The 115343-nt window shown below is 51.5% G+C and carries 115 protein-coding genes and 1 tRNA gene (1 of these 116 running past the window's edge); 60 read left to right on the top strand and 56 right to left on the bottom strand.

Going from position 1 to position 115343, the window contains the following annotated elements; genetic code table 11:
- The 4 genes from EBA_RS08540 to mepA form a co-directional block, all read left to right on the top strand.
- A protein-coding gene (locus EBA_RS08540; RefSeq protein ID WP_192374303.1) for a class I SAM-dependent methyltransferase crosses the window boundary here: on the top strand, window positions 1–42 show its 3' portion. It extends 585 nt beyond the left edge of the window; 42 of the gene's 627 nt are visible here — the last part of the coding sequence; its start codon lies beyond the left edge, outside the window; the stop codon is at window positions 40–42.
- A gap of 351 nt (window positions 43–393) precedes the next feature.
- Window positions 394–1782 (top strand): ATP-dependent RNA helicase DbpA, encoded by a 1389-nt coding sequence (dbpA, locus tag EBA_RS08535; RefSeq protein ID WP_192374301.1) that lies wholly within the window; start codon window positions 394–396, stop codon window positions 1780–1782.
- A gap of 187 nt (window positions 1783–1969) precedes the next feature.
- Window positions 1970–3106, top strand: coding sequence for an acyltransferase family protein (locus EBA_RS08530; protein WP_192374299.1), 1137 nt, complete (start codon window positions 1970–1972; stop codon window positions 3104–3106).
- 33 nt (window positions 3107–3139) lie between these two features.
- Window positions 3140–3997 (top strand): penicillin-insensitive murein endopeptidase, encoded by an 858-nt coding sequence (gene mepA / locus EBA_RS08525; RefSeq protein WP_192374297.1) that lies wholly within the window; start codon window positions 3140–3142, stop codon window positions 3995–3997.
- Window positions 3998–4073: 76 nt separating this feature from the next.
- Here mepA and EBA_RS08520 read toward each other — a convergent pair whose 3' ends face one another.
- On the bottom strand, window positions 4074–5438 hold the full coding sequence (locus EBA_RS08520; RefSeq protein WP_225616035.1) for an autotransporter outer membrane beta-barrel domain-containing protein: 1365 nt from the start codon (window positions 5436–5438) through the stop codon (window positions 4074–4076).
- Window positions 5439–5760: 322 nt separating this feature from the next.
- Between EBA_RS08520 and EBA_RS08515 the strand changes: the two genes are divergently transcribed.
- Together EBA_RS08515 and EBA_RS08510 are read left to right on the top strand one after the other, a co-directional pair.
- Window positions 5761–6183, top strand: coding sequence for an HIT domain-containing protein (locus tag EBA_RS08515; protein ID WP_192374295.1), 423 nt, complete (start codon window positions 5761–5763; stop codon window positions 6181–6183).
- A 331-nt stretch (window positions 6184–6514) separates the two neighbouring features.
- Window positions 6515–7027, top strand: a complete 513-nt coding sequence (locus EBA_RS08510) for a hypothetical protein (RefSeq protein ID WP_192374294.1) — start codon at window positions 6515–6517, stop codon at window positions 7025–7027.
- A gap of 112 nt (window positions 7028–7139) precedes the next feature.
- On the opposite strand, the gene EBA_RS08505 is transcribed toward EBA_RS08510, so the two are convergent.
- Window positions 7140–7547 carry a flagellar basal body-associated FliL family protein gene (locus EBA_RS08505; RefSeq protein ID WP_229427835.1) on the bottom strand — a complete coding sequence of 136 codons (408 nt, stop codon included), beginning with the start codon at window positions 7545–7547 and terminating at the stop codon, window positions 7140–7142.
- A gap of 62 nt (window positions 7548–7609) precedes the next feature.
- On the opposite strand from EBA_RS08505, the gene nagZ reads away from it, so the two are divergent.
- From nagZ to EBA_RS08490, 3 genes are read left to right on the top strand one after another with little or no spacing between them, the layout of a single operon-like run.
- On the top strand, window positions 7610–8626 hold the full coding sequence (nagZ, locus tag EBA_RS08500) for a beta-N-acetylhexosaminidase (protein ID WP_192374290.1): 1017 nt from the start codon (window positions 7610–7612) through the stop codon (window positions 8624–8626).
- Window positions 8619–9164 (top strand): hypoxanthine-guanine phosphoribosyltransferase, encoded by a 546-nt coding sequence (locus tag EBA_RS08495; RefSeq protein WP_192377217.1) that lies wholly within the window; start codon window positions 8619–8621, stop codon window positions 9162–9164. Before nagZ ends, EBA_RS08495 begins: the two co-directional genes overlap by 8 nt.
- On the top strand, window positions 9161–9901 hold the full coding sequence (locus EBA_RS08490) for an S-methyl-5'-thioinosine phosphorylase (RefSeq protein WP_192374289.1): 741 nt from the start codon (window positions 9161–9163) through the stop codon (window positions 9899–9901). Before EBA_RS08495 ends, EBA_RS08490 begins: the two co-directional genes overlap by 4 nt.
- 96 nt (window positions 9902–9997) lie before the next feature.
- Here the strand turns inward: EBA_RS08490 and EBA_RS08485 are convergent, their stop codons facing one another.
- A complete protein-coding gene (locus EBA_RS08485; protein WP_192374287.1) occupies window positions 9998–10192 on the bottom strand; it encodes a hypothetical protein in 195 nt (64 codons plus the stop codon).
- A gap of 123 nt (window positions 10193–10315) precedes the next feature.
- Between EBA_RS08485 and EBA_RS08480 the strand changes: the two genes are divergently transcribed.
- Complete coding sequence (locus EBA_RS08480) at window positions 10316–10777, top strand: thiosulfate oxidation carrier protein SoxY (protein ID WP_192374285.1); 462 nt, start codon at window positions 10316–10318, stop codon at window positions 10775–10777.
- Between the two features lies 1 nt (window position 10778).
- On the top strand, window positions 10779–11087 hold the full coding sequence (gene soxZ / locus EBA_RS08475) for a thiosulfate oxidation carrier complex protein SoxZ (RefSeq protein WP_192374283.1): 309 nt from the start codon (window positions 10779–10781) through the stop codon (window positions 11085–11087).
- Window positions 11088–11095: 8 nt separating this feature from the next.
- On the opposite strand, the gene EBA_RS08470 is transcribed toward soxZ, so the two are convergent.
- From EBA_RS08470 to EBA_RS08455, 4 genes are read right to left on the bottom strand one after another with little or no spacing between them, the layout of a single operon-like run.
- Window positions 11096–12034, bottom strand: coding sequence for a beta-ribofuranosylaminobenzene 5'-phosphate synthase family protein (locus tag EBA_RS08470; protein ID WP_267874692.1), 939 nt, complete (start codon window positions 12032–12034; stop codon window positions 11096–11098).
- Window positions 12035–12089: 55 nt separating this feature from the next.
- A complete protein-coding gene (locus tag EBA_RS08465; protein WP_229427834.1) occupies window positions 12090–12767 on the bottom strand; it encodes an HAD family hydrolase in 678 nt (225 codons plus the stop codon).
- Entirely contained in the window at window positions 12764–13690 is a 927-nt protein-coding gene (locus EBA_RS08460; protein WP_192374279.1) for a hypothetical protein, read from the bottom strand. Before EBA_RS08460 ends, EBA_RS08465 begins: the two co-directional genes overlap by 4 nt.
- A 3-nt stretch (window positions 13691–13693) precedes the next feature.
- Complete coding sequence (locus EBA_RS08455) at window positions 13694–14620, bottom strand: GGDEF domain-containing response regulator (RefSeq protein WP_192374277.1); 927 nt, start codon at window positions 14618–14620, stop codon at window positions 13694–13696.
- Window positions 14621–14778: 158 nt separating this feature from the next.
- Here EBA_RS08455 and EBA_RS08450 point away from each other — a divergent pair, with 158 nt between their 5' ends.
- The 3 genes from EBA_RS08450 to EBA_RS08440 all read left to right on the top strand — a co-directional run bounded on the left by EBA_RS08450 (window position 14779) and on the right by EBA_RS08440 (window position 19001).
- On the top strand, window positions 14779–16329 hold the full coding sequence (locus EBA_RS08450; RefSeq protein WP_192374275.1) for a Re/Si-specific NAD(P)(+) transhydrogenase subunit alpha: 1551 nt from the start codon (window positions 14779–14781) through the stop codon (window positions 16327–16329).
- A gap of 10 nt (window positions 16330–16339) precedes the next feature.
- A complete protein-coding gene (gene pntB, locus EBA_RS08445) occupies window positions 16340–17728 on the top strand; it encodes a Re/Si-specific NAD(P)(+) transhydrogenase subunit beta (RefSeq protein ID WP_192374273.1) in 1389 nt (462 codons plus the stop codon).
- A gap of 475 nt (window positions 17729–18203) precedes the next feature.
- Entirely contained in the window at window positions 18204–19001 is a 798-nt protein-coding gene (locus EBA_RS08440) for a hypothetical protein (RefSeq protein ID WP_192374271.1), read from the top strand.
- Between the two features lie 1199 nt (window positions 19002–20200).
- On the opposite strand, the gene EBA_RS08430 is transcribed toward EBA_RS08440, so the two are convergent.
- The 9 genes from EBA_RS08430 to rpoE form a co-directional block, all read right to left on the bottom strand.
- Entirely contained in the window at window positions 20201–20728 is a 528-nt protein-coding gene (locus tag EBA_RS08430; protein WP_225616033.1) for a hypothetical protein, read from the bottom strand.
- A gap of 165 nt (window positions 20729–20893) precedes the next feature.
- Complete coding sequence (locus EBA_RS08425; RefSeq protein ID WP_192374265.1) at window positions 20894–21634, bottom strand: hypothetical protein; 741 nt, start codon at window positions 21632–21634, stop codon at window positions 20894–20896.
- Window positions 21621–22685, bottom strand: coding sequence for a hypothetical protein (locus EBA_RS08420; protein ID WP_192374263.1), 1065 nt, complete (start codon window positions 22683–22685; stop codon window positions 21621–21623). Before EBA_RS08420 ends, EBA_RS08425 begins: the two co-directional genes overlap by 14 nt.
- The gene (locus EBA_RS08415; RefSeq protein WP_192374261.1) at window positions 22678–23934 is read right to left on the bottom strand and encodes a hypothetical protein; all 1257 of its coding nucleotides are present in this window, start codon (window positions 23932–23934) and stop codon (window positions 22678–22680) included. The genes EBA_RS08420 and EBA_RS08415 overlap by 8 nt, the downstream gene beginning before the upstream one ends.
- Before the next feature lie 42 nt (window positions 23935–23976).
- Window positions 23977–24885, bottom strand: a complete 909-nt coding sequence (gene cysK / locus EBA_RS08410; protein ID WP_192374260.1) for a cysteine synthase A — start codon at window positions 24883–24885, stop codon at window positions 23977–23979.
- Between the two features lie 13 nt (window positions 24886–24898).
- Entirely contained in the window at window positions 24899–26302 is a 1404-nt protein-coding gene (locus tag EBA_RS08405) for a DegQ family serine endoprotease (RefSeq protein WP_192374258.1), read from the bottom strand.
- 44 nt (window positions 26303–26346) lie between these two features.
- Window positions 26347–27291, bottom strand: a complete 945-nt coding sequence (locus EBA_RS08400) for a MucB/RseB C-terminal domain-containing protein (RefSeq protein ID WP_192374256.1) — start codon at window positions 27289–27291, stop codon at window positions 26347–26349.
- Window positions 27292–27295: 4 nt separating this feature from the next.
- Window positions 27296–27799: a sigma-E factor negative regulatory protein gene (locus EBA_RS08395; protein WP_192374254.1), complete on the bottom strand. Its 504-nt coding sequence runs from the start codon at window positions 27797–27799 to the stop codon at window positions 27296–27298.
- A 10-nt stretch (window positions 27800–27809) separates the two neighbouring features.
- Window positions 27810–28400, bottom strand: coding sequence for an RNA polymerase sigma factor RpoE (rpoE, locus tag EBA_RS08390; RefSeq protein WP_192374253.1), 591 nt, complete (start codon window positions 28398–28400; stop codon window positions 27810–27812).
- Window positions 28401–28527: 127 nt separating this feature from the next.
- On the opposite strand from rpoE, the gene nadB reads away from it, so the two are divergent.
- The 4 genes from nadB to EBA_RS08370 all read left to right on the top strand — a co-directional run bounded on the left by nadB (window position 28528) and on the right by EBA_RS08370 (window position 33960).
- Window positions 28528–30183, top strand: coding sequence for an L-aspartate oxidase (gene nadB, locus EBA_RS08385; RefSeq protein WP_192374251.1), 1656 nt, complete (start codon window positions 28528–28530; stop codon window positions 30181–30183).
- Between the two features lie 259 nt (window positions 30184–30442).
- Window positions 30443–32164 carry a lysophospholipid acyltransferase family protein gene (locus tag EBA_RS08380; protein WP_192374249.1) on the top strand — a complete coding sequence of 574 codons (1722 nt, stop codon included), beginning with the start codon at window positions 30443–30445 and terminating at the stop codon, window positions 32162–32164.
- A 13-nt stretch (window positions 32165–32177) separates the two neighbouring features.
- Window positions 32178–33194 (top strand): M14 family zinc carboxypeptidase, encoded by a 1017-nt coding sequence (locus EBA_RS08375; protein ID WP_192374247.1) that lies wholly within the window; start codon window positions 32178–32180, stop codon window positions 33192–33194.
- Window positions 33187–33960 carry an alpha/beta fold hydrolase gene (locus tag EBA_RS08370; RefSeq protein WP_192374246.1) on the top strand — a complete coding sequence of 258 codons (774 nt, stop codon included), beginning with the start codon at window positions 33187–33189 and terminating at the stop codon, window positions 33958–33960. Before EBA_RS08375 ends, EBA_RS08370 begins: the two co-directional genes overlap by 8 nt.
- Window positions 33961–33969: 9 nt before the next feature.
- On the opposite strand, the gene EBA_RS08365 is transcribed toward EBA_RS08370, so the two are convergent.
- Window positions 33970–34287 carry an H-NS histone family protein gene (locus EBA_RS08365; RefSeq protein WP_192374244.1) on the bottom strand — a complete coding sequence of 106 codons (318 nt, stop codon included), beginning with the start codon at window positions 34285–34287 and terminating at the stop codon, window positions 33970–33972.
- Between the two features lie 62 nt (window positions 34288–34349).
- Complete coding sequence (locus EBA_RS08360; protein ID WP_192374243.1) at window positions 34350–35045, bottom strand: DUF2914 domain-containing protein; 696 nt, start codon at window positions 35043–35045, stop codon at window positions 34350–34352.
- A gap of 139 nt (window positions 35046–35184) precedes the next feature.
- Between EBA_RS08360 and EBA_RS08355 the strand changes: the two genes are divergently transcribed.
- Genes EBA_RS08355 through EBA_RS08345 form a run of 3 tightly spaced genes read left to right on the top strand, consistent with a single transcriptional unit; the run spans window position 35185 to window position 39901 of the window.
- Window positions 35185–38028: a 2-oxoglutarate dehydrogenase E1 component gene (locus EBA_RS08355; RefSeq protein ID WP_192374241.1), complete on the top strand. Its 2844-nt coding sequence runs from the start codon at window positions 35185–35187 to the stop codon at window positions 38026–38028.
- Window positions 38018–39202 (top strand): 2-oxoglutarate dehydrogenase complex dihydrolipoyllysine-residue succinyltransferase, encoded by a 1185-nt coding sequence (odhB, locus tag EBA_RS08350; RefSeq protein ID WP_192374239.1) that lies wholly within the window; start codon window positions 38018–38020, stop codon window positions 39200–39202. Before EBA_RS08355 ends, odhB begins: the two co-directional genes overlap by 11 nt.
- 60 nt (window positions 39203–39262) lie before the next feature.
- Entirely contained in the window at window positions 39263–39901 is a 639-nt protein-coding gene (locus EBA_RS08345) for an MBL fold metallo-hydrolase (RefSeq protein ID WP_192374238.1), read from the top strand.
- A gap of 27 nt (window positions 39902–39928) precedes the next feature.
- Here EBA_RS08345 and EBA_RS08340 read toward each other — a convergent pair whose 3' ends face one another.
- Window positions 39929–40360: an Rrf2 family transcriptional regulator gene (locus tag EBA_RS08340; protein ID WP_192374236.1), complete on the bottom strand. Its 432-nt coding sequence runs from the start codon at window positions 40358–40360 to the stop codon at window positions 39929–39931.
- A 109-nt stretch (window positions 40361–40469) separates the two neighbouring features.
- Here EBA_RS08340 and EBA_RS08335 point away from each other — a divergent pair, with 109 nt between their 5' ends.
- From EBA_RS08335 to EBA_RS08325, 3 genes are read left to right on the top strand one after another with little or no spacing between them, the layout of a single operon-like run.
- Window positions 40470–40808, top strand: coding sequence for a hypothetical protein (locus EBA_RS08335; protein ID WP_192374234.1), 339 nt, complete (start codon window positions 40470–40472; stop codon window positions 40806–40808).
- On the top strand, window positions 40801–41403 hold the full coding sequence (locus EBA_RS08330; protein ID WP_192374231.1) for a c-type cytochrome: 603 nt from the start codon (window positions 40801–40803) through the stop codon (window positions 41401–41403). The genes EBA_RS08335 and EBA_RS08330 overlap by 8 nt, the downstream gene beginning before the upstream one ends.
- A 3-nt stretch (window positions 41404–41406) precedes the next feature.
- On the top strand, window positions 41407–42912 hold the full coding sequence (locus EBA_RS08325; RefSeq protein WP_192374230.1) for a cbb3-type cytochrome c oxidase subunit I: 1506 nt from the start codon (window positions 41407–41409) through the stop codon (window positions 42910–42912).
- Between the two features lie 81 nt (window positions 42913–42993).
- Here the strand turns inward: EBA_RS08325 and EBA_RS08320 are convergent, their stop codons facing one another.
- A complete protein-coding gene (locus EBA_RS08320; protein WP_192374228.1) occupies window positions 42994–43188 on the bottom strand; it encodes a hypothetical protein in 195 nt (64 codons plus the stop codon).
- Between the two features lie 566 nt (window positions 43189–43754).
- Between EBA_RS08320 and EBA_RS08315 the strand changes: the two genes are divergently transcribed.
- Window positions 43755–45263 (top strand): hypothetical protein, encoded by a 1509-nt coding sequence (locus EBA_RS08315; protein ID WP_192374226.1) that lies wholly within the window; start codon window positions 43755–43757, stop codon window positions 45261–45263.
- A 583-nt stretch (window positions 45264–45846) separates the two neighbouring features.
- On the opposite strand, the gene EBA_RS08310 is transcribed toward EBA_RS08315, so the two are convergent.
- Together EBA_RS08310 and EBA_RS08305 are read right to left on the bottom strand one after the other, a co-directional pair.
- The gene (locus EBA_RS08310) at window positions 45847–47436 is read right to left on the bottom strand and encodes a GTPase (protein WP_192374224.1); all 1590 of its coding nucleotides are present in this window, start codon (window positions 47434–47436) and stop codon (window positions 45847–45849) included.
- Window positions 47417–49159 carry a GTPase gene (locus tag EBA_RS08305; protein WP_192374222.1) on the bottom strand — a complete coding sequence of 581 codons (1743 nt, stop codon included), beginning with the start codon at window positions 49157–49159 and terminating at the stop codon, window positions 47417–47419. Before EBA_RS08305 ends, EBA_RS08310 begins: the two co-directional genes overlap by 20 nt.
- Before the next feature lie 115 nt (window positions 49160–49274).
- Between EBA_RS08305 and EBA_RS08300 the strand changes: the two genes are divergently transcribed.
- Entirely contained in the window at window positions 49275–49709 is a 435-nt protein-coding gene (locus EBA_RS08300) for a DUF6694 family lipoprotein (RefSeq protein ID WP_192374220.1), read from the top strand.
- A 1-nt stretch (window position 49710) separates the two neighbouring features.
- Here the strand turns inward: EBA_RS08300 and EBA_RS08295 are convergent, their stop codons facing one another.
- From EBA_RS08295 to EBA_RS08275, 5 genes are all read right to left on the bottom strand, one after another.
- Entirely contained in the window at window positions 49711–50370 is a 660-nt protein-coding gene (locus EBA_RS08295; RefSeq protein WP_192374218.1) for a DUF2959 domain-containing protein, read from the bottom strand.
- Entirely contained in the window at window positions 50363–50929 is a 567-nt protein-coding gene (locus EBA_RS08290; RefSeq protein ID WP_192374216.1) for an amino acid kinase family protein, read from the bottom strand. Before EBA_RS08290 ends, EBA_RS08295 begins: the two co-directional genes overlap by 8 nt.
- Window positions 50926–52299, bottom strand: a complete 1374-nt coding sequence (gene pabB / locus EBA_RS08285) for an aminodeoxychorismate synthase component I (protein ID WP_192374214.1) — start codon at window positions 52297–52299, stop codon at window positions 50926–50928. The genes EBA_RS08290 and pabB overlap by 4 nt, the downstream gene beginning before the upstream one ends.
- 79 nt (window positions 52300–52378) lie before the next feature.
- Window positions 52379–53425: a hydantoinase/oxoprolinase family protein gene (locus EBA_RS08280; protein WP_192374212.1), complete on the bottom strand. Its 1047-nt coding sequence runs from the start codon at window positions 53423–53425 to the stop codon at window positions 52379–52381.
- Window positions 53426–53433: 8 nt separating this feature from the next.
- Window positions 53434–54423, bottom strand: a complete 990-nt coding sequence (locus EBA_RS08275; RefSeq protein ID WP_192374210.1) for an ATP-grasp domain-containing protein — start codon at window positions 54421–54423, stop codon at window positions 53434–53436.
- 20 nt (window positions 54424–54443) lie between these two features.
- Here EBA_RS08275 and EBA_RS08270 point away from each other — a divergent pair, with 20 nt between their 5' ends.
- On the top strand, window positions 54444–55127 hold the full coding sequence (locus EBA_RS08270; protein WP_192374208.1) for a HisA/HisF-related TIM barrel protein: 684 nt from the start codon (window positions 54444–54446) through the stop codon (window positions 55125–55127).
- Between the two features lie 56 nt (window positions 55128–55183).
- On the opposite strand, the gene fae is transcribed toward EBA_RS08270, so the two are convergent.
- From fae to EBA_RS08245, 5 genes are all read right to left on the bottom strand, one after another.
- Entirely contained in the window at window positions 55184–55699 is a 516-nt protein-coding gene (gene fae / locus EBA_RS08265) for a formaldehyde-activating enzyme (protein ID WP_192374207.1), read from the bottom strand.
- Window positions 55700–55781: 82 nt separating this feature from the next.
- Window positions 55782–56651, bottom strand: coding sequence for a triphosphoribosyl-dephospho-CoA synthase (locus EBA_RS08260; protein WP_192374206.1), 870 nt, complete (start codon window positions 56649–56651; stop codon window positions 55782–55784).
- On the bottom strand, window positions 56645–57547 hold the full coding sequence (locus EBA_RS08255) for an ATP-grasp domain-containing protein (protein ID WP_192374205.1): 903 nt from the start codon (window positions 57545–57547) through the stop codon (window positions 56645–56647). The genes EBA_RS08260 and EBA_RS08255 overlap by 7 nt, the downstream gene beginning before the upstream one ends.
- 90 nt (window positions 57548–57637) lie before the next feature.
- Entirely contained in the window at window positions 57638–58621 is a 984-nt protein-coding gene (gene mch, locus EBA_RS08250; RefSeq protein WP_192374204.1) for a methenyltetrahydromethanopterin cyclohydrolase, read from the bottom strand.
- A gap of 5 nt (window positions 58622–58626) precedes the next feature.
- Window positions 58627–59730, bottom strand: a complete 1104-nt coding sequence (locus EBA_RS08245) for an ATP-grasp domain-containing protein (RefSeq protein ID WP_192374203.1) — start codon at window positions 59728–59730, stop codon at window positions 58627–58629.
- A 75-nt stretch (window positions 59731–59805) separates the two neighbouring features.
- Here EBA_RS08245 and EBA_RS08240 point away from each other — a divergent pair.
- A tRNA-Ser gene (locus tag EBA_RS08240) sits at window positions 59806–59895 on the top strand.
- A 476-nt stretch (window positions 59896–60371) separates the two neighbouring features.
- Here EBA_RS08240 and rlmN read toward each other — a convergent pair.
- From rlmN to EBA_RS08215, 5 genes are all read right to left on the bottom strand, one after another.
- Window positions 60372–61409: a 23S rRNA (adenine(2503)-C(2))-methyltransferase RlmN gene (gene rlmN, locus EBA_RS08235; RefSeq protein ID WP_192374202.1), complete on the bottom strand. Its 1038-nt coding sequence runs from the start codon at window positions 61407–61409 to the stop codon at window positions 60372–60374.
- Between the two features lie 325 nt (window positions 61410–61734).
- Window positions 61735–62232, bottom strand: coding sequence for an aspartate carbamoyltransferase (locus EBA_RS08230; protein WP_192374201.1), 498 nt, complete (start codon window positions 62230–62232; stop codon window positions 61735–61737).
- 121 nt (window positions 62233–62353) lie between these two features.
- Window positions 62354–63049 carry a copper resistance protein B gene (locus tag EBA_RS08225; protein ID WP_225616031.1) on the bottom strand — a complete coding sequence of 232 codons (696 nt, stop codon included), beginning with the start codon at window positions 63047–63049 and terminating at the stop codon, window positions 62354–62356.
- Window positions 63036–64691: a copper resistance system multicopper oxidase gene (locus EBA_RS08220; protein ID WP_192374200.1), complete on the bottom strand. Its 1656-nt coding sequence runs from the start codon at window positions 64689–64691 to the stop codon at window positions 63036–63038. The genes EBA_RS08225 and EBA_RS08220 overlap by 14 nt, the downstream gene beginning before the upstream one ends.
- 138 nt (window positions 64692–64829) lie before the next feature.
- Window positions 64830–65237 carry a DUF2750 domain-containing protein gene (locus tag EBA_RS08215; RefSeq protein ID WP_225616028.1) on the bottom strand — a complete coding sequence of 136 codons (408 nt, stop codon included), beginning with the start codon at window positions 65235–65237 and terminating at the stop codon, window positions 64830–64832.
- A gap of 245 nt (window positions 65238–65482) precedes the next feature.
- Between EBA_RS08215 and EBA_RS08210 the strand changes: the two genes are divergently transcribed.
- On the top strand, window positions 65483–65746 hold the full coding sequence (locus EBA_RS08210) for an RNA recognition motif domain-containing protein (protein WP_192374199.1): 264 nt from the start codon (window positions 65483–65485) through the stop codon (window positions 65744–65746).
- Window positions 65739–65972, top strand: a complete 234-nt coding sequence (locus tag EBA_RS08205; RefSeq protein ID WP_192374198.1) for a VF530 family protein — start codon at window positions 65739–65741, stop codon at window positions 65970–65972. The genes EBA_RS08210 and EBA_RS08205 overlap by 8 nt, the downstream gene beginning before the upstream one ends.
- Before the next feature lie 183 nt (window positions 65973–66155).
- Here EBA_RS08205 and EBA_RS08200 read toward each other — a convergent pair whose 3' ends face one another.
- From EBA_RS08200 to EBA_RS08145, 12 genes are all read right to left on the bottom strand, one after another.
- On the bottom strand, window positions 66156–67529 hold the full coding sequence (locus EBA_RS08200) for a DUF4129 domain-containing protein (RefSeq protein WP_192374197.1): 1374 nt from the start codon (window positions 67527–67529) through the stop codon (window positions 66156–66158).
- Window positions 67526–68782: a DUF58 domain-containing protein gene (locus tag EBA_RS08195; RefSeq protein ID WP_192374196.1), complete on the bottom strand. Its 1257-nt coding sequence runs from the start codon at window positions 68780–68782 to the stop codon at window positions 67526–67528. The genes EBA_RS08200 and EBA_RS08195 overlap by 4 nt, the downstream gene beginning before the upstream one ends.
- A 13-nt stretch (window positions 68783–68795) precedes the next feature.
- Window positions 68796–69722, bottom strand: coding sequence for an AAA family ATPase (locus EBA_RS08190; RefSeq protein ID WP_192374195.1), 927 nt, complete (start codon window positions 69720–69722; stop codon window positions 68796–68798).
- 83 nt (window positions 69723–69805) lie between these two features.
- On the bottom strand, window positions 69806–70651 hold the full coding sequence (locus tag EBA_RS08185; RefSeq protein WP_192374194.1) for a S26 family signal peptidase: 846 nt from the start codon (window positions 70649–70651) through the stop codon (window positions 69806–69808).
- A gap of 225 nt (window positions 70652–70876) precedes the next feature.
- On the bottom strand, window positions 70877–72082 hold the full coding sequence (locus tag EBA_RS08180; protein ID WP_192374193.1) for an NAD(P)/FAD-dependent oxidoreductase: 1206 nt from the start codon (window positions 72080–72082) through the stop codon (window positions 70877–70879).
- 7 nt (window positions 72083–72089) lie between these two features.
- Window positions 72090–72491, bottom strand: coding sequence for an outer membrane protein assembly factor BamE domain-containing protein (gene bamE, locus EBA_RS08175; RefSeq protein WP_192374192.1), 402 nt, complete (start codon window positions 72489–72491; stop codon window positions 72090–72092).
- Between the two features lie 92 nt (window positions 72492–72583).
- Window positions 72584–73333: a beta-ketoacyl synthase chain length factor gene (locus EBA_RS08170; protein WP_192374191.1), complete on the bottom strand. Its 750-nt coding sequence runs from the start codon at window positions 73331–73333 to the stop codon at window positions 72584–72586.
- Complete coding sequence (locus EBA_RS08165; RefSeq protein WP_192374190.1) at window positions 73333–74535, bottom strand: beta-ketoacyl-ACP synthase; 1203 nt, start codon at window positions 74533–74535, stop codon at window positions 73333–73335. The genes EBA_RS08170 and EBA_RS08165 overlap by 1 nt, the downstream gene beginning before the upstream one ends.
- Window positions 74532–76865, bottom strand: coding sequence for an MMPL family transporter (locus tag EBA_RS08160; protein WP_192374189.1), 2334 nt, complete (start codon window positions 76863–76865; stop codon window positions 74532–74534). Before EBA_RS08160 ends, EBA_RS08165 begins: the two co-directional genes overlap by 4 nt.
- Before the next feature lie 3 nt (window positions 76866–76868).
- Window positions 76869–77501: an outer membrane lipoprotein carrier protein LolA gene (locus EBA_RS08155; RefSeq protein ID WP_192374188.1), complete on the bottom strand. Its 633-nt coding sequence runs from the start codon at window positions 77499–77501 to the stop codon at window positions 76869–76871.
- Complete coding sequence (locus EBA_RS08150; protein ID WP_192374187.1) at window positions 77498–78109, bottom strand: COG4648 family protein; 612 nt, start codon at window positions 78107–78109, stop codon at window positions 77498–77500. The genes EBA_RS08155 and EBA_RS08150 overlap by 4 nt, the downstream gene beginning before the upstream one ends.
- A gap of 2 nt (window positions 78110–78111) precedes the next feature.
- Window positions 78112–78375, bottom strand: a complete 264-nt coding sequence (locus EBA_RS08145; protein WP_192374186.1) for a phosphopantetheine-binding protein — start codon at window positions 78373–78375, stop codon at window positions 78112–78114.
- A 223-nt stretch (window positions 78376–78598) separates the two neighbouring features.
- On the opposite strand from EBA_RS08145, the gene EBA_RS08140 reads away from it, so the two are divergent.
- The 9 genes from EBA_RS08140 to EBA_RS08100 all read left to right on the top strand — a co-directional run bounded on the left by EBA_RS08140 (window position 78599) and on the right by EBA_RS08100 (window position 86120).
- Window positions 78599–79024, top strand: coding sequence for a methyltransferase family protein (locus EBA_RS08140; protein ID WP_225616026.1), 426 nt, complete (start codon window positions 78599–78601; stop codon window positions 79022–79024).
- 63 nt (window positions 79025–79087) lie between these two features.
- Window positions 79088–79327, top strand: coding sequence for an acyl carrier protein (locus tag EBA_RS08135; RefSeq protein ID WP_192374184.1), 240 nt, complete (start codon window positions 79088–79090; stop codon window positions 79325–79327).
- Entirely contained in the window at window positions 79327–80613 is a 1287-nt protein-coding gene (locus EBA_RS08130) for a hypothetical protein (protein WP_192374183.1), read from the top strand. The genes EBA_RS08135 and EBA_RS08130 overlap by 1 nt, the downstream gene beginning before the upstream one ends.
- Window positions 80614–80727: 114 nt before the next feature.
- Window positions 80728–82161, top strand: a complete 1434-nt coding sequence (locus tag EBA_RS08125; protein WP_192374182.1) for an AMP-binding protein — start codon at window positions 80728–80730, stop codon at window positions 82159–82161.
- A 103-nt stretch (window positions 82162–82264) separates the two neighbouring features.
- Window positions 82265–83035 (top strand): restriction endonuclease, encoded by a 771-nt coding sequence (locus EBA_RS08120; RefSeq protein WP_192374181.1) that lies wholly within the window; start codon window positions 82265–82267, stop codon window positions 83033–83035.
- An 83-nt stretch (window positions 83036–83118) separates the two neighbouring features.
- On the top strand, window positions 83119–83649 hold the full coding sequence (locus tag EBA_RS08115) for an REP-associated tyrosine transposase (RefSeq protein WP_192374180.1): 531 nt from the start codon (window positions 83119–83121) through the stop codon (window positions 83647–83649).
- 116 nt (window positions 83650–83765) lie between these two features.
- Window positions 83766–84887: an acyl-CoA dehydrogenase family protein gene (locus tag EBA_RS08110; RefSeq protein ID WP_192374179.1), complete on the top strand. Its 1122-nt coding sequence runs from the start codon at window positions 83766–83768 to the stop codon at window positions 84885–84887.
- On the top strand, window positions 84884–85702 hold the full coding sequence (locus EBA_RS08105) for a polysaccharide deacetylase family protein (RefSeq protein ID WP_192374178.1): 819 nt from the start codon (window positions 84884–84886) through the stop codon (window positions 85700–85702). Before EBA_RS08110 ends, EBA_RS08105 begins: the two co-directional genes overlap by 4 nt.
- Before the next feature lie 40 nt (window positions 85703–85742).
- A complete protein-coding gene (locus EBA_RS08100; RefSeq protein WP_192374177.1) occupies window positions 85743–86120 on the top strand; it encodes a rhodanese-like domain-containing protein in 378 nt (125 codons plus the stop codon).
- A 54-nt stretch (window positions 86121–86174) separates the two neighbouring features.
- On the opposite strand, the gene EBA_RS08095 is transcribed toward EBA_RS08100, so the two are convergent.
- A complete protein-coding gene (locus tag EBA_RS08095) occupies window positions 86175–86738 on the bottom strand; it encodes a hypothetical protein (protein WP_192374176.1) in 564 nt (187 codons plus the stop codon).
- A 524-nt stretch (window positions 86739–87262) separates the two neighbouring features.
- Here EBA_RS08095 and EBA_RS24865 point away from each other — a divergent pair.
- From EBA_RS24865 to EBA_RS08080, 3 genes are all read left to right on the top strand, one after another.
- Window positions 87263–87457: a type II toxin-antitoxin system RelE/ParE family toxin gene (locus EBA_RS24865; protein ID WP_192374175.1), complete on the top strand. Its 195-nt coding sequence runs from the start codon at window positions 87263–87265 to the stop codon at window positions 87455–87457.
- 620 nt (window positions 87458–88077) lie between these two features.
- Window positions 88078–88284: an ISAzo13-like element transposase-related protein gene (locus tag EBA_RS24860; protein WP_192374174.1), complete on the top strand. Its 207-nt coding sequence runs from the start codon at window positions 88078–88080 to the stop codon at window positions 88282–88284.
- Entirely contained in the window at window positions 88220–88492 is a 273-nt protein-coding gene (locus EBA_RS08080; protein ID WP_192377391.1) for a hypothetical protein, read from the top strand. Before EBA_RS24860 ends, EBA_RS08080 begins: the two co-directional genes overlap by 65 nt.
- Window positions 88493–88566: 74 nt before the next feature.
- On the opposite strand, the gene EBA_RS08075 is transcribed toward EBA_RS08080, so the two are convergent.
- Window positions 88567–88968, bottom strand: coding sequence for a hypothetical protein (locus EBA_RS08075; RefSeq protein ID WP_225616024.1), 402 nt, complete (start codon window positions 88966–88968; stop codon window positions 88567–88569).
- Between EBA_RS08075 and EBA_RS08070 the strand changes: the two genes are divergently transcribed.
- From EBA_RS08070 to EBA_RS07990, 17 genes are all read left to right on the top strand, one after another.
- Window positions 88961–89395: an energy transducer TonB gene (locus EBA_RS08070; protein ID WP_225616021.1), complete on the top strand. Its 435-nt coding sequence runs from the start codon at window positions 88961–88963 to the stop codon at window positions 89393–89395. The genes EBA_RS08075 and EBA_RS08070 overlap by 8 nt on opposite strands.
- Before the next feature lie 388 nt (window positions 89396–89783).
- On the top strand, window positions 89784–90302 hold the full coding sequence (locus EBA_RS08065; RefSeq protein WP_192374173.1) for an RNA polymerase sigma factor: 519 nt from the start codon (window positions 89784–89786) through the stop codon (window positions 90300–90302).
- A 61-nt stretch (window positions 90303–90363) separates the two neighbouring features.
- Window positions 90364–91392, top strand: a complete 1029-nt coding sequence (locus tag EBA_RS08060; protein WP_192374172.1) for a FecR family protein — start codon at window positions 90364–90366, stop codon at window positions 91390–91392.
- Window positions 91393–91434: 42 nt separating this feature from the next.
- Window positions 91435–91815: a hypothetical protein gene (locus EBA_RS08055; protein ID WP_192374171.1), complete on the top strand. Its 381-nt coding sequence runs from the start codon at window positions 91435–91437 to the stop codon at window positions 91813–91815.
- Between the two features lie 157 nt (window positions 91816–91972).
- Window positions 91973–94477 carry a TonB-dependent siderophore receptor gene (locus EBA_RS08050; RefSeq protein WP_192374170.1) on the top strand — a complete coding sequence of 835 codons (2505 nt, stop codon included), beginning with the start codon at window positions 91973–91975 and terminating at the stop codon, window positions 94475–94477.
- Between the two features lie 389 nt (window positions 94478–94866).
- On the top strand, window positions 94867–95442 hold the full coding sequence (locus EBA_RS08045; RefSeq protein WP_192374169.1) for an RNA polymerase sigma factor: 576 nt from the start codon (window positions 94867–94869) through the stop codon (window positions 95440–95442).
- A gap of 99 nt (window positions 95443–95541) precedes the next feature.
- Window positions 95542–96474: a FecR family protein gene (locus EBA_RS08040; RefSeq protein ID WP_192374168.1), complete on the top strand. Its 933-nt coding sequence runs from the start codon at window positions 95542–95544 to the stop codon at window positions 96472–96474.
- Window positions 96475–96572: 98 nt separating this feature from the next.
- Window positions 96573–99044 carry a TonB-dependent siderophore receptor gene (locus EBA_RS08035; RefSeq protein WP_192374167.1) on the top strand — a complete coding sequence of 824 codons (2472 nt, stop codon included), beginning with the start codon at window positions 96573–96575 and terminating at the stop codon, window positions 99042–99044.
- 333 nt (window positions 99045–99377) lie between these two features.
- The gene (locus tag EBA_RS08030; RefSeq protein WP_192374166.1) at window positions 99378–99956 is read left to right on the top strand and encodes an RNA polymerase sigma factor; all 579 of its coding nucleotides are present in this window, start codon (window positions 99378–99380) and stop codon (window positions 99954–99956) included.
- A gap of 35 nt (window positions 99957–99991) precedes the next feature.
- On the top strand, window positions 99992–100927 hold the full coding sequence (locus EBA_RS08025; protein WP_192374165.1) for a FecR family protein: 936 nt from the start codon (window positions 99992–99994) through the stop codon (window positions 100925–100927).
- A gap of 127 nt (window positions 100928–101054) precedes the next feature.
- A complete protein-coding gene (locus tag EBA_RS08020; RefSeq protein ID WP_192374164.1) occupies window positions 101055–103655 on the top strand; it encodes a TonB-dependent siderophore receptor in 2601 nt (866 codons plus the stop codon).
- Between the two features lie 344 nt (window positions 103656–103999).
- Window positions 104000–105325, top strand: coding sequence for a PepSY-associated TM helix domain-containing protein (locus EBA_RS08015; RefSeq protein ID WP_192374163.1), 1326 nt, complete (start codon window positions 104000–104002; stop codon window positions 105323–105325).
- Window positions 105326–105339: 14 nt separating this feature from the next.
- Window positions 105340–106068 carry an ABC transporter ATP-binding protein gene (locus EBA_RS08010; RefSeq protein WP_192374162.1) on the top strand — a complete coding sequence of 243 codons (729 nt, stop codon included), beginning with the start codon at window positions 105340–105342 and terminating at the stop codon, window positions 106066–106068.
- Entirely contained in the window at window positions 106065–107483 is a 1419-nt protein-coding gene (locus EBA_RS08005; RefSeq protein WP_192374161.1) for an ABC transporter permease subunit, read from the top strand. Before EBA_RS08010 ends, EBA_RS08005 begins: the two co-directional genes overlap by 4 nt.
- A 1-nt stretch (window position 107484) precedes the next feature.
- Entirely contained in the window at window positions 107485–108948 is a 1464-nt protein-coding gene (locus tag EBA_RS08000) for a DUF3526 domain-containing protein (protein ID WP_192374160.1), read from the top strand.
- Window positions 108945–109565: an efflux RND transporter periplasmic adaptor subunit gene (locus EBA_RS07995; RefSeq protein WP_192374159.1), complete on the top strand. Its 621-nt coding sequence runs from the start codon at window positions 108945–108947 to the stop codon at window positions 109563–109565. Before EBA_RS08000 ends, EBA_RS07995 begins: the two co-directional genes overlap by 4 nt.
- 29 nt (window positions 109566–109594) lie before the next feature.
- Window positions 109595–111025, top strand: a complete 1431-nt coding sequence (locus tag EBA_RS07990) for an IS1182 family transposase (protein ID WP_192374158.1) — start codon at window positions 109595–109597, stop codon at window positions 111023–111025.
- Between the two features lie 495 nt (window positions 111026–111520).
- Here the strand turns inward: EBA_RS07990 and EBA_RS07985 are convergent, their stop codons facing one another.
- Together EBA_RS07985 and EBA_RS07980 are read right to left on the bottom strand one after the other, a co-directional pair.
- Complete coding sequence (locus EBA_RS07985; protein ID WP_192374157.1) at window positions 111521–112054, bottom strand: SRPBCC family protein; 534 nt, start codon at window positions 112052–112054, stop codon at window positions 111521–111523.
- An 87-nt stretch (window positions 112055–112141) separates the two neighbouring features.
- The gene (locus tag EBA_RS07980; protein WP_192374156.1) at window positions 112142–112870 is read right to left on the bottom strand and encodes a hypothetical protein; all 729 of its coding nucleotides are present in this window, start codon (window positions 112868–112870) and stop codon (window positions 112142–112144) included.
- Between the two features lie 166 nt (window positions 112871–113036).
- Between EBA_RS07980 and EBA_RS07975 the strand changes: the two genes are divergently transcribed.
- Window positions 113037–113264, top strand: a complete 228-nt coding sequence (locus tag EBA_RS07975) for a hypothetical protein (protein WP_192374155.1) — start codon at window positions 113037–113039, stop codon at window positions 113262–113264.
- Between the two features lie 25 nt (window positions 113265–113289).
- Here EBA_RS07975 and EBA_RS07970 read toward each other — a convergent pair whose 3' ends face one another.
- The 3 genes from EBA_RS07970 to EBA_RS07960 all read right to left on the bottom strand — a co-directional run bounded on the left by EBA_RS07970 (window position 113290) and on the right by EBA_RS07960 (window position 115230).
- On the bottom strand, window positions 113290–114099 hold the full coding sequence (locus EBA_RS07970; protein WP_192374154.1) for a bestrophin-like domain: 810 nt from the start codon (window positions 114097–114099) through the stop codon (window positions 113290–113292).
- Between the two features lie 428 nt (window positions 114100–114527).
- On the bottom strand, window positions 114528–114734 hold the full coding sequence (locus EBA_RS07965) for a DUF6494 family protein (protein WP_192374153.1): 207 nt from the start codon (window positions 114732–114734) through the stop codon (window positions 114528–114530).
- Between the two features lie 64 nt (window positions 114735–114798).
- Entirely contained in the window at window positions 114799–115230 is a 432-nt protein-coding gene (locus tag EBA_RS07960) for an RNA-binding protein (protein ID WP_192374152.1), read from the bottom strand.
- Between the last annotated feature and the right edge of the window lie 113 nt (window positions 115231–115343).

Genomic DNA, 115343 nt, shown 5'->3' with positions numbered 1-115343 from the left:
GAGCAACCCTGGCTGGCAATTACGGCCCGGAAGCTTAGGTGATGTTTGAGAAAACTTGTACCTATTGGCAATGCCAATAGGTCGTTCGCTTCGGCTCCGCTCAGCGAACGACCTGTTGCTTGGTTGGGTACATTTATTGCCATAAATCGCCTAAGGCAGGCACTGTAAAAAACTCCGATACTCCCAGAGGTTCTTGGTTAGAGAACGTGCGCTACGCATCGCCATCCATTTCAAGTAACTGACTTAGCCGGAGTGACGAATTGGCTGCCCGGCTTGGGAATCGTTGCGCGAACCTGATACCCTCTTGATCTAGCAAAGAACAAGTGCCCAACTCTGTTATCATTGCCCTCCCCATGCCGGCAAGCGCGCCGCATCTTTTCGATTAGAGTCTTTGTGAATACACCTGAATTTTCTTCCCTGCCGTTAAAACCCGCCCTACTGGAAAACATCGAGTCGCTGGGTTATACCCACCTCACGCCCATTCAAGCCGAAAGCCTGCCGCACATTCTGGAAGGTAAGGATGTGATTGCTCAAGCCAAAACCGGCAGCGGCAAGACCGCGGCATTTGGGATTGGTTTGTTGTCGCGGCTGGATTTGAGTAGCTTCAAAGTGCAAGCCATGGTGATTTGTCCGACTCGCGAATTGGCCGACCAGGTTTGCAAGGAAATCAGGCAACTGGCGCGCTTCACCCAAAACATTAAAGTCGTGGCTTTGTGCGGCGGTACACCGTTCGCGCCGCAACGCAGTTCGCTGGAACACGGCGTACATGTGGTGGTGGGTACGCCGGGCCGTTTACAGGAACATCTACAAAAAGCCAGTTTGCGCCTCGATCATTTGAAAGTATTGGTGCTGGACGAAGCGGACCGCATGCTGGATATGGGTTTTGCCGACATTATCTCCGACGTGATTTCTTATGCACCTACCCACAGGCAAACCTTGTTGTTCTCCGCGACGTATGCCGAGCCGATTCGCGCCTTAAGCCAAAAATTTCAATTCAAACCGGTGTCGGTCAGCGTTGAAACCAGCCATCACGATAATCCGATCGAACAGCGTTTTCATCAGGTCGACAAAGCCAAGCGCCTGAACGCACTGGGCTATATGCTGGCGTACCATCGCCCGGAATCGACAGTGGTGTTTTGCAATACCAAACGCGAATGCCAAGACGTGGCCGATACGCTGACCAGTTGCGGTTTTTCCGTGCAGGCGCTGCATGGCGACCTGGAACAAAAAGATCGTGATCAAGTGCTGGTGCGCTTTGCCAATAAAAGTTGTTCGATTCTGGTCGCTACCGATGTCGCCGCCCGTGGTCTGGACATCAAGGACATGCAAGCGGTGATCAATTACGAATTGCCCTGGGATCCGGAAGTGTACGTGCACAGAATTGGCCGTACCGGCCGGGCCGGTGCAAAAGGTCTGGCGCTGAGTTTGGTCAGCGAAGCGGAGTTGAACCGCGTCAAAGCCATTGAAGAATATATTGCAGGCTCCGTAAAGTGGGACGAAATTGCACCGTTTAAACTGGGCAGCGAACACCGCTTCGAGCCGCCCATGGTCACGCTGTGGATAGACGGCGGCCGCAAAGACAAAATGCGGCCGGGCGATATTTTGGGCGCGCTAACCGGCACTAACGGCATAGCCGGCGGCGAAGTGGGTAAGATCGACATCTTCGATAAACACGCCTATGTTGCGGTGAAGCGCGGCAGTGCGGATAAGGCTTTGACCTGCTTGCGGGCCGGCAAAATCAAAGGCCGCAATTTCAATGTGCGCAAGTCGCAATGGAATTAGGCTAAAGCCGTCAGTAGCGGTAAAACTCCGTTCAAAACGGCCTTATCCGGTCCCCGTCTTCTCGGGGATTACAGCGTCAGTTGGCACCTTGGCGTCTGGGTCCGCTAAATTAGGTCTACCTAGCCGAATGGCCAAAGCCTGCTATACCTATGCCAGCCGTTACCTACAACTCTAATAAACTCAGCCCGTGGCGCCTAAAACTCATATCAGTTACCTTGACACTATTCGCGGCCTGGCGGCCCTGGCCGTTATCAGCGAACATTTCGTGATCGCCTACGGACTGCCCTGCGAAACAACACTATGCCGGCAACTACTGGATTTCTCACCGCTACATATTTGGTGGGACGGCTCGGCGGCGGTTTCCATGTTTTTCGTGCTCAGCGGCGTGGTGCTGTCTTTGCGCTATTTTCGCGCCGGTCACATACCCGATCTCAGCCAGTTTCATTTGGCTCGCTTCTTGATCAATCGGATGTTCCGGATCTGGCTACCGTATTTACTGGTCTTGCTAATCAGTACCGGTCTGTTTGTGAACACGTTCGACAGCGAGATACTCAAGACCAGTCTACCTGCCACCGATTGGATAACCGGCATGTGGCATAAATTTCCGTTAACGCCATCTGACATGCTGCGTGAGAGCTTTTTGTTGAAATTGCCCGCCTTAATCGTACTGCTGCCGCAAGCCTGGACTTTAAGTATCGAACTGGTGTTGTCGCTGCTGTTGCCGGTGGGCTTGTTGCTAGCGGGGCGCGGCACGTCTTGGTTAGTGTTTTTCGGGTTGCTGGCGACCAGCCTGTTGGGGGTGTCGATTTTCTTGCTGCATTTCCTATTGGGTATGACTATTGCCAGGCACTATACCGACTTGACCCATTACCTATCCGGTCGGCGCTGGCAACGGCGTTTGTTGTTATTGACCGGCTTAGCGTTTTATACCTGCGGCACTTTTGTGCCGTCCGACATATTCGGCGATACGGCGGTCTGGCTGGGTTCCGGCTTGGGTGCCGGCTTGATTTTAATGTTCGTGCTCGGTTCTAAAGATGCACAACAGGCGCTATCGCAGCCGATGTTACGGCAAATCGGCAAAGTGTCTTACAGCGCCTATCTCAGCCATATGGCCATCTTGATTTGTCTGACACCGCTTGTTTTAAAATTTCTGGAAGGTTTCACCGAGAACCGGCTGGCACTATGGTTTAGCGGCTGGCTTATTACCATAGTCTGCGTACAAGGCGTTTCGTTGCTGTTTTATCATTGGTTGGAGATACCCAGTATGAGTTTGGGGCGGCGAGTAACCGATGCGATAGCGGCCATCGGCAGGCCGACGGTATAATCGCAGCCAGTTATTCCTCCTTGCCAATTAAACATGCGCCTAGCTAGCATTTCATCAGTTTTATTTAGCGTTGCCGCGTTCAGCGTTAACACCAACGCTACGGCCGGCTCGACTGCTCAAGACTGGGCAAAAATTACCGTTCCGACCCAAGAATCCAGCCAAAGCATAGGCACTTACACCAGCGGCTGCATCAGCGGCGCGGCCACCCTGCCCTTGGACGGACAAGGCTATCAAGTGATGCGCTTGTCGCGCCACCGCTATTACGGACATCCCAATTTAATCGGCTTTATCCAGCATCTAGGCCGGTTCAGCGCAGAGCAAAAACTGGGCTCGTTGTTGATTGGCGATTTAGGCCAACCACGCGGCGGCCCAACTTTAAGCGGGCATCGCAGCCATCAATCAGGCTTGGATGTGGATATTTGGTTTTTGTTATCGGAACAAGCCAGTAACCGGCAGCTAACGGCCAACGAACGCGAAACCTGGAGCGCGCCGTCGGTCGTGGATATGCAAAACGATACTATGGATTACCGGCATTGGTCGCTTGATCAAGCAAGGGTGTTGGAAGCTGCCGCGCGTCAGCCGGAGGTTGACAGAGTTTTCGTCAATCCCAGCATCAAACAAGAATTGTGCACCACCAAAAGTGCCGGGACCGGCGAATGGTTGCGCAAGATTCGGCCGTGGTGGAAACACGACGATCATTTTCATGTGCGTTTGAAATGTCCACCGCATAGTCCGCATTGCGATTCACAAGATCCGTTGCCTGCAGGCGACGGTTGCGACGCCAGTTTGGCCTGGTGGTTTTCCGCAGAAGCCAAAGCCCCGTCGAAAAGCGTGCCGTTGCCGCCACCGCCGTTACCGGCGTTGTGCGAACAACTATTAAAGCAACGCTAAAATATTAGGGCTCCGCTTCACTAGCGCGGAATAAGGCTTTTTGCGCCAACTCACTGTGCCCGGATTTATTACTTACCTAAAACTCCAGGCGCGCGCCCATGGTAAACAAATGACTTTCGACGTCCTTATAGCCAACCAGCGCGTCGTAGTTTAGAAAAGCGCTAAGCCCACGAGCAAAAGTGCCGGATACGCCGGTGCCGACCGTGAAATAATTGCGGTCCGGCGAGTTGGTGACAGTATTAAAGGACAAGCCGCTGGTGGTGTCGCCCAAAAACCGCACGGCGATATTGCGGCTGCCGTCTTTATATTGGTGATGCCACTCTCCGCGAATATTGGGCGTAAACACACCCCAGGACGTGCTGATGGCATGAGAAATTTGGCCACCGACAGTCGTGGTCACCGACTCGACGCCTTGGTCGGAAAACGCCATGCCCCAGCCATTCCCGCCCGATTCGCTAAACCTATCGACATCAAGCTTGGTGTAGTTAGCTTTTACATACGGATTGAACAACCATTGCTTTACCGCATAGTTATAACCGCTACCTACGCTAACCGAATACTGATTACCTGTCGGCGTAGCCTTGGCTTGAGTATTCACCACTTCCGGCACGGTATACGATATTTGCCGGGTGGAGGCATAGTCAATGGCGCCAATGCTGGTAATGGCATCGAAATACAAATTGTCGGTAGCGTAGTAGGTGCCGTAGAGCGCGCCGGTATAAGCGTCGCTATTGAGGCTACCACCATTGCGATCAAAATTGGATTCGGCACGCGCATAGGTAAATGCCGCCCCCAAAATCAAATCGTTACTCAATCGATAGTCAATACCCGCATTAATACTGCCGCCATTTAGGTTATAGCCCAACTGATTGAAGCTGGAATCGACATTGCCGGTGTTGTAATTGCCGTTAACAAAACCGCCCAGCTTGTCCCAAACGCCGCTGCTATCCCCCGCCGCACCGCCCAGCGGGTTTGCCAGCGATGCCAAATTGATCGGTAGTGCTCCGCTACCGAAGCCGGCAACCTGAAACCCTCTGGCACCTGCGCGCAATGCCCCAAGCCGACCGGCAATAGCATTAAATGAGGTACGGGTTGCAGTAATGCCTTGAGAAGGTATTTGTTCTGGGGAGGCTTGTTGCAGTGGGCTAGTGTTTATCGAAGTAGCCTGTTCCGCTCGCAAAGCCGCGCCCACCAAGGCATCGCAACGCGATTGAAATTGGCTTTCGTTCTGACCGGAGGGACATGCGATTTCAATCACTCGCGCCATATTGGTTTGGGAGTTGTTAATTCCTGGCGTATCTTGAAGAAAACCTTCTAGCGAATTTGCATTCGCTGTTCCCGCTAAACCCATCAGCGTAACACCAAGCTTAATGTAGCCAGGCAAACCGTAACCAAATGGCGTCTCGACTGGTTCCAGAGTATTCATATCCCTCATTTTCATAACATTTCCCCCCATAAAAATTACTTATAAATTAATCCGGTATTGAATAATCAAGCGCATCGAGTGAATGCCGTTAAATATCCATTTACCAAAACGCGTGTAAACACCGAAATACCAATTATCATTAACGGTATAGCATAGTCGCCGACACAAACACCCGCCAGGTTACCCCGGAATATATTCCAAAAAAAGATAATTATCGAAAATCGAAAACGGTTTGCCTTGATAATATGCTCACCATTAGGCATCAAGTCAGCGCAAAAACCAAGCCTTGGTCTTTGCTAAATAGCTAAAATAAACTTTATTCCAAGAAGAGGCGGCCATGTCCGATTTCCAACTCCATCAACAACTGGCACAAGACTGCTTCAAAGTAGGTAGTTTTGGCCTATCTGAATTGTTGATAATGAACGATAGCCAATATCCTTGGTTCATCCTGGCACCAAGACGAGCCAACGTTAAAGAGATTTATCAGCTGAATACACTGGATAGACAAACCCTGCTAAACGAGTCTTGCCTACTAGCGGAAATCCTCACGGATCTTTATCGGCCCGACAAATTGAATATCGCCGCTATCGGTAACCTTGTCCCTCAGTTGCACTTACATCATGTAGTGCGCTATCAAACCGATAAGAGCTGGCCCGCGCCGATATGGGGGAAATTTGCAAGTGTGCCTTACGCTGGCGACCAGCTGGCGCAACGAGCCACTCAGGTCCGCGTGGCGCTGAGCGATCATTTAATCAAATGATTGTTTAACGTCTATTTAATCGATAAAACATTTAACCAAAAGCATAACCCTTGATATTGATAGCCCTGAAGAGAGCCACCCATCGTTGAAATAACATAATTTTTATGTGATTGACGCTGAGTGTAAATGCGGCTCACAATCGGCGGACAGTCACTAAGTGACAGTTAATGAGTCGGGTTTCTTCAGACGGGGATGGTCAAGGCTTCTTCTCCTAATACTGGCAATTTCACTTAGGCCATTTTTTGTGCCTACCAAAACCACTATATCGTCTGCGGGAACGCGTCGAATTAGGGGCCGTCTCTGTAAAAATTCACTAGCCATTGTTATTACCATGCCTATTTTCATTATCTGCTGTTTAGTATTAAGTACCCTAACCCTAACCCAAAATGCATTTTTACCCTTACTCAATATTGAGGCCGTATGGGTTTCCGGCGCTTGTCTCGCGACTCTGTTTCTGTTAACCGGTTGTTTGAAATTAGCACCCAGTCGAGTATGGAACGACGGCTTTGCCTGCGCTGGCTTATGGACTTGGTATGGTTACTGGAGCCCGCAATTCAGCGACGGGTCGCCGCAATTCAGCGTGTTTCCGGTCTATTTTGCTTTGCTCAGCAGCTGGATGCTACTCGGCTTAATTTACAAAAGCCCACAGTTTGATTGGGAATCGCAAGAAGCCTTGCGCTATTTGCAAAAATATTTGGCCCGCTTCGACACCTGCGTAGTCGCTGGATTAGTGCTGATTTGTCTCGCGTTACCGGAGCACTATCTGTCCTACCCGATTGCCATGACCTTCTTCATCGTCCGTAGTGCTTTTCAGCGCTGCCTAGAAATTATCGAAGGCCTGTAAGTGTGAAAATCGACGACAACCACCGCCCAAATTGCCGAGTAAAAACTACAGGGCAAAAAAACACGCATGACTGCAAGCCTTACTAGTTGTTTATGGCAATGATTTGCGGCAATTAGTTAATTAAAAACTCCGAGAAGAATACATCGCGAAAGCCGTCGCTATTTTTCATTTTGGTCAGTAGATCGGTTATCAACTGTTTGGTTTTCATCCGTAACGCTTCACGCTGTTCCATGGTTTGCAAATCGGCACTTTGCATACCGCTCAACATCATGATCATCTCATGGCGCAAAACCGGCGTACTCTTTTTTACTTTCTCGACGTGCTCCGCGCCTTCCACTAAGAGCTGCACATTCAACATCAGATACTTTTTAGGTTCGGCCAGATTGACGGTAAACTTGGGTTTCATCTCCACGTACTCGATCACCGGCCCGGCACTTTCGTCAGCTTTTTCCTCACCGGAATTAGCCCAAGTCATCGTCGGTAACAGCATCAAACTGATCAACAAAATAAATGTTCGCACGGTTTCCTCATATAATGCGTCGGTTGGCCCAAAAGTATATTCCATTTTCACCATTTATCACCATGAAACCACAAGCTATCGGCCCGGTCATGATAGACATTGAGGCCCACAGCCTCAGCGCGCTGGACAAAGAAAAAATCGCCCATCCCAATACCGGCGCCTTAATCCTATTCGCCCGAAATTACGACAATCCCCAGCAAGTGGCCGATTTGATCAAACAAATCCGCGCCGCACGCAAGGGCGACATCTTGATTGCGGTCGATCAAGAAGGTGGCCGCGTGCAACGCTTTCAAAACGGTTTTACCCGTTTGCCGGCGGCGGCTTTTTACGCCGCACAACCCGAGTTGGCCGAAGCCGCCGGCTGGCTGATGGCGAGCGAACTATTAGCTATCGATGTGGACTTCAGTTTCGCGCCGGTGTTGGATGTGGATTGCGGCGTTAGCGAAATCATCGGCAACCGTTCGTTTTCCCAAGACGCGAAATTAGCCGCAGAACTGGCCGGCGCGTTTCGTCAAGGCATGCGCAGTGCCGGCATGGCGGCCACCGGCAAGCATTTTCCCGGCCACGGCGCCGTGGCACTGGATTCACATTTGACTCTACCCGTCGACGAGCGTGACTTGGACGCTATCCGCCAGCAGGATTTGCTGCCGTTCAAACTGCTTATCGAGCAAGGCCTGGAAGCGATCATGCCGGCTCATGTGGCTTATCCGCAAGTGGATCGCTACCCGGCCGGTTTTTCCAGTTTCTGGCTACAGAACATTTTGCGCGGCGAACTAGGCTTTGACGGTGCGATATTCAGCGATGATTTAAGTATGGAGGGTGCGGCCGCAATCGGCGATTTCACCGAGCGCGCGGGCCTGGCTCAACAAGCCGGCTGCGACATGCTTTTGGTATGCAACAATTCGGCAGCTGCCGAACAAGTGCTGGACCAGCTACCTATCAGCCAAAACAGCAAACGCGAACAACGCTTGCAAGCCATGCGCGGTAAATGCTTACTCGATAAAAACGCGTTGCCAAAACATGAAAAATGGCAAACAGTTTCCAAACAAATCTCGGAATTTTATGAATCCCATGCTTGAAGAAATCGGCATCGTTAAACAACAGGCGCTATTGCTGCATAGTGCCGAGGAAGTAGAGGCTGCGTTGGATAGCATGGCTGCGGCGATCCGCGACAAACTGCAGGACACGAACCCATTGGTGCTGTGCGTGATCAACGGCGGCATCATCGCCACCGGCAAGTTACTACCGCGTCTGGACTTTCCTTTGAATCTGGATAGCGTCCACGCCAGTCGTTACCGCAACGCCACCTCGGGCAGCGATATACACTGGCTGTTCAAACCGACCACGCCGTTGGCCGGGCGCACAGTATTGATAGTCGACGATATTCTCGACGAGGGCCATACGCTGCATGCCATTGTCGAATATTGCCGGGAGCAAGGTGCCAGCGCCGTTTATACCGCCGCGCTGTTCGACAAAGATCTGCAAGTGATCAAACCAATAACTCCGGATTTTATTGGCCTGACGGTCGCCAATCATTATCTGTTCGGCTACGGTATGGATTACAAAGGTTATCTTAGAAATGCGCCAGGCGTGTTTGCCTGCAAGGAAGTGTTATGACATTGGCGATCATCGGCGGCACCGGCCTCACCCAAATCGAAGAATTGACTATCATCGGCCAAGAACGCGTAAGCACTCCTTTCGGCGAACCGTCTGCGCCTTACTTGATTGGCGAGCTAAATGGCAAGAAACTGGTGTTCCTGGCACGCCACGGCAATCCGCATCGAATCCCGCCACACAAGATCAACTACCGCGCCAACATCTGGGGCTTAAAACAGCTAGGTGTCACCGAGGTTATTGGTGTTGCGGCAGTCGGCGGCATAGGCGCGGAGATGGCGCCGGCCGTTATTGCGATTCCGGACCAATTGATAGACTACAGCTATGGCCGAGAACATACGTTTTTTGCTGACGATCTGGAACATGTCACGCATATCGATTTCACCGAGCCCTATTCAACTGCCTTACGGACGCGAATTATTCAGGCCGCGCAACAAGCGCAAATCTCACTAAGCACATCAGGCACTTACGGCTGCACCCAGGGGCCGAGACTGGAAACCATTGCTGAAATCAAACGTATGGCGAACGACGGTTGCGACCTGGTTGGCATGACCGGCATGCCGGAAGCCTCACTGGCACGGGAACTGGGCTTGGCATACGCGAACATCTCGGTTGTCGCCAATTGGGCGGCCGGGGTAGTCGAGGGTGAAATTACGATGACAGAGATCGAGAAAAACTTGGAAGTTGGCATGGCCAATGCCATAGCTTTGCTGAAAGCAACCGTATTATTTAACGACTAGTAGAAACGGAAACGGATTTTGACGAGGCCCGGATGCCCCGCCAAAATCCGCGATATGGGAAATTGAGATTAGCTTTCCCGAAACACTAAAAAGAGCTTATTTTTTCGCTCCACCGGTGTGAAGTACATCATTGCGATAAGCAGAGTTGGCGGAGTCTTCGGCAATATTTTTTGCTGCAGTAGCATATTTGTCATGCTCGGCATTTTTTACCATCAGTACAGCGCCAGCGGCCAATACGACAGCAATGACGATATAGAGCCAGAAATTATCTTTTTCTTGTACTTCACTCATTTTGTACCTTCCTTTTGTTGTTTGTGATGGTGGTGCTGAAAAAAATTTCAACGGGGCAAAAGATAACAAACAGAGATCTAAATTTTTTGATATACATCAAACTTTTTATGGTTAAAGCGTTTTATGCCTAGTACCCGCCGCCTATTTCTAAAGCATTCCGGCATTTTGATAGCAGGGACTTTGCTGACCGGCAAATCTGCAATCGTTCTTGCCGAGAGATTGGCAGGACACTTTGCCGCCGACAACTTTGCCACAATCTACACACTACTTGTCGATAACCGACCGGTAATAGATGTCGATAGCATCGATCTGATTTTGCCCGAGATTGCCGAAGATGGCGCAGTGGTGCCGATCAGCATCGCTAGCGCACTGGACGGTATCAAGAAACTTTATCTATTCGCCGACAAAAACCCTACACCACTACTCGCGGAATTCGAACTCACACCACTGATAGCGCCCTTCCTCACCGCACGGATTAAATTAGCAGAATCTTGCAACGTCATTTTACTTGCTGAACACCAGGGTGAGTTATTGCGGACCAGTCGCTGGGTCAATGTAATGCGCGGCGGCTGCGGAGCAGGTTGATATGGCTAACAGTATAAAAATCAGGAGCCAACGGCACGACGGCTATACCGAAGTTAAATTGCTGATCACGCATCCGATGGAAAACGGCCGCAATCGGGATGCCACCGGCCAATTGATTCCGGCGCATTTCATAGAGCAGTTACTGGTTAAATTAAACGACCAACTTATTCTAACCACCAACATGGCTGGCAGCATCTCCAAGAATCCGTTTTTTACGTTCAGATTAATAGCAAACAGCGGTGATAGACTCAGCGCCGAATGGACTGACAATAGACAAGGCAAAGATAGCGCCGAACATCTGCTCGACTAAGGCAAACGCTACTTAAGAATAATTTCCGCCGTCTGATTCCTGGCACTGGCCAGCAAAAAACTTAACGGCGAGGCGGCAAATTGCTGTTCCAACTGCGCCAGCAACTCTGCCGCCCGTTGCGGATTGGCAACCGCGCAAAATCCGGTCGGCCCCCACGAGGTCTGGCCAATCGCCACCGCGCCTTGCGCGGCCAAACTAGTCATTGCCGCAGCAACATCCGGACTGGTAAACACCCCACCCTGCACCGGCGCGAAATGCTCCCCCACCGCTTGTTGCAACAAAGTAATCACTTCCCCGAATTTATGCAGATCGCATTCAGCCAAAGCCGGCAAACCCTGCATTAGCAGCAAGTAACATAAGCGCTCAGCCTGCGCTTGCGGAAACGGCGGCAATTGTTGAAAGGCGCTGACTTCCTGCTCACCGTGTAAGCCTTGGCCGCGTTTATCGAATACCAAAATAAATCGCCAGTCTACAGGCACAACCATTTGCGCAATGATTGGCGGGGTTTTAGTATCCGGTCCTCGGCCGCCATCCACCACCAAGCCACCTTTTTCAAAGATACCGATGCCAATACCGGAGCGCGCGCCGCGATCAGAGAGCTGCGCTATTTCCCGCACCGACAGCCCCAAACCGTAAAAGGCGTTCAACGCTGCACCGACGGCCAAAGCCATTTGCGTACCCGACCCTAAACCAATGTGTTCGGGAATAGCATTGTCGATAGTGATATTCAGTGAATCGGAAACGCCCAACAACTGACAAAATTGCCGGGTACATTTCAGAGCGCGATCAGCGGACGGACCACTGACTTGCAAGCTATCCGCTGCGGTGATGTTCAGCCGGGTATTAATTTCGTTCAGAGCTAAACCGATACTACCGAAATGCCTGCCCAACGCACCGCTTAAATCGATAAAGCCCATATGCAAACGAGCGGGAGCTATGACTGTCACTGTTTGGTACCGCGCTTTCACCACCTGGATTCCGTCGAATAGTAAGGAGCGGGCATTATAGCGGATGCTGTTGGCGGGCCGAGATAAAATCAGCCACTTGGTGCAGATCGTCCATCAGATAATCAGCGTGTTCTGCAGCCCAGGCATCCGCTGGTTTCGCAGACGGTACGAAAACGCACGGCGCTCCGGCGGCTAGTGCGGCGCGGATGCCTATCTGCGAGTCTTCCAGCACCAAACAGTCTTGAATAGGCTGCGCCAATTCGGCGGACGCCTGCAAAAAAATATCCGGGGCCGGCTTGGCGGCACGCCCCGCATCGCCGGCAACGATACAGGGAAATATATCTGTCAACCCGGCCCAGGCCAGGCACTGTTGCGCCGCTACCCGCGCGCTATTAGTTGCCAGACAGAACGGCAATCCACGCTGAGCAAGCACATCCAATAAGGCAAAAAAACCGGGTTTTACCGCTATACCGTGCTGCTGAACGTGGTCGAACCAGTAAGCGCTACTTAATTGCTGAAAACGCTCCAGATCAAAGTCCGCGCCGCATTGATCTAGCAGACCTTGACTAACCATCTTCCCGGAACAACCCGACAAACCCGCCCAAAACTGGGCCGGCATTGTAAAACCAAGCGCATCAGCGGCCAAACGCCAGGCCTGCACATAAGTCGATTCGCTATCCAAAACAAGACCGTCCATATCAAAAATAACCGCGCGCAAGCGACGATCTTTCACCGGATTACCTTGATAAATTCGCCTATGGCTTCTCGATTTGAGCCTACCACTATACGCTGCACACCATATTGATCGACTTCTAACTGCCCAGCCACTCGAACCCGTTCGCCGGTTTGCGCCTGACCGTTATAGGTGGCGGTAAAACACACCACGCTATCCACTTGCGGATGCTTGATGCCAAACTGCGCCGGATAATCGAAGCTGAACCGATCTTCGCTAATTTCGGCATCGATGCTGATAAATCCCAGTTTGCGATAGCGTCGGCCGTTTGCTTCCGGGTCTAAAACCGTCAGAGATAAATCGAATTTACGCCCATTGATCATGGCCTTGTTGTACTTACGCTGCTCGTGCCAGACGTATTCATCAAAGGCAAAATCGCAGGCTCGCCGCTGATAAGCCTCCAACCAATCCTCGTCGTTTAGTGCCTGACAGCAATCTTGGGCTATCAATGCTTGGACGATGTTACGCGCACAATGAAACTCATCACGCTCGTAGCAAACCAAATCGATATCGGAACTGTGCTTTTGCATACCCACCAGCAGCGAACCGGTCACGCCGAATCGGCTAAGCGCTAAATCATTATCCCGCAGCAAACCACACAGTTTATGCAAATCGACTAATACCGGATCACCGGGTTCGTCAGCCAATAGACGTTGCAAGACTTGTCGAGGTTGGTAATGTCGAGCAATGGCCGCGACAGGCACGGCATGTAAATGCGCATCTAGCAATGCTGAATAGTGCAGATACTGCGGACAATATTGCTGAAGATGGCGATTAGCCAGCTCGGTATCCACTTTGCGCCAGACGCCCTGCAAACGCAGGTAGCGCAGAAAACATAATACCTTCCCCTGCTCCTGGCCCTGGGCCACTACCGCGAAAATCAAACCTTCCGCAGTTTCTATAAAGTCCTTGGCTTGATACACGATTTAATTAAATTCCACCCGGTTACGACCGTTTTGCTTGGCCTTGTACAAAGCCGCGTCTGCTGCTTCCAGCATCTCATGCTCGGTTCTATATTGGCCGACATAGGTTGCCACACCTAAGCTCAGACTAACGCGCCGAGTCTCAGTATCGCCGTAAGCGAAGTTTTTTTCAAAAACTTGCCGGCGAATATTTTCGGCCAGTGCGCGAGCATGTTGTAAAGACGTATCGGGCAAGATCGCTACAAACTCCTCGCCACCGTAACGGCAAATGAGATCGCTGCTACGCTCCAATTGCTCCGTGAGAACTTTAGCCACTGCAATCAAACACCCATCGCCTTGCGGGTGCCCCAAGGTATCGTTATATTTCTTAAAGAAATCAATATCGCAAATAATCAAAGATAACGGGGCTTTATTGCGGTGGGACAACGCAAATTGCATGGCTAGATTGCTATCGAAATGGCGGCGATTGCCTAGGCCGGTCAATTGATCACGCAATGACAATCGCTCCAATGCCAGATTGGCGGCCTGTAATTCCCGTTGGGTGGTTTGCAGTTTTTGCCGCATCACATAAATCCGTTCCATCGCGATCACCGTCAAGCGCAAACGGGTAGGATTCAGCGGTTTGGGTAAATAGGCATCGCCACCAGCCAAAATGCCATCGACGAACGATTGATCATCGTCATGCATGGTAAAAAAAATGATGGGAAACCAATCAGCCTTTTTTAACTCGCGGATCGCTTTAGTGGCTTCGAACCCACTTAGAAACGGCATTTCCACATCCATCAGAATCAAGTCCACATCCTGGTCGGCGACATATTGTAAGGCTTCGGAACCGTTTTCCGCGTAAGACACCGCGTGCCCCATTTCCTTTAGGCATTCCGCAACCAGCTGCCTGATCACTTTGCTATCATCGACCACCAATATTTTCATTGCTCTTCTAGTTGGCTTAAGCAGACCTTCGGATTTTAGCGTAATTCGCTACGCGCACAGAAAACAATTGATAAAACCAGTTCAATCCCCTATCCTCGCCCGCTGGCTTTTCGGCCTAATAACCATCCGTTCTTTCCCTCCAAACCTTAGGAGAAATCATGAAAATCGGTGTTCCAAAAGAAGTTCACGACGGCGAAAAGCGCGTCGCCACCACGCCAGACGCCGCGGAAAAAATCATCAAATTGGGTTTTGAAGTACTGGTGGAAAGTGGTGCCGGCGACAACGCCAATATTTCCGATGACGCTTATCGCGCGGCTGGTGTGCAAGTCGTCGCCACGACCCAGGAATTATGGCAAAGCAGCGACATCGTCATGAAAGTCCGGGCACCCGAATTTCATCCGCAATTGGCAGTCGAAGAAACCAATTTACTGCGCGAAGGCCAGCAATTAATCAGCTTTATCTGGCCTGCGCAAAACGAAGCCTTGATGCAGACGCTCGCGGCAAAGAAGGTTTCGGTGCTGGCGATGGACAGCGTACCGCGCATGTCTCGGGCGCAGAAAATGGACGCCCTCAGCTCCATGGCCAATATCGCCGGCTATCGGGCCATCGTGGAAGCCGCGCAACATTTTGGCCGTTTCTTCACGGGGCAGATCACCGCCGCCGGTAAAATCCCACCGGCCAAAGTGTTAGTGATCGGTGCCGGCGTGGCCGGTCTGGCCGCGATTGGTGCCGCGAAAAGTATGGGCGCTATCGTCCGCGCCTTCGACACCCGGCCGGAAGTGAAAGAACAAATCGAAAGTATGGACGCCGAATTTCTGATGCTGGATTTCCAGGAAGACGGTTCCGGCAGCGGCGGTTACGCCAAAACCATGTCCAAGGAATTTATCGAAGCCGAGATGGCTTTGTTTGCCCAGCAAGCCAAGGAAGTGGACATTATCGTCACCACCGCCTTGATTCCCGGCAAACCGGCACCCGAGCTGATTACCGCCGAGATGGTAGCCTCGATGAAACCCGGCAGCGTGATCGTCGATTTGGCCGCCGAACAAGGCGGCAACTGCGCCTTGACCGAGAAAAATCTGGTTGTGGTCAAACACGATGTGACCATCATCGGCTACACCAACTTACCCAGCCGCTTGGCCAATCAATCCAGCCAGCTTTACGCCACCAACCTGCGACATCTGCTGACCGATCTGACCCCAGGCAAGGACGGCAACACCGTCATCAATATGGAAGACGAGGTGATTCGTGGCGCCACCGTGATCAAGGAAGGCAATATCACCTGGCCACCACCACCGCCTAAATTGTCCGCCGCCCCCAAACCCGCCGCAACCACCGAAGCTGCAGCCGAAACCAAATCGCTGTTGCCGGAATCGGTTAAACAATGGCTACCGATATTATTGGCGGGCTTGGCTTTATTCGGCGTTGGCGCCGTTGCACCCACCTCGTTTTTGTCCCACTTTACCGTATTCGTGCTGGCCTGCTTCGTTGGTTACCAGGTAATTTGGAATGTCTCACCGTCACTGCACACGCCCTTGATGAGCGTCACCAACGCCATCAGCGGCATTATCGTCATCGGTGCGCTGGTGCAGGTTTCGGCACCCAGCGCCATAGTCAGCATCTTGTCCGCGCTGGCCATCCTGATCGCGTCCATCAACATTGCCGGCGGCTTTTTGGTTACGCGCCGCATGCTTGAAATGTTTAGAAAATAAGGAGAGCTACATGTCAAACGGTCTAGTTACAATGGCGTACATTGCAGCCTCGATTTTATTCATTCTCAGCCTCAGCGGCCTGAGCAAGCAAGACACCTCAAGGCGCGGCAACTACTTCGGTATGACCGGCATGGCGATTGCGATCATCGCCACGGTGTTCGGCGGCAGCGTTACCGCCTACACGATGCTGACTATCGCCCTGTTGATCGGCGGTTTCATCGGCACCAAAGCCGCCGCCAAAGTGGAAATGACGCAAATGCCGGAGCTGGTGGCGTTAATGCACAGCTTGGTCGGTATGGCGGCTGTGCTAGTAGGTTATGCCAACTTCATGGATCATTCCACCAGTCTGGAAGGGGCGGAAAAAACTATCCACGAACTGGAAATCTACATCGGCATTTTCATCGGCGCGGTGACCTTTTCCGGCTCGGTGATTGCCTTCGGCAAGCTGTGCGGCCGCATCAGCGGCAAGCCGGTATTACTGCCGGCCCGGCATTGGTTGAATCTGGCGATGTTCGTTGTCACCTTCATCTTGGGCGGCAGCTTTCTGGCAGGCACCGAAACCGGCGGCGGCTCAATCCCTCTGCTAATCATGACCCTCATCGCCCTGGCATTTGGCGTGCATATGGTGATGGCCATTGGCGGCGCGGACATGCCGGTGGTGGTATCTATGCTAAACAGTTATTCGGGTTGGGCGGCGGCGGCGACCGGCTTCATGCTCAGCAACGATTTGCTGATCGTCACCGGCGCCTTGGTCGGCTCCAGCGGTGCAATTTTGAGCTACATCATGTGCCGGGCGATGAATCGGCACTTTCTGAGCGTGATAGCCGGCGGTTTTGGTAGTGCAGGCGGTGAAGCGGCGGAAGTGGTCGGCGATGTGCAGCCTATCGAAGTCGAAGAGACCGCACAATTGCTGCGGGATGCCAAAGAGATCGTGATCATCCCCGGCTACGGCATGGCGGTGGCGCAAGCTCAACATACCGTCAACGAGATCACTAAATATCTGACCAGCCACGGTAAAAAAGTCCGCTTTGCCATCCATCCGGTCGCCGGCCGCATGCCCGGCCATATGAATGTGTTGCTGGCGGAAGCGAAAGTGCCGTATGACATCGTCTTTGAAATGGACGAAATCAACGAAGACTTTCCGCATGTGGACGTGTCCATCGTCATCGGCGCCAACGACATCGTCAATCCCTCTGCTTTGGACGACCCCAACAGCCCGATAGCCGGCATGCCGGTGCTGGAATGCTGGAAAGGCGCTACCACTATCGTCTTGAAACGTTCGATGGCATCGGGCTACGCCGGTGTCGGCAACCCCCTGTTCGTGCATGAAAATACCCGCATGCTGTTCGGCGATGCCAACGACAAATTGCAGGCTCTATTGAAGGCTCTGCAGGCTTAAGACTGAGAAAACACATCGGCCCGACATTGCCAGCGCTAGTTGTTGGCAATGTCGTCAAGCACGATGGCGGGCTTTATTTCAGTGCGGGACGGGGTATTAAATCGGCTCGAAATCTGTTCTATTTACGTAAAATCAATTAGACCTATTGAACGCCCCGCCGCACTCAAGGAACATTCAAATTTACAAGGACTCAATCAAGCAAGGCATATGACGATTTTGACAATAGAATTCCCCCTTGCAAGTCTGTCGCTTCATCTGGTTGAATGGCAGCAAGTTAACCATAATCCGCCATAATCGCCCGTTGCTGATGATATACAGAAGGGAAAATCAATTGCTTAACGATACAACGTATTTGTCGGTAGATATACTGTTAACAGCTTAATAACTTGTTAGACATCGCTAGCGCGTAGGCTAGGATTCGTTCCTCATCTTAGCCTAAGTTCTAGCCCCCATTGATTCATCTGAGGAGAAAGCAATGCCATTCACAAAGCCATTCAAAGACGTTTACGACGAAGGTGACTTGGTCTATGGATTAGGTAAGCCGAGAGGGCGTCTGATGAGTGAAAAATTCAAGCTCTCGGGACCAAATATCAGAACCGTCGATCAATCTACCATCAACAACTACGCTACGACAGGTGATGAGCAGTCTGCCTATGAGTCAAAGCTCCAGTATGCTCAAGGTTGGGACGACAAGAAGCAGGCTAGTGCAAGAAAAAACATCGAAAACTTTAATTCTGCCCTAAAAGATCATGGAAAATATGGCACCGCAGTCGGATGGGAAACGAAAGAAAAAGGACTGCTTAGAGACGCTCAGGAAAACCAAGCGTGGCGACGAAAGTGTAAGGGGGGACTTTACTATGCCTGTTTCGTGAAGCAAAGTCATGTTCACTTTTGCCTTGAGGAAATGAAGCTGGACGAGGTTGCCGCGAAAAAATCCACCAACCATGACGGAGACTTGCTCGACATCGACTCTACGAATCCAGAACTGAAGATGCGTGCTATCACGAGCACTGAACTACGATGGGTTTACCGCAATAGGGATCACGGGGAAGTACAGCGCCATATTCAGTTTTGGAAGTTCAATGGTCGTGAATGGGAGCCTTGCGATCCGCCATGGATTACAGACCCTCAACCATGGGCGCAATACAAGCCAAAGTACAAGAACAACGTTCATGGAAGGATTGAGGATGACGTACGCCTCGTTGGTTTTGGAACGCGCGAACCGCAGCCTTATTCAAATCTTGGAGTCGGCAGGCGGGAAAGTTTAAAATAACTAGAAAAAGTGCGTTCAGAGCAAAATTGAATTCGTCTAACTTAACGCTCAAGTGGAGCTGCGCAAAAAACGCACAGCCCGCTTAGCTATTCGTTAGGCACCAAAGTCCACCAATGTTATTCTCCCCGTTGAAGGAATCAGCCGCCCGCCTGAGCCACGCCTTCGAGGCGTCTGCCAATGGTGCGGCAAAGAGACTGTGGCCAAGTGCGGAAGTCAAAAGACCTGGCACTGGGCACATCTCCGACCGCTGGAGTGCGACCCGTGGTGGGAGAACGAAACGCAGTGGCATCGCGACTGGAAATCACTTTTCCCAACGGAATGGCAGGAAGTCGTACACATAGACCAGGAAACTGGAGAGAAGCACGTCGCCGACGTGAAGACCGAACGCGGGTTAGTCATCGAGTTTCAGCACTCGAACATGCCGACTGAGGAACTGCGCGCCAGGGAGTCCTTCTACAAGAACATGATTTGGGTTGTCGACGGTAGGTCGTTCGCACAAAACTTCGATATAGACAAGGACCCGTTGCCACACCCAAAGTCTCAGTTGCTAGAAGAGATTGTCTTTCACTCCGGCCTGGCTTCTGCGTTCTTCAAACGATCAGACCTGGAGAACGAGGCGGGCCCTCTCTATGAACTCCATCGCGCTACCACCATCGAGACTCAGATCCGTCATGACTACCGAGGACACCATTTCTACAAGTGGAAACGACCTCGTGACATTTGGCATCAAGCCACCGCACCAGTCTTCCTAGACTTCGGAACTCCGGAGTTGATTCGATTGATGCACTACAACCCCGCGTCTCAGCGATGCATTCAACGAGTGGCAAAGCATTCCCTAGTAGCCAAGAACGGCGGGCACATAGAGCCACTCAGCGACGGAGCCTAGCCCCTCGCTCAAGCTGACCCGCTACGACAGACACTGTAAGCCCGGCCTGAGGTACTCCGTATATTGTCTCAATATGGTAACCGCTGTTTGTGCCCACGCGGATTGAAATGGTGGGCAAATTTGCCCACCCTACGTTTGAATGTCAGCAACTCCGACCAATGTAATGCGCTCTATTGCCGGCATGCGGAAATGAAGCAACCACGCACTTATTTTGACATTGGCCATTGAATTAGCAATCCGCCAGTAAATGACCGATTGCCAAAGGCTTAGCTTGATAGTTGGCTCAAAACCCTGCTCAAGGTTTATAGCGGGTTTACCGCGACCGCTTATCCCGCTCCAGTTCCAAATATTTGTGCCGCAAATCGACATAGTTGCCGCCTATCCATTGCCAAAAGGTCGCCGCAGCTTCCGGGTCGGTGCTGATTAATTTCACGGCTATGGCGCCGTTGCTGCTGATGTCGGTAATCTGTGCGTCGATATCGATGCTGGCTTTGTTCTTGACGACGCGTCTGTCGGTATCGACCCGAAAAGTCACCGGCTCGCCCACTCGAAAGACGATGTCGCGTTTTAAGCCGCCCAAAAACTTCAGGCGATATTCCGGAACGGATTGAAACGGCAATACAAACTCGGCATGCCAACGAAACGGCGGACATTGGATGGGGCCACTGTTCTTGGGAAAGTGCACGGTGTAGCCGTCGTCGACCTTGGCTTTAACCACCCCTCGGGTATAAATTTCGTGGCAATTGGTGAGCACTGCATCACCCGGCTCCAGGCCGTATTTTGCCGCGTGTGCAGTCAGGCTGTTGAAAGCCAGGATTAATCCCAAAACGATTATTTTCATGCTGCTCTCCTGATTATTATTGTTTGCTTTCATCCCTAAATGTTCAGTTCTCCACCGAGACTGGACCGCGAATTTAACCCTAACTTGGCTTGCCAGTTCCGGCTCGGAGCATTGTCAATATTTGTCTGGAATCCAGCCCAGCAGGCCGAATTCCAAACCAAAATTCTATCGCGGTTGCTGCGGCGTTTGCGGTGTACTGGGTTGATACGGCCCAAGCAGACTACGCGCCAGAGGATCGGATTCGTCAATATCCACGGTAATCATATGCCCGGTGTTACTTCCTAGATAGGCCTGCATCGCCGCGGCCATGTAGGGAAACACTAGACGTAAGTCGTTACTCGCACCATTGCTTTGCACACTGGTTTTCCATAATTGTTTACGCTGTTGCTGTTGCAAATAGGCATCTTTATCGCAAGCTTCCAACACCAGATAGCGCCGAAATGTCGTATAGGATTCGGTACGTTGCGAATAGCCACCCATGCCAAAACCCGGGTAATAGCCATTATAGAATCTGGACATGCGGTAAGGATAGTAATAACCCATGTCGTTCCACATCGGTACATCATAGCTATATTGATGCACTTCCGGCGCGCCGACACCGTAACTCAGAAACATCACCAAGTTACTATCCTGGATACTGCTGGCCTTGCTGTAGCCGCGATTAGTCAGGACTTTTTCGATGTAAGTTTTAAACTCGATAAACTGCAAATCCTGTTCATTAGCGCCGGCATTGCCCGGCAATACCACAAAGCGCGTATTGCTCGGTGTAGCAGTAACGGCGGCTAGCGAATCGATTTCCGTACGAAACTGCATTGGCCGCGGCGAGGTACTGCAGGCCGCCAATAACGCGGTCATTAACAATACCAGCACGCGATAACTTAAACCTGTCAATTTACTGTTCTGCATGGTCACTCCCTGTTTCATTCGTTGAACTATTTTCTTGCCATAGATTTTGCTTACGTTGCTGTAAACGAATATCGGCCAGCACCTTTTTATCGTGTAACACCGCCTGATGGGCCAGTTGCTCTGTAAGCTGCTGACTTTCCGCAACTCGTTGCCTGGCTTGCAGGGTTTCCTGAGCTAGCAACTCTGCTTCCAGGCGCATGGCCTTCAACTCGTTTTCGTGGCGTAGCTGTTCGGCATACAAACGCTTTTCAAGTTCCAGCTGCCGATTGAGCTGATCTTGTTTGTCTTCCAGCAGGCGCCGCTGTTTTTCGGCTTCCTGAGCCTGCACCTGCAATTCCAGCTCGGATACACGGCGCAAATGTTCCAGTTGCAGGCGCTTTTCGTGTATTTCCTCTTCCTCCAGCAACCGCTGCTGCCGGGACTGCTCCCTGGTACGCTCTTCATTCAACTCAAAAGTTTTTTTCAACACGTTCAAATAAACGCTGTCGCGGCCTAACTTCACGGTCGGAAACTCATTGAAACTGGCCGCTAGACTGCACAAGGCCTGTGACTGAATTTGCTGTTGCATCAACATTTGGTTAATGGCCAGAGCAATGCGTTTCTCGGTTTCGATTAAACCGGTGTGAATCCAGTTGCCATCTGCCAGGATTTGCAGCTCAAGATTGATCACATCGTCGATAATGTTGGCATACAACTGTTTGATGTGTTGGTTAATCGTGGGCAGCATTTCGCTATTTTTCAGCACATAAGCCAGGGTGGCCTGAAAGCGCAAATCCAACACCAAGTCCACGGTGCAAAAATCGTCGAACATGTTCAGCTGCCGCTGGTATTGCCAGCTTTCTATCGTCAGCGGGTGGATATGGTGATAGAAGCGTTTGACGAATTTCTTCGGCCGTAAATAGAGTTTTTTATACGGCCCGAGCTTTAGCTGCACCACTTGCCGGTCGGCGTCGAAGCCGGCAATCCATTGCTCCGCCGAATCGGCAAGCGACTCTTCGAATAAATCGCCGCCGGCCAGCCAGATTTCCAGTTCGGTGCCGGCGCTATTCATGGCTAACAACACCGGTTGCGGTAACGGCTTTTTGTTTGAGCGCGGCGATTTTGTCGGACATTTTTTCCGCAATCAGCGGATACAGATTCGGCGCAAACTCCACGGTTCTATCGTCCACTTTACGCAAGAAGCCGCGGCTGAGCAGCAAGCCGACCACGAACATCCGTGACCAATCCGAATAACGGCGAGCTTTTTCCAATTCCGACTTTTCGATGACCATTTCCAGTTCGTCGTTCTCGTTGATCCGAAACTCGGTAAATTGCCGCAAACATTCGAAAACCAGCTCTTCTTCCTGGATCGTCAACGGCCCCGGTGCGGTAAACTCCAAACGGTAGGACAGCAATACCGTAAAAAAATCCACCATAGCCGCGCAGGCAAACGCAAACCAGGAAAACCCGCGCCACATCGCAAACGACGGCTTTACTTCCTCGATGAACTGCTTATACGTCATTAGCAACGGTGCATCGGGTAAAGACATACCCATGCTGCTGGCCAGTTGATTTATATCCAGCTGGATATCCTGATAATTTTTTAAAAACTGCGAATAAGTGGCTTCCGGATCGTTAGTCACGTCCAGCTGATTCAGGTTGGTTTGCAACAGGCGGATATTGTTATCCAGAGCCTGAAAGGCTTGCTCCTGTTGTTGCAGCACCTGCTTTTTTTCTTGATAAATCTGATTGTAATGACGCCAAAACGGCCCCTCACCCACCTGATTTTTATAACCCGGCGCGATTTGATTATGCGTACCGAAATACGCCTGACTGGCATCCAGCGAAGCTTTTTCCAGATCCAGTTTTTGCTGGTGCAACATCCGGCTTTTAACTTGCAATATGCCGTCCAGATAGTCCTTGGTTTGCTGGCGTAGCTGATTCAGTCGATTGATGTGCAGGGTTTCCTGCTCGGATATTTCGTAAAACTTGAAATAGGAAAAAGTCACCGAAGCGGCAATTGCCACCGACAATGATGCTACCACGGTAAAGTAGCGCATCCTGTTGGCTTTCCAATGGATGCCGGCCATTTCCAAGGAACAGATAACGATGATGGATTGAATGGCGACGGTGATCACCAACGCAATCCAGGGCGTGATGAAATGCGATAAACCGTAGTAAGTAGTAAAACCGGAGGAAAGGCTGAGCATCAAGACGATGGGTATCGTCCAGATGCGCAACATGCTGACAAACAGCGTTTGAATGCGGTTAATAAAATAGCCGAGCCCGGTGGAACGTATTTTGATGCTGGGATTATTCATTGTTATTATTTTTTGCTCCAGCAAAATGCGGGAAAAACGCGCTTAACTCATACTCAAATAGCGTTCGCCGGTATCGTGAATAATAGTCACCACGGTTTTGCCGGCACCCAAGCGCGCCGCGACGCGAACCGCCGCGCAAACACTCGCCCCCGAGGAAATGCCGGCCATAATGCCCTCTTCTTCTATCAGTCTTCTGCGCATTGTAAAGGCTTCCTCTGTTGTGACTAATTCAATGCCATCCAACAGATCGACTTCCAGATTTTTTGGCACAAAGCCGGCGCCTATGCCTTGAATTTTGTGCGGCGTATGCGCGCCGCCCGAGATAACCGGCGATTCGGCCGGCTCTACCGCAATCACTTGAAATTGCGGCTTACGGTTTTTAATTACATCTGCGACGCCGGAAATGGTACCGCCGGTACCGACTCCGCACACAAAGGCGTCGACCTGACCGTCGGTAGCAGACCAGATTTCCTGGGCAGTGGTTTGTCGGTGAACCTCCGGGTTGGCCGGATTTTCGAATTGATGAGGCATGAACGCCCCCGGCGTCTGCCTGACTATTTCTTGCGCTTTGGCAATAGCGCCGGTCATGCCTTCGGCACCCGACGTCAATACGATTTCCGCGCCATACAATGCCAATAACTGCCGGCGCTCGATAGACATGGTCTCCGGCATTGTCAAAATACAATGATAACCGCGCGCGGCGGCAATCATAGCTAAGGCAATACCGGTATTGCCGGAGGTCGGCTCCACAATCGTGCCACCATTGCGCAAGCGCCCCATTTTTTCGGCGGCTTGGATCATGGACAGACCTATTCTGTCCTTGACCGAACCGCCGGGGTTTCTCGATTCCAACTTTGCCAACACGGTCGCGGAATTTTCCAATACGACTTTATGTAATTTCACTAACGGCGTGTTGCCGATCAATTGCGTTACATTGCTGGCGGTAGGCATTGAGTTACCTCAATTATTTCTCGATTTTAAACGCTAAAAACACCGGACTGCCGTTACGTTGTACCAAAAGTGCTATTGATTTTTCAACCGGTAATTTCGCTACGATGGAATTAAACTCGGCGGCGTCGCGCACCACATTATTTTGGATACGTAAAATAATGTCGCCTGGCTGAATGCCGGCATCCATCGCAATACCTTTGTTAACTTTTTGCACTAATACGCCGTTTTTTTCCACCTGCAATTGCTGGCGTTGTTCGGTGGTTAAATCGGCGACGGCCAACCCCAGCCGGTTCACGGCCATTTCGGGGGTAGCGGCAGGACCGTTTGCCGCAGCGGAGGGTTGCGCAGGCAGCAAGCCTATTTTCACGCTAAGATCCTGCTTATCACCTTGGCGAATGATTTTAACCTTGGCTTTTTCATCGATAGGCGTCATGCCCACTCTAGGTGGTAATTCGCCGGAAGTTTCGATGACTTGGCCGTTAAACTCAACAATGATGTCGCCGATTTGAATGCCAGCTTTTTCCGCCGGACCGCCGGGAATGACTTTAGAGACTAATGCGCCGTGCGGTCTATCCATGCCGAACGATTCAGCCAGCTGCCGGGTGACATCTTGAATTTGAACGCCCAACCAACCGCGCGAGACTTTACCTTTGCTTTTGATTTGGTCGACCACGTTCATTGCCACATCAATAGGAATCGCAAACGATAAGCCCATGTAACCGCCGGAACGGCTATAAATTTGCGAGTTAATCCCTACCACCTTGCCTTGCATATTGAATAAGGGGCCACCGGAGTTGCCTGGATTGATCGCCACGTCGGTTTGGATGAACGGCACATAGTTGCCATCCGGCAGACTACGTCCTTTAGCGCTGACGATACCTGCGGTGACCGATTGATCGAAACCAAACGGCGTACCGATAGCCAGCACCCACTCGCCGACTTGCAATTGCTCAGGAGCCCCTATTTCCACTACCGGCAAGTCCTTGGCCTCTACTTTCAACAAGGCCACATCGGTGCTTTCATCGGAACCAATCAGTTTGGCGATCAACTCCCGGCGATCTTTTAATTTAACCACGATTTCTGAGGCGTTATTCACCACATGGTGATTGGTCAATACGTAACCGTCTTTGGAAATCACAAACCCGGAGCCCAGGGAGTTGGTTTCTCGAGGTGTATTACCGCGCCCGGGACCTTGGAAATACCTCCGAAAAAACTCTTCCATTTCCGGTGGCATATCCTCCGGCATTTGCTGCTGATCGGCACCGGCTTGCGGATCGGGGGCTTTTTGGGTGGTACTGATATTGACCACTGCGTCACCGTTGGTTTTAACCATTTCGGTAAAATCGGGCAATTGCGCATAGCTTGCGTCAAGCGCTACTAAAAAAATCAAAACTCCATAAAACAGCTTATTAAGCATCTAATCTCCACTCATACATTTGATTTGTTACAAAAATGGACGCTTTAGCGTAACGCTATGCCGTCAGCGATTAATTCAACTGTTTTGGCGGGTACTTCACCGAGCACGGTGAACTGGGTATCGCCTATTACCTTACTGAAAGAATTGACAGAGCCCAGACCATGCAAACCATTCATACCCTGCGATTCTTTTGCTTCCAAATACACCGATACCGTAGAAAATCCGTCGCTAATTAATAAGTGATCCACGGCTTTTTGGGATTGCTGAATAGAATTACGAATAAAAAATACTGGCTCAAAACCTGCGGGCCAATTCTTCAATAAGAATGTGGCGTTTTCAAACGGTTCGGCTTGAGTGGCGTGAATGTGTTTGACATGAAATTGGTTTTCGTCGACGTTGCTAGCATGCGGCTCAGCTATTGCATCCGTCGTTAAATTGGTGAAGACCACTTGCTCCAGAATGCTGCCGTCTAAATTGTAAACTTCGACTTTCAGCGGTAAAAAATGTTGGGTATCCACCCAGATTTTTCTTGGATAACGCAATGCATCGGTAGGTACGACATTGACGATTTGCGTCGGTAACATCGCGATAGATTCCTGACCGGACAAACCTAGTTGGTAGTATTTTTCCAGGCTTGAGGTGTTTTGCGGCACATTGACAATAAACGAACTGTCAAGCGGATGATGATTTATCACTTTTTGACTGGTTTCCTTGAAGATGCAGGTCACTTCGTTGGATTTACGCGTCACTTCCCGCATCGGCGAATTCAAAGAAGCCAGGCGCTCCTGTTCTACACCATTCTCAACACTGTGTTGATATGTCATCGTATCGACCTGACCGTTTTTCATGAAAATCACGGTCCCCTGATAGTTAAGGGTTTTCATCGCCCGACTCATGTTATCCAACCATTGCCTCGCCGTCATTTGATCCTTATCGGCAATAGCGCTTTGGCAAATAACCCACAGCAAAAAAACAGTTAAAACTCTCACGCGATTATTCCTGCCGATAGCCCACCACCCGCGCGTAGGGTTGCCCCGCTTGCACACTATTTACATATAACGCGTTATCATGGGCTTCCAGATAATTCTTGAATCGAGCATGCATTTCCTCGGCGGACGGATTACCCTGGGCGACAATCTCGGCTGTGGCCATTGGGTTTTGCATTTGTTTATCGACTTTGCTGCTGACCCAAACGACGGCAAGTGCTATCGAAGCGGCAATCGCCAACGCGGCTTTTTGCCAATTTACCGCCGCCTTTTTCTGCGGTAACAGGTAGGTAGGTTCTTGTCGAATCTGTTCATGAATCTTGTCGACAAAATCGCTGTTAACCAGTGAATATTCGCTGCTCTTCAACACCTGACTGGCAATTTGATAGCGTCGCAATTTGTCTTTCAGCAACCCGTCGTTCTGTAGCGATTTCAACAGCGACAGCGCCTGCTGAGTATCCAGTTCGTCGTCTATGAATTGAGAAAGTTTTTCGTTAAGTTGTTCTTGCATCGATACACCTTTAGTCGAGCAATGGGTTTAATTTTTGGTCTATGGCTTCGCGAGCCCTAAAAATCCGCGAGCGTACCGTACCGATGGGACAATCCATCGCTTCCGCGATTTCCTCGTAGCTCATCCCTTCAAACTCCCTGAGGGTAATGGCAATCCGCATCTCTTCCGGTAACCTCTCGATAGCCGATTTAATCACCGCCACTATTTGTTCGTTCATTAACAAACTTTCCGGCGTTTCTGTATCTTTCAGTTGCGCCGCGTTTTCCACTTGTTCGGCATCTTGAACATCAATTTCGTAATCAAAATGACGGCGTGAACGCGACAACAAATAGTTTTTGGCCGTGTTAATCGCTATGCGATACAACCACGTGTAAAAAGCGCTGTCACCTCGAAAGTCTCCCAAGGCCCGATAAGCCTTAATGAAGGTATCTTGGGCAACATCCTGGGCTTCGCTCGGATCCTTAACATAACGATTCACCAAGTGAATGATCTTATGCTGGTACTTGATTACCAAAAGATCGAAGGCAGATTTATCCCCTTGCTGCACACGTTGCACCAATTCTTGATCCAGATCTTCGGTATTCCTTACTTGTTCGTTCACTGCTCTATTTTGCTATTGAAGTGGACAGAATTAAACCTCATTAGTTCTGGCAACACAAAAAAAATTACCGCAAGATTAAAACGAGATATTATTCAAAATCGCTAAAACTATTCATCCGGCCGCAAAGTTGACCACATTGACAGCAAACCAACCCACTAACACCGCTGATTCTTATTATGACATTCTTATCGCGGGTAGCGGCGGTGCCGGACTAAGTCTTGCCCTACATCTCGCCGACACTTACCAGGTAGCGGTGCTCGCCAAATTCGCATTGACCGAATGCAGCACCTATTACGCCCAAGGCGGTATCTCCGCAGTATTTGACGAGGAATGCGATTCGATAGAATCGCATATTGAAGACACCTTAATCGCCGGAGCCGGCCTTTGCGACCCGGAAATCGTCAGACTAACCGTCGCTCAAGGCCGTCGAAGCATCGAATGGCTACGTCAACAAGGTGTGAACTTTACCGAAGAGCGTAACGCCGACGGCGCCAAACAATTGCATTTAAACCGCGAAGGCGGCCACTCGCACCGCCGCATCGTGCATACCGATGACGCCACTGGCAAAGCCGTCTCGCTATCTTTGATCGAACGCGCCCAAGCTCATCCAAATATCACCTTACTCGAATACCATAACGTCGTGGAACTAATCACCGCCAGCAAACTGGGCGCCAGCGAACAACGGATTTGCGGTGCCTATGTATTGGACAGCAAATCCGGCAGCATCAAATCGATAGCCGCCAAAGTGGTAGTACTAGCCACCGGCGGCGCCAACAAGGTGTATCTGTATTCGACCAATCCGCACATTTCCAGCGGCGACGGTATCGCGCTAGCCTGGCGAGCCGGCTGCCGGATTAGCAATATGGAATTCATGCAATTTCATCCGACCTGTCTTTATCACCCGACCGCTCGTTCGTTTTTAATCAGCGAAGCGGTGCGCGGCGAAGGCGCGCATTTGATCTTGCCGGACGGCGAGCGCTTCATGCGCCGTTACGATGAACGCATGGAATTGGCACCCCGCGACATCGTCGCCCGTGCCATCGATAGCGAAATCAAGAAACACGGCATTGAATGCGTCTATCTGGACATCAGCCACAAATCTCGGGAGTTCATCCAGAAGCATTTCCCCACCATATATACACAATGCCTGGAACTGGATATCGACATTAGTCAGCAACCGATTCCCGTGGTGCCCGCCGCGCATTATACTTGCGGCGGCGTATTGACCGACGCCAACGCCCGCACCGACATCCCCGGCTTGTACGCCATCGGCGAAGTAGCTTGCACCGGACTACACGGCGCCAACCGCATGGCCAGCAACTCGCTGTTGGAATGCCTGGTGTTCGCTGAGCAAGCCAACCAAGACATCCGCCGCACATTCGCGCAATTACCTGAACCACTGCCGCTGCCGGATTGGGACGAATCCAAAGTCGGGGACTCGGACGAGGAAGTGGTGATCGCTCACAACTGGGACGAATTGCGCCGTTTTATGTGGGACTACGTCGGCATCGTTCGCACCAATAAACGCCTGGAACGGGCGATGAATCGTCTAGTCTTGTTGAAAGAAGAAATCGCCGAATACTACGGTCAGTTCCGTATCACCAGCGACCTGCTGGAGCTGCGCAATCTAGTCATAGTCGCCGAGCTGATTATCCGCTGCGCGCAACAGCGCAAGGAAAGCCGGGGCTTACACTACACCAAGGATTATCCGGACCTGGACAACAGTCAAGCACCACAAAACACCGTATTGACACCGGAAAAATCCGGTCAAAAAGCTCACTGATTGATGCTGGCGTTTTGCAACAGCAAGACTAAAACGGGTCGGCTAGGCTATACCGATCCGCCAACCTCAGACCATCCCGACGGCAACCTTAGCGTCGAATAGACGTCAACGATATTCCCCATCTGCCATATGCCGCACTTGGTTAGGCGCTGGCTAACCGTTAGTTGACAAGCTTTTGGATCAGTCCGTGACTGACATATTTCTGACATATTCGCTCACTAGAATCGCCGGCATACTCCTTTCTCCAGGACACTGAGCGATGATCGATGCTGAACGCATACTGCAAGAAACCTATCCCGACTTTAAATTAGGCAAGGACAACAAACTGGTCGTAAAAGCTTTAAAAAAACTGATCCACGAAGACGATTTCAACGACGTTATTCGCAAAAACCAACATCTACGCGGCTTCGCCTTTCTCGATAAGCTACTAAATTACTTCAAATTCAACTATCAAGTCAGCAACGATTGTTATAACAATATTCCCTCCGAAGGCCGCTTGCTCATCGTCGCCAATCACCCGATCGGCACCCTGGATGGATTGGCCTTAGTGAAATTGATCCGCTCGGTACGACCCGATGTGCGTATCGTCGCCAACCGGGTTTTATCGCACATGGAACCCTTGCAATCGATCTTTCTGCCTGTCGATGTGTTATCCGACAGAAAAAAACTTAAAGATGTTTATAAAGTTATGCTGGATGCCCTGAAAAACGAAGAAGCCATCATCTTTTTTCCAGCCGGCGAAGTGTCCCGCATCACCCCCAAAGGCATCCGCGACGGCGCCTGGCAATCCGGCTTCATTAAGCTGGCCCACCGGGCGCAGTGCCCTATCCTGCCGATCTTCATCAAAGCCAAGAACTCCGCGTTGTTCTATAGTGCATCGACCCTATACAAACCGCTAGGAACCATGCTGCTGGTGAAGGAGATGTTCAACAAGAAAGGCCAGGAAATTAAATTCATGGTCGGCGCGCCGGTACCTTACCAGGTCATCGCCGACAGTGAGGAAAGCAACAAGCAACTCAGTCAGCGCTTTCGTAAGCACGTACAAAATCTGGGCAAGAAAAACAAACCGGCGCTATTCGAAACGGTAGCCACCGTGGTGCATCCTTCCGATACCAAAGCGGTGAAGAAGGCGCTGTACCAATCGCGCTTGCTTGGCGAAACCCGCGACGGCAAAAAGATCTTTTTATATCAGTTTCAGGACGATTGCCCGGTAATGCGGGAAATCGCCCGCTTGCGCGAACTAACCTTCCGCACAGTGGAAGAAGGTACGGGACTGGCTTTAGATCTGGATAAATTCGACATTTACTACAGCCATATCGTGCTGTGGGACGACAACGATCTGGAAATCGTCGGCGCCTATCGGGTCGGCGAAGGCCCGGCCATTATGGCCAGTCACGGCGTGGAGGGTTTTTACACGCAAACCTTGTTCGATTTGCGTAGCGAATTTGAGGCCTATCTACCTTACAGCATCGAATTGGGTCGCAGCTTCGTGCAACCGCGCTATTGGGGGCAACACAGTCTGGATTATCTTTGGTACGGTATTGGCGCGTATTTGCGCGAACGCCCGGACATCAAGTATCTATTTGGCCCGGTCAGCATTAGTAACGCCTATCCACAGGCTGCCAAAGAACTGATCATCGGTTTTTATCAACAACAGTTTGCCTCCGACTTACAGCACACCAAGGCCAGAACGCCGTTCGTAATTTCTCAACAAGGGAAAGCTTTCGCCGCAAGCGAATTTAGCGCCGACTATTCCACCAGTTTTAAAATACTGAATAGCGAACTGAAAAAATTGGGTGTCAAAGTCCCCACACTTTATAAACAGTACGTGGAATTGTGTGTCGATAAAGGTTGCCATTTCATCGATTTCAATATCGATCCTGACTTTAATAACTGTATCGACAGCCTGATCATGGTGGAGGTCGATAAAATCGCGCCAAAAAAACGACAGCGCTACATCGAAAAATCACTAGTCGGCTAGAAATCACAACTTCATGGAAAATCGCTCATTCCCGGAGCTGGAACAGCTGGAAAAGCTGATCGAGCAATTCGGCGACCGCGCCCGTTGCGAGATCATCGAACAAATCACGTATAAAGACAGGCAATTTCCCATCCATTGTCTCAGTCTTGGCTCGAGTAGCCCTGACGTCCCCGTGTTAGCTTTTTTCGGCGGCGTACACGGTTTGGAGAAAATCGGTTCGGAAGTGATACTGGCCTACTTACAAACCATCCTGCAACTATTGGATTGGGATGAGGAATTTAATGCTCGCTTGCAACATTCACGACTGGTATTTGTACCCATCGTCAATCCGGTAGGCGTTTACCGAGGCACTCGCTGTAACGGCCGCGGCGTCGATTTGATGCGCAATTCGCCTATCGAAAGTCTCGGTAATACCCGGCTATACAGCGGCCAACGTTTCAGCGCCAAACTGCCCTGGTATCGCGGCGACGAATCGAAAATGGAAAAAGAAGCCCAGGCGCTGTGCCGGGTGGTACATAAACATCTGTTCGACGCGCCGCTGTCGATTGCCATCGATCTACACTCGGGGTTCGGCCTCCACGATAGATTATGGTTTCCCTACGCATCCTGCCAGACGCCGTTTCCGGGCATTGCAGAAACAGTTGGCTTAAAACAATTGTTTGACCGCTGCTACCCGCATCATTTCTATAAAATAGAGCCCATGAGCCAAGAATACGTCATCAGCGGCGACTTATGGGATTATCTGTATGACGAATTTATCGACCGTCACGGTAAGCAACACGTGTTTCTGCCCTTAACCCTGGAAATGGGTTCCTGGCTTTGGTTGCGCAAGAGCCCGACGCATTTGTTTCAACGTCATGGTTTATTCCACCCCTTACTGCCGCATCGCCAACAACGCATTATGCGCAGGCATCTAACCTTATTCGATTTTTTGTATCGCAGCCTGCTCTACCCGCAAAAATGGGCAAGGTTAAGCAACCAGCAAAAAGACCAAAATCTGCAACAGGCCATGAAACTCTGGTATGCCTAAATTAGCGGGCCAACATTGGCTATTACTGCGTGGGCTGTGCCGAGAGGCGGCGCATTGGGGGAGTTTCCCGGATTTGTTGCAACAGACTTTTCCACAATCTACCGTCAGCACCATCGATTTGCCTGGCACCGGTAGGTTTTATCGCGAACACAGCCCGGACAACATTGAAGCTATAACAGAACAAGTCCGCCGCCAGGCTTTAGCCGATGACTTATTGGCAAAACCTGTCACGCTACTAGCCTTATCGCTCGGCGGCATGGTGGCCTGGGAATGGTTACAACGCTATCCGCAAGACATCGCCGCAGCCGCGCTGGTTAATACCAGCCTTGCCAGCTTGAGCCCGTTTTATAGCCGCATGCGTTGGCAGAGCTATCGGCAGTTTCTTGGGATATTACTGGAACGGGATTTGTACAAACGAGAACTGGCGATAATTCAGCTGGTTAGTAATCGGCAGGATCACTACCTGGAAACCGCTGAGGCCTGGACAGCCATACAGCAAGCCCGGCCTATCAGTTTTGCAAATGGTGTCAGGCAGTTAAAAGCGGCGGCTCGGTATCGACCCAGTAACAGAAAACCGGGAGAGCCATTGCTGATATTGAATGGCCGGGGCGACCGTTTAGTCGCACCGGCATGTTCCGACGCCATTCATCACAAATGGCAAACCGATATCTTCAAGCACCCTTGGGCAGGCCATGATCTATGTTTGGACGATGGAGCCTGGGTAGCAAGCCGCTTAAAGGACTGGATTAACCAGCCAACGGTTTAAATCCGCAGATTATTTGATTTCAAATTCAGCTTTATTGCGACCTGACGCCAGCAGTTCCTGCATCCATTTTGGCGCCAATCCCCGGCCTGACCAAGTTAAAGATGCATCGTTAGGACTACGGTATCTGGCCGGCACTTTACCGGTTTTTCTTTCAGCTTTCTTCTCGCCGTCTTGAATATCGACAGTTACGCCAATAGAAGCCGCCAATTCCCTTATTTGCGCAAAAACTTCTTTACGTTTACTGGATTGTCTTTCTTTTAATGCTTTTTCGGCATTATCAATAACAGCCTGTAATTCGGCTTCGGAGAGTTTATTAAAGTCAGTCATATTTTCCTCGTTAATCAAAAAACGTAATCAATTCTATCACCCAGCGTTTCTAAATAAAACTATTATTCGGCGTTTACTAAAAAATTGACCTCGGAATATACCTTGCCTTTCTTGTCCGTCAACCGTACTTGCCATTCACCTTTATCTTTAATCGACAAGTTTTTACTAGACCACACCTTGGATATCTTATCTTTTATATCCAATGGTTTTTGATGCACGACCTGCCCATTGCGCGACCACTGATGAAACAAAGCCTTACCCATCAAATCTCTTATCTCGCTAAAATAAAAAACCTCCGTGGATTGATTAGCAATAACCCTCAGCGGCGATTTAATCGGCTCGCCAGGCTCGTCATCCTTGGGCTTACTATTTAAAGAGGCTCTGATAACCTTACGATCCAATATAATCGCCGCCGGCTTTTTAATAGTGTCGACTTTTTTAACACTTTCGGAGTTGACGACTTCCTTGTGCACAATCGCCGGCACCGGTTTTTGCAGTGTTACCGACTCTTGCTGTTCAACAATTTCGGCCTCCGGCTTATTAAATGGTTGAACTTTTTCCGTGGTATCGATCTGAGTATGACTATCGTCGTCATCGCTGCCGAACCATGAAAACAATAATATTGCCACCAAAACTACCCCCAGAACTGCAATCAGTATCCTGCGAATATGCCAAACCGTTACCGTTTGCGGCTGCGTGTTTATGCTTGGGTGTTTCTTATCATAATTAATTTTGATAACTACTTTATTATCAGCCATGTTTTTTTCCAATATTAAATCCAGCAAATGAAACTGGAATCACTTGCTACGCTAGCCCGTTACAACACTTTGTCCTTGGTAATATAACATTTTAGTTCTAACATAATCGGTTCAACTTGCCGAAATCCTGGATGTTTGCATGAGTAGCCTGCTTAAACAATTCGAAGAATCCTCCTCATTGTATGGAGGCAACGCCCACTTCATCGAGTACTTATACGAACAGTACCTCAGCAACCCGGAATCTATCAGCCCAAGCTGGCGACAGCGCTTCGACCACATTCGTAGTGGTGCGACCGAAGACACACCGCATAGCGTGATTGTGGAGCGCTTTGAAAAACTAGCTATTGCGGAACCCGGCAGGTTGGCCAGAATGCAGGGCTTTACCGAACAAAGCGTAAAAAAGCAATCGGCCGTCGCACGCTTGATCAATCATTATCGGGTCAAGGGCCACCAGATTGCCGCCAACAACCCGCTCGGCCAAACGCAAAGCATCCCTGCCGATTTAGAACCCATATATTATGGTTTGACGGATGCGGACATGAGCACAATGTTCGACACCGGCGGCCTATGCGGTGTGGACCGCTTGCCCTTGAAAGCCATTATTCAAACGCTTAACGAGATTTACTGCGGCAGCATCGGCAGCGAATACATGCACATCGTCGATGATGAAAAGAAGCGTTGGATCAAGGACAAACTGGAAGGCGCCAAACCCGATTTCAGCAGCCACCCGGAAAAACGCCAGTGGCTTTTGAAATTGCTGATTGCGGCCGAAGGCCTGGAAAAATTTCTGCACCGCAAATACGTCGGCCAAAAACGCTTTTCGCTGGAAGGCGGCGAGTCCTTGATTCCGGTTCTGGACGAATTAATACAGCGCGCCGGCGAACACAAAGGCAAGGAAATCGTGATCGGCATGGCCCATCGAGGCCGCTTGAACGTACTTATTAATATATTGGGTAAAAGCCCGGCGGTATTATTTGGAGAATTCGAGGGCACCCACACGTCCTCACCTGGCGTGCTGACCGGCGACGTCAAATACCATCAAGGCTTTTCGTCCAATATCGCCACACCAGGCGGCCCGATTCATTTAACCTTAGCCTTTAACCCTTCCCACCTGGAAATCATCAACCCGGTGGTAGAAGGTTCGGTAAAAGCCCGACAAGACCGGCACGGCGTCGATGGTTTCGAGGCGATTCTGCCGATATTGATTCATGGCGACGCCGCATTCGCCGGCCAGGGCATAGTGATGGAAACCTTGAACATGTCGGAAACTCGCGCCTTCTCCACCGGCGGCACCGTGCATATCGTCATCAACAATCAAATTGGTTTTACTACCAGCAACCCTTTCGACGCGCGTTCTACCCTTTATTGCACCGACGTCGCCAATATGATTCAGGCGCCGGTATTTCACGTCAACGGCGACGACCCGGAAGCGGTAATTTTCGTCACGCAACTGGCATTGGATTATCGCAACACCTTTCATAAAGACGTCGTGATCGATCTGATTTGCTACCGCCGCCATGGCCACAACGAGGCCGATGAGCCTGCAACCACGCAGCCGATGATGTACAAATCCATCCGTGACCACCTGACCCCACCACAAATCTATGCGCAAAAATTAATTGCAGAGGGCGTGGTGACGGAAGACCTGGTGCAGAAAATGGAACAGGATTACCAACAACTGCTCAACGAAGGCCAACCGGTATCGCGGCCGATTATCGAAAATAACATCTACTCCTATTCGGCGCGCTGGGTGCCTTATCAAAACAAACATTGGGATACACCCGCCGACACCTCGATAACATTGGGGCATATCCGGTTTTGCAACCAACGCCTGCAATGCTTGCCGGAAGGGTTTGAATTGCACCCTAGAGTCGCCAAGGTAATGGAAGACCGCAATAAAATGGCGACCGGCGAAATACCGATGGATTGGGGCTTCGCGGAAAACCTGGCGTATGCGACGCTGCTCTTGGACAAATACAATATGCGCCTGACCGGTCAGGACATCGGTCGCGGCACCTTCTCGCACCGCCATGCCATTTTGCTGAATCAGGCCAACGGTGAAAACTACATCCCGCTTAAATATCTAAGTGAAACCCAAGGTCGAGCACAAATCTTCAACTCACTGCTCTCGGAAGCTGGCGTATTGGGTTTCGAATACGGTTACAGCTCCACGGAGCCGAATAAACTGGTGATCTGGGAAGCGCAATTCGGCGACTTTGCCAACGGCGCGCAAGTAGTCATCGACCAGTTTATCGCCTCCGGCGAAACCAAATGGGGCAAGCTCAGCGGCTTGGTAATGCTGTTGCCGCACGGATTTGAAGGCCAAGGTCCGGAACATTCTTCGGCTCGTCTGGAGCGCTATTTACAGCTTTGCGCCGACCATAATATTCAAGTCTGCGTCCCAACCACACCGGCACAAATTTTTCATTTACTGCGGCGACAAATGTTGCGACAGTATCGTAAGCCGCTGATTATAATGAGCCCAAAAAGCCTGCTACGCCACAAGCTGGCAGTATCGACGCTGACCGATTTGACCCATGGCGAATTTTTGAACGTAATAGGCGAACAGGACGATATCGATCCCTACCACGTCACGCGGATAGTGTTGTGCGCCGGCAAGGTCTATTTCGACCTACTGGAAGCCCGCCGTCTGGATCAGGAACAACTGCGCCATGTCGCCATTATTCGTATCGAGCAGCTCTATCCTTTTCCGAACGAGCAATTCAAACGCGAAATCGACAAATATCCCAATATCGAACATATTGTCTGGTGTCAGGAGGAGCCTAAAAACCAAGGCGCCTGGTACCAAAGCAAGCACCATTTTTTCGATTTGCTAGACAAGAATATTCCGATCAACTATGCCGGCCGGGTCGCATCGGCGGCACCGGCGGTCGGTAGTTACAAAACCCACCTTAACGAACAACGCGCTGTGGTCAACGCCGCGCTCTATGGCAGCAATGAAGGAACTACACATGAGCTTTGAAATTCTGGTCCCCAGCCTTCCTGAATCCGTGTCCGACGCCACCTTGGTCGCATGGCACAAACAAGCCGGCGAATGGGTTAACGAAGGCGACAATCTGGCCGATCTCGAAACCGACAAAGTCATTCTGGAAGTACCGGCACCCAAATCCGGGACTCTGGTGGAACTGGTGGCGCAAGACGGCGAAACCGTGGTCGGCGGTCAACTGCTGGCCAAACTGGACGTCCAGCAAGCCAAACCGACTTCAAAAACCGAAAAAACCGAAGACGCCATCCTTAGTCCATCGGTACGCAAACTGGTTGCCGAAAAAGACCTTGATCCGCAAGCCATCGCCGGCTCCGGAAAGCATGGCCGGATTCTGAAAACCGATGTCTTGGATTTCTTGAACGAGCAAGCAAAAGACACCGCGCCTGCTCCGGCACCCGCGCCAGTAGCGGAAACGCACTCGCCCTTATCGGCCACAGCCGTCGCTAGCCTACGGCCGGAACAGCGGGTGCCGATGACCCGCTTGCGCGCCAAAGTGGCCGAACGCTTGCTGCAAGCCCAGCAAAATGCGGCGATGCTGACTACCTTTAACGAAGTCAATCTAAGTGCTGTCATTGATCTGCGCAATCACTACAAAGATCGTTTCGAAACCAAGCACAGCATCAAGCTGGGCTTCATGTCGTTCTTCGTCAAGGCATCGATTGAAGGCTTAAAACGCTTCCCGGCCATTAACGCTTCCATTGACGGCAGCGATATTATTTACCATGGCTATTATGACATCGGTATCGCCGTGACCACCCCACGCGGCTTAATCGTGCCGATTTTGCGTGACGCCGACCAACTGGATTTTGCCGGCATTGAAAAAGGCATTCACGATTTTGGCAATAAAGCCCGCAACGGCTCGATCAGTGTTGAAGATCTTAGTGGCGGCACCTTCACCATCACCAACGGCGGCATCTTCGGTTCCATGTTGTCTACGCCTATCCTGAATCCGCCGCAATGCGCGATTTTAGGCATGCACGCCATCAAGGACAGACCGGTGGTGGAAAACGGCGAAATCGTCATCCGGCCTATCATGTACCTGGCCTTGTCCTACGACCATCGTTTAGTAGACGGCAAAGAAGCGGTGCAATTTTTGGGTATTATTAAAGAATGCCTGGAAGCACCGGCGCATCTACTGTTGAACATCTAAATACCCCAAATCACAGCTCCCGCGAACCCGGGAGCCCCGCAAACTAGGTATATATTGAGCATGCGCTATACCATTATCCCCGTCACCGCCTACCAACAAAACTGCACCTTATTGGTCTGCGAACAAACCAATAAAGCCGCTTTGGTCGATCCGGGCGGCGATCTAGATGTATTGCTGAAGGAAGTCAAAAAACAAGGCGTTGAGCTGGAGTCAATCCTGGTCACTCACGGCCACCTCGATCATGTGGGTGGCGTAGCCGAGTTGGCCGAAACACTCTCATTGCCAATTATCGGTCCGCAGATTGAAGACGATTTCTGGATCAAAGCCCTAGCAGAGCAATGCCGGATGTTCGGTTTTCCGGAATCAGCCGGCTTTACCCCGCAACGCTGGCTCAAGGACGGCGATACGGTAAAGGTGGGTAAGCAAGTGTTACAGGTGATTCATTGCCCCGGCCATACGCCTGGCCATGTGGTGTTTTTTAGCGAGGAACAACGCCTGGCACTGGTGGGGGATGTGCTGTTCAAAGGCTCGATCGGCCGTACCGATTTCCCGAAAGGCGATCATCAAACCCTCATCGACTCTATCGAGCAAAAACTCTGGCCCTTGGGGAAAGATGTGAAATTCATCCCCGGCCACGGCCCTATGTCTACCTTCGGCGCAGAAATGCGCAGCAATCCTTACGTTGGTGCCTATCGCTAACAGCGTCTACATACACTGCCTTTACCTTCATTTTCGCAGTGTTTCATCCAGGCTAGATTCTGTCACCAAATCACTCAATACTGCTTTATCCAGCGTTTGTAAAAACTGCTCCAGAGCGCCGCCCAATAAACCAATCAATCCGCAGTTAATTTCTAAGGCGCAATGGCCTTGTTTTTTGGGGTTAAAACATTCGGCCATCTGAAAGTGCCCTTCCACTTCTCGCACCACATTGCCAACACTAATCTCCCGTGCCGGCCGCGATAAACGAATGCCACCGCCCTTGCCGCGCACCGTTTGCACAAAGCCTTTTACGCCCAGCTTGTGCACCACCTTGACCAAGTGGTTTCTGGAAATGCCGAAAAACCCGGCCAATTCGGTAATTGTCACCAGTTTTTCGGTGTTGATAGTCAGATAAATCAATACGCGCAATGCGTAATCGGTGTGTGCAGTCAATTGCATGTCGATAAGTTCAGTTAAAGCTGTATTTGAAATAAATGTTAATGAAGCTTAAACTTGCCAGAAAGTTGTATTTCAGAAACATGTTATAAAACTTCCGGCGGTAAATTTAATGTTGATCGAACCTGTTGCCCTGTCCGATTTCTTCCTGAGCTTTTTCAGCGCGGCATTGATCATCTTATTGGCTACCATCTACGCCGCGCTGTACGCCTGGTCCAAGATCAGCGGCCGCCGCGCATTCGGGATTGCCGCTTGGCTAATCTACGCCACCTTGTTGATATGCGTCGGCGTGTTCAGCTACGTCAATCATTTTAACGATTATTGGCTATTGCTGTCGCTGTTAATGGTCCTCGGCTATGGCTGGATGCCTCGCCTTATCTGGAAATTGTGCGCCGCGACGCACGACGACGAATCTCATCACTCTCATCAATCAGGAGGTCATCATGACTGAGCAAATCCCACCCCGCTGGGCGTCGGAAACATTCTGGAAAAAAACCGCGATCTGGGTCACGGGCGGTTCCTTTGTCCTATTAGTAATTTTAAGCTTCGATTCGATGAAACAAATCAGCGCTGGTGGCCCCCGCGTTCCAGCTTATAGCATTATTAACAAAGACATCAGTTACCGCTTTGACAAAGCCAAACAACGCTATCAACCGACCATAGGCGATGAAGCGCCTTTGTTCGGCAAAGTATTGAGCGAAGAAGAAGCTGAAAAACTGGTCGATCACGGCAAAAAAACCGTGCAAGCCAAAAACTGCATGAACTGCCACACCCTGCTCGGCAATGGCGCTTATTATGCGCCGGACTTGACCAAAGCCTGGCTTGATCAAGGCTGGGGCGCGAAAGATTCGCGCGAACAATTAATGGTGAATTTCCTGCTCGATCCGGAAAAAAACGCCCGCACCTACGGCTCCAACCGCAAGATGCCTAATCTGGACATCACGCCACCTGAAGCGGAAGCCATCGTCGCCTTCCTGAAATGGATGTCGTCTATCGATACCAACGGCTTCCCGCATAATTTCAAAGCCATCGGCGAAGAGGAATAAACCATGACCCTACAAGCCTATCAAGAAAAAGCCGCCGCCTGCTGGGCCGGCAGCAAACAAAAACACGCTGGCTTAATGGCCAATCCGCATTTGAGCGGCGGCCAAAAACTAGCGGTGCATTATTTTACAGTGGCAATGGTGCTGTTCATGGCGCAACTGCTATTCGGCCTATTGGCCGGATTACAGTTCATCTTCCCTAGCTTCTTATACGAAATCCTCGATTTCAACGTTAACCGCATGGTGCATATCAACGCCATGGTGGTATGGATGCTATATGGCTTCCTTGGCTCGGTGTACTGGTTTCTGGAAGACGAAAGCGGCGTCGAAATTGTCGGTTTAAAATGGGGGCAACTGGCGTTTTGGGTGTTGACCGGCGCCGTTACCATCGTGGTTCTGGTTTACCTGCTGATTCAAATCGGCAGCGGCACCGACACATCATTGTGGCTGATCAACGAGGGCCGCGAGTACATCGAAGCGCCGCGCTGGGCCGACATCGGCATCGTCGTGGTAATGCTGACCTTCTTTTACAACGTTGCGGCAACCTTTGCCAAGGGTAAATGGTCGGGGATTGCCGGTGTGTTGACGCTGGATTTGGTGGCCTTGGCCGGCTTGTACCTGGCCGGCATGTTTTATGTCACCAACATTTCCGTCGATCAATACTGGTGGTGGTGGGTGATCCATCTCTGGGTGGAAGCGACCTGGGAAGTGCTGGTGGGCTGCATCATGGCCTGGAGCTTGATGAAGTTGCTGGGTGTGCGCCGCAAAGTCGTGCAAACGTGGCTGTATATCGAAGTCGCCTTGATGTTCGGTTCCGGCATTTTAGGCTTGGGCCATCATTATTTCTGGATCGGCACGCCGGAGTACTGGTTTACCATCGGCGGCTTCTTCTCCGCGCTGGAACCGATTCCCTTGGTTGCGATGGTGGTGCATTCGATTTACGATGCCGGCGCGCATAAATTTAAAAACAGTAACCACCCTGCCCTGGCCTGGATCATTGCCCACGCCTTCGGTAACTTTCTGGGCGCCGGCGTGTGGGGCTTCATGCACACGCTACCGCAAATCAATCTCTATACCCACGGCACCCAATGGTCCGCTTCGCACGGTCATTTAGCCTTCTTTGGTGCTTATGCGACGATCAATATCGCTTTCTTCTATCTGGCCGCGCAGCACGCGCGCGGTAACGTCTGGATGGGCGGCGACTTGGCCAATGGCTGGCGATGGAAAGCCGCGGCGATTTTGCTGAACTTGGGCGTGATGGGCATGACAGTGGCCTTGTTGATCGCTGGCTACGAACAATCCTTTATCGAACGGGCGGTGGAAGGCTCCACCTGGGCCGGCTATTTTGCCGCACAAAACCACCCTTGGTTCATGCAAGCAATGATTTGGCGGATGGTATTCGGTTTGATGACCGCGGCAGGTGGCGGTTTGCTGTTCTGGGATTTACTGGAAATTGGCAAGGGCGAACAGCGGTCGGCGGCGGTTATCGATAGCGAAACCGTTAACCCGTAACGCAGTAACGGGCGGATTACTGGCCGGCAATCCGCCCGTCAAAGACTATTCAACGTGCAATAAGGCGTTGCATCGACCCGATTACACCGGCGAACACTGCGGACATGCCGTAGGTTTGGTGAATCGCTCGCTGGCTTTCTTCGCTGCACTTACCACATTGCTGATCGATCCCAGGTAGTAAATCGCATCCTTGGCCGGCAACACCGAGCAACTCGATTTGTGAACCAGATGTTCGCCGGTTTCCTGGGCACTTATCTCAATAAAAAATTCAGCCATGGTCTAATCCTCTTGAAATTTGTTATGCGGACATTCGCTTAAAATCGCCAGGCCACTCATTCCACCGAGCGGCTGTCGGCCATCGAACATTCGAGCTTGAGCAATGTTATGAAGACGACAGGAAATACTTAAATTCCCCACCATTTCAAGGCTCGGTTAGCTACTCAGCAAGAGCTATACCAAAACCAGGAAACTGAAGACTTCGGCATGTTTCAGTCCAAAATAGTCAGTCATTGGAACCTCGATCATAAATAATAAAAGTTTCGTCGCTGGAATTAAAACAGCCCCCAAAAAGTGTGCATATTTGGCTTGTTGGGACTTACTGATTTTACTTGGGGGCCAGATGATTATTTATAAAATATACTTTAGCCTTATTTCGTGCGTTAGACTAAAAATATTGATATAACTTATTCCTAAGTTGCTCACGGCATTTGTTTTTTACGCAATTTACAGCAAACCTCAACGTGAAAATGAACAACTTGCTTCAATCAGCCAAATGCACTGCGGGTCGAGGTACACACCAAGCGCAATTTTAAATTCAATTTCACCGTTACGGAGTGTTCTTCATGAATAGTCAGTATTTAATCAAGCCAAAAACGGAAAGGTTTTTTGTTTCTACCCTAAAATTTAGTCTTCTTGCTGTATCAATTTGCACATTAACGCCAGCTGGGACTGCGTTGGCATTCGGAACAATCGATCCGGCGGGCGTTACCAATACCAATCAAGTTCGCTATCAATTAATTGATGTAGCCCAGGACAACTATGTACAAGAAGCAAACAGGATAATGAATCAAATTCAGCAAACTCCGCAGCCCTATTCTGATTATGATAGAGCTGAACTATCAAAATTGATCGACGCAGCTGAAGCCAATATTAATGCGGCAGACACACTCGCTAGATTAGCAGCTGATTTGAGTATGGATGTGCAAGATTACACGACCCTATCGCAAGCTCTTGATAGTATGGAACAAATTGAAACATTGAAGAATACCCTTAGTGCAGAGGCTTTCGGAACTGGTGTTCGCCAACTTGCAGAGACTGAAAACATAAGTGTCGCAACAGCGACCGAGAGCAATGATCTTTCTTCGCTAGAAGTTACGATGACTGAAGATTCAGGAGATACATATGCCGCAACTGTAAGCGTAGATTACGGGAGTGGTGGTTATGGCGGCGGCGGGGATAATGGTGGAGGGGATAACGGTGGCGGTGTCTGGGGTGATCCGCATTATATCGACCTGACGAATCCATCGAAAAATCCGCTTGAAAGAGACTTTGACGTCATGGGCCAAGCCGGAAAGGTATTTAATATCCTTAGTGATAAACAAATTCAGGTCAATAATTTATATAAAAGCTCTAACGTTTCAGGTGCGACGATGGTTGGCGCAGTGGGAATCAAACTTCTAGACGATTTTGGAGAAATTCACCAGATCCAATACTCCACAAATTCGGCACCAATGCTTGACGGAAAGATGGTTAAAGAATCAGAAATAAAAACAGTCACAATGCAAGGCAAAAAGGCTACCGTTGCTTATGATGCCCACGTATTAAAAATTGAAACACCGGAATATAAACTAAAGTTTACCGCTCAAACTGATGATTCGCTTGATGAACGCATTCAAATCCAACCGTCAGGCGTCTTAACCGATAATGTGCCGCCTCATGGCTTGTTAGGCCAGACAGCGGATGGCGATAGCAATATTCGGCATGGCAAGACGGGTGACGGCGCTCAAGGCGAAGGCGCCATTGATTACAGTTACCAGAAATATCAGGTAGTCGATCTCTTTAGTGATCCAGACGCAGACATAAATCGTTTTCAAATTTTAACGACCTTAAGTTTTGACAAAGAGGGCATTACCCGGATCGGTCACGCGGCAACCGGCAAGCTTCTGGCCACAAAAGGAACCGACGGCTATCTGGTCTCAGTACGTTATCAAGTAAACGAGGACGGAACCGAACGAGTGACTTTGGCGGATGGCAAAACCGTGGTTAACCAACAAGGTAACATCTTGGTAGCAGAAAGCTCAAAAACAATACTCGCTCAAATAGAGGATAGGATTTTGTTAGCTATGCGTTAGGGGGATGCGCTTTAAAAATATGATGTCGAGCATTTTTAATGGAGTAATTTCCTTTTGTGTTTATTCTCAAATTAGCCCGATTGACGTTGAAACTTCAAACTAACCGGACCATCATTGAGCTAGAACGGCTCGAGATATTGCTTAACTAGTAAAATAAAAAACACCTTAAAGTGCCTTTATGGCGGATTCGGAGCTCAGCGACAATCCGCCAAATACCCAACTAAAAACCCAAACACCATCACAACATAGCAAGCCATCATCGTTGATAACCATCATAAACCCATCCTACCCAGAATAAAAAACTGGCAAACCTTGAGTGGCCGATTGCGTTAAAGTCTTTAGCCAGATTAATCTGGATTATCGCGATCCTTTATCCCGTTCCAAATCCAAATTTATAGAAATTCAGGGGGTTTCTCGGGCATTCGAGCTCTGAGCTCGATGATTCAAGAAAATTTACTCGATCATTGCAGCTCGGAGCTTGAGCATTGGACAAAATAACGCCAACGTTCTGGTTCGGAACTGAAACGTTGGCGAAATTTTCTTGGGCGTTATCCAAACCAGCTACAAGCCGCCACGCAACGTTTCAATCCGCCAACAAAACTCTACCCAACAAGCTCCCCTGTTCTATAGCCACGACCGGCTCGACGCTGCATTTGGCCAGCATTGCTTGTAATTGCTGTTGCAGCAATTCATTGTGTTGTTGTTCGGCCTTTAAAGCCTGTTTGATTTCCGCTCTCAACTCCGCCAAAACCTGCTGTAAACCTTTCTGTAAGCCTTTCAACGCCGCTTTCTGCAAGGATGGCTGGATTTTTTTGTGCAGGAAAAACGGAATAAGCCAGCTTAGGCCAATCAGCAATACGCTATGCACCGCAAAGTCAGTACCTAAATAAGCAGTGGCAGTGGCGTCGGCGGCGCTGTGGTAGTAGCCGGAGAATACTTGATAGCCCACTGCGCCCATCGCCGCCAGAGGCAAGACCGTTTCGCAGATCGCCGTAAATCTCAGCATAAAACGCTGAGCGCTGTTGCCGGGCTGCAATAAAGCCTGTCGGCCAGCCAATTCGGATTGGGCAGTGAGATTTTTGCCGGTGTGCTCGCGCACATTTTGTAACGCGTTCTTCAAGGGCTTGCCGGGAATATTGGCTTGCGCGGCTTGCAACACCAATTCGTCCAGCAAATCGTTCAGGCGATTCTGCGCCCAGTCGTCCCACAATTTGATGTCGGCTGCTTGGCCCAGGTTCTCCGCCCAAAATTGCGCGAGTTGTTTGATCGGCCAGGCCAGACCGTGTTGCAAGCTGGCTTCGGTATGCTGCCATAGTGCATCGAAGTTCTGCTGTAATTGCCCGTAGTCTTGCGCGGAAAAATCCTCGGCCAGTTGTTGCAAGGTCTGCTTTAAGTGCTGCCGGCGTAATTGCTCACCACGCTGTTCCAGTTGGGCGACACTGTGCCGGCCGGAGAGTTGCCGCAACTGCTCCAGCAATACGGCAAATTCATCGCTACCCGCCTCGCTACAACTGGTGCGAAAGATTAAGGGATCGGTAAAACCGGCCTTACCCAACTGCCGTTTAAAATCGTCGTATTGCACCGGCTGGCCGCGATCCCATTGGTTCATCACGAATAGCCAAGCGTGTTTCGCACCTTCCGCCAATAGCAATTGCCAGGCTTTATTGTCGCGGTAGCGCTCGGGGCTGACGACATAAAGCAATACGTCAATATGCGGCAGCCACTCCAGCACTAGGCGTTTGTTGCTGAGTTCAACACTGTCGAAATCCGGCATGTCAATCCAGACGATATGGCTGTTTGCTGCATCGTTGTGCTGGCTGATCTTGATGCTGTCCAAGGGCAGCCCGGCCGGCAATTTGTTGATAGCCAGACTTTGGTGGTGATACAAGGTCACTTCCCGTGAGGTCGGCCGCTCGATCCCGGCTTTGGCAATCGCCTGCCCTGCCAAGCGATTAAGCAAGCTGCTTTTACCTACGCCGGTCCCGCCCATGAAGGCGACGATCAAGGGCCTGGCATCCGAATCGGTTGGACTCGCGGCAAATAGGCTTTCCGTGCTGCGCGTATCTATTGTGGTCAACAATTGCGCCTGTTCCGCACTCAAGCGGCCTTCGGCGTGCGCGGATTCGGCCCATTGCCGAGCTTCGGCCAGCAATTCAGAGTAATCGTAAGCCATGTTTCTTCTCTTTCAGCGTCTGTTCCGCGACGTGGCATTGTTGTTCGGAAATATTAAAACGAGTGGGCGATTGCACACCTTGCGGTAGCAAATACAGCCGTTGTTTCAGGCAGGCCTCGAACAGCGCGGTTTTCACAGTGTTGAGTTGATGCTGTTTTAATTCGGCTTCGACCTTATGCATATAGCTGCCAATAGCACTTTCAGCCAGCAAGGAAGTAATGGTCAGCATCAATGGCGTGAGCACCAAATCGTGGACGCCGATGCCGCCGGCCTGAATCGCCAGCAATAAGGCGCCGGCGTCGGTGGTGATACGGGTGGCACGCAGGCTGTTCAAAACCAGCGGTTGCTCTTGTAGCTTTAAATACAAGCGCTGAGCGGAAGCTTCCACATCCTGCTGAAAATCGCTGTGATAATCCGTCACCGCCTGTCGATAAACCTGCAATAAATCGACGCGTTTCTGTCTGAGCGCCATCGCGACTTCTTTCCACCAGCGACTATCGGCCGGCTCGGTTTCGGTCTTCTCCAGCAAGCGGTCAGCAATTTGAATCAAGAGATGCTCGCCTAGCTGATTCAGCACACTAAGCTCCTGATTCGGATTGATAGCAGCATTACCGCTACCCAATGCAAATAATTTACGAAACGGCCAAGTCATCGCCCGTCGGGTCTTGCCTAGCGCTTTAGCGATGCCGGGGATTTCCAGCAACGTCAGCAGATTTAACAAGGCGTTTTGAAAGGTTTCGTAATGATACGGATGGTTGAGATAATCGCGTTGGTACTCCTTTACTGCTTGCGCCAGCGCTTGATCGACCAAAGTTTGCCAATGGTGCTGGGCGTGGTGTTCGGCAAACACCGGTTGCAGCCAGTCCAACCAATAGCGGCTGAGTAATTGCTGCTGGCGAGCGGCATGTTTGTGACGGGTGACTTTTTTCGCCAGATCAGAGAATGCATGCTTAGCCGACTGCGGCCAGCTCGGCACTGCCGGTAGTTTTTGGAATAATAAAGGCACCACGGTAGGCAAAGGGTCCTGACGGCTCTGCATCCATTTTTGCCGCAAGGAATCCAGTATCACCGGCTCGCTGCCTTCGTTGAGTTTGTTTACGCAAACCAGAGTCGGTTGTTGGAAAATCTCGATGGCTTTCATCATTTCCCACACCGATTGATCGGCGTATTTCTCTTTGCTGACCACCAATACCACGATGTCGGCCAGCGCGATGGTGCGAATCACACCTTCCCGATAATCGGCGGCATCTATTGAATCGAAATCCGGGGTATCCCAGCAAACGCAAGCCGGCAACAACGCAGAGGCGCCCGCGCTTGGACTCAATGAATAGCAATCGTATCTTCCTGGCCGCAATTCAGTTTGTTCCAGATATTGAAAGCGACCAAAATAATGTTGCATCCCGTCGCAGTCGTCCGGTGTCAGGGCATGGCAAAAACCCTGGGCCTGCACGGTGTAACCGGCCAGCGGACTCACTCCCGCGGCATTGGCATTTAACAGCAGATTGACCACAGAACTTTTACCGGCCTGCGTCGGCCCGATTACGGCAATTTGCAGCGGAAAACCGGGGTTGCCGTCCAGCAAGTCGCCTTTGCGAATGAAGGCTTCGCCGTATAACAATTGTTCGATACGTTGCTGATAATCCATATACTGGGGATTTTTTTTATCCAGCTGCCGTAGCACAGTTTGGTAACGCTGTTTGAGAAGTTGGATAAATTCCAGCATGTGGTAAGCTTGTGTTTTTAATTACCGAGTAATTTGGTTTGTTTGGTAACCCGCGTTGCAACCATTATAAATACAAAATTCGGGTTTGTTTATTTAGCCACTGGGGGGCTGCATCATGAAAAAAGCGTCAACTGTTTTGGTTTTTTTAACCTGTGCACTTTTGGCTGGTTGCAATAAAAGCAATCAAATCAACGGCAGCAGTTTAAAAACCGTCAATCGATCAATCAGTCAAATCAAGGAAAAATTGCCGCTAGACCAACGCATCGAGTTTGAAGTGTCTTTCTGGACCTTACGCGATGAAATCCGCAATAACAAGGAGTTTTTAGACGCTATCGATGGCAAGACACCTGAACAATTGGTGGAGGCGGGCAAAGAGTTATTTGCCAAACGTAAAGCTTCCGGCAGCAAAGACTACGAAAAATACAGCAATTGGGACCAAATGATTTCCCAATACTCGCAAGAGCGTATTGATCAAAACCGTAAGAAAACCCCTGACCAACGTGACAAAACGCCGCCAGCACGGGTCGATTACCAAATGCACTCCATGTAATTTATTGACGCACGGGGGCCGGCAGCTGTTTCTGTTCCACTAGAACCGCGACAAACTGACTGGCCTCGCTGATGGTCTTCTCCATCACCTCGATCAATCTCGAAATATCCACACCAATTTCCATAAACTCATGCCGCAATGCCGCAATCGCATGCGCGTTCAAGTTGTGCTTTAAAAACAAAACCTGATCCTGAAACGCCGCCAATACCGGATGCATTCGGGTTTCCGCAGTCTGCAAGGCTTTTAACAAGCGAGCGTATTGCTGCCGGGATTTTTTCAACTGCTGCTGACTACGCGCCTTCAGGGCCCGGTTGCTGTATAAAGCCAGCTCGGCTTCCCATTCCGCAAATAAAGCTTCGCTAATCTCTTCCACCGCCTGAATTCTGTGACTGACTTGATCGGCTTTCCCCTTACATAAATCGTAACGGCGCTTTAGTTGCTGATAGCGTTGTTCCAGGGAACTATCCGGTAAATTGACAATGCTTTTGAATTTATCCAAGGCATCGACAAATTGATCCCGGCTTTCCTTCAAGCTCTCGCACGCCTGCCCGACTTGCATGACGACGATGTCGCGCTTTTGATGACCCAGCAAGGATTCCCGGCTTTGATAATAAGCCTTGCGCAAACGCTTGTTCAGTATGGCTTTAATGAAATTAATCATGGTGGGACAGGAAGCGGTCTTTGTTGATCACGGTTATTTGGTAATTAGCCTGGAAGGTGAAGCGCTGGAAAGCAGCATCAAGGATACCTTGTTGCTGTAAGTCCGGAAAATTAGCTTGCTCCGGAATCTGCGCCGATTTCACAATGATTAGCTCATCTGCTTCGATGCGGCCGGCCAACCAAGCCGCCAAACTATCAGAGGTAATATCCCAACTATTGGCAATGCCGGCTTTATCCAATTGCTCGACTTGCGGCGACCAAATCAGCACCGGTTTGACTTGCCCTGCGGGATGTAAACTCCCGGTATCACCGACAATAGCAAACTCGGGCTTTAAGCTATGCATCAACAACGCCATTTGCTGCATCGCCAAAATCGCCATCCGATGCGCGGCGACATCGTCGAAATGCCACTGGCTTTGCGCGACGCGCACCTGTTCGGCAAACAGCCCGCCGCCGGGCACGATGACGATTGGGCCGCTGCGGTGTTCAATCGCCGCCAAGCAAGCGGGTAAGACTGCCGTTTCCAGCAAACTGCCGCCCAACTTGATCACGCAAGTCATGCGCCAAACTGCTTGAGTAACTGCAATAAGGCCGCGGCCTTATCGAAACATTCCTGATATTCCTCGTCCAGCACTGAGTCGTTGACGATGCCGCCGCCGGCCCAAAAACGGATGGTGCCGTGGTTGTGCACCAAGGTGCGGATGGCGATATTGGTGTCCATATTGCCGTCAAAGCCAATGTAACCGATCGCGCCGCAATAAATGCCGCGTCTATGTGGTTCCAGTTCTTCGATGATTTCCATTGCCCGAATCTTCGGCGCGCCGGTAATCGAGCCGCCCGGAAAACAACTGCGCAATAAATCGATGGCATGCTGGCCTTCCGCTAGTTGACCCGTCACGGTGCTGACCAAGTGATGCACGGTGGTATAGCTTTCAACGGAGAACAAACTCGGCACCCACACAGAACCCTTTTTACAGCTCTTACCTAAATCGTTACGTAGCAGGTCGACGATCATGACATTCTCGGCCCGGTCCTTGGTGCTGGACACCAGGTCTTCTATCTGCGCCTGATCTTCTTCCCAATCACTTCGGCGCGGACGAGTCCCTTTGATGGGTTTAGTTTCCACTGCACCGTCGGTGACTTTTAAAAACCTTTCCGGCGAAGAACTCAATACCTGCACATCCGGAAAATTCAGATAGGCGCTGAATGGCGCGGCATTAATCTGCCTTAGCACCTGATAAGCTTGCCACGGCTCGCCTTCACACGGACTCTCGAAACGCTGGGTCAAATTGATCTGATAGCAATCGCCCTCTTTCAAATAGTGCTTGATCCGTTGAAAAGCCGTGGCATAAGCCGCTCTGTCCATATTGGCGCGCGGGGCTTGCAGCACTTTAAAATCCGCTGTTTCTGCCGGTGTCGTAATCGCGCTGAATTCGGCGATTAGTCTTTGCTGCTCGCTTTCCGGCAGATCAACACTGACCAACCAACTTTGCCGACGCTGGTGATCGACAATCACCGCCCAACGGTAAATACCCACGGCCATCTCCGCCAGCTGTTCCGTATTGCTGGCCATGGCCGGCAGTCGCTCTATACGTCTGGCAAGATCGTAAGCAAAGTAACCGATTGCGCCACCGTTGAATGGCAAGCCATCTACACTGGCTACCGGCCGTCCTAACTGCTGCTTCAATAACTCAAAAGGATCGGCGTGACTCTCGGTAACCAGGCCGTCGCGTTCGATGCGGGTGATATTACCGCGAGTTTGCAGGGTCGCTATCGGCGCGTAAGCGATGATATCGAATCTATCTTGTTTGCTATGCGGCTGCGCACTATCCAGAAATACCGCCCAAGGCTGCTGTGCCAAGGGGGCAAATAAGGGCGAACTGTCTTGAAAATAAGGCAGCGATTGTTTGGTGGGTAAGGCTAAAGGCATTAAGGGCTGCTAATAAACGGCCGGAATGTGCCGCAAGGACATGATTTGCATTTCGTGGATTTTAACCCAGCCGCCGGCTTTAACCAAACCCACCGGCAAGATAAGCAACAGCAACGGCCGGTGCACAGTCGGCGGCGTCGATAGCCTCGGCTTTGGTGCTTGATGGTAGCAAATCCGTAAAGTCCAGATAATCAACGCCTAAATCCGCAGCAATGTCCCTAGCTAAGAAGCGGCCGACACCGGCACCGACCAATTTAATTGCCGAGCGCGTCTGCGCCCGCTGCAATTGCCTGACACAAGCCTGACTAATTTTGTGTTTTTGCTTGGCTTTTAAGTGACTGGCAAATGCCAGCCAAAGTGCGTGATCGCTCTCGTTGAATTCGTAACCGGTCAACCGCGATAAGCGGCGGGCGCTAGCCATCACGGACTTTTCCGCGCCATCGGCAGTGTCGCTCTGATCGTGCGCTTCGTTCAAGTCGCCGGTCACCCGATACACATCGGCCATCGTCGCGAAATATTCGGCCATCAAGCCCATTTGTTGGCCGTTGAATTCCGCTTCTTGGGCAATCGCCATTACCGCGGTACGGATAATGCCGGTATACACCAATTCCCCGGATACCAAACGCTGATAATCGGTAAATCCTTGCACATTGAGTTGATAATTCTCGACCAACAAAATATCGGTTGTGGTGCTGCCTATGTCCACGAACAAGGTATTTGGCAGTTGTTTTGCTACCAATACCAGGCTGGCCAACCAGTTAGCCGAGGCGATATCCATGCTATCGATCGGCTTAATTTGCGCGACCGGCAAAAAACCGCGCAGACCGGCAAATACCGATACCTGCCCGGCGCTAAAATGCTCGCAAACCGCCTGAACGATAGCAGTGACACCTTGCTCCCGACTGGAAAAACAATCCACCAGTTCGCCGGTCATCGTCACGGCGTGTAGACGATCTTGCAGCTTAAATTGACCGGCCAAATCGGCCAGCGTGCGTTGCAGGTGATCCACACCCTTCCATAGCGGACACGCTTGCTGCGCAACTGCCTGGATGTGGCCGGATTCATCCAGCAATGCTAACTTGACGTGCGCGCCGCCAATATCCCAACCTGCGATCTGCTTATTCATTGTGCCTTTTATTTGATGCTGATCTGAACCGTTTCATTTCGACTAGCCTGCAAAACCGGCTCGGCGTGTCGCAAGCGTAACACCTGCTCGGCCACGTTAATGCCGGTCGCTTGCTGGATACCTACGTAAGAGCTGGTCAAACGCGGATTGATTTCCAGCAGCAACGGACCTTGTTCGGCATGCTCGATAATATCGATACCCACATAGCCCCACAAGTCCGGCAGTACTTTGGCAATTTCTTTTATCAGATTTCGATAAAAATCCAGCTTATCGGTTTTCACATTGACTAAACAACCTTGCAAGCTGAATTGACCCTGTTCCAAAACGATTTGCTGATGGTTGTAGCAGATAAGCCAAGCCTGACCATGCTTAAACAAGCCGGACAAACTGGCGGCCTGACCGCAGATATAAGCTTGCAATACATAGCGATGCGGCTCGCTTAATTCGACAAGCTTAGCCGGCAGCTCTTCGTTACAAAGTACAAAACTATCCATGCAGCCAACGCCATCGGCTATTTTTATAACAATATTTCCGTCTAACCCGGCAACACCATCACTAAGCAAACGCGTTTCCACAACCGGAACGGTCGATTTTATCAGCACTTGGTAGCTAGCATACTTGTTGGTGCAGATTGCCAATGTCGCCGGATTAGATAATAAAACCTCAACATTCGCCTCGGCCGCCAGCTCGGCCAAACCTTGCAAAATGCCGTCACTTTCCGGCGCGATCGGCCAAAACAGCTCGACTTCATTCAGCAAATCCGCCAACACGCTGTCAATATCAGCATCCGGACTTAACGTTACTATTTCGTGCTCCGACAGCAAGGCCGGCTTCTTACAACGCGCATCCAGCGGTACGCAAAGCTGAATATCGTCCAGACACTTCAGTTCGGCGATTAAAGCCTGTAACATCATGCCGCCTTCCGCTGCCAGAGACGCCGGCAATATCTGCCCAGCCAGACCGCCGCCGGTAATATATTCAAATACCAGAATTCTCAATTCTAAAACTCGCTTGACCTATGCAGATTATTCCAGTCATTGATTTAAAAGGCGGCTTCGTGGTCCTTGCCGCGGGCGGTGACCGCAGTCGTTATCAACCCGTGCATCACACCTCGTCAATATGTAACAACAGCGAGATTACCGACGTCGTGACCAGTTTTTTAACGCTGTATCCATTTCAAACATTTTATATTGCCGACCTTGACGCCATTGATGGCAAGGGCAATCACAACAAGGTCATAGACGGCTTGCTCAATCAGTATCCAAACATAGAATTTTGGGTAGATACTGGCAACAGCCATCAAGCCCTTTCTAAGGCCACTCGGCCCCGCAACTGTAAACCGGTCATCGGCACCGAATCGCAACGGCTGCCCGTCTCTTTAAAAACGGCCGATCTAATCCTGTCGCTGGACTTTAAACATAACCACGCTTTAGGGCATCCGCGTTGGCTGGAAAGTCCTGGACTATGGCCGAGAACCGTTGTGGTGATGACCTTGGATTTGGTCGGTAGCAATAAGGGCCCTGACTTTGAAAAACTAAACAAGCTTTGCTACGCACATCCGGATAAACAGATCGTCGCAGCAGGCGGAGTTCGGGATATTAACGATCTGACGCGACTGAAAGCCATCGGGATTGCCGCTGTGTTGTTAGCCAGCGCCTTGCATAACGGCAATATCGACACCGCCATACTGAAAAAATTTTAGGCAAAAAAATACCCCGGCAAGCCGGGGTATTTTCAACAGCCTATGTCGCTAAAAACTTATACGTTGTTAGCAGCAAATGGGTGTTTTGCACCAGATTTAGCAGCAACAACTTCTTTCGCAGTTGGAGTGCCAGCAACAGCGCGAGCCAAAGCTTCTTTGGTTGCTTTGTAGTTGAATTCTTCGATTTTTGCATCATCTTCAGCCAACCAGTGGATGAAAACACCAACAGAAATGAACAAATCGTCAGCTTCGTCAGCTGGGATAGTGCCGTCTTCAACGGAATCAGCAACAGCCATAGCAACAGCGCGTTGAGCTGGTCCAAACATTTGCACAGCTTGTTTAGCACCTTTGATGGTTACTTTGTTGAACAGGATAGTTGCAGGTTTAACCAACAGGTTAGGAGCAACGACAGCCAACAGAGTAGAAAAACCATCTTTGTTGTTTGTCAAAGCGTTTGCGAAAGCAGTTTCAGCTGCTGAGCCGCGTGGGCCAATGATCAAATCGATATGAGCAATTTCATTGCCTTCACCAACCAAAGATTCGCCAACACGCAGGTTATTGATTTTTGCCATTTTAAATTATCCCCTTAAGATAAGATTGAACCAAAAAATAGACACGTTTATGTCTTGAAATTGTAGTTTCTGCTAGATCCCTCTATAACCGACCAACCATTTCCTGACTGATCAGTTGTTCCAGAAGCACCACCAGTACCGTCGCTACAGTTATGTCAGCTGTTGTACCCGGATTGATTCTTTGTGCCTTAAAAGCTTTGTCCAGATCATACAATACTGGCAAAAGCTCTTCAGGCTCATAGACTGTGTTCATCGCTCTATCGAGCTCTTCCATTTCAGCCTTGATCCACTCTGAATACCGCTCTCCATACTTCCGTTCAATATGACTATCGGGAAACTGAGCCAACATAGCAGCAAAAACCGCTAACGCAGCCCACCCACAATCGCCAGACAAAACGAAAGCACGATTATATCGTAAAACGCCCAAATCAAAAACGTCTTTAAATATTGTTGCGTATTGCAGCGCGATTCTGTCCTTGTTAGCGGCAAAAATCATGGCCTCGATCAGCGTCACATCAGCAGGTTTTTGTACATCGTGTTGCGTCGATTCGCCTAGGCCAGCTGGCGCGGCCAAGGTCACCGCCTTGAAAACCCAGTCGGCGTCCTCGCGAGTAGTACTTTCTAGCAGTTGCTGTAAGCCCTCGCGCAAGTTTTCACCCTTATTCAGGCTAGCAAGCACCTGTAACAAGGGCGCGCACAGTAAAATAATGCCTAAATTGGTATTGCAGGCGACCGCCTCACGCGTGGCTTTAACCGCGTAATAAACTTTTTCACCCAAGCTGTATTGCGGATTGGTAATCGGCTCGCTACTAACCCGTGCGCTAAGCCGAAAGTCCTCGACCGTCATATCATCCGCGGCACTATAAACGCTGACATTACCGGGCTTGAAAGCTTGCAGCTCTATTTCGCAAGCTTGCAAATAAACCTCTATCAACTGCTGCCTGCTCAGCATACTTGGTCCTGACCGCAGTAGCGATCAAGCAAATCGGCCACTAGGCATTCGGCGATGTTAATGTCACAGACGCTTTGCAAGCCTTTCCAGGCGGGCACACTGTTTACTTCGATTATCCGATAACCACCTTCGGCATCCTGAATGACATCCACGCCGGCATAATCCATTTTTAACGCAGTGACTGCGGCAATCGCCAGCCCTGCTAAATCCGCTTCAAGTTCGATACATTCGCAAGAAGCACCTCGGGCTACATTATTCAACCAGGAAATACCGCGCCGACGCATGCCGGCAACTGCCTGGCCGTTAATCACAAACACGCGCACATCCGAGTAACCTTCGCCCGTGCATTCGACAAAACGCTGCAAATAATAAATGCCGCGACTGCTGGTCAACCATAGTAAGTCGGTGGATTTCTCGATACGGCGAATACCCTCGCCTTGCGAGCCAAACAAGGGCTTACTGATTAGATAACGCCCTTGCCGTAACTCTTGCTCGGCAATCGCCAGGGCTTCATCACGATCTCGTAGCACCCAGGTCAGCGCAGTCGGCAAACCGGCATACTGCAATAAAAAACTGGTCATGCCCTTATCCACGCTACGCTCAATTGCGCTGGCGTCGTTATAAACCGGCACACCCAGTAGTTTTAAGGCGTGCAAAACATCCAGATAAAACACCACTTCTTCCAACGAACCGCCGGGCACACCGCGCACGAAGACCGCCGCCGGTAGTACTTCTGCAAAACCAGGGATAACGATAGGTAGATCAACCACGGTTAATTGCAATTTGCAGGCAGTTAGTGAGACATATTCGGCTGCGTAACCGCGCTCGGCAAAAGCCAAGCACAGCTGCTTGCCATGCCAACCGGGATCGTCGGTAATAATTGCAATTCGGCGCAAGGGTATGTGTTACGAATGAAGTTAACGATACAAGCTAGGTGGACTTTGCATTGCAAAGCCCACCTAGCTGTCGAAGAGCGTTAGAGCAGATTAAGCCCCGAACGAAAGATCGAGTAAAGCATTATCCAGTTTGCCGGCGCGGAAACTTTTGCCGGATTCGACCGCAGTGACGATTACGCTGGCCGGGCTGAACAACATCGCATCCACTTTGAAGAAATCGTATTCGTAGGCTTTAAAAATATCGGCAAACGGTTTGCCGTAATCTTTCGATGTGGAGCTTGGCAGTTCCTTGGCCAATTTTTCAGCCGCTTCGTCGCTGCCTTTGACAAACAAATGTACCTGGCCGGCAAATAAAATCGCATCGTTGGTACGCCCCATCGCTTTAACGAAATTCGGGTGCGGAGGACAAATCGGCGCACTACCGGAACCGTCAACAATGTTTTCCAAAGGAAAGTGTAGCGCGTGGGCTTTGTGCATCGCCACTTCCAATACCCGTCCGACGACTTGTACGCCGCCGGCCAAACTGCTGGTCGGTGTGACAATGATGGTCAAATTGGCCGGCGATACACCGCAAGCTGCCGCCACTTTCTCGATAATTTCCGCGGGTGGCAAGGCGTCATTTTCGATCACCAACGCGGTTTGCGCGGCACTATCGCGGTATTCCAGCTCTTTATAAAGCTCTTCCACCGGCTCAACCGAGCCGTCTTTCAACTTGGTTGCCAACGCCCGCGCCGGTCCGGAACCCAAGGCATAATATTTACCGTGCGACAAACTCCAGCCGGCATATTGGCTACCCAGGCAAGACAACACCGGGTTGCTGGCATGTATGTTAATGGTCAGCGGCCAGTTTGCAGTGTAGGAGCTTTGCGAAATCGTCGCAGTGCCCAAACCGCCCATGCAGATTTCGGTGATAATCCGCCCGGCTTCCAGACCGCCCGGCACCTTGATACCCGCATCGATAATGGTGCAGCCGTTTTCCAGCTTTTCGATACCCAACCGTAATTTATCGGCGTTATCCAGCAGTTGTTGAACCAAGGGCTGGGAAAATTTATTGACGCTTGCCTGGTATTGCATGATTTTTAAAGACCTTTTTCCAAAAGATTTGCAAGTATGCATTGTTGGCGATGCAGCGTTTCGCGCACCTGCCCCGAGTTTTTTCCGGTGGCCATAATACTGCATATTGGCTCGCCTTTACCAACAATTGCGCCGGGATTGGGCCTATCCACCGCCCATATCGGCCATTCCAGTCGCTCGGGAATCGTCACATTTTTTTGCGAGTAAACAATCTGATAAGCACTTGGCTCGCTCAATAATTCGACACTATCGACTAGGCGGTTTTCACAGGCTTGCAGATGTGGCAATAGCAGCGATTTACCATAAAGTTGCGCACTGGCGGAAATCCGCGCATTGACCTCTAAAACATAACATTGGCCGTCGTGCAGCATAAAATCCATGCAATTTAAGCCGCGCAACTCGTAGGTATCCACAAGCCTGCCAATCCAATCGGCAATCTCGGTCTGAATCGACACTGAAACCTCAGCATGACTGGCTATCCCGGCAAACACGAACGATTGTTCACAATCCGACTTTACAGTCCACTGTTCGTTAAAGCCGATCAGTTCAACTCTATCCCGACTAGCGACAAACAACACCGACAATGATCGGCCTTCAATATAGCGCTGCCAATAGCCGCCGGCAGCATCGGCGCTGCTGCCACAGCGCCTTATTCCCATGCCCCCTTCGCCGCGCCAGGGCTTTAACAACCAATCAAGATCATCGTCAGGCTGGGTGAAAACAACTTCCGGATGAGGAATTGACAAGGAATCAAGCCGGGCGAAGAAATCATGTTTATCCTGGATACGTTGAAAAGTACCGGCCGAATTGCCAATGACCTGCCAATGCTTTTCGAGATTCAGCAGGGTTTCCGGGTACCTTTCCAAGCCACTGCCATATAGCAAATGAGTTAAGCCGTAATCCCGCCAAGCAGCTTCCACCGCAGCTCTAATATCGTCCCACGCCAGCGATGCCACTTGGTAAGTCTGCTTTGTCATCTGCTGCGTATCGCTATCGGTAAAGCAATCGATAGCCACCACTTCGCACCCGGAATCGAGGCACATTTGCACCAACATCCGCGCCGATTTGGCAATCACTAACAAACACTTAGGCGCTAAAAACGACTGCATTGGACTGCCATTTTAAATTGAATAGGCAAAAAACGCTGGATTTTAAAATATTTTCTGTAATAATACGCGGCTGTTGGAGAGCTGGCTGAGCGGTCGAAAGCGGCGGTCTTGAAAACCGTTGAAGGTTTATCCCTTCCTGGGGTTCGAATCCCTAGCTCTCCGCCATAATATATAGTTAAAGCCTTGATAAATAATGACTTATCAAGGCTTTAATTTTTTCCACCCTACTTCCTACCCTACTTTTGAATCTAATAATCATCACTGATTCCATGTCAGTGTGCGTTATTTGATACGGGATCATTATCAGCCGTTTGTGGAATCCGCGGACGATTCTAGTCAAAGCTCGCAAAGTTATAAGCATAACTGCCGTAAAGCCACGACATCAGCAAAATTCAATCAAGCCAAGCCTTATTTCATTTTTTAATTCATTTGATTGCGCTCAATACGCATTTTTGCGTAGGGAGCCTTCAATGGCGATTAAACAATGCCCCGCTTGCGGCCATTCTTTTCAACCACGTCCACAAGTTCCACTGTAAACCTATTGCTCAGCGCCTTCGTGCCAACAGCATCGTAAACGACAATGGCACCGCAACAAACTGAAAACAGACCCTGATTATCCATTTACCGATCTTGATAGCGTTTTAATTTTTAGAATTGAGCTGTCCACATGCGGCTAACACATCATCGCCTTTAGCCATTCTTATTAAAGTCGGGATTTTGTAAGTATCTAAAACGTCTTTAAACTTTTCAATTTTATCCAAACCCGGACGCTCATAACGTGATCCTGGGAACGAGTTAAAAGGAATTAAGTTTATATAAGCACTCTTACCCGCCAGCATTGCTCCTAATTCTTTAGCATCATCGAGATAATCATTAAAGTCGTTTATCAAAATATATTCATAAGTAATGAATTGCTTTTTATTTAAAGGTATCTTGTCAATATAGGTCAACACCTCTTCTAGCGGATATTTTTTATTAATGGGAATAAGCTCATTTCTCTTTTCCGCAAAGGGTGAATGCAGCGATAAGGCCAGATTCACACCAGGAATTTCCTGGCTCCATCTTTTCAGACCCGGAATATAACCAGCCGTTGAAATTGCGATTTTTTGAACGCCGATTGAAGTACCATGTTGCGATAAAAAAATTTCACAGGCTTTTTTAACCGCATCAAAATTATGTAACGGTTCGCCTTGCCCCATAAAAACAATATTTAAAATCCGCTCTTCTCCAGGCCTATTGCTTGCTAACCAACGCCAAGCTTGCAGAAACTGGCCAACAATTTCACTGGTAGTCAAATTTCTTTTGAGCCCTTGTTCGCCGGTAAAGCAAAATGAACAATTCATGGCACAGCCGACTTGCGATGAAAGACAAATTGAATATTTATTATTAAACGGAATAAGGACAGTTTCTACTTTATGATTGTCTTTCAGCTTAAAAAGAAACTTTACTGTGCGATCATTTTTCGACTCATGAACCACATCAATTTCAGGTAGAGAAAAGTCGAAACTATCTTCTATAAAGGCCAATGAGCATTTAGCAATTTTATCCTGGCATTGAGTATGTTCTTTTTTCTTATAATGCCAATTAAAAAGAACTGCCGCTGCAGAGTGATTTAAATTATTCTGACTTATAATCGCCTCCAAATCAGAATAATTTAGATCATAAAAAGATTGTTTCAAAAAGTTTCTCCTGCTAATTAAATACTTTACCGATGCCAATTAGGCCTAACATCAAGAGCCATCGCCCGGCTTAATTCTGCCATATTTATAATTGGAACACGGCCAATCGCGATCAGCAACAATCGGCCGATTCCATCGATCAGCGGCATTATATGGAAAAGTTCGCTCGTTGCGACACGAGCGTAATCGCCGGATTTGTGCTAATTACGCGCGGCATCCGATAGCGATGAGATTGCGTTTATTTTGGAAACCATCGACAACCCTGTCGATTAAGCCAAGTCAAGAACGCTACGCATCCGTTGCCGGCGAATGCGTAGCGTTCGGTTTATTCGGCGGGCGTCAGATGATGTTGATTGTGTCCGGGTACCGGAGCATTCCCGTGTTCGCTGGCCTGCGCATCGAACCATTCATGCAAAGCCTGCACATACTGCGGATATTCGCTGGAATAATGAATTTGACCGCCATTATCCAGAGATTTGTAGTCAAACCTAATATCGCCCGGCTCGGCTTTTTTCAATTGCGCCAGACCCGGCATATCCGCGCCATGCAGGCGTTCGGTCACGGAAAAATCGCCTGTTCTAAAATCGCCGGCAGTTTTAAATAAATGTGCTTGAATGGCTTTGACGACCTGCATATTGTCGGCGGCCTTAGCCACGACATGCTGGACGCCGCCGTGCACGGTCTTAGTGAAGGTTTGTGCGGTTTGCTCTGCTGTATATGGCAACACCGCCGCATGGGTCTGTTTTGGGCCGGCTTGTTCCACCGCCAGTACGCTTGCAGAAAAAATTAACAGTCCTGCGACTACCATGGTAAGTTTGTTCATGACCGTTCTCCTGTTTAATTAAAGCCACTTAGTTATTTTTTTTACTCAAGCACTAGCTTCGACAAAACTTTGTTCGATACGGTTCATAATTCAGTCACACTTAAAAAAGGCGTCGCGGCAATCAATACCAAACCCGCACGCCCACTACACCGCGCAAGCTGTGCTGATGTTCGCGTAGCGATTCTTCCTCGACATAATCCATACCCACATAGGGCGCAAACTCGCGTTCGATTTCATAGCGCAAGCGAAAACCCGCCTCAAATTCGGTAACACCGGCTTTCACACCGCGATTTTGTATGTCCTGTGCGGCGACGTTGATTTCCACACGCGGCTGAAAAATCAAACGTTGGGTCAACAGCATTTCGTAACCCAAGGTCAAACGCCCCAATACATTGCCTTTCTCGTTAATAAACATCGCGCTGTCCACTTCGATGAAATACGGTGCCAGCCCTTGAAAGCCGATTACCGCATCAAAGGTACGTTCCGGTTCTATTGCTCGCCGGGCACCGATTTGAAAATCCCAAAAAGTGTCGATATTACGGCTGTACAACACCTGCAAATCGGCGCGACCAAAGATATTCTGGTCGGCGGAATAATCGCCTTCCGATTTCAACCAGAGCTTGTTTTCGTCTGTGCCGGTCCAGTTTTGCACATCCCATTTGAATAGATGCAAGCCTTGATTGCCCTCGTATTCCAACCTATCGGCCTTGAAATGATTAAAAATCGTCGCGGTATCGTGCGCCGCTGCGCTGGCGCAAAACAGCGCCAGATAAAACCAGGCATTCCGGGGGTTAAGTACAAGTTTACTGATGCACATGTTCCGCCCTTTCCACGATCAATTTCCGAAACATGCCGGTATCCATGTGATACAGCAAATGGCAATGAAAAGCCCACTCGCCTTCCGCATCGGCCGGCACATCGACGCTGACGCTTGTGCCGGGTTTAACATTGATCACATGTTTTTTCGGGTTGTACATGCCATTACCATTGTCCAAGTACTGCCAGAGGCCGTGGATATGGATGGGATGGTTCATCATGGTTTCGTTGACGTAAGTAAAGCGAATCCGCTCGCCAAATTTCACCCGGATCGGCTCGGCATCGGCGAATTTGGTGTCGTCGAACGACCAAATATAGCGTTGCATATTACCGGTCAAACGCAGGGTGATTTCCCGGTCCGGCGGCTCCATCAGCGCGTGATTGGGCTGCGTGGCGATTAACTGGCTATAACTCAAGGGCTTTGCCGCATCACCGCTACCGATGGGCATTTGCTGGTGGCCGACATGTTCCATTTTGGTGTGGTCAGGCATGGCTGACTGTTCAGTATACGCGTGGCTAAGCTCATCGTCGGCAGTCGGCTGAGCAGATGCTTGATGAGCTGCGTGGCCGGCATGCTCGCCGCCCATCTCCGCCAAGGTCAATAAGGTCATGGGCCGCATCGCCGGCAACTCGGCTTGCAGATCCGCGCGCGGGGTCAGTGTCGCGCTAGCATAACCGCTGCGATCCATCGCTTCGGCAAAAATACTGTAAGCCTGCTCGGTTTGCGGCTGAACTAACACATCGTAAGTTTCCGCCACCGCGATGCGAAACTCTTCGACATCCACCGGCTCGACCGGTTGCCCGTCGGCGGCTATCACTTGCATTTTCAGCCCCGGCAAACGCACATCAAAATGCGTCATCGCCGAGGCGTTGATAAAACGCAAACGCAGTTTTTCGCCGGGTTTAAACAGATATAGTGGTTTCATTTCCGAGGTTTGACCGTTGATCAAAAACCGGTAATTGGCGCCGGTCACATCGGCCAGATCAGTGGGCTCCATGCGCATTTCGCCCCAAGTCAGCCGGTCGCTAAGGGTTTCCCAAAAACCCAAACGCTGTATATCCGCAAAAAAATCGCCGACCGTACGCTTCTGAAAATTGTAATAGTCGCTTTGCTTTTTCAGGCGTGCCATAGTCCGGTCCGGATCGGCGCGCGACCAATCGGACAGCATGACCACATAATCGCGATCCACCGTTTGCTGTTCCTGTTGCGGCGCTATGATCAGCGCCCCAAACAAGCCCTGATGCTCTTGCATGCCGGAATGGCCGTGATACCAGTAGGTGCCGCTTTGCTTAACTTTAAATTGGTAGGTAAAGGTTTGGCCGGGTGCTATCCCGTCGAAACTGATGCCCGGCACTCCATCCATTTGGTAAGGCAACACGATGCCGTGCCAGTGTATCGAGGTTTGTTGCTTGAGTTGATTGCTGACGTGCAGAGTGACGTCCTCGCCTTCCCGCCAATGCAAGGTCGGCGCAGGCAGCGCTTCGTCAGCAAGCACGGCCTGCTGAGCTTCACCAATCAGATTGATGGACTTTCCCGAGACCGATAATCGATAAACATCAGCCTGCGCCCCTCCAGGAATCAGGCCTGTCAGCCACAGACACGTAGCCAGACATCTAACTAGAGAGAAGACCCTATATTGCATAACACCTCTGTTTACCGCTCATTAGGTGTTTACTCTAACATTTTTACCGGGGTCGATACCTCACTGAACGCCTAAGCCGTTCCTGATAACGGCTAGTTGATTGCCTCTGCATGACGGCCGAAAAACCCAGTTGCCGCGCTAGTCATCCACCACAAAGTCGCGCGACTCTCGCATGCTTTCCAGAAAATTAAACAGCCGTTGCGGACTGATCAGACAGCCGGCAGCCGCTTTTCTGGGCATGATTTCCACCAGCACACCCTGCTCCGTCAGCTTGTTCAGAACCTGATACATAAAAAAATCCAGCGTCTCAGCCACGCCTATCATGTTTTCCCATTCACCAACCGCCGCCTCGTCGGCGTAGCGCCGGTAGGGCCAGACCGGCAAAGTTTCATAGCCGTCTACCAGCCTAAAAATCCATTGCCGGCTTTCTTTCAACCCCCAGACTTCATCCATCTCGACGATACGATACATAAAATATTCCAGTAGTTCTTCATCGCTCATCGTTTGAGCCGCAACATATTCTTCTTGGTAAGGTTCGTAGCGCATAGTACCGATCCGGTGGTGGAAAACTACACTGCAGCAATAATCGCACCACGGGAACAGGCTGTTAGCGAAAGCACCCGACGCGGCGAATTGTCGCGTTTATGCCATATCGCTGGGCGATGCTTAGCGGTATTATTGTCGCTTAACCGACAAAACTTAAACCGATTACAGCACAGCACGTATTTAGCAAAAAAGCCCAATCCGATAAGTTGTATAGTTGCGAACCTTTAGCATAAATAAGCAAACTCATGAAATTACTGATACGCAACCTGCCCCGCACCACCACCGAGACCGAACTGCGGGCGATGTTCGCGGAACACGGCAGCGTGCAATCCTGCTCGCTGGTGATGGACAAAGACACCAATAGCTCCAAAGGCTTTGGCTTTGTCGAGATGCCCAAAGTCGGCGACGCCAAGGCCGCCATCAAAACCCTGAACGGCCTGGAAATGGACGGCAACCGCATCCGCGTGAAAAAAGCCGACACCAAGCCGGGCGAAGCCGGCGATGACTAAATCCGGCCGACAAGATCCGCTGCATGGCATCACGCTGGAAATGCTGCTGACTCGTTTGGTAGAAAAATACGGCTGGCCGGAATTGGCTAGCCGCATCGACATCAACTGCTTTGCCAAAGACCCCAGCATGGCCTCCAGCCTGAAGTTTCTGCGAAAGACGCCGTGGGCAAGACAGCGGGTTGAAGCGCTTTATTTGCAAAGTCTAAAGGCGGAAGACAAAGACTAATTGGTTGTTACCGGTGAAACGTTAACGAGGTCTTAGATTTCTCGCTGCGTGACTCGAAAGATGCTGAATTTTAAACGGCGCGCACGTCAAGGAAAAACTGCGTGACCGGCAAATCGATTGCCGCAACTACGCTTACGAACACGGCATAGATCGGCCCGAAGACGACCAATGGCACTGGCCGTATTAAAGCTGTCGATAAATAGTGCGGTACAACTGCCGCATGCGGCGAATATGCGCGTCCGCCAACGGTTTGTCGCCGTAACGGGCCGCTTCGAACAATCCGGTGATTTCCGCCGCACTGCCCCGCGCATCGCGATGCCGGCGGCTGATTTGCGCCAGATATTCGCGGGTATTCGCGGTATCGGCGCGTGGCACGTCGTGCAACGTGAACAAGCGCGACATCGCCCGGTAATACTGGTGGGCAGCGGTTTCGCCTCTGGCATGGCGACCGATTACACCCAAACGCAAATAATCCCATTGAGTTATTAGCCAAAGTACCCAAGGGATTTCCCGCAATAATGCCCCAAAAGCCAGGAAAATCGCCAATAGAATCAATGCCAGCAAACCCAATAACGCCGCCAGCCAGTGCTCGCGCAACCAGTGTTTCAACCACTCCCACCAATCGAACACAACCGCAGCGACCGGTGTCAACACCTGCTCTGCCGACTCGCTAAAGTTAGCCATACCGTTAATCGCCGCCGCTTGCCAGGCCGGCATATGGATTCGCTTGGCAGCGGCGCGCATCTCTGCCGGACTTGGCCAACGGCTGCCGGCCAGCAGTGGTTGGCCCTCCCCGTCTCCGCCGCTCGTACCTGGCGGCTGGTCGCTAGCCGTTATTTCGGCTGGCTGTCCAGAACCGGTCTGGCTGCCGCTGCCGAATTGCTCGGTATCGCCCCCAGAATCATGTAAGCTGACTTGCCCGAAACGCCAGTCGAGATAAGGCCAGTTGATTTGCGGTGTGATCAGATAGAGCCCGCCCCCCATCATTACGATGACGGCCGTGGCCGCCAGAATCGCTGCACCCTGCCCCTGGCTGCTAGGTGTGCCCAAACTCAAGCGCTTTAAGTCTTGACCGCGCCGCTGGATTTGTTCGGCAACCAGGCAGAACACCACCACAACGATATAGGGTGCCAGATAAAACAACAGGGTCCAGTCGGCTCGGTAATGCGAGGCGGCGAACAACACGATCGCCAACGACACCAACAAGCCCAAATTCATTTCACGCCGTCCGGTGGTGACGCAATTGTAGGACGCCTGTAACATCGCCAAAAGATACAAGCCGGCGCGCGGCAACCCCCAAAGCGGCATAAAAGCAAACACGAACAACAGCAAGCCGAAAAACAACACGCCTTTTTGCCATACCTTGCCGACCGCAGTGGTTCTATGGCTTTGCCGCCAACCGACGAACAATGTAATGCCGAATACCACACCCCAGAACAACATTTCCTTCGCAAAGCTGCCGTATTCGATATCCAAAAATGCGTTACAAACGACCGCCAGCCATTGCGCTAAAAATAGTCCCAGGTAGACCGAAAAATTGAGCCGAGATGCGTTCATTGGTTAAACAGCACCGTCAGGTCGTCACCTCGCCGCACCGTGAGGCAATGCGCGCCCAGTTCCGTTAATCCGGCAGCCAGCTTCTGGTCGTCCATGCGCGTTTTTCCCCCATTGGCGCTGGCGAAAAAGCTGGCGCGCTCGAATATGACCGCAAACAAATACACACCTTTGGCGCGCAGTAAGGCTAGCGCCTGCAGGGTCGCGGCATTGCGGTGCGGCGGCTCGGCTAATAGCAGCAATACCGTTTCCCCGCGCACGCAATTCAAGGCAATTTCGGTCAGCAATGTGGCATAGGGCGTGTTGCCGTCCGCGTCGACGACGGCTAATGCATCCAGAATGGTTTGATAATGAAAGTCGCCCTTCCCGGAGAGAATATGTAACGGTCGCTTGGCATCGGCTAACAGGCGACTGTGCATATTCTGGCTACAGGCATAGCCCGCCACGGATGCAGCGATGCGTATCGCGTATTCCACCGTACTGTGTTTACCTTGGCCGATATTGGCGTCTCTGCCCAAATCCAGGGCGATGCAAATGCAGGCCGAGGCCAAAGGCTCGAACTCCTTGACCATCAACTCATTCAAGCGCGCCGTGGTCGGCCAATGGATATGCCGAGGATTGTCGCCGCGCCGGTATTCTCGCAGGCCGGAGAATTCCGCCGCACCAGCGCCTTCCGGCAGACAATAACCGCCTCGGTGAATCTGGCTGGGCGCGCCGAACAGCGGCAGCGATAGGATGGGAAAGACCTTCGGATAAATGGTCAGGGTTTGCAGGGAACGGTCGGCGCGGCTGCGCGCTTCAGCTAAGCCAAGCGGAAAACTGGACGCCAAGCCCATTGGCCCCAGTTTATAAAAGCCGCGTTTTTCGCACTGCAAGGGTACATCGAAACTTCGCGCACCGCGGCCCGGCACGTAAGCGACGCTGCCCAGCAATTTGTCGCCATCGTTGGCGCCCTGTTCGGCGGCACCGACGAAAGGCAAGCGGTCGACCAACTCCACCATGAAGCGCGGCAGCCAGCCGCGATTTTGTAGGTCCACCCGAAACACAATGGTTTCGCCTTCCAGAGCCCGTTGCGGCCCAACCCGCCGTACCGACAACCGTTGAAGCAACCAGTGCGGCCAAAACATGCCGGTCAACAAGGCGGCGCTTAGCAATGCGGCGAGCAGCCAAGGCAAGCTCTGTTCGCGGCTGATCGCCGCCAAATACGCGGTCAGCGTAAAGCCGCACAAGATTAAAAATTTCAGCCTCAGCGCCATTGCGGACTAACGATCAAACCACCGGCGGCGGTAGCCGGTCGAGAATTTCCGCGAGAATCTCGCCGGCGTTGCGCCCCAATACCGCGGCTTGCGGTTTGACGATCAGGCGATGCTCCAAAATGGCCGGGGCGATGCTTTTCACCAAATCCGGCGACACAAAATCCCGGCCGCGCAAATAAGCCAAACTTTGCGCACCTCGGGCCAAAGCCAAGGTGCCGCGCGGGCTGATACCCAAGCGCAAATCGCTATGCTGGCGGCTGGCGGCACTGATACCGACCATATATTTAGCTACGTCCATACTGATATGCACCGACTTGACCTGTGCGCGCGCCGCCATAATGTCGGCTTCCGAGGTGACGGCCGGTAGGCTGTCGATAGGATGAGTCTGGGCTTGCGCCGCCAGTATCCGCATTTCTTGTTCGATGCTGGGATACTCCATCCGCAAGCGCATGAAAAACCGGTCAAGTTGCGCTTCCGGCAAGGCATGGGTGCCAGCCATATCGATTGGGTTTTGGGTGGCCAGCACCATAAACAGCTGGGGAAGTTCATGAGTATGGCCGTCCACACTGACATGAAACTCTTCCATACATTCCAGCAGCGCGGATTGCGCGCGCGGCGTGGCCCGGTTGATTTCGTCGGCCAGTAGTAAATGGGTAAATACCGGCCCCGGCCGGAATTCGAAATCGGCGGTTTTTTGATTGTAGATGGCGACGCCGGTAATGTCCGACGGTAATAAATCCGAGGTGCATTGCAGGCGTTTCATGTCCACCGCCACCGAACGGGCTAATGCCCTGGCCAACATGGTCTTGCCGGTGCCGGGTACATCCTCCAGCAGCACGTGGCCGCGGCACAGCATCGCGACCACGGCCAATTCGATGACCGGCCGTTTGCCGATAATGACTTTTTCGACGTTTTCGATTAAAGAAAGCATGGCATCCATTGGCTTAGGATTGTCCTGTTAAAGAGATGGGCGGGAAAGCGGAGAGCCAAGCTTAGCAGAGTTTGGCCGTTTGTCATTCCAGGCTACGGGTTAAGGCGCTTGGCTGCAAATTCGGTATCGGAAAATAACGCCAACACCGCGAATATCACAATCACCACCAGCGTCGTGCCCGCTGTGGCGACAGATAAGCCAAAAAACGTCAACCAGGAAACAAACGCATAATAAATGGCCGGCATGACGGCTTGATAACCCACCGATAGGCCTATGACTCCGAGCAATAACCAGATGGCAAAATTCAAACCAACGCTAATCCGTGCCAAGTAATAAACCGGTTTAACGATACGCTCCTTACGCTTGCCCAGTCCGAAAAATACCAAGCCATAGAGTGCAATCAAAGCCGAACCGTAAACGAACAGTTCCGGGTGCTGGGCCGCCGACGTAGCCTGATCGAATACATAAAGCACGCTTGCATTTATGTTGCTCTGCGCCAGTAGATGGTTCGCTAATGTCCCGGGATTCACGGACTCTGCAGTGTCGGGAATAAAGTCCGGGAAATAGAAAACGGCTTGTTGCGGCACGATTAAGGTCGAATTGGGCAATGTATTCCGCGGATATTCTGCGGCCGGTTTGCCGTTAACCGACAATACACCGGCCGTAAAACCGACTTCATCGCCGGGCATACCGACGATTCTGCTGATCTGCAGTTTGCCGGCAGCATCGTCAAAGCTGATCAAGCGCCCGGCTGCCAAATCCACTTTAGCGGACATTACCATAAAAGCGTTCTTGGACAACTCCTTGTACAAGGGATTGGCCGATGCCACGCGGCTGATCGGGTGGTACAAAACGGTATAGATAATCGGACAGCCGAAAACCACCACCGCCAGCAGGCTGAGCAGCGTTGGCCCCAATGAAGATCGATTAACGCGCATGGTGATTCGTCCGAGTCGAAAGCCCTAAAGACTAGCACAGCCAGAAAAACGCGAGTGTCGCTAGCCTAAAAACGAAGCCGTCAGCTTAGATATTCGCATTTCTCGGCAGTGTTTGCGGGCCATCAACAGCGCCGACTAAAATCTGATGTTTTAGCGGTGGGTTTAGATGGTTTGGGGAGGTAAAAACGTTGCTTGACCAGCGAAGGATCAAAGTTTCCGGAAAAACTAACTTACACTGCGGCGACCGGCCAGCAGACTTTGTTGCAGTTTGTTGTCGTCGACCCATAAATCTCCCGCCAGCAACTGGGCAATCTGGGCTTTCAAATCGGGGGCTCGGTCAGCTTCGAAGAACAAATTATGGACGATGTTGGATTGGTAAAAGCGTTCCACAAACAGCCGCATGGTGTTGAAACCCAGCAAGTAGCTTTGGTCATCTTCAGTGTGAAGCTCGGGATCGGCTTCACACCCCGCTGCAAATCCTTGATGGACGCGATCAGCAACGCGGGCGGCGCTAGTGAGCGCCAGAAATACGCCGGAGGAAAATACCGGATCAAGGAAGCCGGCGGCATCGCCGCAACAGGCGTAGCGGGAACCATAGCGGCTTTGGTTGGTGTAGCTAAAATCGGCTTCTACTCGCACCGGCGCGGATTGCCCTGCCCCGGCCAACAAACGGTTCAAGATCGGCGAAGCCGCCAGATAACGGCGCAACAAATCTTCTGCATCACCGTCTTTGGGCCTTTCTTTTTGTACCACCAATCCCACGCTCACGCGCCGCCCGGCCAGTGGGATGATCCAGATCCAGCCTATATCCACGACCGGCACATAAATATTGCCGGTGCGGAACAGTTCATCGGCCTCCGCACCCGCCTGAATATTCTCAAAATGGCTATACACCGCAAACTTGCCCAAATTTTCGATACGTTTGATGGCCTTATCTTTCCTACCCATCAATGCACTGCGGCCCGTGGCATCGATCAGATAACGACAGCGGTATTGACCCTTGTCTGACACGACATCAACCCCTGCCGGCTGGCGGGAAACATCCAAGACTTTTTCTGCCTGATGTGTTTCGACGCCGTGTTTCGCGGCGTTTTCAAACAACAGTTGATCGAAAGGGCCACGTTCAATCTGGTAGGTTTTGCGGTGTATGCTCAACGGAAAATACATCTGCTGTCCGGTCGCTTCGTCTATGAACACCGCCCCACTTTTAGACAGGTTGCCCGCACTCCAATCTATGCCCAAACGTTGAATGACCGGTTCGCTAAACGGCAACATGGATTCGCCGATATGGAAGCGCGGATGCCTAACACTCTCCAACAACAAAATCTTGTGACCATATTGCGCCAACAAAGTCGCGGCCGTCGAACCGGCCGGGCCGCCACCGACGACCACCACATCATAGTCAAAACCGTTTTGTTTATTGGCGAGCATCGTTTTGTTAATCGTTCGGATAACCGTCTTCGGCGGTGTTGTAAATGGCTCGGTACACGGTCCAATGCACGCCGCCGATGCCGGCACCGGTGTAAGTAATAACGCCTACGCCTTTGTAAAACTCATCGGTCCGCATCACATCCGGGCCGAAATAAAACGGGATCCAGGCTTTGCCGGTTTGGTAAGACTTGGTATCGGTGGGTTGACCGAGAATTTCGTGGACTTGGCCTTGTGTCATACCGAGCTTGAGTTTGGCGAACGGACTATTGGCCGGGAAATTACCGTCAATTCGCGACTCGGGTGCGGTGCTTGCCGGAGCGGCCGCTTGAGAAGGCGCTTTGTTGCTGGATGCACAGCCTGCGCCCAGCGCCAGAGCGGCGACGAATGCCAAAGTTTTATAGTGTTTCATAGCGATACCTTTTGCTTGGTTTTGGTAGCGGTCAATAGTAGTTCACTTAGCATAGTTTCACCATTGCCTGCTTTTAAGTTGAGAGCCATTGATTATTTCCTGCCTACTACATCAACTTGCCAACCAGGAGTATTTGGCGTCAGCGCTATGGTCTGCGCCCCTGCCCCAACTGAACTCGCGGCAAGTAAAGGAATGGCCGCCAAAATCGGCATGCCATCCGTCAACGCTATCCAGGCAGGCGAAAAAATGGCCTCTCCGGCTTGCGGCCTGCCTATTTGAACGACACTGCTGTCTACATTTCCTGCCGCTAAAACCAAGGCACAGGCAAAAGCCGGATTGCCTCTATTCGGCGCTAGATAAGCCGGCCAGGTTTCATCGTAGCAAACCAGCAGCAGTTCGCCGCCCTGACAAGCCAATTGGCACCAAGCTTCGAGCAAGGCCATCGCCAAGGTGTCTGTTCCTGCCGCCAACGCGCTGGCCGGCTGGGTGCATTGCTGGGCAATACTCCAATATCCGGCTGCGGTGTTTTGCACGGAATTGTGAAAAGCGCTGGGAGACATCACCCCATCCGCTTTGACCAACTCGCTGCAAAGCTGATCGGTGGTCTTTATTTCGCCGGCCACGCTGGCAAATATCGACGGCAGCGTGGCCGGCGAACGCCGGGCATGCTCGCAAGCTGCCGCCGCAGCGCTGAATGCCATTTGCATCGCCTGACTACTACGCCGCCGCAACAGCGGCGGAATGGTTTCGCGATTAATATCAAAGGCCGGAAACGGCAAACTGTCCCGAAACTCAGTATCCGGCGCGCAGACCCCAAAGCCCAGTAAACTCATGTATTGCATCACGCCGCCTCCAGTAACACGCTGGCGTTGTTGCCGCCAAAGCCAAAGGCATTGCTCAATATCAGTCGCGGATTTATTTGCAGGTTCGGTGCGGCGATCACCGAGAATAGACATTGCGGGTCCGGCTGCCGCAAGCCGCAGGTGCCGGGCAAAAAGCCGCGATCCAAGGCCAACAGGCTGACCACCGTTTCCACCGCACCGGCCGCGCCCAGGGTATGACCCAGCAATCCTTTGACGCCACTACAAGGCGGCGGGTTGGGAAACAAGCTGACGACGGCCCTGGCTTCGGACTGATCGTTGAGTGAGCTGGCGGTCGCGTGCAGGTTGATGTAATCGACTTCCCCCACTTCCCGCCCCGCCAGTCGCAAGGCCTGAGCCATAGCTGTAGCGGCGCCGACGCCATCGGGATGCGGGGCACTCATATGATGAGCATCCGAGGATTCGCCCACCGCCAGTAGTCGGGGCCGGCCGGCGTTGTCGGCGCTTGGTTTTTCCAGCAACAATAAGGCCGCGCCCTCGCCTATATTGATCCCTTGACGGTCGGCATCCATAGGCCGGCAGGCATCCGGCGCAATCAACTGCAAGCTGTTAAAGCCGCGTAGCGTCAAACGGCACAGGCTATCCACCCCAGCCACCAACACCGCGTCGCAACAGCCGGTGGCGATTAAGCGTTGCCCCACCGCCAAAGCCTTGGCACTGGAAGAACATGCCGTGGATATGGCGTAGCAAGGCCCTTGCAAGCCTAACTCCCGTTGCAAAAATTCGGCGGTAGCCTGAGCCGTCTGCACCTGCAGAAACTCAAAATCCTTGGGCATGGCCCCTTCCTGCAACAGCCGCGCATAGGCGTTTTCGGAATCGTAAATGCCTGAGGTACTGGTACCCAATATCAAACCCACTCGCCCCGCGCCGTAACTTGCTCTTGCTCGTTCGAGGTCGGTGCGGAAAGCGCCTTGATTCAAAGCTTTCAACGCCAATCTGGCATTGCGGCAGTCGTAGGCTTGCATGCTGGAACGAATTGCCGGCAATGTTGACCTGACCTCGCCCACCAGGGTTTCGAAAGGAATAGCAAATAGAGTTAAAGGGCTCAGACAGGTACGATTGGCGATCAGGCTGGTATACAAGGCTTCGACATCGTCGCCGCCAGCACTGACGCACTGGTAGGCCGTGACGGCGACGGGAGAGATCAGCGGCGACAAGGTCATTGATTGCTGGGTTTTTGGATCAGTAAAGGGCAGAGTAGAAAGCCCAGGGTCACACCCAAGCTTACCGAGAGTGCCAGAATTGGCAAGGTTGGCGTCTTGCCCAATCCCAAAGCGCCGAAAGACGCCAACGTGGTTAGCGTTGATGAGGCGATGGCGTGATAAGTAACATCGGCATCCTTGCCGCGATTGTCGATAAAAAATATGCCGTAATCCACGCACAGCGACACCGACAGTAACAAGCCAATCACGTGCAGAAAACTGACTTCCTCGCCCATCAGCGCCCAGGTGGCGAAAATAAACAGCACGGCAGCCACGGAAGGCAGCAAGGTCAAAAACACCTTGCGTAGATTGCGTTCCTGCAACCAGATAAACAATGCCATCACCCCAATACCTATGCCCAGCATCACCAAGGAACGGTCCCGATATTTGCCGGCCAAGTGATCTAATTGATCCTTTTGACTGAAGTAACGCGTGCCGGCCAAACCGGCCAAGCCTTCACTCAGTTTGTCGGGATCGTGCTCGCCCAGCCACAACGACAATATCACGCCATTATCCCCTGCCAGCATTTGTCCGGACAGGATGTGCCGCACCGGCGAATCCATTACTGCAACGGGTTGCAATACTTCAGCCGAAGCGGGCAATAAAGCTCCCAGCTTCTCGACCGATAGACCAGCCTTGGATAATCCTGCTTGCCAGGCTTGCCGAAATTCCGGCGTTAAAGCCCGTTCGTAAACCTGGGCGTTTTCGGTTTGTAACTGTGCGGACACCAACCAGGGAAACAGGCCGTGGTATGCACTGACGACTCCGGCTTGTTTTAAGGTTTTCAAACGCCGTTCGGCGGCTTCGGATCGTTGCAGCGCGGTTTCCCAGTCGTCCGCTTGTATCAACACAAAGCGGCCCGGCTCGATACTGGAAAAATGCGCACGCACCGCAGCATCCTGCTGTTTCAACAAATCCATGTCCACAGCCAGCTTCTGCATATCGTCCATCCAACGGATTTGCGGCAGGCACAACCCGGCCAGTAGCACGCTGACTGCAAACAAGCCCAGCAAGACTTTCCGGTGACGGCCGCAGAAATCCACCCAAGCGGCGATACCGGGCAAATGCGCGGAATGCAGCGAGGAATTGACCAGCAAGGCCGGCAACACCCAGCGGGTCAAGCCCAAAGACCCGACGACGCTAGCCAGAGCAAACACCGCAATTTGCTCGAATCCGGGAAATCCGGTAAAGCCCAAGGCGCCGTAACCGATCACGGTGGTCAAGCCGCCCATTAACAGACTGGGCCACAACAGCTTGGCCGCCGATAGCGGCGTGTTGCGGTGTTTGGCGCAATGCACCATCACATGAATGGGATAATCGGAGGAAATGCCGATCAAGCTGGCACCCAAGGCCAACGTCAAACTATGAACCTGCGGGAAAACCAAGGCGGTGGCCAAGGTGCCGACCACAAAAGACGCGGCCTGCACCATCATCACCCAGTGCAAAGCCGAAAAGGAATGAAACAGAAATAAAAACACCAAGGCCACAGCGAGACTGGACACCACCGACACCAACGTCACATCCTGGCTAATCTCGCTTTGCGCGGCCACGCTGAAAACCGGCACCCCGGCCATCGCCAGCCGGAACGTGCCGCCGGCAGCGGTATTCAAGCTGGCGAAGCTGGCCCGAATCGCCGCTTGCAATCTAATATGCGCTTCGGAATCAAGAGCGGCCGGCCGACTTTGCAAAATCAACGCACCGCCACTACCGAGCTGGGCTTGTTGCTGGAATTGGCCTTGCAAATCCTTGAAGCCGTTTAAAGACAGCAGCAAAGGATCCTGCTTGGCGACGGTTTTGACGAAGCCGCCCTGGGGCGAAAGCAGCGCTTGTTTGAGACCTTCGGCCTTGGCTTCCAGCTGGCCGGAATCGAACAATTCGTGGCTATCTTCTGCAGGGTTAAGGCTGAATAGGCGGGCATGGTAAGGCGCATAAGAGGCTACGGCAGCTATCCAGTCGCGCGGCGGCTGGTCTGCCGGCCATACTTGTTCCACATCATCCCGTTTGGCGAGCTGTTGCACCAGTCGCGCGCTAAACTCGGCAATCGAAACAGGATTTTCCGGGATACTGGTTTGGCCGGTCGAGCTTGCTTGCTCGGCTTTTTCGACCACTAACAAATAACGCCGCGATAGTTCGCCGGATTTTAACAAGCCGGACAGCAGCCTGGAATCCTCGTCGTCGGTGGCGGTAAAAAAGGCGTTCAGGTCGGTTTCGACGCGGATTTGCCAGAAAGTGACCGCCAACAACAGCGGAAACAACAGCATGAACCAGCGCTTTCTCCAAACAAAAGACACGGCTTATTCTCCGCTGGCTTCCAGCAGCAAACGCTGGATGGAATATTCCTGTTGCTGCGCTTCAGTGGCTTTCTGCATCCGGTACTCGGTGGATTCGCCGTCGGGCTGTTTGATTAAAATGCGCCGTTGCTCGTCTTTGTCATCGCCGGATATTTCAATAGAAGCGAGATCATCACCGCTCAGCTCCGGCTTCGGCGTCAACCGCAAAGTCCATTGCGGGCCTTGCTTTTCAGCGGCGATGGCATAGTTAAGCTGCAATTCTTCAGTGTGGCCTTGCAGGATGGAACGGAATACGGCGATTTGATCGCCTGCGGGACCCGCCGCGCCCAAAGCCGCGCTGTGGCGTTGGTTTTGCTCGGGATCCCAATAATACATACGCTGTTCGGTGATGGCCATGATCACCCGCGCCGGCTGCAGTTGCAATTTGACCAGACTGCCATCAGCGCCAGACAGCATATAACCTTGCCCATGCCAGGGCGACGCGGCCAGCTCCAGCACGCGGGTTTCCTCGTATTTAAATTGCGTCTGCCCGGTTTGGCGGATGCGAGCCAACAGCTCGGTTAGTAAGGCTTCATCGGCCCATCCCAGCGTTGGCAATAAAGCCAAGAGCAAATATCCGCCGAGTTTGACGTTCATCCCTTGAAGACCTTATGCCCATTCATGGCAATGCACTTAAAAGTTTCCAACGCCGGCGGAATCTCCAGATCGGGAAAACGCCTATGCCGGTAAAACCATTCGCCAGTTCCCAGCATGCCCATCAACAGATACACCAACACACCGGTGTAAAGTGCCCAAGCAGTTTGTCCTGCAAGAGCCGGCAGCGCAGCGCAAATGCCTATATTGGCGGCAAAAAACCCAGTCCAAATCCAGGTCAGTTGCCGGCAATAGTCAGCAATGCCCGGCACTAGTTCGGGAAACTGCAAACGCACCAAGCGTTCGATAAAAGAAGGCGGCGACCACAAGGTATGTCCAAACAAGAATGTCAGCCACAAATAGGCAAACGAGGGGAGCAACCAGATGAAATAGGCGTTGGCGAAATAGGCACCGGCCAACAACACGGCGGCCAATAAAAAACTACCCCATCGGGCCAACAAGCGGCTTGCGGAAATGCCGCGCCATAGGGTCAGCGCCGCGAACACGAATAGCTCTAAGCTGGCAAAACCGAGACCAGCCAGATAAGCGCTAAGAAAGGGATAGGCAATAATTAGGCAGGCAATGGCTATCGGCTTGATAACATTCCCCATGCTTAACGGATACGGTTTGCAGCAACGAATTCGGCGAGCGAGCGGAGAGAGAGAAAAATCTGATTGTTGCGTTCGTCGCCGGAGGTGATCTTGATGCCGTATTGACGATCCAGCATCACGCCAATTTCCAGCGCGTCGATGGAGTCCAATCCCAATCCGCCGCCGAATAAAGCATCATCCGCAGACAGATCATCCGGGACAATGTCTTCCAGGAGCAAGCCCTCGATAAGCATGGTTTTCAATTGGCTAATCAAGTCATCTGACATGGCTATTTAAGTTCCATTAACAAACCCCGGATTCTACACAAATTCCCAAGGAGGTTCAAAATCACTTGGATTGCGGCGTGGGGAATGCCAAAATTGCCCGAAATCTACACCGTTCACTTATTTTCGATCCCGAAACAGATACGTGCGCCCTTTCCTTGCTTTCAAGATCCTACTATTCACCCTGCTCGTTCCCGGCGCGGTGCTTTTGTATATTCCCTACTGCTTGCTTTCCGATACTAGCGGTCAGTTGCAACCGGCTAATCCGGGTTGGGCGCTGCCAGCCGGCATCTGCCTGATCCTCGGTTCGGCCATTTATCTACGCTGCGTCTGGGATTTTGCCATAGAAGGCCTGGGCACCCCTGCCCCAATCGATCCACCCAAAAAACTGGTCGTCACCGGGCTTTACCGCCGCACTCGCAACCCCATGTTTCAAGGCGTTCTGCTACTGTTGTTGGCTGAATGTTTGCTGTTTGCCGGCCCGGCCCTGTTAATTTATGCGGCCTCGATTGCGCTGTTTTTCCATACCTCTGTGGTGTTTCACGAAGAACCGGGCCTAGCCAGCCGATTTGGGGCGTCTTATAACGACTATTGCCGTAAAGTCCCGCGCTGGGGCTTTGCCTTACAGAAGTTCTCGTCGGACTTGGCATAACGATAGTATCGTTGCCTTCTAGTACATTTTCTTTACTCTCACAACCCAACCCCATTCGATGCCATGAAGGAAAAACTCAAGAATTTCATCTTCGCCGAACTGATTTACCACGAAGATCCAGCTGCATTCGGCGATGACGACAACCTGTTGGACGCCGGCCTGGACAGCATGGGCATCATGCGTCTGATCATGTTCGCCGAGAAAGAATTCGGCGTATCGCTGCCGGACACCGAAATCGAGCCGGATAACGTCAGTAGCCTGAACGCACTGGAAAACTGGATACGCCGCAGCGGCCACGCTTGATGACTGACCTTGCCGAGAAACTGTTCAATCCGGGCGATTATTTTACCTTCGTACTCGACCAGGAAATCCGCAACGCCGGCATGCCGGGCGGATATTGCGGGTTTGCCTTGCAATTGGCTGACACGCCGGATTTGCCGGCCCTGCAAAAGCGCCTGGATTTGCTGGTGGAGTGCTTTCCGCAAGCCTCAGCCATCATTCAGCCGCGCGGCAAGCGTTTCGCCTGGGTCGCTACCGGCAACCCCATAGCGCTGGAACTGCATCAATGCCGGCCCGGTGCCGACGAATCAGAGCAATCGCAACAATTGCTGCTGGATATTTTCAATCGTCCGGAATCCCGGCCGCTGACCGTACACTGGATAGCCGGGGCGGAAGGCGGCACTCTGCTGCTGATCTGGCTGCATCCACTATTAGATGCCCGAGGCTGCAAGATATTGCTGGATTTCTTGTCCTCAGACAAACCGGACAGTTTCAAAGACTCGCCATCGCTGATCGAAGCCAAACTGGCGCAATGGAGTTTCTGGAAAAAACTGCAATTATTCTTCAAAGCCAAACGCCATAACACCGCTGCCAATAGCCTGAATAGCTGCCTGCCCACGCAAGTTGAACAAGGGCCGCAACGCCTGCAGTTAAAAGTACAGCGCTTCGACGCCGAGCAGTCGCAAGGCATCGCCAAATTGGCACAACAATCTACCGGTTTGACCGGGCGCACTTTGTACTATCTGGGCTGCTTTATGCGGGCCATGGAATTGGTCGGCCCGCCGGCCGCAAAAGACGGTTATTGCATCCCTTATGCTTTTAACTTGCGGCGGCAGAATGCGCCAACGCCGGTATTTGGCAACCATATCGGCTGCTTGTTTGCCCGCGCGACGCGCGAGCAGGTGCGGGATAGAACAGGCTTGTTTGCGCACTTACTCAGCGAACATCAGCAAGTGGTGCGAGATGAACTGGACTTGGCCTACCTGCCGCTGATGTGGCTGGGGCAATGGTTGTCACCCGAAAAGTATGCCAAAGTGCTGCGCAAACAACACAGCGGCGGCGAGTTGAGTTCGCTGTGGTTTTCCGACATCGGCGACTTGTCCTGGAGCAAAAAAGGCTTTCTCGGTGTGCCGGTCAGCAATCTATCCCTGATGTGCTGGATGACTTTGCCGCCCGGTTTGGCGCTGCTGGCCAGCCAGCTCGACGGCAAGCTGGTTTTGTCCTATAGCTACTTAGCGCCAGCAATCGACGAAGCGTGGCTGGATGCGGTGATTGCGCGGATGAATGTCGAGTTATTGAATAGCCCATAATACTCTTCCATCATTCCCACGCTCCGGCGTGGGAATGCAGTTAGAACCGCTCCAGCGGTTCGAGACGCTGGAGCGTGGGAGCGATAAGTACATTATTTTTAGAATTTGCCACCCATGCTGCTAGAACCCTTTCTACACCAATGCCAACACCAACCCGACGCCCTGGCTTTGCAAGAGCAAGATCGGCAACTCAGCTATCGGCAATTACTGCAACAGGCACAAGCCGTCGCCGCTGCCTTGCAAGCGAAGGGCGTACAGCCCGGCCAGCCGGTCGCGGTGCATCTAGATCGTGGTATCGATGCCGCCTGCGCATTGTTCGGCGTTCTGCTGGCGGGTGCTTGCTATGTACCTTTAGATTTAAAAAACCCGGCACCCAGACTTAACTTTATCGTCGCCGACGCTCAGGTTCACACGGTATTGGGAACCGGCGCAGTACCAACTTGGCTGGATGAAAGCCTGTGGCTGGACATCAACGCTTGCGCCGCCGCGAATCCCGCAGTCGTTGATATTCCCGCCGAAGCGTTGGCGGCGATTTTGTATACCTCCGGCTCCACCGGCCAACCGCGCGGCGTAGCGCTTAGTCATCGGGCGATTTTGGCGTTCACATCCTGGGCCGCCGACTTGCTGGCCTTAACCCCTGACGACCGCATCGCTAGCAGCGCGCCGTTTTTCTTCGACCTATCCACCTTCGATCTTTACGCCGTATTAGGCAGCGGCGCCAGCCTGCATTTCATCCCGGCCGGCTTGACCATGGCCCCGGCTCGCTTGAGCGCCTGGCTGAACGAACAAGCCATCAGCGGTTGGTACACAGTGCCGTCCTTGCTGGCCTTCCTCACCTACAAAGGCAACCTGGCGCAAACCCCGCTGGCGGCTTTGCGCTTTATTATTTTCGCCGGCGAGGTGTTCCCCACCCCGGCCCTGATCGATCTGGCCGCCAGTTTGCCGCAGACCGCCTTATACAATTTCTTCGGCCCCACCGAAACGAATGTCTGCTGTTACTGGCCGGTACAACGCGAGCGCTTGGTCGCCGAGCAAACCATCCCCATCGGCCTATCCGCCGCCGGCTGCGAACTGCATATCTCCGCCGACACCGGCGAACTAAGGGTACGCGGACCGACGCTAGCCAGCGGCTACTGGCGCGACGGTCACGTGCAGTCTTTTATGAGCGCTGACGGTTGGTATGCCACCGGCGACCGCGCCAGCCTGGAACAAAATGAATACCGCTTCCATGGCCGTTTGGGCCGCATGCTGAAATGCTCCGGCTACCGCGTCGAACCAGCGGAAATCGAGGCGGTTGTGAATGCCATCCCCGGAGTCAAAGCTTGCGCCGTGATCGGCATAGACGACCCCACAGCCGGCCAGCGTCCAGCTTTGGCAGTGGTTTTAGAACCGGGAATGAGCATCGCCGAGATTCGCAAGTCACTCAGCCGCCAATTGCCCGCCTATATGCAGCCGAGTCGTTATCTGGTTTTGGAAGAGTTGCCTCGATTGGCGAATGGGAAGTTGGATTTTCAGCAATTGCGAGCGTTTATGGAGACGCAAACATGAACCTGGAATCGGGCAGCAATCGGAAGTTAGACTCTTCATTAAGATACCGACATTTAGATATGACATTCGGAAACTTCATAACCACTTTTCTGGCCTCATGCCAATGATCGAACCTATCAAGCATTTTAGCTATGAATCCGGGCGGAAGTGTTCTGCTGCCGAATGTACCCGCTTGGCTGATTATGAGGTGTATCTCTACGATTACTACCCTTTCCAAAACGAAGAGTTTTTCGAGCAAGACTACACGTGCCCGTTTCTTTGCACTGAACATATGGAGCAAAACGAACAAGAAGCCATAGGCGAGAGAAAGCCGCGCGGCTTTGTGAGTTATCCGTTTTCCAAACGAAGTTTTGCACAGGGGTATACAACGTATGCCCCTCTTTCTGATGTATATCCTCTTCTCTATTCTGTTGGGACTGGTGCCGCAGACCCGGGATTAGTGCGTTCAGTAGCTGAAGTTAACGACGAACTGATCCGCCATCTCGCCAAGCACCCCGAACTTCTTTATGACCTGCATCCTCGGCGGTTCGAAGAACTTGTTGCCGAATTGCTTCGGGCTCAAGGTTTCGAACCTACACTTACCCCGCGAACTCGTGATGGCGGGAGAGATATCCTAGCTGCGCGTTCCGATGCGCTCGGTAGCTTACTTTATTTGGTTGAATGTAAGCGATACGCACCAAAGAATAAGGTAGGAGTAGAAGTGGTCCGAGCGATTCATGGGGTTACAAACTCCGAGCGTGCTACAAAAGGTGTGATTGTGACGACTTCCTTCTTTACCAAGAATGCGATAGATTTTGCAACTCCTCTGAAATACGGTATTGGGCTACACGACTTTGAAACACTGAAATCTTGGCTCGCGAGTTACAGGAATTAGCGAACATCACATTCTATCGTTCCCACGCTCCGCGTGGGAACGCAGCCCCGGACGCTCCAGCGTCCTAAACCCACAAACAGCCGATGGCCCAAAGTCGTTACATCATCACTGAACCCCAGCAAGCCCATTTCATGACCTGCACGGTTGTGGAATGGCTGCCGGTCTTTACCCGGCCGGCAACCGTGCAAATCCTGCTTGACTGCTGGCAATTTCAACGGCAACAAGTCGGCTTCAAACTCTATGGCTACGTGATCCTGGAAAACCATCTGCATTTCATCGCTCAGAGTGCCACGCTGGATAAATGCGTTGCCAGTTTCAAAGCCTATACCGCGCGGCGGATTATCGATCACCTGCAAGCGAAACGAGCCGAACACTTATTGCAGAGATTGCGCTTTGCCAAATGCGCGCATAAACATGACCGGGAGTTTCAGTTCTGGCAGGAAGGCGTGCATGCGGAGTTGATTCTAAATGAAGCCATGATGCGGGAGAAACTGGATTATATTCACGCCAATCCGGTGAAGCGGGGTTATGTGAATTTGCCTGAGCATTGGCGCTATTCCAGTGCTGCGAACTATGCGGGATTGGGTGGCTTGATCGATATCGATACTTGGTAGCCGTGACGCTGGAGCGTCTGGAGCGGCATTCCCACGCTGCAGCGTGGGAACGATACAAACGATATAATCTGGCTGCGCCGATTAACGCTGTCATAAAAACACGATAAAACTCAATCATGACTAAAGCCCCTGATTTTTCCAGCATTGCTGCTTATGCAGGCCCGCCTAACACCGCCGAAATCGCTTCTCGCTTGCGCGCCGTCGCCGCGCTAGGCCTGTTCCGCCATGCCCTTCCCCAAGCCATTGGCGGTTTTGGCGATGACTTTGCCGCGCTAGTCACCAGCCATCGTCAACTCGGACAAGCTTGCCGTGATCCCGGCCTGATGTTGGCGATCAACGCGCATGTGTGGGGCTCGGCGTTCCCTATTTTGTTGTACGGCAACGAGATGCAGAAAGGGCAATTTCTGCCGCCCTTACTAAGCGGACAATGGCTGGGTGGGCATGCGATCACCGAGCCGTCTTGCGGCTCGGACGTGCAAGCGATGACGACTAAAGCAGAGTTGAGCGGCGATAGTTATCTGTTGAACGGCGAGAAGCGTTACATCACCAACGCACCCGTGGCCGATTACTTGGTGGTGTACGCCAAATTGGCCGGCAAGATTTGCGCGTTTCTGGTTTCCCGTGATGATGACGGCTGCCGTTTCAGCGATGACGCGGCGTTGAACGCTTGCCGGGGCAGCGCCACCGGCAGCGTGATTTTGCAGGATTGTAGGCTCGACGCTGATCGTCTGCTGGGCAAAATCGGGGCCGGCACCCAGATGATTCAAAAAGCCTTGGAATACGAACGGGCCTTTGTGTTTGCCGGCATTGCCGGCAGCATGGACTGGCAGTTGGCCGAAGTGGTGCGTTACAGCCGGGAAAGGCGTTCCGGCGGTGTGCATCTCGGTCGCCATCAAGCCATCAGCCATAGGATTGCCGATATGAAGTTGCGTTTGGATACGATCGACCTGTGGTTAGGTGAATGTGCGAGGCTGTGCGATGCCGGCCAACGGCTGACGATGGCTTCGGCGCAAACCAAACTTTATGCGGCCGAGGCTTTCTTGCAATCCAGCCTGGATGCGGTGCAGATTATGGGCGCGGCGAGCTTGGAATCCGGGAGTGTGATGGCCCAATTGGTTCAGGACGCACTGGCCGGACGGCTGTTTTCCGGCAGTTCTGAAGTGCAGAAAAACCTGATCGCCGCCCTGCTCGGCACCGGCGACGCCTATAGACTTAGCCCTCAACCCCATCAAGCATGAGTTTTTCCGCTTACCGAAACTGGCAGCCGACGGCGTTGATGAAAGTTTCATTTATGCTGACAGTAGCTGCAGCAGTGGCGATAGCCATCCAACCTGATGTCTGGCCCTGGGCTTTGACCATCATCGTTGCCGACCAGCTGCTGTTAGCCTTTGCCGGGCTCTGGCCGCGCTGTGCCTGGGCTGGCTCGAACTGGACTGCGCTGCCGCCAGCCGCCGCCGCACGAGGCGAAATTGCCATCACCATAGACGACGGCCCCGATCCCGACATCACGCCCGTCGTGCTCGATCTATTGGACAGCTACAACGCCAAAGCGACTTTTTTTTGCATCGCCGCAAAAGCCCAACTCTACCCGGATTTGTGCCGGGACATTGTCAAGCGGGGGCACACGGTGGAAAATCACAGTATGCGCCACCAATACCATCTGCCGTTTCTGTTGCTAAAAGGCTGGTTAGCCGAACTAAACGCGGCGCAGGATGCTCTGACTGAAGTGACCGGCATCCGCCCCCGATTTTTCCGGCCACCCGTCGGTTTGCGCAATCCTTTCCTGGACCCGGTACTCAATCGGCTCGATTTACAATTGGCGAGTTGGACCCGGCGCGGCTTTGATACTGTGGAGCGCAATCCGCAGGTGGTATTGACAAAACTATTGAAAGACCTGAAAGCAGGCGACATCCTGTTGTTACACGACAGCAATGCCGCCCGCACCAATACCGGCCAACCGGTGATTCTGGAAGTGCTGCCGCCCTTGCTGGATGCCATCGCCGCCGCGAATTTACACACAGTAACGCTAAGCGAAAGTGTGGACCGTTACTGAAAACCCTAAAGAACTACATCTGATTGCGGAGATTTAAGCCATGAACAAAACCTATGCCAGCGCAGCGTTGATTGCCTTTCTAAGCGGCTGCGCGTTTCAAGCGCCCGATTATTTGCAAGTGATTACCGCCGCCGAGTTAAACCAACTGATGCAAAATCAGGATATTTTTCTAGTGGATGTCCATGCGCCTGAACAGCGGCATATCAAAGGCACCGATGCGTTTATTCCATACAACAGCGTCGAGAAATATCTGGATAAGCTCCCCAAGGATAAAAACACCCCGATTTATTTGTATTGCGAAGGTGGCCCGATGGGGAATGCAGCAGCCAAAACGCTTCACGAATTGGGTTACGGTCATTTGAGCAATCTGGAAGGGGGCGCCAAAGCTTGGGCAAAAGCAGGCTTTGGGTTTGAATAGATACCGAAACCGGCTGCTATAACGCCGGTTTCGGTACATTAAAACGTTCGGGGCTTATTCGACAATGCTGTCTACCTTGCCGTTTTTAAATTTCACCACAAAACGGTTGAACAGGTTAGACCAGTACGTCCAGTCGTCGCTGTCCAGCGAGGGCGTGACATGTTGCGGCGGATAACCAATGGCCGCCAGCACGGCTTTTTTACTCATGTCTTTTTTCACCTGTCCCGCCAAAATGCTTTCGCGCTCAGCGGCGCTAAACTGATTAAGGTCGACTTTGCTGGTACCGGCGATTTTACTGAAGGCGATGGGCATAGCGTCCTTGGTAAATTTCTGCACGTTTTCGATGATGACCAACTGGCCGCTAGGCTCTATTCTAAGCACCGCCTGGTCGGTATCCAACGAGAGCAGCGCAACCGGCGTATTAATCGGAATCAATTGGCCCTTACGATAATTGGTGGTGCGGAATCTATTCTGCTCTTGAAACAGACTGAACTGGGTGTAGTAAACCTGAGCCTGCGGCACAACCACGGCGGCTTCGCCGGATTTTAGATCTTTTTTACAGCCTACCGCCAAAACGGCCAGGCACAGCAGCATCAATATGTAGTTTTTTCTGAACATCACCAAAATCCCTCAAGCAGAAGATTAAGAAAACGCCGGTGCCAACCCCAATACAGCCCCGCGCCCATGCATCAAGATAGTACATCCTGAGTCGCAAACAAAACCTACCTTTAGTGGCTTGCAATCGAAAACACGCAAACCTGCAATCATCCGCCGTAAAGTTTTATGGACTATGGGGGCCTTGTAAAACAGCCTGAGGAAGTGAAAGGTTAACAAGTCCACAAAACGTCCGTTTTTTGGACGCTATTTTTTGTTTCATGTCGTGCATTACTGGCACTGTATTGGTGTGCGCCCTATTTTTGAAAGGTCAGACAAAGCATATCCGTATCGGAACCCAACGACGAATGGTTGAAGGCTCAAGTCGCCAGTGCGGAGTACAGCAGCAAGAGCGAAGCGATTAACGACTTAATTCGACAAGCGGCGGCGACTTGAAATCGAACACATCCGTTCCGAACTGATTTAAGTGGAACAGAGAGGCTTTATCGACGAGCAACCGGAATATTTATTGGCCAACTTCAAGGAAGATGCACGGCAAGATGGGCTCTTATAACCTTTCGAAAAAAGCCCGTGCCGATTTGAAGAGAATCTGGCTATACGGCGGTAAAACGCACGGAAACCAAAGAGCGGAGCAGTATTATAAAGGCATGCTTGATCGTTTTGCACAAATCGCAGAACAGCCTTATTTTTACCAGGCCGTTGACTATCCGCGCAGGGTATAGGCGTAAGTGTGTTTGGCACCTACAGCATTTATTACCGGATCAATGGCGGTATAGTCGCAATCATGGCTATCTTAGGCCATCAGGATACGGAATACTGTCTATACATGTCACCAGCCGCCATTTTAATCTGTGGAAAGTCTGCTGCTATACAAACCCGAAAAGCGCGTGTGACCTACTCCGCTTGACGGATACTGGACTCTTTGGAAAGAAGACGTTCCGCTGACTGTTTTTCACGCTCCGCGAATCACCGCGAATCACCGCTGACGACCCTAACGAGACAGTCGATGTTTTCAGTCGATTTAATAAACCAATTCAAAGCGGACATTCCAAGTTCTAAATTTCTAATTCTGCGGTGTTAGAGCGTCAAACCCAAGCCAGCATGGAAACCCTGGATCATGATTTTCCAAGCGCCGACGAAGGCAAGTTCATTCCGAATGCCATTTATCCGATGTGGTCCGGATGAAGGTGCTATTCACCTCAAGCCAGCCACGACACCAGCGAATTGTGTTGTGACAGAATCGCAGTGTGGTGGTAACGGCATGGGTGCCACCACTCTCCGAATGCTTTGCGGTTATTATTAGCCCTGCGTGATTGCCGCGGCGTTAATACAGCTAATCGTCATGTTTTTAAGAAGTCTTGCAGGCGTTGACGGAATCATTGGACTTGGAAACCCGCATACACACTATCCGCCGTATTGCTCGAAGCACAATCCGATCGCGCATAGATTGTTTCACCATATCACTCGCGGCTGCCAAGCAATTTATGAAAAATGCCGAGCGCGCGCCGGGATTAAAAGTCAATGTCGACGTTTTGGCAGTTATTTATGAAACAAGGAAGAAATGCGCAGCCGAATTCATCGAAAATTTGCGTGTCGTGTTTGATAACTTCCTACCCGCTGGAATTACCGGGGCCCTGCCACATGGCGGATCATTGCGGGAAGTTATTTTGACGGAATCCTTAACGTTATATCAACGACAAGCTACGCCGCATATGAATCGGCCACCAGCTTGTTACCTCCCAGCAAAAGATCGCTAAATTTCATGCGGCAATTGGTCGCATATGAGTTGCTTGGGGATCTTGCTAAATTTAATGTGAATCTTTTGTAAACATTAATAACAACAATCCCAGACTTTTTCAGTGTCAATTTTAAGCGAGACTCGATACGGACTTCCGATCTTCTGCAACTCGGTGACTTCATTCGTCGAGTGTTCTGAGCTCCATTTCCTTAGACAGAAAGTACTAATCCCAAAACCCAACGACAAGGAATGGTCACTCAACATCACAACTTTGTTATTGATTCTGATCGCAGTAATTTTTCTGCATTTCGTCGGCGTCAGATGCTTATTGTGCCCGAGAGAACGGGAAACGATCGCTAAACCGCTGAGAATGGAGGTTTCAACAATTTCGATACCGGCAGCCAAGCCAGCGCTTGGACCGAAACTGCCACAGCCCGGCACATTAAAGCCGTCACGAAGAAAGCCGCAACTTAAGCCCAAGCTAAAAATGATCACAACGCAAGCGTTGCCCTCCGATTTTTCGGCACTGGAACAAATTCTTGAACAGGAACCTCAAGCCAGTAGCGAACTGACGCCGTCTATTACTCATCGAGGCGAGTTAACAAATGATGAAAACATTCCTTATACCGAGGCCTACATCAGCGCCGCTTACGAGCATAATCCCAAACCCAACTATCCGAGTATCGCAAGAAGCCACGGCTGGCAGGGCAAAGTCACGCTGAGAGTGCAGGTCAATCAAGAAGGCAAAGTCGAGTTGGTCGCCGTCGAACAAAGCTGCGGCCACGAATCCTTGGATGAGTCCGCCGTCGAGGCCGTCAAGCAATGGTATTTCGTTCCGGCTAAGCGCGGTGAAACTCGCGTAGCTAGTTTAGTTCTGGTGCCAATCATCTTTTCCTTGCAAGATCAGGAGTCATACTTATAGGGCATGTAGTTTACAGGCAAGGCTAATTCATTACCTCAGTTTTGCCGCTCCAAGCTGAGCAATTCAAATCCATACTTTAATTTCGCACCAAGGTGGCGGAGGGATTTAAAAATCCGTGCGCCGCTCTATGGGGCATTAAATAAACTATGTCATATGACATGATTAAATTCAGTTAAAACCCTCATTTTCATATTGTCATCTCGAAACCAGAATATGCATTCAGGTTGCCTGTAAGCCTTTGGCAAGACCTACGCCAGTCGACTTGGAAAGACTTTGCCGTTATTTGATCTGCAATCTGCAATGTTGGCCTGTTAGTTGCCATCAATACTTTTTGTTTGTTGATAATTAAGCAGCGGCTTCTTCCGCAAAACTACCGTCTGAAAGAACAGTGTCTAGCCAAAATCATCGCCTTGTCGAACAATTGATCGGATTGGAACATGCTGATTTGCGGGCTTACGCCACCAAGCGGGTAGGCCAACAGGACGCGGACGATATTTTGCAAGATGCCTATCTACATCTGTTACAGCGTGAAGAATCGGCCACCATCCGAGAGCCGCGTTCGTTTTTGTTCAGGATCATCGCCAATCTCAGCATTGATGCTTGGCGGAAGAGCAAGCACCAACACTTAGACGGCGTGGAAACGGAAGCCAATGACTGGGAGGCATTGGCCTGTCCAATGCCTGGGCCGGAAGACATCACCGACGGCATGATGCGATTCGATCGTTTTCTCAACGTGCTCGACGAACTGCCGGAGTTACAGCGACACGCATTTATCCTCAACAAAATCGAAGGCATGAGCCATGTGCAAATCGCCGAACAATTAGGCGTATGCACTAAAAGCGTTTGCCGCTATCTGATTCAGGCGATGACGCATATTGCTGACCGTCAGGATAGCGGAGAGCTTTAATGTCCAGTATTCGCGAAATCAACCGTCGTATACTGTAACTCTCTACGCGCATTGTTCCGATATGTCTGCAGACCCGCCAACAAACAGCAATCCCCGTCAACAAGCCATTGAGTGGTTGATCGCGCAAAATTCCGGCGACTGGACAGACGCCGACCACTTGGCGCTGGAAGCTTGGCTGGCCGAAAATGCAGAGCATGACCGGCAATACCGGCAATTGAAAACTCTCTGGCAAAACATGGATGATTTCAAAGCACTCGATTTTCCGCAGCGCGCCGCGGCCAAGATGTATTGCCCGCAACCATCCGATAATGTCGTCGTGTTAGGGTCTTCACATCGCGCAGCTGGACGTTCTGGTGTCGAATCAAAGCGGCTTAATAAAGTAGCGGCAACTTTGGCGGCCAGCCTACTGATCGGCGTTGTCGGGCTGCAAGCATTTCAGCAATTTGGCGTTCATGCTTATCAAACCGGCAAAGGCGAACAAAAGACCATTAGTTTGGCCGACGGCTCACAAATCCAACTTAATACGGATACGGAAATTACAATTGACCGCGATCTATGGGGTGGACAAAAGATCAGCCTGATCCGAGGTGAAGCCTTATTTGATATTCGACACGACCCTAACCGCGAGTTGGAAGTCGCGGCCGGTAACGGCCTGATCCGCGACATCGGCACTCGTTTTGACGTTTATGCACAGCCGAACCGGGTGGATCTGGCGATACTCGAAGGTAAAGTCGCCCTGATCACCCCGCAAACCCCAAGCACGGTGTTAATCGCAGGGCAAGCCACCGCGTATGGCAACAACGGCCAAATGCTGGCAAGTCCATTGCACGACGTGCGCAACGCGACCGCCTGGCAAAATGGCAAGCTGGTATTCGCTGATTTACCTTTGCCCGACGTATTAGCTCAGATTAGCCGTTACCACGATGTGGCGTTTATCGTTGCCGATCCCAAGTTGAACGAGCTGCGAGTCAGTGGCACCTTCAAAAGCGCCAACCTGCAGTTGCTGATGGAAACGCTGGAAGCCGGCTTTCCGATTAAAGCCGAGATGATCGATACCCGTCACATCCGCCTATCGAAAGCCCGAGCCTAGGCTATAGAGTCAACTATTCTGCCTAAGAACCGGTTACTCGATTTGCTGTTCCGCCGCCACAACAAGGAATTGCTAGTCTTCGCCAAACGACAAACCAGCAGTCATTACTTGGAAGATCTGGTACAGGAAGCCTATTTGCCCGGTATCGGGGTTCCGAACCACCCCGCCGAATATTTTTTGTCGGCGCCGGGTATCAGAAGTATCCCGCCGGGTATTATTTGCTCGGTGTTGTGGTTCGGAGGCATCCAGCCGAGCAATTTTTCGGTAGCGTCGCGTATCAGTGCTACCCCGCCGAATATTTCTTGGTCGGTGCCGGACATCCAAACCACCCCGTCGGGTAATTTTTCACTAAGCGGGGAGGGGCGCGCTCCCGCCCCGAACATTTCAAATCAGCTTTGTATCCGTCGATACTGGCTCGTCTGAAGCCGTATTCCCTCGCCGGACCGGGACCAAGCGCTAAGCCCTTTCCTCCAAACTTTCTCGTCCGTCATTTTTTTTCTCCGCAGCTGTCCACTTTGCTATCGCCGATTCGTGGTAATGAATGGAAACACCATTTTTTCTTTTACTGAACGGAGATTTCATGAAGACGACAAGCTTGTTACTGGCCAGCACCGGTTTATGCGCGGTAATGCAATTGGCGGTTGCGGAAGATAAAAGCATCCGCTTTGACATTCCGGCCCAATCCGCCGCCGATGCGCTGGATGCCTTGGCTGCGCAATCGGAATTACAGATGCTGTTCGACCGCAATGCCTTACAAAACAGTCGAACCCAGGCCGTGAGCGGCTTGTATACCGCTAGAGAGGCTTTGCAAAAACTGCTGGTCGGCTCGGGTCTGACGTTTACCTTTACTGCCGCCGACGCAGTGGCGATAAAGCCTGGCGATCAGCAATTTAATCAAGCCGACCCCGCTACCCTGCCAGCGGTAAAAGTGGTCGGCCAACCAATCTACGACGCACTGGATCCGTATAACCCGGATTATGTTCTACCCAATGCCACAGCCGGCACCAAGACCGATACACCCATTATGGAAACGCCGCTGAACGTGCAGGTAATTTCCAAACAGGTGTTGAAGGATCAGCAGGTGATTAATTTGGGGCAGGCATTGAAGAATGTTAGTGGCGTGACCACCGGGAGTTTTGCATTCGGTACGGGTAATCCGGGAACCCCAAGCCAACAAATCAGTTTGCGCGGATTTGCATCTGAAACCATATTTCGCAACGGTTTCCGTTTGCAAGGTGTCTCGGGGATGGGTAATAGTGCTTCCGGTTCGTTTAGCCGGGAAATGGCCAACGTGGAAAGCGTCGAGGTGCTGAAAGGCCCTGCGGCTATTTTATACGGGCTGGTTGAGCCCGGCGGCATGGTGAATGTCGTCACCAAGCAACCCTTGGCAACCCCCTATTATTCCTTACAGCAACAATTCGGCTCCTATGATTTGTATCGCACCAGCATAGATGCCACCGGGCCGCTGAGCAAAGACGATACCTTGCTATATCGCACCAATTTCTCCTATGAAAACAGCGGCTCGTTCCGGGATTTTGTCTTCAACGACAGCCTGTTCTTCGCACCAACCTTAAGGTGGAATATCAGCCCCAGGACCCAGGCTACGCTTGAGCTGGAATATCAACATAAGAAGTTTGGAACTGATGTCGGCTTTATACCCAATGTTAATGGCCATCCTATTAATATACCCCGTAGCCGTAATTACGGGGAGTATTCGCCTGGCGAGCAGGATACTATTTTTGTAGGTTTAAACTGGTCGCATCAATTCAACGATGACTGGTCGATCAAGCATCGTGTGGCAGCCAATCTAGCGGATAGCCATATACCTCAGAGTACTTATCCGGCTTTTCATTTCGGCAAACCGGATACAGTTTATCGCTTAAATTATTTCAATCAGGCGTCCAACAACGATACCTACTCCACCAATCTTGATTTAACCGGACATTTCGACACAGTCGGCCTGAAACATACACTGTTAATCGGTGGTGATTATTTTCGCATTGACACTCAAGGCAGCTATGCAACCGATTTGGCATGGAGCAGCTTTGATCTTCCCAATATTTCCGCTATTGATGTCAACAATCCGGTCCATCCTGGTAGAAATCCGCCAATTCTTGATCCTACGAGTTATTTCAAGGGTGTCAACAAGACCGATCAATATGGTCTTTATATCCAAGACCAGATCAAACTGCCCTTTAACGTCCATGTGATGGGCGGCATTCGTTATCAATACATCCACCAAACCTCTTTTACCCAAGACTACATTGGCACAACTACTCAACAAAACCCTACCACACAAGATGCTGTTACACCCCGCGTCGGCATCTTGTGGCAAGCGCAAAACTGGCTGAGTCTCTATGCCAACTATGCAGAAAGTTTTGGTGCCAACACCGGTAAAACCTGGCCCAACAGCGGCAGCATCGCACCGACCAGCGCCGAGCAATACGAAGGCGGAATCAAGACCGAATTTTTTGATGGGCGTCTGCGCGCCACCTTGGCCTATTACGATTTAACCAAAACCAATGTCGCCTCTAATGATCCCGATATAACACACTTGTGTGGTGGGGTTCGTTGTTCGATTGCAGTCGGAGCCATTCGCAGCCGAGGGCCGGAACTGGACATTCAGGGCGAAATTTTGCCAGGTTGGAATATGATCGCTACCTATGCCAATACTCAGGTCAATATCGTTAAAACTAATTCAGACAATGCTATGTTTTTCGACACGCTTAGTGTCGGCGACCGATATTGGGGCGTTCCACGGAATACCGCCAGCTTTTTCAGTACCTATGAGTTTCAAGAAGATAGCCTCAAGGGATTTAAAGTTGGTGGCGGGGTTAATATGCAAGACTCCCAACTGGTGTGCTGTAATCGTCCATTGCCCAGCATACAGGGCTTTGCCACCATTGATTTATTGGCGTCGTATAGTCTGAAAGTTGGCAAAACCAAGGTCACCACAGCGTTCAATATCAATAATCTCCTGAACAAATATTATTTTACCGGCGGCGGCATTGACGCTCCAAGCGGCATGTTCGCCACCTTTGGTCAGCCGCGATTTTTCATGGGATCGGTAAAGGTTGAGTTTTAATTCGAATCTGAACGGATCGGGTCGGGTCGGGTCGGGATTTGTTACCCCGCTCTGAAAGTTTCAAACCAACGATGTCCGACCATACAGCGAGCGCCTAAATTGTAAGGTGGATTTGCTTTAGCAATCCACCAAAACGAAGCCTTGTTGTTACGTTTGGAAAGGCGGTTTGCTCGGCAACTGTTTCTGCGTTGTTCTAACTCCTGGATTCATAGGCGCTAAACCACCCTTCATCATGCTACTGTCGCCGTAAATATAATTTCCTCAGCAAAACGTTACAAACCTGTTCGTAACGTTTTGCCCAGTCTGGCTTGCCACAAATTGCAATCCCGCAGACCTTTGGCTAGAATCGCCGCTAATCCTTTCATCGGAAGATTGGTAATACCATGTCAATGAGTTCGATAACCACCTGTCCCGGCATCCCTGATTTGGCGGAAAACCGCGACAACGCACCGGCCGTCGATACTGTTCAGGTTGAACAGCTGTATTCGGTCTACAGCCATGAACTCAAGGCGTTTTTGCAAGCCAATACCCGCTCCGACGAATTGGTGGAAGTGATGATGCAGGATATTTATCTGAAGCTAATTGGCATCCCCGATCTATCGGTCATCCAAAATCCCAGTGCCTATCTAAACCGGCTGGCCAATAATCTGCTGATCGACCATTGCCGCCAGCAGCAACGCCATCGGAATTGCATCATCGAGCAAGCGGCCGATGACATTGATTATGCCGACTTAAGCCCTTCGCCCATCGAACAAATTCACTACCACCAGTTGTTGCAAGCCTATCAGCTAGCGCTGCTGGAATTGCCGGCGCCGGTGCAACAAGTAGTCAGGTTGTTTCATATCGACGGCCTATCGCAACGCGACATTGCCCGCAAGTTGGGCAAATCGGTTAGTTGGGTGGAAAAGTCCATCACCAAGGCCTTGGTGCATTGCCGGCCCCGTCTGGACGATTTCGATTATTGATTTACGGTTACGATCGAGTCGGATCGTCTACTACCGATAGTCATCCGATTCATCATGCTTGCCTAAGGGATTAAGGCTGTGTATACCCGAGGCAGAATAGTGAAATCCGACAAAACCCAATACACCCTGGATCAAGAGGCGGCGGCCTGGGTTGCCAAGTTCAATTCGCAGACGGTGACTCGAGAGGACAGAGAGCAATTCAGTCGCTGGATAGCTATATCGCCGGCACACCGCCAGCGGTTTTTCACAATGCGGGAACGCTGGCAAACCATCGGCCAGGCTGCGCAATTACCCGGCCCGATGCAACGTAAAACCGCCTTTTATAGGCATAGGCTGCTGGCGGCTGCCAGCATCTTGCTGGCCGTAATGCTATCGGCGATTTACCCTGCACTTCGCGACAATCTCAACGCCGACGCCGTTGCCGCCGTCGGCGAGCATAAAACGCTGCGCCTGGAAGACGGCAGCATCCTGCATCTGAATACCGATACCGCTGTCGCCATCGATTTTAGTCCCGAACAGCGCCGCATCAGGCTGTTGCGAGGCGAAGCCGAGATTGAGGTGGCCCATGCGCCTTCTCGACCGTTGATCATGGCGTCCGGCGCTGTGGAAGCGATGGCCTTGGGTACCGATTTCAGCGTGGCCAGCGTTAACGGCGAGCTGAAAGTGACCGTGTTCGAAAGCAGCGTGCAAGTCAGTAAGGATGGCGATATGCTGGATATTCTTAAACCGGGCCAACAACTTACATTCGCCGGACCTGAACAAATCATGCAAAAATCCGCCGTCGATCTGCAACAGGTTAATGCCTGGCGGGATGGTAAGCTGATCTTTACCGCCAAGCCCTTGCAGCAAGTGGTCGAGGAAATCAACCGTTACCGCTCCGGCCACCTGTTTTTACTCAATCGACAGCTTGCCGGCCGGCCGGTCAGCGGGATATTCGACATCCGGCAACTCGACAACAATCTGTTCGTCCTCGCCGAAATGCTGGGCCTGAAGGTGGTTCAGGCCAATGGTTACCCGATCGCGTTGTACTGAGTTTTCCAACGGCATCAAATCAATAAAAAAAATTTCCGGTTTTAGCTACACCGTTTCGTCTGCGTGTTTGTACCTGCACAACCATGGAGACAGACCGCATGAAACATCGGAACAAACGGACCAAACCCTATGCCGGACTGGCAGCAGTAGCGCTTTGCATCGCCAGCCATGCCGGCTATGCTGCCGCCATCAATGAAATACAATCGTTCGCCATCCCCGCCCAGGCGCTGGCGGAGGCCTTGCGAAATTTCAGCCAGGCCAGCGGTTTGCAATTGTTGTATGACGACCAACTGGTTGCCGGCAAAGTTAGTCCAGCCCTCAACGGCAGCTATACACCCAGGCTAGGCCTGGATCGACTTCTAGCCGAATCTGGCCTAGGCTATCAAATCAAGAACGGTAACCTGATCGTACTGGAACAGAATCAGATGCCGGTAAGAAAAACCGACGTGCAAACCAGGCAATCGCCAACAGCCCTGCCGGCAGTTAATGTCGTCGGTAAGGCGATTTATGACGCCACCGACCCTTACAACCCGGATTACGTGCTACCCAATGCCACCGCCGGCACCAAGACCGACACGCCGATCATGGAAACACCGTTGAATGTGCAGGTGGTTTCCAAGCAGGTGATGAAGGATCAGCAGGTGATTACGCTGGATCAGGCTTTAAAAAATGTCAGCGGTATCACCACCAACACCAATGGCAGCGGCAACATTAGTTTCGGCGGCACCAACCAATCCATTTTTCTGCGCGGTTTTGAATCGGAAACCTTTTTCCGCAATGGCTTTAGGCTTCAACAAGGAGCGACCACCCGACAAATGGCTAACGTGGAGTCAGTCGAGGTGTTGAAAGGCGCGGCGGCAATCCTTTATGGACAGGTCGAGCCTGGCGGCATGGTCAATGTGATTACCAAGCAGCCGCTGTCTACACCCTATTATGCCTTGAACCAGCAGTTCGGTTCCTACGACCTCTATCGCACTACCTTGGATGCGACTGGACCTATCACTAAAGATGACACCTTGCTGTATCGGATGAATATGTCATATCAAAACAGTGGCTCGTTTCGGGAATTTGTTGGTAAAGACGATGTGTTTCTGGCACCGGTGCTGAAATGGAATATCAGCCCTCGGACCCAGGCCACCCTTGAGCTGGAATACAACCATCAGCATCTTGGCTTGGACACGGGGTTTGTGCCACTATTTAATGACACTATTTTCAAAACACCGCGCAACCGCAATTACGGTGGTTACTCGTCGTCGACTACGGAAACTATTTATGGCGGCTTCAACTGGTCCCACCAATTTAATGATGATTGGTCCATTAAACATAGGTTCTCGGTTAACCAACAAAATATCGACCAGCCGCATTTTGTATTTCCACAAGAAACGGACGGCGTCGATGTGTCCAGACAATTGAACAGTTTCAGTACTCAGAACAATACCTACTCTACCAATGTCGATCTAACCGGTCATTTCGATACTTTCGGGCTGCGTCATACCTTGCTTTTGGGCGGTGACTATTATCGGATAGACTCGGTGTTTGCCAATTCTGTCAGCGATCCTGATCGGTCAAACATCAATCTTCTCAATCCGGTGCATCCTGGCACCGCTTTTACCCAGCCGCTATTTCCAATGGTCTTGAATACTAACCGTACCGATCAGTACGGCCTTTATATCCAGGACCAAATAAAACTACCGTATAACTTTCACGTGATGGGCGGTATTCGCTACCAAAATTTTCATCAAAACCACCTGGCTGATTTTCCCAGCTTTGATTTCAACTTGCCTTCAGTGCAATCCAACGATGCCGTTACACCTCGCGTCGGTATTTTGTGGCAACCCAAAAGCTGGCTTAGCTTGTATGCTAACTATGTCGAAAGCTTTGGGGTAAATACCGCCTTTACCTTCACACCTGATAACAAACCGGTGCCGCCCACCGAAGGCCAACAATACGAAGGCGGCATCAAGACTGAATTTTTCGATGGTCGCCTGCGCGCCACGCTCGCATATTACGACCTAACCAAAACCAATGTTCCCACTTCTGATTTAAGTCATCCTGGGTTTTCGGTTTTAACGGGAGCCGTGCGTAGCCGTGGGCCAGAATTGGATATTACCGGGGAAATTTTGCCGGGCTGGAATGTGATTGCCACTTACGCCAATACCGATGCCCGAATCATTAAGACTGTGGAAACGGGTTATCAGGCGCTTGGCACGCGCTTTTGGAATGTGCCCCGAAATACCGGCAGTCTATGGAGTACCTACGAACTCAAAGACGGTGATCTGCAGGGCTTCAAGTTCGGCGGTGGCGTGACGGTACGCGATGGACAAACGGCTTGTTGCAGCTTCCCGGCGTTTACGCTGCCGGGCTATGCCACGGTCGGCTTGTTGGCGGCTTATAGCGTGGATGTGGGGAACGCTAAAATAACTGCTCAACTGAACGTCGACAATCTATTGGATAAACAATATGTGTCGGGTCTATTTACGAATTATTTTGTCCCCGGCGGATTTAATGCCGGTTATGCCGACTTTGGCCAGCCCCGTACCTTCGTAGGGTCGATCAATATTCAATATTAGCTGTGAAGGGTGAGCTGCGTAGGCCGGAGTTGCCGGTGCGTTTCCCTTTAGAGCCAATACATTTCTTACGATACGGCCTCGATAATTGATCTGTGTTAAATGACTCGACCAATGCCGTTATTTGACTCAATGATAGCCTTTAGTACGAAGCCGTCAGCAAACTACTCCGGCTTCCGCAAGGGACAGCTTGAAACACTCTTGGTATTTCAAGGGGGCGACCGCCTGAGAGAGGGCGCGGAAGTTATTGAAATCGATAACTTGAGGTAAATGGCGTAATTTTTGCTGAATTGTGCTCCTCCTCGTCCAATTTGATTGCCCGACAAATGCGTTGTTATGTCTAAAACTGTCGTTCTGTTCAAACCGCTCAGCTGGCCGCAGTCCATGGGCCGGCAAATGCAGCAATCCCGCCAGTTGCAGGTGGGTGTTTTATACGACAATCATTACGAGGACTTGAAGGCCTTTCTTAGCGCTAACTGTCGCGACCAGGGGGTGGTGGAGGTAATCCTGCAAGACGTTTATTTACGCCTGATGGAAATGGACGATTTGTCGGTGATGCAAACCCCGGCGGCCTACCTCAATCGTCTGGCCCACAATTTATTGATTGACCATTTTCGCCGCCGGCAAAGGGAAACGCAGCGTTTCGTCGAAGAAACGGAACATGCCTGGGAATTGGCCGACGAAGCACCCGGCTTGCACGAAGAACTACATTATCGCCAGCAACTGGACGCCTACGATACTATCCTCGCGCAATTGCCGCCGCCGGCGCCGGAAATCGTCTATCTGCATCGGGTGCTGGGTTTGACGCACACCGAAATCGCCCGGCGCTTCGGCAAGTCGAAAAGCTGGGTGGAAAAATCCATCGCCAAGTCCTTGCTGCATTGCCGAAATAAGCTGCGGGATTTCGAGCCGTGAGGTATGGTAGCTGCCTTGCCTGGGCCCATCCATTTATGCAAAATCACCCGAACGACCAAGACCGCATCGCCGCCGAAGCCGCCGACTGGGTGGCGCGGCTCGGTTCCGGCGAAGTCAGCGACCAGGACAGAAAACACTTTAACGCCTGGGTCGCCCAATCGCCCGAACACCGGGCCTTGTTTTTCGAATTGCGCAAACACTGGCAATCGTTGGGTAATGCCGCCGAACAATGGCAACCGCTTGCCAAAGCACCATCCGCCGGATGGCGGGCTTACGCCTCGGCCGCTGTTTTGCTGTTAACGCTAGGCTTGGCATCATGGCATTATCAGCTCGGCGATTATCTTTTAGCCGATCATTACACGGCGATAAGCAAGCGCAGCCAAACCACATTAACCGACGGCAGTACCTTGTATTTAAACACCGATTCCGCGGTTGCCGTGGAATTTACCGGGCAGAAACGTCAGATCAGGCTGTTGCATGGCGAAGCCGAATTCAGCGTGGCCCACGACCGCAATCGGCCGTTTACCGTCAGCGCCGGCCCGGACCGGATCACGGCACTGGGTACCGACTTCAGCGTTTACCGTAACGACGGGCTAACCACCGTGACGGTTTTCGAAAACACCGTGCAAGTCGAGCATGGCAATCGAGTGATCGGGGTATTGAACCAGGGCCAACAACAATTCATCGATTCCTCAACCGGCCCCAGCGCAATCGAACGGATCGACAGCGACGATGCTCGCGCCTGGCGCGACGGCAAACTGGTATTTACCGCCCGTCCGTTGCGGGAGGTCATCGATCAAATCAATCGCCACCGGCCCGGCAAACTGCTGCTGTTGAACGAGGTTGCGGCCCGATATCCGGTCAGCGGCGTGTTCAAAATCGCCGAACTGGATGGCGCGGTAAATACCATCGCCGAGACGCTGCATCTGAACTCGATGCAAATCAACGGTTTGCTGACGGCCTATTACTGATTGGGCCGCCGCTTCAGCTATCCAATTACGAACTGTTTCGAAAAAAATTTTACGACATCCTATTGTCCGCTTCGTCTGTCTAGTGATTCACCGAAAACTCATTGGACAACAAAAGGAAACGAAGCCTATGACTCATGCACATCCGATATTGGCGACACTGCTCGCCTTGGGCAGCGCCGCCGCAATTTCCAACCCGGTATTGGCCGAGAACGGCACCACCGAAACCCAATCCGCACTGCGCGAATTCCACATCCCGCCGCAATCACTAGCCGAAGCGCTGAAAAACTTTAGTCGGCAAAGCGATCTGCAACTGTTTTATAACGCCGACCTGGTCGCCGGCATGGGCAGCCCCGGCGTCAACGGCCGTTATACCCAGGAACAAGCCCTGGAACGCTTACTGCAGGGCAGTCAGTTATCGTACCGTGTCAGAAACGACAATACGCTGATATTAGAGAAATCGGCGGTGAAAGTTGTGGAGCCGCAATCGGCAACGACCTTGCCAGCAGTCAAAGTGGTCGGTCAAGCGCAATACGACGCCACAGATCCCTATAATGAAGACTACGTCCTACCCAACGCCACATCCGGTACTAAGACAGATACGCCAATCATGGAAACACCGTTGAACGTGCAAGTTATTTCCAAGCAGGTTTTGAAGGATCAACAGGTAATTACGCTGGCGGATTCTTTGAAAAATGTGAGTGGTGTAGTGACTAATGCGCAGGGTGCTGGTGGGTATAGTCCCTATTTCAATGGCGGAGGCGCGTCTACCGACATCACCTTGCGTGGTTTTGTTGCAGAAACCACGTTTCGTAACGGTTTCAGGCTGCAACAGGGGGGCAGCAACCGAGAAATGGCCAATGTCGAATCTGTCGAAGTCCTGAAAGGTCCGGCGGCCATACTTTATGGCCTAGTCGAGCCCGGCGGTATGGTCAATGTGATTACCAAACAACCGTTAGCAACGCCGTATTATGCTTTTAACCAGCAATTCGGTTCGTATGATAATTATCGGACTACGCTGGATGCCACCGGTCCGGTCACTGGCAATAAGGACATTCTGTACCGGATGAATATGTACTATCAAAACAGCGGCTCGTTCCGGGACTTTGTCAGTACCGACGATTTATTTTTAGCGCCGGTGCTGAAGTGGGTTATTAGCCCGAAAACCCAGGCCACGGTTGAATTTGAATATAACCACAAACATAATGGCGCGGATACCTTTTTCAATCCCTTTATCGGTGGACAACTCACCAATACGCCGATAAGCCGGAATTATGGCGAAAAGTCACCTTCTATCACCGAGACTTTTTTCGGCAGTTTTAATTGGTCGCACCAGTTTAACGATGATTGGTCTATCAAACATAGATTATCGGTTAACCAACAGCGGGGGAGTGTCAATAACTATCAGCAACCAATTGGTACCGTTACTGATAATTTCATGCAGAATGTCTTTGTCGCAAATACCCCTAACAATGGCATATCCGTCTTACGGCAAGGCTTCAGTGACGTTTCACAATACAATACATATGCCACCAATCTGGATCTGACAGGTCATTTTGATACATTTGGGTTGAAACATACTTTGCTGATAGGTGGCGATTATTACCGGCTAAATAACACCTTGGGGTTAAATTATTCTCAGGCACAGTCTACTGGGGCATTTTCATACATCGACCCCTACAATCCAGTTCATCCAGGCAATCCAATTGATCTAGGATTTGTCAGCACGCCATTTGTAACGGCAAATCAAGCTGACCAATACGGTTTATACATACAAGATCAGATCAAGTTACCTTATGACTTGCATGTCACCGGCGGCATCCGCTATCAGAACTTACATCGGAATTTAACAACTGTGCAAGGAGGCGTGACCACAGAGAGAAATTCCCAAAGTCAGGATGCAGTAACGCCTCGGGTCGGTATTTTATGGAACCCACAAAGTTGGATTAGCCTTTATGCCAATTATGCCGAAAGTTTTGGAGCAACATCTTTCGGCCTAGTATATGCAGGTCCAAGTCAATTCAGATCGATTGACCCCACCAGTGCGACGCAATATGAAGGCGGCATCAAGACCGAGTTTTTCGATGGCCGTTTACGCGCTACTCTAGCTTATTACGATTTAACAAAAACCAACATTGCAACTAGCGATCCTAATCCGTTACACCAATGCGGCGGCGGCTGTGCAATCGCAATAGGTGCCGTTCGTAGTCGTGGGCCGGAACTGGATATCCAAGGCGAAATTCTGCCTGGCTGGAACACGATTGCCACCTGGGCCAACACCGATATTATCGTCGCCAAAACCAATGAAAAAAATGATTCGCTCAACGGCCTTAATGTTGGCGACCGAATGATTAACGTGCCGCGCAACACCGCCAGCTTTTGGAGCACCTACGAACTTTTGGACACTGACTTTAAAGGACTCAAGTTTGGTGGTGGTGTCACGGTACGAGATGGACAATTAGGCTCGGGTGGAACAAACCTTGATGGTAGTATAAGCAATCCTTCCATCAAAACACCCGGCTATGCGACTCTCGGCCTGATGGCGGCTTATAGCCGTGCCTTCGGCAAGTCAAAAATTACTGTTCAGTTTAATATCGATAATCTACTGGATAAACGCTACGCCATAAACACAAATGGATATTTAAACGATCCCGCTGCCGGTATTTCCGGAGCGTTTGTAAGTTATGGCGCGCCGCGAACCTTTCTAGGCTCGATTAGTATTCAATATTGAACCTGAAAAAAGCCGTATAGGGCGGGCAAACAGCTTTATCGTTTGCCCGCCCTACATTTTCTTTCCGCATCAATTCACCATGTGATGGCTTTGCTGGGCAGGCCGGGGCTCGCAATATCCGGCCGGCGCAAAACCTAAACCCAAAAACAAATCGCGATCCCCTGAGAAAATTACCGCCCCTCAACCGTCTTATGGATGACACGATTTCTTTAACCCAGGATAGACGGTAGCCGATAGGCCGTCCGCGCACGGCGAAACCGGCGGAATCATGAAAAACGCATTTTTTTGTCCGGAATCTCCGGCGCAATTCGTCTTATTGTTTAAACGCTAATGACTAACTACTTATGACACGACATTTCTGGGTATTGCTGCACCGTTACGCCGGCCTGTACATGGCATTTTTTTTGACCGTGGCCGGATTGACCGGCAGCGTGTTGGCGTTTTATCACGAACTGGACGGCTGGCTGAATTCCGAGCATCATCAGGTAGCTATCCTCGACCGGCCTATGCTGGACGACTTTGTATTGCGCGACAAGGCGCTGGCCCTGCTACCGCAAGCACAGATCAACCAAGTCAGCTTCAACCGCAAACCGGGGCAAGTCTATGAAGCCGGTTTGACGCCACGCACCGATCCCGCCACCGGCAAGCCCTATGAATTGGGCTTTCTAGCGATGCGCCTTAATCCCTACAGCGGAGAATTGATCGATTACGGCAAGGACGAAGGCTATTGGCCGTTGACCCGGCGCAACATTCTCAATTTTATCTATGCCTTGCATTATTCGCTGGCTTTGGGCGAGGTGGGCGTGTGGTTGTTCGGCATCGCGGCCTTGATCTGGACCATCGATTGTTTCGTGGCGTTTTATCTGACGTTTCCTGTTCGACGCAAAAAAGTAGGATGTGCCGAGGTACGAGGCGCATCGGTCGCGAACGATGCGCTTCACTACGTTCAGCACATCCTACCGTTTATTTCTGTTTCGAAGAACGAGAACACCCAATCCGGTTTTTGGTCGCGTTGGGCGTTAGCCTGGAAGGTCAAGTGGCCGGCGTCGGCGTTTCGGCTCAATTTCGATTTGCATCGGGCCGGCGGCTTGTGGACCTGGTTGATGCTGTTCGTGTTTGCCTGGTCGTCGGTTGGTTTCAACTTGGGGCCTCAGGTTTACCAACCGGTGATGAAGACGCTGTTCGATCTGCCTGATTTCAGCCAGTTTCCGATTGCCAATCTGCCCCAGCCTAGACCTGCACCAAACATAGCTTGGCAAGACGCCCATGCGATTGGTCGAAGCTTGATGGCCGAACAAGCCCGGTTAAACGATTTCCAAATAATCAACGAGGAAGCCTTGCAATATCAGCCGGACAAAGGCTTGTTCGGCTATGTGGTCATGAGCGACCGGGATATCAACGATAAAAATGGCAGCACCATCGTTTTTTTCGATGGTGATAGCGGTGCGTTTGTCAGCTTGTTTACTCCTTCCCGTCAAAATGCCGGCATGACTATCAGCATGTGGTTATTTGCGTTGCACATGGCGGCGGTCTGGGGTTTGCCTTACAAAATCTTCGTCTGTCTAATGGGCTTGGTGGTGGCGATGCTGTCGGTTACCGGGGTTTATATTTGGCTGAAAAAGCGGCGGGCGTCGAAGTTGAAGCGTCCAGTCTCCGTATTCGTCAACTAAAGGAGAGATGATTCATGTTAGAAGCTTGCGAGCTGAGCAAAGCCTATGGCGCAAACCTGGCGCTGAACGCACTGAACCTGCGCGTCGCGCCTGGCGAAATCTTTTGCCTATTGGGCGCCAACGGTGCCGGTAAAACCACCACGATTCATTTGTTCCTTAACTTCATTGCTCCTAGCGTAGGTGTCGCCAGGATCGGCGGTTTCGACGTCAGCCGCGATACCGGGCAAGCCCGGCAAATGGTGGCTTATTTGCCGGAGAACGTCGCACTGTATCCGCGTTTGTCCGGCGTCGAGAATCTGGATTATTTCAGCCGGCTGTCAGGGCACCGCTACGCTAAAAAGCAGCTGCGCAATTTCCTGATGGCCGCCGGTTTGCTGGAGGAGGCGGCTGATAAACCGGTGGCTAATTATTCCAAAGGCATGCGGCAGAAGGTCGGCATCGCCATTGCCTGCGCCAAGGAAGCCAAGGTGTTGTTGCTGGACGAACCAACGTCCGGCCTCGATCCGCAAGCGTCTTACGAGTTTTCCAATTTGCTGCGCACGCTGGCCGATTCCGGCGTGGCGATTTTGATGGCGACTCACGATTTGTTCCGGGTCAAGGAATCCGGTCACCGGGCCGGCATCATGAAGGGCGGCAAAATGCTGACGGTGTTGAATACCGGCGAGATCAGCGCCGCCGAGCTGGAACGGATTTATCTGCAATACATGCAGGCCGGCTTACATGTGGCCGAGGCGGCTTTATGATCCGTACGATAGCGAATAAGGAATTCACCGAATGCCGCCGCGACGGCCGCTTTCGTCTGGCCGCTTCGTTGATGCTGGTATTGATGATGGCTTCCAGTCTATTGGGTTGGCGCAATTATCGGGATTTGCTAAATCAGGCCGCCGAAGCCGCCGAGCACGATTACCAACGCTTCGGCCAGCAGGATTCCAAGCATCCGCACGACGCCGCGCATTACGGCATTTACGCCTTCAAATCCCCAAGGCCGTTGACTATCGTCGACGGCGGTATAGAACCCTATGTCGGCAGCGCGATCATGAACGGCGCGCATATTCAGGGTGAGATGGAGTTTCCGCCGGCTCGGGACATGAGCGCCTTGCAACGCTTCGGCGACTTGAGCCCGGCCCTCGCCGCGCAGACCTTATTACCGTTGTTGGTGATATTGTTGAGCTTTCCAGCCTTCGCCGGCGAGCGTGAACAAGGCACTTTACGGCAACTGTTGAGCCTGGGTGTGCGGCCCAATGCGGTTTTGTGGGGCAAGGTCGCCGGTATTGCCAAGGTCTTGGCGGCGGTGCTGTTGCCGGTGGCCGTGTTGGGCATTGCCGGCACTGGCTGGCTGGCGCCGGTCGAGTCGCGCGGCGACGAAATGCTGCGCGCCGTTTTGTTGGTGTTGCTCTACGGTCTATATCTGGGCATCCTGTTGTTGCTGTCGCTGGGCGTGTCGGCCTGCTGCCGGTCCGCGCGTACCGCGTTGGCACTTTTGCTGGTGTTCTGGGGCGTCACGGTGTTTGCCGTGCCGAGAGCTCTACTGGATGTCGGCGGCCGATTTTACCCGACGCCAGCCAATGTCGAGTTCTGGCAGTCTTTCATGAAGGATTTGAATCAGGCCTGGCAAGACGACGAAGACGCCTTACGGAAAAAACTGCTGGCGGAATATCGGGTCGAACGTATTGAGGATTTGCCGTTCGATTACACCGGCCAGAGCATGCAGGTCGGCGAACAAGCCGCCTGGCGGGTTTGCGAAGCGTACGCACGACAACGCTTCGACCTGTACAGCCGGCAAAATCGTCTCCTGGAATGGGGCACGCTGATCGCGCCGTCGGTCGGCGTTTCGCTGTTGTCGATGGCGCTGACCGGCAACGACTTGCTTCAGCATCAGGATTTCACCCGGCAGGTGGAACAGCACCGCCGCGCCATGAACACCTTGCTTAACGATTATGTCGCCCAGCTTCAGCAAAAAGGCGCCAACGGTTGGGACAATACCTTGATCAAGGCCGACGCCGCATTGTGGCAAAGCATTCCGCCGTTTAGCTATCGCCCGCCAAACGCAAGCAGCGCGCTGAACGCCTATCCCTTGGCCATCGCACTGATGTTGGCCTGGGCGATGGCCGCCGTTGGCTTTGCCCGATACGCCGTATCCCGGCTGTCTGGGGTGTGAGATGAGTCTCTTCAGCCTGTTTTTACTGGAAGCCAGGCAACTGCGTTTCGACCGGGTGTTTTGGGCCACCGTTATGCTCAGCAGCCTGGCGTTGTTATTCGGCTTGGCGAACGGCCAACATTGGCTGGACGGTCAGCAGGCGCAAATCGCCGGTTACGAAACTCAAACCCGCCAACAATTCGAGGCGCTGCGCAAGGCAGCCGACGACCTACGCGAACAAGGGGCGGCACCCGCGCAAAGTTTGACGGCGCGCAACGGCGACCCGCGTTATGCGTTGGCCTTCGGCAGCGCAATGCAACACATCTGCCGGCACGGCGGCGATTTGGCGGCGCTGGCCGTCGGCCAAAGCGATCTGTACAACGCCTGTATTTCGGTGACAGCCTGGGAAATCGGCGGCGCTTACGACGAACAACTGCACCGCAATCTGGAAAACCCATTGCGGCTATTGTTCGGCGGTTTTGATGCGGCCTTCGTCATCCTGACTTTGCTACCGATTGCGGTGTTGATCATCGGCTATAACCAATTGTCCGGCGAGCGGGAACTGGGTACTTTGCCGTTGCTGAGCTGCCAGCCGCCGGCGGTAAGACGCATCATCGCCGCTCGCTTTGCGGTCAGAGCGGTGGTGTTTTTGCTGTTGACGCTGGCGCCGCTCAGCCTGGCATTTTGGTTTTGGACAACCCAGCCGGAAAAATCGCACACCGGTTTGGCATTGGCCGGCTGGTTGGCGGTGACGGCGGCTTATCTGCTGTTCTGGTTTAGCTGTGCGTTCTGGGTCAATACCCGCGGCAAAAGCACCGCCGAAAACGGCTTGCTGCTGGCGGGCTTGTGGCTGTTGTTTGTCGTGGTCTTGCCGGGTTGTTTGAATCTAAGCCTGAAGCAATGGTATCCGTTGCCTTCGCGGATGGAATACATCGACGCCAGCCGGGAAGCCACCATCGAAGTCGGCAAGCGCAAGACCGAATTGCTGGGCAAATATCTGATCGACCATCCGGATCGGGTGCCGAACACCCAAAGTGTCAATGTCGATGACTTCATCCAGACCCGCATCGCGCTGGATGAAGAAACCGAACGGGTGTTGGCACCCGGCCAAGCCGAGTTCGACGAACAGCAACGCCATCAGCGCGACTTCGTCGAACGCTTACGCTTTTTGTCGCCGGCCATCGTCTACCAGCAATTCGTCCATCAACTGACCGGCCAAGGCCAGGATCATCAACAAGCTTTTCTGGCTGCCGTCGCCGATTATCATCGACGGCTGCGGGCGTTTTATTTTCCGAGATTTACGCTGGATACACCGACGTTTTCCGAATACGACGCGATACCGCAATTCCAACAACCGCCCGTATCCATTGAAGAGCATGTCTCCCAATTGCTGGGCGCTTGTGCCGGCTTATCACTGCCAATGTGGTTATTGGTGATTGGCGGTTGGCGCAGGTTGCGGCGGATCGGCGTCAAGGTCGAAGCATGAGGATAGTGGAAGGATTCGTCATCGGGTTGCCCGCTTTGTTGCTAAGCCTATCCATTACTACCTGGGCCGACGAAGCGGTTCAGGTCCGCACCGCGCCGCTCTCGCAACTGGCGATTTATCCCGAATCCGCCGCGCCGGCGGTGGTGGTGAGCCTGAACCATTCGGCGATTGCCTCGCAAATCGACGCGCTGGTGGTCGATTTGCCGGTGCGAGTCGGGGACAGCGTCAAGGTCGGGGCGGTGCTGGTGCAACTGGCCTGCCGGGATTTCGAGCTGGAACGCTCGCGCCTGCAAGGCGAAAGGCTAGCCACCCAGGCCAAGCTGGAACTGGCGCAATGGCAACTCCAGCAGGCCGAAACCCTGGCCCGGCAACAAACTCTGCCGGAAGAACAAGTGCAGGAAAAACGCTCGCAACTGGCGGTGCTGCGCGGCGATCTGGCGGCCCATGGCGCGCGCATCGAAACCACCGAACGGCCTACAGCAAGCTTCGCATGTTTTCGGCTGCCGGTTAATTCAAACGTTATACGAGCAATTTATGACATAAACCGGCCATTCAGAAATCAACATCGAAGGTCGGAAATTGGCCCAGACTGTGTCAAAACGCCTAACTTGATATAATAGGCTCAGGTTATTGATGAGGTCAGCCGATGAAACGTTTCATTGAAGGTGAATGCCGAACACAAACAACGTTATTGCCGGAAAGTATCGACGACTACATCACCGATACCAATCCAGTGCGCGTCGTTGATGTTTTTGTCGACGAACTGGACCTGGGCAAGCTTGGATTTGACGGCGTTGAACCGGCGATCACCGGTAGGCCGGCCTATCATCCCGCCATTCTCTTGAAGATTTACATCTACGGTTACCTCAATCGCATTCAATCCAGTCGGCGTCTTGAGAAAGAGACACAACGTAATGTCGAACTGATGTGGCTGGTTGGACGACTGACGCCCGACTTCAAGACCATTGCCAATTTCCGTAAAGACAACGGCAAAGCGATTCAAAGCGTCTGCCGTCAGTTTATCGTGTTGTGCCAGCAACTGGGTTTGTTCTCGGAAGCTTTAGTGGCCATCGATGGTAGCAAATTCAAGGCGGTCAATAACCGGGATCGGAATTTCACCAGCGCCAAGTTGCAAAGGCGAATGGAAGAAATCGAGTCAAGCATCAATCGCTATCTGACAGCACTCGACACTGCCGACCGGCAAGAGCCAGCCATTGCCAAGGCCAAGTCCGAACGCCTGCAAGATAAGATTGCTGCCCTGAAAGCGCAGATGAAAGCGCTCAAGGACATCGAAGTCGAGCTCAATAAGACACCCGACAAACAGATTTCCCTGACCGATCCGGATGCCCGTTCCATGAAGACGCGTGGCACCGGCATCGTTGGCTACAATGTTCAGACGGCCGTCGATACCCAGCATCACCTGATTGTTACCCATGAGGTGACCAATGTCGGCATTGACCGAGACCAGCTGACCTCAATGGCTAAGCAAGCCCGCACAGCCATGGGTGTCCAAGACCTAACGGCCATTGCTGATCGCGGCTATTTCAAGAGTGAAGAAATTCTGGCCTGCCATGAAGCCGGTATCACACCCCTCGTCCCCAAATGCAAAACCTCTTCAGCCAAAGCTGCTGGAAGATTTGATAAGGCAGATTTTATTTACGACGCCGAGAACAACGAGTACCGATGTCCGGCCGGCCAACGCCTCATCTGGCGATACAGTACTGTTGAGCGAGAAATGAAAGTACACCGTTATTGGAGTTCATGCTGCCAACAATGTGAACTCAAAGCCAAGTGCACCCCAGGCGAACAGCGACGGATTACACGTTGGGAGCATGAAGATGTTCTGGATGCCATGCAAACGCGTTTAGACCAAGCACCAGACAGCATGCGTATTCGGCGCCAGACGGTGGAGCATCCCTTCGGCACCCTCAAGGCATGGATGGGTGCAACCCATTTTCTGACCAAGACACTTGATCGCGTCAGCACCGAGATGAGCCTACATGTACTGGCCTACAACCTTAAAAGGGTGATGAATCTACTGGGAACCACTGCATTGATGGAAGCAATGGTGGCCTGACGGCCATTTATTGCTCTTTTTTAGCCTATTACCGATGGCTATCAGCATCAATTTGGTCAAATCAAGTCGATAAACCAGTTAACGCCATTCAGAAACGTTAGCCGCTCAGGACCGCGCGATTTCAACAGAATTGGTCGATACGGGCTGGGTATTTCATCTATTCAACGTTTTTACACAGTCTGGGCCGATCTCCAGCACTCGAAAGCTCGCTGGATATTTATCGGAAGTGGCTGCTCTGGTCGTAATACTCAGCGGTAAGTTGCAATAGCCAACGGGCTTATGCCGAATGTCAACCGATTCTAACGGCACCATACAACGTCACCTATTCTCGCCCTACCTACTAAACCTCATAGCCTGTCTCCCGCCTAACACCACCGTTGTATCAGGCTGGTAAAACGAGCATCGAACAATTGCAAGAGAACGCCACCCCATTCGCTCAAGCTCAAGTCCGGCCAGTTTAATGCCAAACCCACGCTCCAATACGATCAATAAAACCTAGCCACCCGCTTCCACTATCGCTTTAATGGCCGACAAGCCCTGCTCCCACTGGCCGCCGACCATTTTGTCGCAATTCATGATTAAACTCATGACTTTGCCGATGAAGTTATTTTTTCCGGACATGCTCCAGACCAGAATGGTGTTGCCCCCATCTGCTTTGAACGTAAATTCGGCGATGCTGCTGGCTTTAAACGGTTTAAGAAAATCGAGCCTAAAACGTATCAAATCGTACGGACGGCTCTCGACGATGGTCATACTGCCCTCGCCTACTTTGTTGTTACCGGCCCAGCTCATGTTTGCACCGACACCGGCTTGCGGACCGGAAAAACTGTTTTTGGCGTTTGGGTCTAGTTTTGCCCACGGCGACCAAGCTTCCCAGTTTTGCAAATCGTTAACTTGGGCAAAAACACTTGCCGGCGGCGCGGCTATGCTGGCGGAACGGGTGACTTGGAATTGGTTCGGTTGTTTGCTGGCCAATGCCAGCACTATCAGTACCGCCATAGCAAAGACGATCAGGATTATTTCTAACATGGCAGCGGGCTCCGATTTTGTTAAAAAACAAGATGATAACTCAGCCAAGGTGGACTTTTCATTACGCCATTGCAGACGATATTTTGTTCAATGCCAATAAATACCCACCAATCCCACCCAATGATCGCCGGCATAGGCATTCGGGCGTTGAACGCCCAAACCCAATCGCCAGTCACCGACGACGGGATAAAGCAATTTGACCGTCGCCGCCCCCAAAGCATTGCTGCCGGATAAATAATCGCCATTGATCCGCAGCTTGTCGAACAACGGCGCTTCTATATTCACATGCAGTCCTACGCTCTGAAAGCCGGCCAAAGCCGCATTGGCGTAATACAGACCTGTATCGACATTCGTGTCCCAGTCCGGCAAATGTCGTTGATATTCCAGGTAGGAAAAACTCATAAATACGGTAGTTTGCGCCAGCAGGCCAAGGCCGCTCTGGGTGCCGGCGATAAGTTGCCTATCTTGCGTCAGCCAGTGTTTTTCCACGCTTAACATCAGGTCCGGCTGAAAAGGCACTGAAGGCACGGCTGTGGATACAAATTGCCCGTTCAGCAAACTCAGCCCCAAATCCCAGCCCGCTGCCAAACCGTAATTGGCCGAGAGATTGGCAACCGCCGCCGCGGCAAAAATATTGGTTTCCTGTTCAATATCGACAGTACCCACGTCTGTCGCGTCGATTTCCGGCATATTGCGTACCGGTTTCTTGTGCTGACCGGTGTCGGCGCGTTCTTTGGCTGTTACGTCAACAAAGAACAAAATCAGAAGCGCGAAACACCCTAGCGCAATTTTTGCCTTGCATCCTTCGTTAAGCATTTACCTCGACCCTGGACCAGTTGCCTGGCAGCTTGACTATTTGTGGCGGTTTGGGCAAGCAAGCAGAAGCCTAAAACTTACTCGAAAACGGGGTGGCAAAAAATATTTGCACACATGGTATTGTATCGCTACTATATCGATACAATACCTTACCGGAGAGCCTAGCATGCGCAAAATAATGATAATAACCGGCATCTTAATGTTGAATTTGCTGAATACGAGCAGCGTTAACGCTCAGTCACAGCCATTGTCCGCAGACATAATTCCCACCAGTAACTTGCCCACACTTCATACCAAGAGTGCTGACCAGTTTGACGATCTGAAAACCGAGTTAAGCATTTATTCTTTGATTGCCGGCATCTATGCACTGTATTGGCTGAAACAGCGGACCTAAACCAAGCTGTTCAGAACGGGCGAAGTCAATGCCGATTGTCTATCTTGCCTTCAGCGTGAATAGCGGTTTGCAAGTCGATCAGACTCTGCCCGTTCACCCTAATTACGCCCCGATAAGGTCGGTCCAAATCCAGAATAATGAAAACCATCACTACAATCAGCCAAACTAATATGTAGGTGACAAACGATGTGCGATGTCCTGCCAAACCATTGGTATAGCCGACGAGCGCACCGGCCATCACGAAGGTGGTGTACAACAAGGCCAGCACTAACTCGGGTACATGTCGATTCAGCTCGGCATCACGCTTGCTAAAATTATCGATCAAATCGTTCAGAGCGGGGATAAATAAGCCGGTGGTCACCGGACTCGGCGCCTGTTCATTCGCCTGGCGGGCGTAGTCCCAGAGGATAGCTTGCATCCTTGCGGCCTCGGCGATCAGAGCTTCCCGCTGTCCATGTTGGGTCAGATCGACGCTGCCGGTCCGCACCCGCAAATCCACATAGTTACGCATCAAGCCAATCACATCCTCGCGTACCGTCAACGGTAATAGCTGCGCGCGCAAATACGCAGTGCCGATTGCATTGGCTTCGTCCACTACCGCCTCGCTCCGACTGTCGTAGCGCTGCAAGGACAGCGAAAAGGTAAAACCCAGCAACAATGCCAGAATACCGAGTAAAGACCCCGAAATCGAGTTGACATGACCTTTGAAATTATCGTCCACCTTAGGCTTGATACGTAAACCCAACCGATAACCCAGCTCGATTGCCAGCGCCATTGACCCCAGCAGCAAGCAGGCGATCAGTAGACTATTGATGTCGTAGCTAATTTCGTTCATAACGTGAAATGATGAAAGTGCCTGGAATCCTTAATTTAAGCAAACTTGGCACCAGTTGATCAGGGTTTATTTGCTTGAACACTCTTCCCACCAGAACATTGGGCGCTATCGAAACAACTCTAATCCACCTGAATAGGTGTATAAGTTTGCTGGCGGGTTATTTCGAGTCGTTGGTGTTCACTGGCATACAGGCATCATTGAGATTATTTGTCGGACAAAACCATCAAAAAATACGGAGTACACATCATGAGCAAAGCCCAAAAAAGCAACAAAGAAGCCAAGAAACAGCCGGCCTTGAGCCCAAAAGAAAAAAAAGCCGCGAAAAAAGCCAAAAAAGAATCGCTGTCTTAAACACTTCAAGCCAAGCCCCGCGGCCAGTGTGAATTCACACTGGTCTCGCCCTGGAAAGGCTTTAGAAACCGCGCCCGTCATTCCAGCGCGATAGTTCCCTCAATACAATGGCTGATGCCTGCCGCCGGTGCTTCCAAAGTCATTTTCACACTAATACTCTCCGAACCGTTTAATCTTCCGGATTCCAACGCTTTGACCACGGCGTGTTCAATTTCGCGTTGCGAACTGATACCGACAGTTTTTAGGAATTTTCTGATTTCCATATTAAATGTGTCTTCGTTCATGCCGATCACCTGCTAAGGGGTTGATTAAATGGCATGGGCAAATAATCTATTGCCGCTTGCCGGTCTAAAGAAGCTTTCGAGAAAAGTCCTCGGACGAACTAAAAATCTTGGAAATATCTTTAATAATTTCAACGCTTCGTCCGCACCGACGTTCGGTAAGCCGTTTGTCTCGGATTATATCCGGCACTTTGTCGAGATTGAGTCTTCGATCATTATGCCAGCTGCGAAATTTATACTCTCTGACCATCACCAGCTTGTTCTTAAATCGCCTGCCCTTCAGTTTCTGTATCGCGCGCGCACCGGCCCTATCCGAATCGACATGCACCATACCGTGAAATTCGTAGGCTTTCGCGCGCGTGTCCTGTATGACCAGAATTTCTGTTTTCAATATTCGTCCGGAACGGAAAAAGAAGTTTCTTTTCACGGCCGCAGCCACATATTCTTGCAGTTCGCTAATTTGGCTGTTTGCCGGAATATTTCTGACAAAAATTATCATATGTACTCGTAACGGTTTGAAATTCGCGTCATTTGAGCGATCAAGATAGTGGCAAACTTGCAAAAATGCCAATTATTCGGCGATGGCTTAACAGCATCGGATACAGCTAGAAG

It is taken from the genome of Methylomonas albis (assembly GCF_014850955.1).
In the GTDB taxonomy this organism is placed as follows: domain Bacteria; phylum Pseudomonadota; class Gammaproteobacteria; order Methylococcales; family Methylomonadaceae; genus Methylomonas; species Methylomonas albis.
The sequence above is the reverse complement of the archived record's forward strand: the minus strand, read 5'-3'. Positions and strand labels throughout refer to the sequence as shown.

What these genes read in the sequence shown, in the direction of transcription:
- EBA_RS08170 (WP_192374191.1), bottom strand. Translation starts at nt 73,333, where the DNA reads ATGCAATACATGAGTTTACTGGGCTTTGGGGTCTGCGCGCCGGATACT.
- EBA_RS08375 (WP_192374247.1), top strand. Translation starts at nt 32,178, where the DNA reads ATGGAAAATCGCTCATTCCCGGAGCTGGAACAGCTGGAAAAGCTGATC.
- EBA_RS08345 (WP_192374238.1), top strand. Translation starts at nt 39,263, where the DNA reads ATGCGCTATACCATTATCCCCGTCACCGCCTACCAACAAAACTGCACC.
- EBA_RS08325 (WP_192374230.1), top strand. Translation starts at nt 41,407, where the DNA reads ATGACCCTACAAGCCTATCAAGAAAAAGCCGCCGCCTGCTGGGCCGGC.
- EBA_RS08215 (WP_225616028.1), bottom strand. Translation starts at nt 65,237, where the DNA reads ATGCGCTACGAACCTTACCAAGAAGAATATGTTGCGGCTCAAACGATG.
- EBA_RS08260 (WP_192374206.1), bottom strand. Translation starts at nt 56,651, where the DNA reads ATGCTGAGCAGGCAGCAGTTGATAGAGGTTTATTTGCAAGCTTGCGAA.
- EBA_RS24860 (WP_192374174.1), top strand. Translation starts at nt 88,078, where the DNA reads ATGTTTTTAAGAAGTCTTGCAGGCGTTGACGGAATCATTGGACTTGGA.
- fae (WP_192374207.1), bottom strand. Translation starts at nt 55,699, where the DNA reads ATGGCAAAAATCAATAACCTGCGTGTTGGCGAATCTTTGGTTGGTGAA.
- EBA_RS08095 (WP_192374176.1), bottom strand. Translation starts at nt 86,738, where the DNA reads ATGTTCAGAAAAAACTACATATTGATGCTGCTGTGCCTGGCCGTTTTG.
- EBA_RS08270 (WP_192374208.1), top strand. Translation starts at nt 54,444, where the DNA reads ATGCAGATTATTCCAGTCATTGATTTAAAAGGCGGCTTCGTGGTCCTT.
- EBA_RS08060 (WP_192374172.1), top strand. Translation starts at nt 90,364, where the DNA reads ATGTCTGCAGACCCGCCAACAAACAGCAATCCCCGTCAACAAGCCATT.
- EBA_RS07980 (WP_192374156.1), bottom strand. Translation starts at nt 112,870, where the DNA reads ATGCTTAACGAAGGATGCAAGGCAAAAATTGCGCTAGGGTGTTTCGCG.
- EBA_RS07970 (WP_192374154.1), bottom strand. Translation starts at nt 114,099, where the DNA reads ATGAACGAAATTAGCTACGACATCAATAGTCTACTGATCGCCTGCTTG.
- EBA_RS08420 (WP_192374263.1), bottom strand. Translation starts at nt 22,685, where the DNA reads ATGAATAGCGCCGGCACCGAACTGGAAATCTGGCTGGCCGGCGGCGAT.
- EBA_RS08190 (WP_192374195.1), bottom strand. Translation starts at nt 69,722, where the DNA reads ATGGATGCCATGCTTTCTTTAATCGAAAACGTCGAAAAAGTCATTATC.
- EBA_RS08305 (WP_192374222.1), bottom strand. Translation starts at nt 49,159, where the DNA reads ATGCTGGAATTTATCCAACTTCTCAAACAGCGTTACCAAACTGTGCTA.
- EBA_RS08130 (WP_192374183.1), top strand. Translation starts at nt 79,327, where the DNA reads ATGACTGACCTTGCCGAGAAACTGTTCAATCCGGGCGATTATTTTACC.
- EBA_RS08520 (WP_225616035.1), bottom strand. Translation starts at nt 5,438, where the DNA reads ATGAAAATGAGGGATATGAATACTCTGGAACCAGTCGAGACGCCATTT.
- EBA_RS08480 (WP_192374285.1), top strand. Translation starts at nt 10,316, where the DNA reads ATGCCTAGTACCCGCCGCCTATTTCTAAAGCATTCCGGCATTTTGATA.
- EBA_RS08455 (WP_192374277.1), bottom strand. Translation starts at nt 14,620, where the DNA reads ATGAAAATATTGGTGGTCGATGATAGCAAAGTGATCAGGCAGCTGGTT.
- EBA_RS08195 (WP_192374196.1), bottom strand. Translation starts at nt 68,782, where the DNA reads ATGGCGCTGAGGCTGAAATTTTTAATCTTGTGCGGCTTTACGCTGACC.
- EBA_RS08205 (WP_192374198.1), top strand. Translation starts at nt 65,739, where the DNA reads ATGACTAAATCCGGCCGACAAGATCCGCTGCATGGCATCACGCTGGAA.
- EBA_RS08365 (WP_192374244.1), bottom strand. Translation starts at nt 34,287, where the DNA reads ATGACTGACTTTAATAAACTCTCCGAAGCCGAATTACAGGCTGTTATT.
- EBA_RS08050 (WP_192374170.1), top strand. Translation starts at nt 91,973, where the DNA reads ATGAAGACGACAAGCTTGTTACTGGCCAGCACCGGTTTATGCGCGGTA.
- EBA_RS08280 (WP_192374212.1), bottom strand. Translation starts at nt 53,425, where the DNA reads ATGAATAAGCAGATCGCAGGTTGGGATATTGGCGGCGCGCACGTCAAG.
- EBA_RS07975 (WP_192374155.1), top strand. Translation starts at nt 113,037, where the DNA reads ATGCGCAAAATAATGATAATAACCGGCATCTTAATGTTGAATTTGCTG.
- EBA_RS08045 (WP_192374169.1), top strand. Translation starts at nt 94,867, where the DNA reads ATGAGTTCGATAACCACCTGTCCCGGCATCCCTGATTTGGCGGAAAAC.
- EBA_RS08330 (WP_192374231.1), top strand. Translation starts at nt 40,801, where the DNA reads ATGACTGAGCAAATCCCACCCCGCTGGGCGTCGGAAACATTCTGGAAA.
- EBA_RS08200 (WP_192374197.1), bottom strand. Translation starts at nt 67,529, where the DNA reads ATGAACGCATCTCGGCTCAATTTTTCGGTCTACCTGGGACTATTTTTA.
- EBA_RS07965 (WP_192374153.1), bottom strand. Translation starts at nt 114,734, where the DNA reads ATGAACGAAGACACATTTAATATGGAAATCAGAAAATTCCTAAAAACT.
- EBA_RS08015 (WP_192374163.1), top strand. Translation starts at nt 104,000, where the DNA reads ATGACACGACATTTCTGGGTATTGCTGCACCGTTACGCCGGCCTGTAC.
- EBA_RS08035 (WP_192374167.1), top strand. Translation starts at nt 96,573, where the DNA reads ATGAAACATCGGAACAAACGGACCAAACCCTATGCCGGACTGGCAGCA.
- EBA_RS08370 (WP_192374246.1), top strand. Translation starts at nt 33,187, where the DNA reads ATGCCTAAATTAGCGGGCCAACATTGGCTATTACTGCGTGGGCTGTGC.
- EBA_RS08290 (WP_192374216.1), bottom strand. Translation starts at nt 50,929, where the DNA reads ATGACTTGCGTGATCAAGTTGGGCGGCAGTTTGCTGGAAACGGCAGTC.
- EBA_RS08490 (WP_192374289.1), top strand. Translation starts at nt 9,161, where the DNA reads ATGACATTGGCGATCATCGGCGGCACCGGCCTCACCCAAATCGAAGAA.
- EBA_RS24865 (WP_192374175.1), top strand. Translation starts at nt 87,263, where the DNA reads ATGCACGGCAAGATGGGCTCTTATAACCTTTCGAAAAAAGCCCGTGCC.
- EBA_RS08125 (WP_192374182.1), top strand. Translation starts at nt 80,728, where the DNA reads ATGCTGCTAGAACCCTTTCTACACCAATGCCAACACCAACCCGACGCC.
- EBA_RS08440 (WP_192374271.1), top strand. Translation starts at nt 18,204, where the DNA reads ATGCCATTCACAAAGCCATTCAAAGACGTTTACGACGAAGGTGACTTG.
- EBA_RS08155 (WP_192374188.1), bottom strand. Translation starts at nt 77,501, where the DNA reads ATGAACGTCAAACTCGGCGGATATTTGCTCTTGGCTTTATTGCCAACG.
- EBA_RS08340 (WP_192374236.1), bottom strand. Translation starts at nt 40,360, where the DNA reads ATGCAATTGACTGCACACACCGATTACGCATTGCGCGTATTGATTTAT.
- EBA_RS08180 (WP_192374193.1), bottom strand. Translation starts at nt 72,082, where the DNA reads ATGCTCGCCAATAAACAAAACGGTTTTGACTATGATGTGGTGGTCGTC.
- mch (WP_192374204.1), bottom strand. Translation starts at nt 58,621, where the DNA reads ATGCAATACCAGGCAAGCGTCAATAAATTTTCCCAGCCCTTGGTTCAA.
- EBA_RS08230 (WP_192374201.1), bottom strand. Translation starts at nt 62,232, where the DNA reads ATGAACAAACTTACCATGGTAGTCGCAGGACTGTTAATTTTTTCTGCA.
- EBA_RS08485 (WP_192374287.1), bottom strand. Translation starts at nt 10,192, where the DNA reads ATGAGTGAAGTACAAGAAAAAGATAATTTCTGGCTCTATATCGTCATT.
- EBA_RS08105 (WP_192374178.1), top strand. Translation starts at nt 84,884, where the DNA reads ATGAGTTTTTCCGCTTACCGAAACTGGCAGCCGACGGCGTTGATGAAA.
- EBA_RS08515 (WP_192374295.1), top strand. Translation starts at nt 5,761, where the DNA reads ATGTCCGATTTCCAACTCCATCAACAACTGGCACAAGACTGCTTCAAA.
- pntB (WP_192374273.1), top strand. Translation starts at nt 16,340, where the DNA reads ATGTCAAACGGTCTAGTTACAATGGCGTACATTGCAGCCTCGATTTTA.
- EBA_RS08010 (WP_192374162.1), top strand. Translation starts at nt 105,340, where the DNA reads ATGTTAGAAGCTTGCGAGCTGAGCAAAGCCTATGGCGCAAACCTGGCG.
- mepA (WP_192374297.1), top strand. Translation starts at nt 3,140, where the DNA reads ATGCGCCTAGCTAGCATTTCATCAGTTTTATTTAGCGTTGCCGCGTTC.
- EBA_RS08295 (WP_192374218.1), bottom strand. Translation starts at nt 50,370, where the DNA reads ATGATTAATTTCATTAAAGCCATACTGAACAAGCGTTTGCGCAAGGCT.
- EBA_RS08425 (WP_192374265.1), bottom strand. Translation starts at nt 21,634, where the DNA reads ATGCAGAACAGTAAATTGACAGGTTTAAGTTATCGCGTGCTGGTATTG.
- EBA_RS08405 (WP_192374258.1), bottom strand. Translation starts at nt 26,302, where the DNA reads ATGCTTAATAAGCTGTTTTATGGAGTTTTGATTTTTTTAGTAGCGCTT.
- EBA_RS08005 (WP_192374161.1), top strand. Translation starts at nt 106,065, where the DNA reads ATGATCCGTACGATAGCGAATAAGGAATTCACCGAATGCCGCCGCGAC.
- EBA_RS07990 (WP_192374158.1), top strand. Translation starts at nt 109,595, where the DNA reads ATGAAACGTTTCATTGAAGGTGAATGCCGAACACAAACAACGTTATTG.
- EBA_RS08100 (WP_192374177.1), top strand. Translation starts at nt 85,743, where the DNA reads ATGAACAAAACCTATGCCAGCGCAGCGTTGATTGCCTTTCTAAGCGGC.
- EBA_RS08310 (WP_192374224.1), bottom strand. Translation starts at nt 47,436, where the DNA reads ATGGCTTACGATTACTCTGAATTGCTGGCCGAAGCTCGGCAATGGGCC.
- EBA_RS08210 (WP_192374199.1), top strand. Translation starts at nt 65,483, where the DNA reads ATGAAATTACTGATACGCAACCTGCCCCGCACCACCACCGAGACCGAA.
- EBA_RS08135 (WP_192374184.1), top strand. Translation starts at nt 79,088, where the DNA reads ATGAAGGAAAAACTCAAGAATTTCATCTTCGCCGAACTGATTTACCAC.
- EBA_RS08245 (WP_192374203.1), bottom strand. Translation starts at nt 59,730, where the DNA reads ATGCAGTCGTTTTTAGCGCCTAAGTGTTTGTTAGTGATTGCCAAATCG.
- EBA_RS08415 (WP_192374261.1), bottom strand. Translation starts at nt 23,934, where the DNA reads ATGAATAATCCCAGCATCAAAATACGTTCCACCGGGCTCGGCTATTTT.
- EBA_RS08185 (WP_192374194.1), bottom strand. Translation starts at nt 70,651, where the DNA reads ATGCGCGTTAATCGATCTTCATTGGGGCCAACGCTGCTCAGCCTGCTG.
- EBA_RS08395 (WP_192374254.1), bottom strand. Translation starts at nt 27,799, where the DNA reads ATGCAAGAACAACTTAACGAAAAACTTTCTCAATTCATAGACGACGAA.
- EBA_RS08165 (WP_192374190.1), bottom strand. Translation starts at nt 74,535, where the DNA reads ATGACCTTGTCGCCGCTGATCTCTCCCGTCGCCGTCACGGCCTACCAG.
- EBA_RS08320 (WP_192374228.1), bottom strand. Translation starts at nt 43,188, where the DNA reads ATGGCTGAATTTTTTATTGAGATAAGTGCCCAGGAAACCGGCGAACAT.
- EBA_RS08510 (WP_192374294.1), top strand. Translation starts at nt 6,515, where the DNA reads ATGCCTATTTTCATTATCTGCTGTTTAGTATTAAGTACCCTAACCCTA.
- EBA_RS08225 (WP_225616031.1), bottom strand. Translation starts at nt 63,049, where the DNA reads ATGTGCATCAGTAAACTTGTACTTAACCCCCGGAATGCCTGGTTTTAT.
- bamE (WP_192374192.1), bottom strand. Translation starts at nt 72,491, where the DNA reads ATGAAACACTATAAAACTTTGGCATTCGTCGCCGCTCTGGCGCTGGGC.
- EBA_RS08030 (WP_192374166.1), top strand. Translation starts at nt 99,378, where the DNA reads ATGTCTAAAACTGTCGTTCTGTTCAAACCGCTCAGCTGGCCGCAGTCC.
- EBA_RS08220 (WP_192374200.1), bottom strand. Translation starts at nt 64,691, where the DNA reads ATGCAATATAGGGTCTTCTCTCTAGTTAGATGTCTGGCTACGTGTCTG.
- EBA_RS08450 (WP_192374275.1), top strand. Translation starts at nt 14,779, where the DNA reads ATGAAAATCGGTGTTCCAAAAGAAGTTCACGACGGCGAAAAGCGCGTC.
- EBA_RS08495 (WP_192377217.1), top strand. Translation starts at nt 8,619, where the DNA reads ATGCTTGAAGAAATCGGCATCGTTAAACAACAGGCGCTATTGCTGCAT.
- EBA_RS08430 (WP_225616033.1), bottom strand. Translation starts at nt 20,728, where the DNA reads ATGAAAATAATCGTTTTGGGATTAATCCTGGCTTTCAACAGCCTGACT.
- EBA_RS08315 (WP_192374226.1), top strand. Translation starts at nt 43,755, where the DNA reads ATGAATAGTCAGTATTTAATCAAGCCAAAAACGGAAAGGTTTTTTGTT.
- EBA_RS08145 (WP_192374186.1), bottom strand. Translation starts at nt 78,375, where the DNA reads ATGTCAGATGACTTGATTAGCCAATTGAAAACCATGCTTATCGAGGGC.
- EBA_RS08120 (WP_192374181.1), top strand. Translation starts at nt 82,265, where the DNA reads ATGATCGAACCTATCAAGCATTTTAGCTATGAATCCGGGCGGAAGTGT.
- EBA_RS07960 (WP_192374152.1), bottom strand. Translation starts at nt 115,230, where the DNA reads ATGATAATTTTTGTCAGAAATATTCCGGCAAACAGCCAAATTAGCGAA.
- EBA_RS08080 (WP_192377391.1), top strand. Translation starts at nt 88,220, where the DNA reads ATGAAAAATGCCGAGCGCGCGCCGGGATTAAAAGTCAATGTCGACGTT.
- cysK (WP_192374260.1), bottom strand. Translation starts at nt 24,885, where the DNA reads ATGCCTACCGCCAGCAATGTAACGCAATTGATCGGCAACACGCCGTTA.
- EBA_RS07995 (WP_192374159.1), top strand. Translation starts at nt 108,945, where the DNA reads ATGAGGATAGTGGAAGGATTCGTCATCGGGTTGCCCGCTTTGTTGCTA.
- EBA_RS08300 (WP_192374220.1), top strand. Translation starts at nt 49,275, where the DNA reads ATGAAAAAAGCGTCAACTGTTTTGGTTTTTTTAACCTGTGCACTTTTG.
- EBA_RS08355 (WP_192374241.1), top strand. Translation starts at nt 35,185, where the DNA reads ATGAGTAGCCTGCTTAAACAATTCGAAGAATCCTCCTCATTGTATGGA.
- pabB (WP_192374214.1), bottom strand. Translation starts at nt 52,299, where the DNA reads ATGCCTTTAGCCTTACCCACCAAACAATCGCTGCCTTATTTTCAAGAC.
- EBA_RS08360 (WP_192374243.1), bottom strand. Translation starts at nt 35,045, where the DNA reads ATGGCTGATAATAAAGTAGTTATCAAAATTAATTATGATAAGAAACAC.
- EBA_RS08070 (WP_225616021.1), top strand. Translation starts at nt 88,961, where the DNA reads ATGATCACAACGCAAGCGTTGCCCTCCGATTTTTCGGCACTGGAACAA.
- odhB (WP_192374239.1), top strand. Translation starts at nt 38,018, where the DNA reads ATGAGCTTTGAAATTCTGGTCCCCAGCCTTCCTGAATCCGTGTCCGAC.
- soxZ (WP_192374283.1), top strand. Translation starts at nt 10,779, where the DNA reads ATGGCTAACAGTATAAAAATCAGGAGCCAACGGCACGACGGCTATACC.
- EBA_RS08380 (WP_192374249.1), top strand. Translation starts at nt 30,443, where the DNA reads ATGATCGATGCTGAACGCATACTGCAAGAAACCTATCCCGACTTTAAA.
- EBA_RS08025 (WP_192374165.1), top strand. Translation starts at nt 99,992, where the DNA reads ATGCAAAATCACCCGAACGACCAAGACCGCATCGCCGCCGAAGCCGCC.
- EBA_RS08110 (WP_192374179.1), top strand. Translation starts at nt 83,766, where the DNA reads ATGACTAAAGCCCCTGATTTTTCCAGCATTGCTGCTTATGCAGGCCCG.
- EBA_RS08000 (WP_192374160.1), top strand. Translation starts at nt 107,485, where the DNA reads ATGAGTCTCTTCAGCCTGTTTTTACTGGAAGCCAGGCAACTGCGTTTC.
- EBA_RS08020 (WP_192374164.1), top strand. Translation starts at nt 101,055, where the DNA reads ATGACTCATGCACATCCGATATTGGCGACACTGCTCGCCTTGGGCAGC.
- EBA_RS08115 (WP_192374180.1), top strand. Translation starts at nt 83,119, where the DNA reads ATGGCCCAAAGTCGTTACATCATCACTGAACCCCAGCAAGCCCATTTC.
- EBA_RS08335 (WP_192374234.1), top strand. Translation starts at nt 40,470, where the DNA reads ATGTTGATCGAACCTGTTGCCCTGTCCGATTTCTTCCTGAGCTTTTTC.
- nagZ (WP_192374290.1), top strand. Translation starts at nt 7,610, where the DNA reads ATGAAACCACAAGCTATCGGCCCGGTCATGATAGACATTGAGGCCCAC.
- EBA_RS08150 (WP_192374187.1), bottom strand. Translation starts at nt 78,109, where the DNA reads ATGGGGAATGTTATCAAGCCGATAGCCATTGCCTGCCTAATTATTGCC.
- EBA_RS07985 (WP_192374157.1), bottom strand. Translation starts at nt 112,054, where the DNA reads ATGTTAGAAATAATCCTGATCGTCTTTGCTATGGCGGTACTGATAGTG.